This is a genomic window from Aquimarina sp. 433 (assembly GCF_054054605.1).
Genome location: NZ_JBSWZK010000013.1, coordinates 1 through 115,343 on the forward strand (window position 1 = coordinate 1; position 115,343 = coordinate 115,343).

The following is a 115,343-nucleotide window of genomic DNA, read 5'->3' on the forward strand; positions in this document are numbered from 1 at the left end:
TACTTGAGCAACTACTGATAATTTAAAGCCTAAATTATAATCTCGTTGTGTACGCTTCTTCCTTGGTTCTTCTGAATGTGTCATAAATAAGTCTAAATTACGTCAACTTATTTCAGGACGAGACATAATTATAAATAAAAAAGTCAGACTTTGTAGGTCTGACTTTTTTATTTATAATTTTTAATAAGTATTAAAAAACTCCTCTAAATATGTTCCAAGTGTATAGGATTCTGGAATTTCCATCTTCTTTTTAATTCTACTTCTAGAAGTTTTTACAGTATCAGCAGAAACTCCTAAAATACCAGCAGTTTCTTTAATTGATAAATTAAGTTTTGTGAAAACACAATATCTAATTTCGGTATTGGATAATTGAGGATATGCTTTTTTAAGTTGGGTGATGAGACCGGGATATCTAGATTCTACTCTATCTTGAATTGCAAACAGATCATCACCTGACATCATTAACCCTCTCAATTTGTCCTTAAGGTTTTTTATTTGGGGGGTTGATTTATCGAACTTATCAATTTCAGTTTTTAACTCTTCAAACATTTTTTGGCGATTTGTTATTGCTGCAACAGTCATATTCAATTCGTTTTCTCTTAGTTGGATCTTATCTTCTAATAACTTCTTCTCTGTTTTCTTGAGTTTAGTTAATTCTTTATTTACTCTTATATTTTTTATTAATAGAAAAAAACACAAAACTCCTATTAGGGATAAAAGTGTCACTCCAATTATAATATTGAACTGTCTTTTATTTTTCGTAACCAAAAGCTTATTCTCTATATCCAGCTGTTTATTCAAAAGTTCTTCTTCAATTAGCTTAAAACCTATTTCGTTATTTTTGATTATTTCCTTATTATTTAAAATTGTTAAACTGTCTTTAATCGCATAATACTTATCCTTGCTTTCTTTTGCTTTTTTCCATGAGTTTTGTTTAGCATATACTTCGGAAAGCTTATGAAAACTATCCATATTCTTTCGATCATCTTTTTCTCTCTCTATGGATTTTAAAAAAAGTATCTCAGCATCTTGTAATTTATTCAACCCTAAATAAATCATACCCAAATAAAAATCTTTGTCCCAATTATACTCCTCATTTACCAAATGGTATATTTTTTCCGCTTCTATATTTTCATTTTGGAGCAAATAAACATCACACATGCTTTTAAGGATATCATTTTTAATCAATTCTTGATTATTACTCTTAGTTAATTCTAAGCCTTTATCTAACCATATTAAAGCTTCATCAAACTTTTTTTGCCTTTTGAGATTCAAAGCAATATTCTGATGTAGTTGACTATAATGAATCGAAGCAGAATCAAAATTTGGATCCTGTAAGATTTTTATGTAGTATTGATGAGCCAGCTCATAATCCCCCAACAAACTATAGGTAGATGCTATATTTATTTGTAATGCCCTTAATATAGTTTTATGTTTATTGGAATCCTGTTTTTTATAAAAATCATATGCCTTTAAATTTACTTCTAGGGACTTTTCATAGTTCTTAATTTTCCCATAAATACTTCCTAAAGACAAATAAGAATTATGCAATTCTTTATCCAAATTATTCTCTTTACAAAGTTTTATAGAACGATTCACATGATAAAATGCACTATCAACGATATCATGCTTTCTATAATAAAAGCTTAATATCATATGTGCTTTACTCATTCCAACAAAGTATTCGATATCCGAACTCATATCTAAAACTTCCTTTAGCTTTTTAGGATCATTATAATTTTTGTCTAATGAAGATATTAGGCTATCAATCCTTTTCGCTTTAGAAAGATTATTTTCTTTCTGAGCTAACGTAAAATTGGATATAAAAAATAAAAAGAAAAACACTTTCAATATTCTTTGAAAACTATTCTTCTTCCTATGTACAAATGTTGTTTTAATAATTAACTGATTTAATTTTAAGAACGACTTGAAATAAATTAGATACTTCCCTCCTTTAAATAAAGAAAAATAACTGACTTTATTTTTTAAAAAGTAACACTAACACAAAAAATAAAAAGCAAAACACTGATTTTCAAACATTTAATATCTAAAAAGTTTACAATGTTTACATTTTATCAACCTCAGAATATGAGTTTGATTACATCAAATCAACCTATACAGTATAAAAAACAACAATCACCAGTGCTAAATTTGCAATCTAAAACGACGATCTATAATTAAATCCAGAATTAATTATAAAAGTCTTTTCATCAAATTATATGAACCTTAAACTAATAAATTATTAATTAAATTTTTCTAGCGCAAAATACAATCTTTCCTACCCTAGTATTAATTCGCAAATTACTGCAAGTCCTTTAAAAACAAAGATTCTTTAGCTAAACAACATCTAAAGATACTCTGTCACTATGTGTAAATACCTAAGAGGTATACATATTAATACTAACGTAAACAAATGCCATGAAAAAAATTAATCTAAAAAGATGTATTCATTTTTTACTGACCCTTATCTGCTTCTCATTTTCTGGAAAAGCTCAAATGTTGGATATGAGTGCAATTATTCCAACCAATACTGCTACTCATAAAGTAATGAATTCTGGATATTGGGACGATCCTAACACTTGGGATTCAGGAACGGTTCCTGGTTTATCCTCTATTGTAATTATACCTCAAGGAAAGTATGTAACCTATAACGTCAATAGTAATGCTCACATATTCGCCATACGAAACGATGGTAAAATGATTTTTAGAGCTCCAGCAGGTGCTAGAAGAAAACTAATAGTAGATACCTTTTTTTGTGGTATGATGTCAGAATTAGATATCAAAGCTGATCAACCAGCAGATGGTACTATTGATATTCATTTTAAGGCATTCGATATTGAAAAAAAGAAAAATGGTCAAATTGGTGGAAGTCGATGGAATGCGCAAGCTAGAAGTCATTATTCTGATGGAAAACGAATGAACGATCATTTTGGAAATCGATTATTTACTGATGGACCTGGAGTTTTAGGTAGATATGAATGGGACCCAACACAAGCTTCATTAGGGTTGATGACTATGGGAATAGTGAATATTTTTGGTAAGGAAAAAACTCCATTTTTACGAACTACCAGACCTACAGCGAGAAGAAGAAATAAAACAACTCTTGAAGACACTCCTATAAATTGGAATATAGGAGACGATGTGGTTTTATCAGGTACTCAAGGTATATTTAGAGTTAGAAATGATGGTATCAGAACACAGGATGAAGAATTCGTAATAGAAGCCATCAATGAAGCGACCAATGAGGTAACTTTTAACGCGCAAACAAGAAACTCGCACCAAGGAATACCAGAGGCCAACCTTTTTTGTCACCTATCAAATTTAACCCGAAACATTACTTTTAAATCCATAGATTTTACCGATAACAATAACAATATAAATGATGACATTACCCGTCGTGGTCATACCATGTTTATGAATACTACCAATGTTAAAATTCATTTTGCAGCATTCAAAGATCTTGGTAGAAGTAATAAACATAATATCCTTGATGATTTTAAATATGACTTAAGAAAAACAGGTGAGTTAGATGAAGATGGAAAGCCATTTGTTAGAATACGAAATTTTGTTGAAGAAAAAGCCCTACCTCAGAATATTGAGAATCAAAGAGGAAGATATGCAATGCATTTTCATAGAATGAAAGATTCTCAAACCAGAATGGCAGAAGCGCATGGATTGGCTGTTTGGGGTTCTCCTGGTTGGGGTATGGTACATCACGATAGTCATGCTTCTTTTGCCAATAATGTCGTTTATTTTATCGATGGATCTGGTATGGTTGCAGAAAGTGGTTCTGAAACTGGAATCTGGGAAAACAACCTAGTTACAACTGCAAGACCAGATGGAAGAAACTACTACTTTGCCGACATGGATCGAGATGCTCCTTCAGCTCTAAACTCTATTGTATCAGATTTATTAGATGATGATTTTAGAATTGGTGAAGCCTATGGATTACAAGGTAGAGCAGTAAGAATGGTAAATAACGTAGCTGCTTCATCAAGAGAAGCTTATGCCTATGATGGTGGAGGAACAGTGCTAAGCATTAGAGATAAAGTAAGAACCAACGTATATCCAGAAAACCTTTTTCCTCTACAAGATTATGTAGATCCAGCAGCTGCACCATTATTAGAATTCAATAACAATGAAGCATATGGATGTAGTAGTGGATTTAGATCCAAAGATAGAGCTGCTCAAGCTTTTCATCACAGATTGTCTATTATAGATAACCACACTACATGGAATACAGGTAGAGCCATGTATATTACCACCAATTTTGGATATATGGTTCGTAACGGAAATTATTATAATGGCGACAGTGCGGGTCTTATAGGTGGTGACTTGGATAATCTATGTTTGGTAAATACAACATTTCATAATTGGAGAGGGGATGGATTTACTGATGGTCGTGGAACCGATTCCAACCCTCAACATAAACTTAATTTTATAAATGTAAAAATCCCCGGATTCGATAGAAATAGAATCTATAGACAACTAGACCGAAGTAATGAAAACATATATAACGCTTCTGTATTGGATGCCAATGTAGATGTAACTTTTACCAGAGGTAGTAATATGGATACTAAAATTAACACAAATACAGGCGATTACACTGCTGTGGTAAATGGAATGATAACTGATCGATTAGGAACGTACCCTTTTGGACATGCATATGCTAGGAGATTCCCAACCATTAGAAATAGAACCTATGATTTCAAAAACAAAGAAACTCTTGAAAATTATATAAAAACTTATGGTATAGAAGAAGATGATCTAGGTACTTACACTACTCTCACCGAATTTATAACAGATAGAGGAACGGGTGAGACTTTTGGTATAGATTTTAGAATCAATATTATTGGACTTGATGCTGAAGATTACAGAGATAATAGGGCTCCAGAGCTAACCATGATTAGCCCTAATGAAGATGAACCATACTTTGAAGGTGATAATCTTATTGTTCGTGCGGAAGCAAATGACCCAGATGGAGAAATTAGAGAGGTTAGACTATATCTAAATGGAGAATTAATTCGTATTGATACAGAAGCGCCTTACGGATGGGGTGGAAATCCAAAACTACAAAATCTAGCTACCGGAAACTATCGAGTACGAGTAGTTGCCATTGATAATGAAGGATTAAGAACTAAAAAAGTTATGATAATCCAAGTGTTACCAGAATCATTAAAAGAATCAGGGTTTGGTGATCAAAGCAATAATGAAGCTACTTTAATGATATCTCCTAATCCGGTTAAAGGTACTTATGTCAATATATTTCAAAAAGGAAATTGGTATTTACGACTGTATGATATTACGGGAAAACAAATCATGAATCTAAATCCAGATAATCAAGTTATTAGCTTAGATATTTCTAATTTACCTAGCGGAGTATATATTCTTAAATCCGATAAAACCAGTAGTAGGTTTATTATTCGCTAATTTCAAAAAATTAAAATTTAATATTAAAAAAACCGAATGTAAAAACATTCGGTTTTTTTGTCCCCACTATTATAACTAACTATTAGAATTTCCCCCAAAATTCTAATAAATTGTTTCTTCCTTTTTTAAATACCAGATTTATCTGTGTATTGCGTGGCTACAAGCCTTCGGAAGTTCTCTTAAAAATTTTTTTAAAAACTTGAAATTAATACGAAATGGTTTCATAGTATCTTGTGTAAAGTTGTTTAATAGAATTTGGATTTTAATATGGTGTAAAACTAACTGCTCTAATGATCTTGCGAAATAGGTGAAAACACTTGAATTTCGTCTTTACGTATAATTTGCCTCTTATTACCTATGAATAGCGTGGCTGCTAGCTTTAGGAAGTTCTTGTAAAAAATCTAAAATAAAACGGAAGTTAATGCCTAATAAGTTCATAATATTATCTGTGTAAATGGTGAATATCTCTTTATTTATATTTCTGGTACAAATATACTTCAGGAAAACACACAGCACAATGGGGGAAAACACCCGAAATTCATAGTGACAATCCCCCTTTATAAAACAAATAATTGATAATCAGTTGTTTAAAACCATTCAATAATTTTAAAAAACAAGATTTATTATCTAAACTTTAATACTATCTTTAAAGTAACAATCATATCAACCAAAGTGAACTACTAAAACTAAGATCTAAAAAATGAAGCAGTTATTTCTTCTATTACTTTTAATATTACAATTAATCGGATGTAATCAAAATACATCGGAAGAAGTTAAAACTGATACAGAAAACCCCAACTACATAAGTCATCGTAATTTATTAAACACTGAATTCGCAAAACATAATTTCAAAACCGAAAAGCAGTGGGATAGTCTACACAAGATCTCAATTAAAAAGAAAAATCATCCAAATAGTACACTGCTTCCAGGTGTACGAACTTTTGGATGGCATATCTATCCAAACGGATCAATGTATAAAAATTATAATTTTTCATTGTTATGGGGTGTTTCCTATTTTTCTTATGAAATACAACCTAAAACAGGAAGTTATAAAAACATTCATCAGTGGAAAACTACTGCTCTTATAGATAGTGCAAAAACAAAAGGATGTAAAGTTTTTTTATCTGTTTCGAACTTTGGAGCTAAAAACAATCGTATTTTCTTAGAAAACAAAAAAGCTCAAAAAGTATTAGGAGATAGTTTAGCTATTCTATTAAATCAGCGATCTGCAAATGGAATAAATATTGATTTTGAAGGTGTTTCTAGAAAAAACAGAAAGCAATTCTCTCAATTTATTATCAATATTTCTAAACATTTGAAAGAAGTAAATCCAAACTACCAGGTTTCTTTATGTCTTTATGCAAAAGATTGGAATGATATTTTTGATATTAATGCTATAGATACATATGTTGATTTTTATACTTTAATGGGATACGATTACTTCGGAAGTTTTAGCAAAATTACCGGTCCTGTTACACCATTTGCAAAAACCAAAAAATTTGGAAAAGGATTACAATCTTCTATTGATTATTATCATAACAAAGGTGTACGTTTTGACAAACTCATTGTAGGATTGCCTTATTATGGTGCAGAATGGTATACGAAAAAACCAAAAATTGGAAGCATAGTAAATACATTTAAATCGCATCCGCGCTATCACACTATTAAAAGCACCTATATAGATTCATTAAAGATTCCTGTCCAATTTGATCCCAAAAGCTCTTCTAGTTATATCGTTATGAAAGATTTTAATAACGAGGAATACAGACAGCTTTTTTTTGAAGATGTGAAATCTTTATCTATAAAATATGATTGGATTAAAGAAAAAAAGATTTCTGGTATTGGTATTTGGGCTTTGGGATATGATGAAGGATACGATGAGTTGTGGGATTTGATAGCAGAAAAATTTTCAAAATAACTGAACATCTATAAACGCATACGGCATTTTTTGAAAAATATTTGATAGCTATTTCATTTTGTGAAACAGAAAAGTATCTTCATTTTTGTAGTTAATAAATCTCACCTACCATTAAAACTACAGTATCTATAAACAAGTTCTCTAAGGCACCTGTACAAACAAAAAAAAGAATCGAAATCTTAGATGTTTACAGAGGTTTTGCAATTCTTGGAATTTTTGTTGTAAACATAGTTATCATGAATTCCACTTTTCTAAATCAAGACGAATTCGCTAAACAATGGACTTCTATTATAGATCAAATTTCCGAAAAAATTTTACAGCTATTCTTTTACACAAAGTTTTTCCCGATTTTCTCTTTATTGTTTGGTCTGGGGATTTCGATGCAGGCCATTAAAATGTTAGACAAAAATATGTTGTCATTTTCTTTTTTTAGAAGAAGAATGCTCTTTTTATTAATTATAGGTGTTTTACATATAATTTTGTTATGGTCCGGAGATGTACTCAACCTATATGCTATATTAGGACTATTTATTACATTATTAATAAAAAAATCAAACAAACTAGTCCTCACTCTTTCTACTATCTTTCTATTATTTCCTTTTTATGATCTACTTTTAGGTTTTTTGTTTGATCTTATAAACTTCAGACCTGAGACGTACTTAATAGAATATACTGGGACTACAGTAAATCAAATCATAAAGAATGGTACTTATTTTGAAGGAATGAAATTACGATTGCTGGAATATCTTTCTAATATTCCTATGCTTTTTGGTTTTTTAGCACCTGTAGCGATATCAATGTTTCTTCTAGGTTTATACATCGGAAAAAACAAAATCCATGAAAATTTAGATGTTTTTATAATTAAGATTAAAACACCAATGTTATTAATTACCATAATTTCTAACATTTACAGATTAGTTTTTCTTTTTATACTTCCAGAATATGAGGTTTACAATAATGAATATTTCAGACCAATATTCATAAAACTAATGGTACTTTCTGATGTGTGTATGGGCTTATTTTACCTTTGGGGAATTGGATGGCTTTGGTACTATTCTAAATTAAAGAAGATTTTATCTCCCTTAAAATATGCAGGAAGAATGGCATTAACCAACTATATTATACAAAGTTTAGTAGGTCTTATCTTATTTAGCTCTGTTGGTTTTAAACTTTACGAAACTCTAAGCCCATCTGCTGCATTAGGAACAGCATTTATTGTTTTTATCTTTCAGCTGATACTTAGTAAAGTATGGTTAAGTTATTTTAGTTTTGGTCCTTTAGAATGGATTTGGAGATGTGTTACGTACAAGAAAGTATTTCCAATAAGAAAAGCTTCATAAATATTAAACCCAGCTACTAATGTAACCGGGTCAATATTTCGTAAAGATTATTTTTCTTAAAGAATTGATTAACGCCTAAACCATTACGGCACTAGTGGCTGAAACCTTTTCTAGTGCTTGCTCAAGATCCCAAATCAAATCATCTGCGCTCTCTACACCAATAGATAATCGTACCAACTGATCTGTAATATTCATTTGTTGCCTTTGTTGCTCATCCACTCCTGCATGTGTCATCGTTTTAGGATGCTCTGCCAAACTCTCTGTACTACCTAAACTTACTGCAAGTTTCATTAACTTCAGATTGTTAAGAAACATAAAAGCTTCTTTTTCTCCACCTACGATATCAAAAGATACCATAGCACCAGGAGCAGAACATTGTTTCTTATAAATACCATGTGCCTCGGTTCCTTCTTCTAACAAACCTAAATAATACACTTTCTCAACTTTGGGATGCATGTTTAGGTAATTTGCTACAACTTGTGCATTCTTTGTCTGTTGATCCATTCGTACTTTTAAGGTTTCTAAACTTCGTAACATCAACCAAGCGGTATGAGGACTGACCATATTCCCTAAAAACGTTCTTAATGTTTTTACGCGAACCATTAATTCAGCATTTCCTAACACCGCACCTGCAATTAAATCACTATGTCCTCCAATATATTTAGTTGCTGAATATAATACCAAATCTGCACCACATTGCAAAGGATGCTGCCATAACGGTCCCATATAGGTATTATCTACAGCTACTAATGCTTTTTTATCTTCTGAACTATATTTAGAAGCAATTTGACTAAACTTACTAATATCTACAATATCATTTGTAGGATTGGCAGGTGTTTCTAAATAAATCATAGCCAACCTATCAGCCTTACCAGATGCATCGATCATCTTTTCTACTTCTTCAATACTCTGATTGGGCATAACACCAATCGTATGCACTCCTATTTTATCTAAGAAATGATGTATAAAATGATCTGTTCCTCCATATACTGGATTGCTATATACTAGTAGATCTCCAGGTTTTAAGAACTCTAACAAAACAGTGCTTATCGCAGACATACCACTTTCGAAAACAGCACAATCGTCTGCTTTATCCCAAAGACATAATCTATTTTCTAATATTTCTAAGTTTGGATTGTTAATTCGACTATAAATTAAACCTAATTCTTCCTTCTCAGATTTTTCTCTTAAACCATAAGCTAATTCAAAAAAAGCTTTTCCCTCTTCTGCTGTTTTAAAAACAAAAGTTGATGTTTGAAAAATTGGACATTTAATTGCTCCTTCAGATAATTCAGGTTTATAACCATATGTCATCATTAAGCTTTCTGGACTAAAATCATGTTCGTTCATCTGTAGATACCTTTTCTATTATTGATACATCTATTAAAAAGAAATATTCCTACTTCTTAGCAGTATAAAATTACCAAACAAAGAAATAAAATCCATAAATAGATCAATATTTAGAATTTAAAATAAAAAAAATGATTTTTAAAAGAATAATATTCTATTTTTAACTTGAAAAACATCTACTATTAGAAAAAAAATATGGATACAACAGATCGATCAATCCTTAACTTATTGCAGAAAAATGGTAAAATTACCATTAAGGAGATTGCAGAGCGACTAAACCTTACTACTACCCCAATATTCGAACGAGTAAAAAAACTAGAAAAAGAAGGTTATATAAAATCGTATAAAGCGATACTAGATAGAAAAAAGGCAGGATTACAACTTATGGTATTCTGTAATGTTACCTTAAACCTTCATCAAACGGATTATCTTAAAAAGTTTGAGAAGGATATTCAGCAATTTCCAGAAGTTGTAGAGTGTTATCATGTTGCTGGAATGTTTGACTACCTTATTAAAATCTATGCAAAGGACATGGAAAGTTACCAACACTTCCTTTCTAATAAATTAGCATCTTTAGAGAATATTTCTAAGGTACAAAGCTCCTTCGTAATGACAGAGGTAAAAGACTTTTCTTTTCTCCCAATTCCTTAAACTATTATATAAACGTTAAAATACAAACTCAAAAATAGAATGATTTATACCTTTGTTTGATAGACACACCTTTTATTACAATGAATTCAAAAGTTCCTTTTCTTTTACTTTTTACTTTTATTAATATTTTATCTGCTCAAGATGATACAGAACCTCAAAAAAGGACTTTTCATTCCGAAACAAAAGTCGTTATTGACAATGATATCTTTGCAGTTTTCAGAGATTCTGACAGATATTATTCTTATGGAATTGGATTAGAGTACGCTTTCAAAAAGGAAAAATTCTTAGGCTTACAAAAATTATTTAAAACCAAAAAAAACGTTTTCTATTCAATAGGTTTAAAAATAGAAGGTTACACACCTTCTGGAGTTCGCGAATTTGCTTTGACACCTGAAATTGAAGATCGAGATGATTTTGATCGTCCATTTGCAGGATTATTATATGCAACCCTTGGCGCCACTTATACTTTTGAAAGATCTTTCGTTAAATCAGAAATTTTAACAGGTATCATTGGACCTTCATCGCAGGTAGGAGCAATACAGGATTGGTTTCATGAAAATATCACTGGAGATCCTATCTATGATGGTTGGCAATTTCAATTAGAAAATCAATTTATATTAAATTTTAAAAGTTCTTTACTATATGATTTCAATCCTTCTGCTAAATGGTTTCATATCTATGCAGGAGGAACAGCACATTTAGGAAATTTGTATATAAGGGCTGCACCTACTGCAGGTTTTAGAATCGGTAAATACAGAAGTATTACAGAGTCTAGCGGTTTTCATAATTCTATATTACTACCAAAGAAAAATTCCGAACTATTTTTCAAATTTAATGTAGAAACTCGTTTTGTAGCTTATAATGCAACCATACAAGGAAATATATTCGACGACAAAGCATATGGAGTGGATGAGCTTAACAATATTTCATGGCATCTTAGTAGTGGATTGTTCTATTCTTTGAATAGATTCTCAATCAACTTCATCTATTTATGGTCAACAGGAGTATTAAATGATACTGAAAATCATGGATATGGAACATTTAACGTAGCATACAGATTTTAAGAGCATAAAAGAAACTATCCCATAATTTTTACCAAAAGTTCTTTTAGAATATCTCCGGGAGGAAGACTGGCAGCCCCTACTCCTTTACTCTTTACATCAGCTTCTCTAAGAAGTGCTATAATCTGACTCACTTTTTTCATTGGATAATTTCTACTGGCATCAGAATAGTCACTAACAAAGTAAGGGTTTATTTTTAATGCACTGGCTACACTACGCTGTGATTTATCTGCTAAACCATGATATTGTAGCACCTGAGAGAAAAAACTATACAGTAACGAAATAGTAACTACCAGTGGATTATCCTTTGGATTCTGAGCAAAATAATTGATAATTCTATGTGCTTTAACAATATCTCGGGTTCCTATAGCCTTTCGGAGTTCGAAATTATTGAACTCCTTACTAATCCCAATATTCTCCTCTATTTGATCCGCCGTAATGGGTTGACCTTTAGGTATAATTAATTTTAACTTCTCTAATTCATTATTGATCTTGTTGAGATCAGTTCCTAAAAACTCTACTAACATTTGTGATGCTTTAGGGTCTATGGTATATTTAGATCCCGCTAACACTCTTCTAATCCAATCTGCAACCTGATTTTCGTACAATTTCTTGCTTTCGTAGATCACACCATTTTTAGCAACAATTTTGTATAACTTCTTTCGCTTATCTATCTTCTTGTACTTATAACAAACGACTAAAACCGTTGTCATCTGAGGATTCTCAGCATAGTCTGCTAATTTTTCTATTGTTCTCGATAGATCTTGAGCTTCCTTTACAATAACTACCTGTCGTTCTGCCATCATTGGATATCGTTTTGCATTAGAAACAATATCATCAATGGTAACATCGCGGCCATATAAAACCATTTGATTAAATCCTTTCTCTTCTTCGGCTAAAACATTTTTATCGATATACTCAGAAATCTTATCTATATAATAGGGTTCCTCTCCCATTAGAAAATAGATAGGTTTAATGTTTCCATTTTTTATATCGCTTACGATCTGTTTTACTTCATCCATTCAGAAAAAATCATCAAATTTGTGGTATGCAAAAGCTTAATTTTCCAGCATATCAATTTCGATTCAAAAGTAGCGAAAATAAAATTTCTATTTTCGACAGAATTCGCAAAAAATTCATCATCCTTAATCCAGAAGAATGGGTTCGACAGCATACTATTCAGTATCTAATCGAAAACAAAAAATACCCAGAAAGCTTGATTAATGTGGAGAAACTAATTAAGGTAAATGATTTAAATAAGCGTTATGATATTATCATTTTTAATCCAGATGGTAGTATTTATTTAATCATAGAATGTAAATCCCCAACTGTAAAAATCACACAACACGTTTTTGATCAAATTGCTCGTTACAACCTGGCGCTTAATGCAGAATATCTTATGATCACTAATGGGATGAATCATTATTATTGTCAGTTGGATTATGTAGAAAAACGGTATAGTTTCCTAAAGGATATTCCCGATTATAAATAGTTATTTAGTATTATTTCTTTTTAATTTGCACCTGTGAAAATAGCTATCGTCATATTAAATTGGAATGGACGCTCCTTATTAGAGCAATTTCTACCTTCGGTTTTAAAATATTCTAAAGAAGCAAAAGTCTACGTTGCTGACAATGCATCTACTGATGATTCAGTAAGCTACTTGCATACTTCTTATCCAGAAGTCACCGTTGTACAAAACGAAGTAAACGGAGGTTATGCTAAAGGTTATAATGACGCGTTAACAAAAATTGATGCAGATATCTACTGTTTATTAAATAGTGATGTAGAAGTTTCTGAAGGTTGGCTTACTCCTGTCATTAATACTTTTAAAGCTTCTGAAAAGGTTGCAGCAGTTCAACCTAAAATTCTTGATTACAAGAAAAAAAATTACTTTGAATATGCAGGGGCCGCTGGTGGATTTATTGATCAATTTGGATATCCATACTGTCGAGGAAGAATTTTTGACACGCTAGAAGAAGATCTAGGACAGTATGATGATGAACGGGAAATATTTTGGGCTAGCGGAGCTTGTCTTTTTATTAGGCGAAATGTTTTCGAAGAAATGGAAGGTTTGGATGAAGATTTTTTTGCACATCAAGAAGAAATAGATCTTTGTTGGCGAATACAAAATAGTGGTTATCAGATCAAATATGCAGGACAGTCTAAAGTATTTCATTTAGGTGGCGCTACACTGGATGTAATGAATCCACGAAAAACATTTCTTAATTTCAGAAATAATTTATTAATGATTCTAAAAAATACTTCTGGAATGTATGGCTGGTTCATTATATTTGCAAGACTTTTGTTAGATGGAATCGCAGCTTTAAAATTTGTATTTGAAGGAAAAACCTCTCATTGCCTAGCAATTCTTAATGCACATTTCAGCTTTTACAAAAAACTGCCAACTTTTGTTAAAAAACGCAAAAAATCAGGGGCTAAAAGGAAATATTATACTATTTCTTCCGTTGTATGGCAGTATTATATCTTGAATAAAAAACTATTTAACCATTTGTAAGGTTATATTGATTAAATAATTGTTAATACAACGACATTACGTCACAATTTTAATAATTTTGAGTCTCTATAACCAGAATAAGACTAAAAACACGTTTTCTAATGAAAAAAGCAATGATTATCGGAGCTTCTATGGCTGTTTTATTATCTTCTTGTGTATCACAGAAGAAATATGCAGATCTAGAGGCTAAACAAAAAGAAACACAAGATTTATTAAATACAGCCACAGTAAAATTAAATAGCTGTTTAGAAGAAAAAGCTAGCGAAAGTTCTGAACTTAAGGTTTTAAGAGATCAAGTAAATAATCTTAAAAACCAAAATTCTGCTTTATTAAACAATGTTGGTAATCTTGCAACTTTATCAACTAAAGAAGCAGAAAACTTAGAAAGATCTTTAGAAAGTATTAAAGAAAAAGATCTTCAGATCAAGACTATGAACGACGCTTTAAATAAGAAAGATTCTGTTACACTAGCCTTAGTAACAAGTTTAAAAGGAGCACTTGGAAACTTAGCAGATGAAGATATTGAGGTAAATGTAGAAAAAGGTGTAGTATATGTTTCTATTTCTGATAAACTTTTATTTAAGAGTGGAAGCTATAACGTTTCTACCAGAGCAAAAGAAGTATTAGGAAAAGTAGCTAAAGTAGTTAATGACAAACCAGACATCGAATTTTTAGTAGAAGGACATACTGATAATGTGCCTATTAAAAACAAAGTTTTATTAGATAACTGGGATCTAAGTGTGAAAAGAGCTACATCCGTTGTGAGAGTTTTACAAAACGAATTTGGTGTAGATCCAAAAAGAATGACCGCTGCAGGACGTAGTTATTATATCCCGGTAGCAGATAACTCTTCAGCTGCCAATAGATCTAAAAATAGACGTACTAGAATAGTTGTACTACCTAAGCTTGATCAATTCTATAATATGATAGAAGATGGTATGAAAAAGGCTACTGAAGGTGGTAACTAAAAAATAATAAAGTATTTTTGAAAAAGGGTTAATCGTTACGTTAACCCTTTTTTTAATTTTGTAGAAAACAAATTGGTATAAAAATTGAATCTAAATCAACCAAAAACTTAATTATTTAGAAATCAATTCATATTTATAAAATATAATGAGAAAATTATCTATCCTCGTACTTTTTCTTTCTTTTATAACTGCAAATGCACAAAATAAATCCAATACTTCTATTGGAGAAAATGAAAAATTAGTATATACCGCTTCTTATAATATGTCTGGCTTATTAACCAACTTAGCTCAGGTAACCATGCAAACCACGAGAGTAAATACTGGAAAGAGTAATTACCTGCGCTTAAAATGTAATGCTGCTACGTATTCTAAGTGGGATTCTTTTTTTAAGATCAGAGATGTATATGAAGCTTATGTTAATCCAAGTAATTTAAAACCGTATTTATACAAAAGGGATATCAATGAAGGTGGTTACATCAAAAAAGAAAAATATGTTTATAGTTATAAAAAAGGAACTATAAAAGCTACTATGCAAAAGAAAAAGGAACCTAATACCAAAACGCTGAAAATGGGTTCTAACACTTATGACGTAGTTTCTACATTATACCATATCCGAAACATGGATATTGAAAAGGCTCCTGTTGGTACGAATCAAAAAATAACCATATTGTTTGATAGAAAACCTCAAACTGCATATCTAAAACTACTTGGTAAAGAAACAATCAATACCAAAACAATGGGTAGTAAAGAATGTTACAAAATAGCTGTAAATAATAATCAGCTTAAAGGAACTAATAAAAATATTGTATATCTTACCGCAGATGCGAATAAGGTTCCCGTGCTAATTAAATTTAGTATTCCGGCTGGTACAGGTCAACTAACCTTAACTCAGGCTTCTGGTTTAAAAAATTAATCATGAGAATTGTATTATTATCAGTTGCAGCAATTGCAGCTTTTCTAGGGATTATTATGGCAATACTTCCTTTTGGAACTATTGGAGTTTTGCCAGGAGTTGTTGCGCTTATTGCTGGATTTGGAGCTTATTATTTCTCCAAAAAAAATGATAAACCCCAAAAATTATCAATACTCTTTCTAACAATAGGAATATTAGTGGCTATAGCTAGTGGCTCTAAATCTTTTTGGGTAAAAGATGAAGTTGCTGTGGATACTGAGTTTCAACAGAAGGAAGAACAAAGTAAAGAAGAGGCTATCGAGGAACTCAAGGAAATTGAAAGTGAGTTAGAAGAAATTGAAGGAGATCTCGAGGAAATAGAATCTGAATAAACAATTCCTGTTGTAATTAAAGAGGTATCCCAAATAACTACTATGAATTTAAAGTATTTGGGCAATAAAGTTTTAAATAATAACTACCAACATATTAGTTGGATATATAAACAAATTCAGTTTTTGACAATCTCGTTTTAAGGTATCAAAAACTGAATTTGTTACGCTAAAGATTCATCTCTATCTCCCCTAATACTTCTTTCATAGGATTTACTATTTTATAAGTTCTATAATCAATGCAGAATTTTTGGATATTGCAATGTGATCAAGATTGCTAATCAACTTATTATTTATAATATCCTTTCCACTAGTATATCCATTTAGCGACTTCTCAAAACGTTTTAAATCAAAATCATTATAATTCTTGTTACTATTATTTATGATGATCATGGTGTTTTCGGTTTCTGTATATCTAAAATATACATACACGTTATCCCTAGGTTGATAATGAGTTAATTTCCCATTATGTATAGAAGATGCTGTTTTTCTCCAATTTAGAATTGTCTTGATATAGTTAAATACTGCTTCTTCTTCAGCTGTTCTGCCCTCTTTTGTAAAAGCATTTCTTTTATCATTTTTCCAGCCACCAGGAAAATCTTGCCTTACTTTTCCATCGGGACGTCTGTTTTTCATTAAAATCTCATCTCCATAATAAATTTGAGGTATTCCTCGTGTAGTTAATGTAAAAACCATACTAAGTTTTAGCTTGTCTACATTTTCATTCAATAAAGCTAATAAACGATCAACATCATGATTCCCATTGAAAACTTTGTTATTTGCAGCATTTCCATACACAAAATCCTCTGCTAAGGTCTTATACAATTCCGAGATGTCACCATCTTTTCCAAAAGCTCTGATTATAGAGTAATATAAAGCATAATCACTAATGCTACTAACATGAGGAGTATATCCATCTCTATTTGACTTATCATTATTCCAATATGACAGATAAGAAGCTCTTTCAGCCCATGTTTCTGCGACCATATAAAAACCTGGGTATTCTGTAGTTAATGCTTTCATCCAGTTAGACATAGCATGTTTACTTGGATACGGATAGGTATCCAATCGGATTCCATCAATACCAGCATAAGTAACCCACCAAATAGAGTTTTGTATCATATAGGTTTCTAAAAACGTATTCTCTAGATTCAGGTCTGGTAAGTTCTTATCAAACCAACCTCTAGTTAATAGTTCATAATCATCAGGCGACACATATGGATCAGAAGAAGCGATATTGGTAAAATTACTTCTTGTAAAAGTATCCCACTGATTTAACCAATCTTTAGATGGCAAATCATTCATCCACCAATGTCCAGAACCACAATGATTAAACACCTGATCCATAATTACTTTCATTCCCTTTTTATGAGAAACATCTACGATTTTTTTATAATCTTCATTGCTTCCAAATCGCGTATCTGTTTTATAAAAATCAGAAATTCCATATCCATGATAAGAATATGCAGATTGATCATTTTCTAAAACTGGATTCAACCATAATGTAGTAGCTCCTAATTCTTCTATATATGTTAAGTTATCCAAAACACCCTGTAAATCTCCTCCATGTCTTCCATTTTCATTATCTCTATCTACTTTTTCCAAGGTTTCATCCGTAGAGTCATTGGTGATATCTCCATTTGCAAAACGATCTGGAGTAATAAGATATATAACGTCTTCTGATGTAACTGCCTGACCATTATGAACTCTTTGTGGTTTTGGTTTTAGTTCATAAGCATATTCAAAATTTTCTTTCCCATTTTTGAATTTTATAATTACATCTCCTGGTGTGGCTTTCTTTGAAATGGTAAGGTTTAAAAATAGATAATTCTTATTAGCCACCTTGTTTACGCTTCTTAACTCAACATTTTTATTAGATATTAAAACATCATAATCTGCTACATTTTTCCCGTGTATTAATAGTTGTACATCAGGATTTACCATATCTACCCACCAAAAAGGCGGTTCTACATGATCCAGTTGTTTTACCTTTTGGGATAAAACACTTATAGAGATCAATAATAGTGTACTCAACGAAAGAAGAGTTTTCTTTGAAAAAGTTTTCATCGTTTGTAAATTGTTTTAGTGTTCAAAAGAAATGGACCAATCCAACTTTAAAACAATAGTTATGAGCATCCATTTAAAATGAAGTTTTTAATTATTTCATCTTCAATAAATGAGCTTTTTAAACTATTATCAATTTTGTTATACGAATGATTTTATGATAGGGACAGAAAACTACGAATACCGTATGCACTATTAACTATATACTATTTTCGTTGAATCTTGAGAAAGAACTGTTGTTTGTATAAGATTAAAGGTTATCCGTACTGATTTTTATTAAATCTTTGATTTTTTTTAGATTTTAGTTTATAAGTTCAAATGAAATATGAGGCATATGCTGATAAAAAAAATATTTTCCAATAAGATTCTTAGACATATTCTTTATTGGATTTGTTTAATCATATTTTTTGGTATTACCTGGGGTACTTACGATAATGACTACGCAAGATCATTCACTATACAAACATTTAGCTTGCCCGCAAGAATGTTATTGGTTTATATCACCATCTATGTATTACTACCTAAGTTTTTTAAAACGAAAAGATTTGTACTATTTATTATATTCTATGTTATCACCTTATTAGTTGTTAGCACCTGTATTCAAAGACCAATCATCTACTTTTATGTACAACCAAACTACCTTCCTGGATGGCAAAGCGAAGGGTACTTTACTATTACTGAACTGGTAAATACTATTTTAGATGTAAATATTGCTGCATTAGTTCCATTAGGAATTGTTTTTTTTAGGTTTTACTTTAATGCACAACAAAAAACACTAGAATTAGAAAAAGAAAAAATCGAAGCTGAACTTATACAACTTCGCAATCAAGTACATCCGCATTTTTTATTCAATACACTTAATAATCTCTATGCCCTAATCCTTAAAAAGTCAAATGATGCAGAGACCGCGGTATTAAAATTATCTAAATTGATGAGATATATGCTGTATGAGGCTAATACCCAAAAAGTTTCTCTTAGTAAAGAAATAGATTATTTAAAAAATTATGCGGATCTGGAAAAATTAAGATTTGGTAATTTTGTGGAGATTAGTTTTCATTATGAAATGGATAACGATTATCAAATTGTTCCTTTTTTATTAATTCCTTTTGTAGAAAACGCGTTTAAACATGGAACTTCTTCTTCGGAAAAATCATGGATTGTAATTTATCTAAATGCAAAACAAAATAAGTTAATAATGCAGATTGAAAATTCAAAATTCCCTGATCATAATACCGAAGAACAATTTATTGGTGGGATTGGCTCCAGAAATGTAAAAAAGAGATTAGATTTACTATATGCCGACAACTATTCTTTGCACATAGAAGATAATAACCAATCCTTTGAAGTGGTCTTAACATTAAATTTTACGTATCAATCTTAGATGAATCCAAAAATTAAATGTCTTATCGTAGATGATGAACCGCTAGCTCGAGAAATAATAGAAAATTATATTGCTAGAATAGATCAACTAGAATTGGTACAATCCTGTGCAAATGCTTTGGAGGCATTTCATAGTATTACTAATAGCATTATAGATCTGATTTTCTTGGATATTCAAATGCCAAATCTAACTGGGATCGATTTTTTAAAAGACATTCAGCCTATACCAAATGTCATTTTTACAACAGCGTATAGTGATTATGCGGTAGATGCCTTTAATCTTGAAGCAATCGATTATCTACTAAAGCCTATCGAATTTTCCAGATTTTTAAAAGCTATTAACAAAGTACTTAAACTTTCTAAAAACGATACTACTCAAACCAACACCTTAGAGACGAACAACTCGAATATCTTAAGCGATTACAATACTACTTTTATATATCTAAAGGTTGAAAAGCAGATGCAAAAAATCTTTCTAAAAGATATTCTTTATATCGAAAGTCTGAAAAACTATATAAAAGTAAAAACACTAGAAAGAGAAATTATCGCATATAAAAGCATTAGCCATATGGAGGGTATTCTTCCTACTAGCAAATTTCTTAGAGTACATCGTTCTTTTATAATCGCAATAGATCATATAAACTCTTTCTCTACCAGTGAAATAGAACTTAGAAGTCTAAAAATTCCTGTTGGTAGAAACTATAAATCCAAGGTAAAAGAAACTCTTGGATACTTTTAAAATTATTACGCGTTTAAAAATTCGTCAGTATCTAATGAAAAATCTTTAATATCAAAAGAAATCTCTTTTAATCCATCAGAAAAAGAAACCACAAAAATCGCTACTACTACTAGATAAAGTTCTGCTATTTTTTTCATAATTATAATTTTAAAGATTATTATCTAGGTTAAATTTACACTGAATATCAATAGTTTAAAAGCTCTAAATTGACCAATATCTATTCAATATTAACCTATCAAAATCTATGGCATAAAAAAAGCAGCGTGGTTAGCGCTGCCTTTTTATCTAGTGGTTGAGTTAATAAAACAATTAAATACTAACTTTCTTTATAAAGGTTCTGTCTTTTAAAGAGAAGTAGAACTGATACTCTCCTTTTGGCATTTTAGAAAAATCATATGTTCTTTTAAATAATGAATCTTCATTACCAGTTACTTCTTCTAATAATCTGAAATCGCTATCATAAATCGTAAGATTTAATGGTGATTTTTCAGTATTATTAAACATTACCTTAATGATATTGTTATCTGTCTTAACTAACGGTTTGAAAACAGTTACCGCAGATTGGTTTACTAAAGACACTCCTTTTTTGTTCTTTAATAAAGGTGTTACCTTAATTTCATATGGAGTCTCTGTCTCTACAAAATAGATTCCATCAGAAACATTACTAAGGTTAAAATACTTTTGATAGCTTGGAGTAGCATCTAACGTAACATTAAATAATACTTCTCCGTCATAATCTTTTAAAAATAACTTTTCTCCTTTTTCTACTTCAGTCAAGGATACATTAACCATTGACGAATTTGTGATTTCAACTGAAACTCTTCCTGCAGCATTAGCAATATTACTTGTAATGATTACAACTGCAATCAGGCATACATTAATTACTCTTCTCATAACTTTAGGTTTTTGTTGTTGTTAATAATTTACACTGCAAATATAAAACGGTAAACAAGTGTATAAATACATCTATATTTGCATATATATGTTCTATTTTAACCTACACATATACTATGAAATCACCTTAAAGTTAATTTAACATATGATTTATAATATTTTACATTTAATTAACAAAATAGATTTTTTATCTTTACAAAATAATTATAAAGAGAAAATTCCCCATTTATGAAAAAGAATATAAAACCTGCCTTAGAGAAAATAGTTCCAGAATTTGGTAGTTCTTTCTTCTATGAAAACTTCTCTCAGGAAAAAATGAATAAAGAACCAATTTGGCACTATCATCCTGAAATTGAAATCGTTTATGTAAATGGTGGAGCTGGAAAACGCCAAATTGGTAGTCATATGTCCTATTACAGAAATGGCGCATTAATGCTTATAGGATCCAATCTACCTCATTGTGGTTTTACAGATAAATTAACGCTGAATAAAAGTGAAACTATTATTCAAATGTTACCTGATTTTCTTGGAAATTCCTTTTTCGACATTCCAGAAATGAGTGGCATTAACCAATTATTAGAACAAGCAAAAAAAGGAATTGTTTTTCATGGTGATACCAAAAGAAGAATAGGTGCACGTATAGAGGCTTTAGGATTATTAGATCCTTTTGATAGGTTATTAGGTATACTTCAGGTGTTTAAAGAAATGCAACAGACAAAGGATTATTCCATTTTAAATGCGGAAGGCTTTATAATTGAAACTTCATTACAAGATAATAACCGTATCAATATGATCTTTAACTTCGTGCAAGAAGAATTTACGAGACAAATTCCGTTAGAAGAGATTGCTGATAAAGTAAGTATGAGTGTTCCCGGTTTCTGTAGGTATTTTAAAAAGAATACAGGCAAAACGTTTATTCAGTTTGTGAATGAATATAGACTAGTACACGCTGCTAAGCTACTTCATGAAAAACAAACGAGTATTACGGATATATGTTTCGAAAGTGGTTTTAGTAATTTTTCACACTTCAATAAACTGTTTAAACAATTTACAGGCAAAACACCAAGTACTTATAGGAATGAATTAAAATACGTGATTTCTTAAATTACTTAGATAATATCTATAGTACCTTTCCCTTCTCTGACTAAAACTGGCTCAAATCCAGTGAGATCAATTATCGTAGAAGCAATATTGCCACCATATCCACCATCGATAACCATATCCACTAAATTATCCCATTTTTCTAATATCAGTTCCGGATCTGTAGTATATTCTATGACCTCATCCTCATCATAAATAGAAGTAGAAACAATAGGATTACCCAACGTTTCTACAATAACTTTACAAATGTTATTATCAGGCACCCTAATTCCCACAGTCTTCTTCTTTTTAAAAACGGTAGGTAAGTTATTACTACCTGGAAGAATAAAAGTATAAGGTCCAGGAAGCGTTCTTTTTAGAAGTTTGAATGTCCTATTGTCTATTTGTTTCACATAATCTGACAAATTGCTAAGATCGCTACAGATAAATGAAAAATTAGCTTTGGCTAGTTTAACACCTTTAATTTTAGCTACTTTTTCTAAAGCTCTGTTATTGGTAATATCACATCCTAACCCATATACCGTATCTGTAGGGTAAATTACCAAACCTCCATCCCTAAGACAATCAACTACTTTTTTAATTTCTCGTGGATTTGGATTTTCGTTATATAGTTTTACTAGCTCTGCCATACCTATTATCAGTGGTATAAAGATAGTGCTTTATCGTATACTTTATTAGCTATTACTGCTGTATTTATGATCTTTTTGAGGGTATGCACAAAAATATTAAAGCTATTAATTTTATTTTTTTTTGAATTTAAAATACTATATTCCTCAAGGAATCATACTTTTTGGAACCAAATAAACTACTTTCGCACAAAAAATGATATAGCAGTGACTTTTAAAGATTTAAACTTAAGTACACAACTCCTCAATGCTCTTGATGATATAGGATTCGAAACCCCCACTCCTATTCAGGAACAAGCATTCTCTGTGGTAATGTCTGGTAAAGATGTTGTGGGTATTGCGCAAACAGGAACTGGTAAAACATACGCTTATATGTTACCAATTCTAAGAATGCTAAAATATTCTGTTCAGCAAAACCCAAGAGTTTTGGTTTTGGTTCCAACTAGAGAATTGGTAGTACAGGTTGTAGACGAAATTGAAAAACTATCTAAATATATCAATGTACGAATTGCAGGAGTTTACGGTGGAACGAATATAAATACTCAAAAACAGATCGTATCAGAAGGACTAGATATTATTGTTGCTACACCAGGGCGTCTATATGATCTTGCCGTAAGTAGAGCATTACAATTAAAATCTATTCAAAAAGTAGTTATTGATGAAGTAGATGTGATGTTAGATTTAGGGTTCAGACATCAATTAATGAATATTTTTGATGTACTTCCACAACAACGTCAAAATATTATGTTTTCTGCAACCATGACCGAGGATGTGGACAAATTGATTACAGATTTCTTTAGAAAACCTATAAAAGTATCCATTGCTAAAAGCGGTACTCCACTAGAAAATATAAAACAACATGGTTATAAAGTTCCTAATTTTTACACCAAAGTAAACCTCTTGGAACACTTACTATCTGATACAGAAGTTTTTCATAAAACGATCATTTTTGTAGGTTACAAGAAAATAGCCGATCGACTATTTGAAGCATTGGACCAAAAATTCCATGATGAAGTTTGTGTGATTCACTCTAATAAAACACAAAATTATCGATTAAGAAGTATTGAACAATTTAGGGAAGGTGAAAATAGAATTCTGATTGCCACAGATGTAATGGCCAGAGGATTGGATATCGAAAATGTAAGCCAAGTAATAAATCTTGATACTCCTGAATATCCAGAAAATTATATGCACAGAATTGGAAGAACTGGACGTGCCGAAAAAAAAGGAGTTTCTTTTGTGCTTACTACAGAAAAAGAGGAAGAATATCTAGAATCCATTGAAACACTAATGGATATGAAGATTGAACAATTAGATCTTCCGGATAGCATTGAAATTTCGGACCAATTAACTCCCGAAGAACAACCTAAAGTAAAGGAAATATATAATCCTCATAAACGTCCTAATGATGAAGTTGGAGCTGCTTTTCATGAAAAGAAAGACAAAAACAAAAAAGTAAATCTAGGAGGTAAATATAAAAGGGAAATTAAAAAGAAATACAAGAAACCAAAGACCAAAGGAGATAAGACTTTTAACCTAAAACATAAGAAAAGGAAAAAGTAATACTAAAATGGCTTCAGTTTTTGGACATGCGCTAACGGCTTATGCACTTGGAACAAGTTTCAGTGAAGAATTAAGAACCAAAAAGCTTTGGATCCTAGGAATACTTTGTTCTATACTTCCAGATGCTGATGTTCTAGGTTTTAAATTTGGTATTGCCTACGAAGACTTCTGGGGGCATCGAGGATTTACCCATTCATTTATTTTTGCAATCCTGTTTGGTATTTTAATTACCGTTATCTTCTATGGCAAAAAACTAACTTCTAAAACAGGATTATTTCTTATCCTTTATTTTAGCATATGCACCGCTTCTCATGGAATTTTAGATGCCATGACTTCAGGAGGTTTAGGAATTGCTTTCTTTTCTCCTTTTGATAATAATCGTTACTTCTTTCCATGGCGACCTATCCAAGTTTCACCAATAGGTGCCAGTAGATTTTTTAGTGTCTGGGGAATTAAAGTATTGTTAAGCGAACTTTTATGGATCGGTATTCCATCAGGTTGTTATATATTAGCTATGAATATTTTAAAAAGAAAAAAGTCCTCCTAATTCATGACTAAACAGCGACTAAGATTTATTTCACCTATTTTATTCGTTCTTTTTTTATGTTGTAAATCCAAAGAAGAAGGAAAACATATAGAGGTTTCCCCAAACTTAAAACTTTCTAAAGTAAACGATAATGGCTATGTCCATATTTCTAAAATTTTCTTGGACAATGGTAAACAATATAATTGTAATGGATTTGTATATGTAAATAACGACGAAGCTTTTATTTTTGATACACCTGCTAATGATATTGCCACCGAACATTTAATCAAATGGCTTCAAGACGACAAGAATGTAACCATTAAAGGAGTTGTTTTTAATCATTTTCATAGAGATTGCCATGAGGGAATGGACATCTTTAAAAAATATAATATCCCATCTATTGCTTCTAAACATACAGCCGAACTAATGAATCAAAAGGAATATGAAAGTCCAGATCAGGTATTTGAAGATTCTATTGTATTACATTTAGGTGATAAAAAAATAGTGAATACTTTTTTTGGAGAAGCACATAGCGAAGATAATATTGTCTCTTATTTCCCAGATGATCAAATTCTATTTGGGGGTTGTATGGTTAAGAGCCTTAAAGCTTCTAAGGGAAATCTAGAAGATGCCAATACCGATGAATGGTCTCATACTGTAAAAAGAGTAAAATCGAAGTATCCAGAAGTACAAACGGTGATTCCTGGTCATGGAAAAATTGGAGACATTACGTTATTAGATTATACTATTTCCTTATTTCAGAAATAATTAACCGATTGAAATAAGCTATAAAAGCAAACAGATGAAATCCACCACAAAAGAAACTTCTAAGAAAAAACCAAAAGTTAGCATAATTACCGCTTTTAAAACTATAATATGGCCCAGAAAAAATCTGGTATTCATAGGTTTGATTTTAATCGTTTTTAATAGAATTGCCGGACTAATTTTACCATGGAAAAGTAAAGCTTTGTTAGATGAAGTGATTCCTTCAAAAGATCTCGGCTTATTATACGAACTATTAATCATAGTGGGTGTAGCCATATTAATACAAGCAACTACCTCCTTTCTATTAACCAGAATTCTTAGTGTACAGGCGCAATATCTAATTTCTGAATTAAGAGCACAGGTACAGAAAAAAGTTTTATCATTACCAATCAGTTTTTTTGACAATACTAAATCAGGTGCTTTGGTATCAAGAATCATGAGTGATGTTGAAGGTGTAAGAAATCTAATCGGAACTGGTCTGGTACAAATGGTAGGTGGAATATTCACTGCTTTAGTTTCTTTGGGGATTCTGATTTATATAAATCCTTGGATGACACTTTTTGTGCTAGTTCCCGTAAGTCTTTTTGGAATTGTAGCACTTAAAGCATTCAAATATATCCGTCCTATTTTTAGAAAACGCGGACAAATTAATGCTGAAGTTAAAGGTAGACTAACAGAAACCTTAGCAGGTGTGCGAGTGATTAAAGGGTTTGGTGCAGAAGAACAAGAACATAAAATTTTTGAGAGTGGTGTTGATCGCTTATTCCAAAATGTAAAAAAGAGTTTAACTGCAACTGCCCTGATGACCAGTTCTTCTACTTTTTTATTGGCAGGCATTGCATCTACAGGTATTATGGGAATTGGTGGATATTATATGATGCAAGGTGAAATGACAACAGGTGATTTCTTATTCTTTACTATGGTTCTGGCATTTATGATCGCGCCGATCGTACAAATGAGCAATATTGGTTCTCAATTAACCGAAGCGTTAGCAGGTTTAGACAGGACTGAAGAGTTAATGAATATGGATCCTGAAGAAGACGCAGAAAAACGAACAATCCTGCTAGATACTATAAAAGGAGACATCCTGTTTGATAACGTATCCTTTTCTTACGAAAAAGGTAAAGAAGTATTGCACAACATTAGTTTTGAAGCACCTTCGGGATCCGTAACAGCATTAGTAGGAAGTTCCGGTTCGGGAAAATCAACCATAGCTGGGTTGTCTGCTACTTTTTTAAATCCGGAATCCGGTTTAATCACTATAGATGGTAATGATATCTCCAAAGTTAATTTGAGTAGTTACAGAAGGAATTTAGGCGTTGTATTACAAGATGAATTTTTATTTGAAGGTACGATTAGAGATAATATTCTTTTTCCAAGACCTGATGCTACCGAAGAACAATTACGGCAAGCCGTAAAAGCAGCTTATGTAAATGAATTCACAGATCGATTTGATGATGGTTTAGATACCTTAATTGGTGAACGAGGAGTAAAACTATCTGGTGGTCAGCGACAACGGATTGCTATAGCACGAGCTATTCTTGCAGATCCAAAAATCATTATTTTAGATGAAGCTACTTCTAATCTCGATACAGAAAGTGAAGCTTTAATTCAGAAGAGCCTTAATGAATTAATGAAAGGTCGCACTACCTTTGTAATTGCACATCGATTAAGCACTATTAAAAAAGCAGATCAAATTTTGGTTATAGAGGCCGGTCATATTGCAGAAAGAGGGAATCATGATGAACTTATTGCTGCAGAAGGAAGATATTTTGATCTTTATACCTATCAGGCAAGGATCTAAAATTATTAAAACTTTCCTAAATCTGTTAAAAATCAGGTAATCATTCGACCAAGTTAAAAAAGTTGAATGAAAAATATTCTAATATTGTGTATTGTACTTTTTAGTATTAAGGAAATAAATGCTCAGAAAGTTGTACAAAAAGAAGGATATGAGTATTTCTTAGATTTTTTTACTTCTTCAGATCTAAACACCCATAATACCGCATACACTTATATCGATTACAACTGGAAAGAAAGTTTTGAAATACTTGCGATAGAGACTCTTTACTTTTTAAACAACACAAAAACTTCAACCAAAATCCTATCGTTACTAGAGAAAGAGACTGAAAAAAATTATGGTTACGATTTTAATGCATGGTATGAATATATTTGGAATAAGGCTCCAGCTTATAATTCTAATTATTACAAATTTAAAGGAACATTACATCACTACATCGATTACAAATTTTCAAGATATTTTTTAAACAGAGAACAACAATCAACGATTCGATTGGATGAAGTTCGTTGGGGAGGTGTCGTACAAGACGGTATTCCACCTCTTAGAAATCCTCTAATGATTACTGCAAAACAAGCTACGTATTTAAAAGATGATCATATTGTTTTTGGCATCGCTGTCAATGGTGATGTTAGAGCATATCCTAAACGTATTTTAGCTTGGCATGAAATGTTTACAGATACTGTTGGAGGAATTCCATTAGCAGGAGTTTATTGTACACTATGTGGAACCGTAATAGTATATAAAACAAATAAAGACGGAGTACAATACGATTTAGGAACTAGTGGATTCTTGCATCGTTCTAACAAACTGATGTACGATAAAGAAACTCAATCGCTTTGGAATACCTTATGGGGAAAACCCGTAATAGGTCCATTGGTAGGAAAAAATATTGAATTAGAATATCTCAGTGTGGTTACTACCACCTGGAGAGAATGGAAAAAGAGACATCCAGAAACATCTGTACTATCCTTACGTACAGGACATCAAAGAGATTATAATGAAGGTGTAGCATACAAAGATTATTTTGCTACGGATAATTTAATGTTTAACATTCCTAAAAAAGATAAAAGGCTTAAAAACAAACAACAAATACTAGCCATTAGACTTCCTGATCAAACAGAAGAAAATTTCGCGATTTCCTCCAAGTTTCTTAAGAGAAAAAGAATATTTAAACATACAATTAGCAACAATAACTTCACGGTATTTACTGATAAATCAGGAGCGCATAGAGTATACTTCACAGAAGATGTTGAATTCACAGATTATGATAAAGGTATTGAAGCGACTGATAATAATGGTAATACTTGGCAACTCACAGAAGATGCTTTGATACATACAACTACTAAACAAAAATTAGCACGCTTTCCTGCCTACAATGCCTTTTGGTTTGGATATCAAGCTGCTTTTCCAAATGTTACTCTAATTAAATAGGTTACTTAAGATCTTCACTTAGTAGTATTAGATCCGTATCTACAAACTCCCTAAAATTATCTTCGGAGGGATGACCTACAAAAGGGGCGTGAAAAAAAGAAGGAGTATCATTTCTCCAGATCATGGCATAGGTAATACTGCTACTTCTGATAGCTTTATACAGACTATTCGTCCACCAATCAGTCTGAGTTACATTTTCTATCCCTGTTTCGGTAAGTGCAAATAGCATATTTCTTTCGGTAGCAATGTCTTCAACAATTTGTAAATTTCGTAGAGCACTTTGCAAAAAATTACCATTTTTAAAATCATATACATCTACGCCCAGCATATCTACATATTCATCTCCTGGGTAGTTTCTCATATACTCTTCTGCACTAGAAACCCAATTTGGCGCATAGATATAAATCAAGTTATGTACATCCAAATCTTCAGACAAAATCCTTACTGTATCCTTATATAATTGCTTGTACTCCTCTGTAGTTCTGAAACCTTCTCCCCAATAGAAAAAATTTCCATTCATTTCATGCCAAGGTCTAAATAATACAGGAATTGGATTTCCTTCTGAGTCTTTAATATTTTTGAAAACTCTTGCTGCTTTTGCCAGGTTATCTAAAAACTTGTCTCTGTACTTTCCTCCTTCTAACATATCAGGTACTACTGTTGTTAAAACACCTGCGGAATTATTTGGGTTTACCATATGCCAACTCATAGTAATGATACTACCATTGTTATGAGCTTCTATGACAGCATTTGTGAATTTCTCAATAAAATCATTTATAATAAATTCATTCTGAAGGCTTATCAGTTCTAGATCAAATCCAACGATAGCTGGATAATCTTGAGCTACTTCTAAAAAATCCTCGTCTAATTTATCTGGCATCGGAAAGTTATTACCAGTACCGAAAGGAGCTTGTTGACCAAAGGCAATTCCGTTTTGTGTTAATTCTATAAGTCTATTGTATAAATCTTTGGCTTCATCGCATAAATCATTATCCGCAAAAGAACCATCGTTAGTGATTAAAGGTGGAATTCTTTCTGCGTTAGGATCGAATAAACTTTCTTCTTCTGTAGAGCAACTTAATAAAAAGAAGGAAATAATTATAAGAAAGAATCTACCCATACTTTTTATAGTCGAATATATTCTAAAACCTTACATCGAGCTATTTTAAAAACATTATTTAGTCATTTTTTGAACCTTAGCAAAATAAATAAAACCTCGACCTATTAGTTAGTGATCAAGGTTTTAAGTTTCCAAATACAATTCTTACTTTCCTGTAAGTGTATGTTTTTGAACTCCTTCTTCAAATATCATTTGATTTTCATATAGAGATTAAAGCTATCCATCTCTTAAGTCTATTTTCTTTTGAAATTCACTTTGTTTCCATTTAACTCCAACACCATTTCATTCTCAGTCGGATGAAAAAACAAAGCCGCTCCTGCTCTATCAGAAATAAATTTATGATTACTATACCCTTTTAATGGAAATGTAGGACCATCTTTTGCGTCTGCTATGAGCACAGTATTTTCTTTAGTAATGGTTATCTGAAAAGGAAATGATTCGCTTACATAAACACCTAAATATTGGTCTAATTCTTCAGTTGTAAATTTTAATGTTTTCTCGAACTTAGGAAGTTGATAATTATTATTATAATAACTATCCAACACATTAATAATGATACTGTTTGGAGACATTACTACTCCATTTCCTATGTAGGAAACTGCAATTTTTTCTTCTGGCAAATATAATGTAAGCGACTGAAAACCATCAATACCTCCATTATGACCATAAGCTTGTTTATTAAAGAAAGTTTCTCCACTGATTCCCATCCCCATTCCTTTTGAAATATCCATCATTTTATCTAATGAATTTTTTGCAACCAATCTACCAGAAAAAAGATTCTCATAGAATACATTTAATTCTGTAGGAGTAGAAACAATTGCTCCTGCACCGATAGGAACACTCATGTGTGTTTCATTCTTCACCATATTCCAATTATCTTCTTTTAGCACATAAGATAGGGCTTCGTTATTTTTAGAGTTAATTTTTTTACCGTAGGCAGTCCTTTTCAGATCTAGTGGTTTGATAATTCTAGCATGTAAAATTTCTGCATATGTTTTGCCTTCTATTTCTTCAGCTATGTAAGAAAGTAATAAATAATTGGTGTTAGAATATCTTGTCTTAGCACCTGGTTCGAAATTCACCTTTCTCTTTACTAATCTTTCTAACATTTGTTCTCTAGTATTTGGCAAAATCATCCAAGTTAAAAAGTCTTCATCTTCGGTTAAATTAAATAAACCACTTCTATGTCTTAGTAAATGTTCTATGGTGATCTTACTTGCATTCGGTATTTCCGGAAAATAAGTGCTCAAGTAGGTATCTAAACTTAATTTTTGTTCATCTACCAACTGCATAATTAACGTAGCTGTAAAAGTTTTTGTAATAGAACCGATACGATACTTCGTATTTTTATCAGGCTTTATTTTATTCTCTATATCAGCATATCCTATGGAATTAGCATATACTTCTTTTCCATTTTGAAATATGGAAATACTACCCATTCCTTTATTATTTTGATCGATGATGGTAAACAAGCTGTCTAATTTTGTTTTATTGAAATTCTGTGCGGTGATACCTAAACCGATCAAAAGGAAAGGTATAATGATCATTTTTTTAATCATATCATACATATTTTGTTTGGAAATGAAGTAAGCAAGATCCTTCTCAAAAGATTATTTTGATAGCAACTTCATTATGTATTTAAGTGAAATGTTATTATGAAAAGAATCAAACAAATAGATACTTGTTTGATGAATAAAAACGGTTATTCCGATTCTTTAGCAATCCAAGTAAAAATTATAGAGGCCGATCTTGAAACTATAAAGACAAGAAAACCAAAAATTGGAGGTAATGCAGAAACCTTTAGTCCACCAGCGAAGATAGGTGTGGATATATTGCCAATTTCTTCTAATTGATCAAACATTCCTACAATACCAATTAGTTGTCCAAGCATTCCCCATACTAAAGTTAATAATCCAATTGAGTTTAGTAATTGAATATTTTTTTGAAGTCCTTTCTGCTCATTTCTCAAAGAAATAACTCCTCTAACGATAAGAAACAATACCAACAAAAGCATCAATAGGATAGGGAACATAAAAAACATTCCTCCTTCTTGCAATCTCGCGAAGAATGTAGAGAAAAAAGACCTGCTTTCAGATTGTAAAAGAAATAGTGATATCATAGTAAGTAATTTTGAATTAAACATATTCAAAACTAGTTTCTAAAGTAAGAAGAATATTTTTTTTGCGCTTATCTACCAAATTCGTTTCGTATTTAGCTTGATTCGTATAGTGTTCAGAAAACAACTATGTAATTTTGTTATAATAAGTACTAATTCCGTTATTCATCCAAAAATACTACTTGAAAGATAAAAAATACTGATATTGTACTTAAATATGATTTCTAAAGATACGATTCTAAAAAAACTAGCTACCATATTACTACATTCCATATTTTGGACAGTAGTACTGTTTGGGTATACCTATTTTTTTGGTTACAATACAGAGGATATCAATTACGTATTTTCTTTTTCGTTATTTCTTATGCCTGTTACCATAGGAACTACGTATACAGTAACAGATATTTTAATTCCACAATATTTAATAAAAGAGCGATATGCACTATTCCTACTTTATTGTATTTATACTTTAATCGTATCAGCTTTTTTTATCGTTATCTCCTTCTTTTATGGTCTTATCTTTTTATCCTCACTAAAATATGAAGGAATGGCTCCAATGACAAGAAGTCCATTTTTTCTGTTTGTGGCTGTATATTTTGTTGTTTTCATTGCCAGTGCATTAAATCTGGCTCAACACAATTATAAATCAACCACAGCGAATCAGGCACTAAAAAACAAAATTTTGGAGGCTCAGTTAAAACTGAAAGAACAGGAACTGAACTATCTAAAAATGCAGATTCATCCACACTTTTTATTTAATACATTAAATACCTTATATGGCTTTGCTTTAAAAAAATCTGAGGATACTCCAGAGATGATTCTAAAATTATCAAACCTTTTGGATTATCTACTCTATCAATCCGATAAACCTCTAGTACAATTGCAGGATGAGATAAACCATATAGAAGATTATGTTACATTGGAAAAAATGCGTTTTAGAGATGTATTAGATATTTCAACAGATTTTCAAGATATTAATACCAACATTCAGGTAGCACCTATGCTGTTTATTCCTTTTGTAGAAAATAGTTTTAAGCATGGACAAATTATCGATCAAAAACTATCCATTCATATGAGTTTAACATGTAAAGATCATGAGATTTATTTTTCTATAAAAAATTCAACCCTTCCAGGCAATAGTGGCGATCATAAAGGAATAGGATTAAGTAATATCAAAAAACGATTAGCATTAGCATATAAAGAGCATCATTCTTTAGAAATTACTGAAAACAAGAATTGGCATATTGTAAAATTATATCTAAATACTAAAAACACTACAGCTTATGAATCCTAAAATATCTTGCATCATTGTCGATGATGAACCTACAGCAAGAGATATTATTGCTAGCCATTTAGAAAAAATCGATCTCATAGATGTGGTTGCTGTTTGTGCTAGTGCCTTAGAAGCTTTTAATTGTATTAATGCTAATAAAATAGATTTGATTTTTTTAGATATCAATATGCCTGAAATATCTGGAATATCCTTTGCCAAATCGATTAATAAAGAAATTAAAATAATTTTTACTACCGCATATCGAGAATATGCTATTGACGGTTTTGATCTACATGCTGTAGATTATCTTTTAAAACCAATTTCTTTTGAAAGGTTACTAAACGCAGTGGATAATTATTTTGAAATACATCACAAAGTTTCCAATACTACTACTGAAGAGATTCAATCAAATGATTTTATGTTTGTTAGGTCAGATAGAAGGATGAAAAAAATAGATTTTTCGGAAATTATTTATGTAGAAAGTTATAATGATTATCTAAAAATTCATTGTGATAATGCCACTATAGTAACCAGAGAAACTATCAGTAATATTGAAGCAAGGTTACCTGTGCAACAATTTATGAGAACCCATAGATCTTTTATCATTGCAATCAAAAAAATTGATTCTTTTTCTAATGAAGAATTGGTACTCAGTAATAAATCAATTCCTATCAGTAGAAATTACAAAACTCAAGTTTTAAATAGGTTAGAAAACATCTAATTCTAACTAAAGAAGATTACTCTTTTGAGATTATCTATTCTTTCTTTTGCAACATTTTTTAGGGGAAAATGTCATTTAGAAAACTTTAAAACTTTTAGAAATGAGAAAACTATTATTAATGCTACTAACCGTAATTCCTCTATTTACCTCTTGTAATAAAGATGATGATGATTCGTTCCGCAACAAACAATATACATTTACAGAAGTTAACAATTCTGGTATCTCAGGAGTAGTAATGATAAGAGAAGTCGGTGCTGTTAATGCAGAAAGTGCAATTACCATTTTCTTAGAAGGATCTAATGAATCAGATTCTTATTTTACCAATGTATATACAAACTCTGTTTCTGAAGAAGGAGAGATTATCATACCATTAGAGCAATTTGATTCTGAAGGCTATAGTAATACTTACGTTAATGGTTTATATCAAAATGAAGAATGGGATCCAGAAAACCCAATTTCATATGATGAATTAATAACATTTGATGGGCACATTCTTATTCGTTTAAACGGAATTGATGGTCCGGTAGTTGCCACAGCAAACATTGGCAGTAATGCGAACTAAAAGGTAAAACAAAAAAGCGAGCACTGAGCTCGCTTTTTTATCTATATTCTTAAACTTTTACACGTGTAAAGCTCTATTATCTGTAGCAGCTAATGCAGCCTCTTTGATAGCTTCGGTAAATGTTGGATGTGCATGAGACATTCTAGAAATATCTTCTGCAGATGCCCTAAATTCCATAGCAGTTACAGCTTCTGCAATAAGATCTGCACAACGTGCTCCTACCATATGAACACCTAGTACCTCATCCGTTTTCTCATCTGCTAAAATCTTTACAAATCCATCAAGATCTGCACTAGCACGAGCTCTTCCTAGCGCTCTAAATGGAAACTGACCAGATTTATAAGCAATCCCAGCTTCTTTTAATTCTTCTTCCGTTTTACCTACAGCCGCAACCTCAGGCCAAGTATAAACAACACCAGGGATAAGATTGTAATCAATATGCGGTTTCTGACCTGCTAGTGTTTCTGCAACAAAGACACCTTCTTCTTCGGCTTTATGTGCTAACATCGCTCCTTTTATTACATCACCAATTGCATAAATATTACTAGCTGATGTTTGTAAATGATCATTTACTTCTACTTGTCCTCTATCATTTAGTTTAACTCCTGCTGCTTCAGCGTTTAATCCATCCGTATATGGACGTCTCCCTACAGAAACTAAACAATAATCTCCTTTAAACTCCACTGGATTTCCTTTTTTGTCATCCGCAGTAATAGTCACCTGTTTCGCTGTTGCCTTTACTCCTGTTACCTTATGCGAAGTATAAAATTTAACCCCTTGTTTCTTAAGAACTTTCTGTAACTCTCTGGATAAAGCCTTATCCATTCCTGGAATAATTCTATCCATATATTCTACCACAGAAACCTCAGCTCCTAAGCGACGGTACACCTGCCCTAGCTCTAAACCAATAACACCTCCACCAATAATTACAAGGTGTTTAGGAACTTCTTTAAGCTTTAACGCTTCTGTAGAAGTAATTACACGCTTTTTATCAATAGTAATAAAAGGTAAGGTAGAAGGTTTTGATCCTGTAGCAATGATCGTCTGTTTTGCTTCTATAGTTTCTACAGAGTCATCATTTTTTGTAACGTTTATATGAGTAGCGTCTTTAAAAGAACCAATCCCCTCATAAACATCAATTTTATTTTTCTTCATTAAAAAATCAACTCCTCCTGTTGTCTGATCAACTACAGCTTGCTTGCGGGCAATCATTTTTTCTAAGTTAATCTTTACATCTCCCGGAATTTCAATCCCATGATCTGCAAAATGCTTTATTGCATGCTCATAATGATGCGACGAATCTAGTAATGCTTTACTAGGAATACATCCTACATTAAGACAAGTTCCACCAAGTGTTGAATATTTTTCGATTATTGCAGTTTTCATACCCAGTTGTGCACAACGTATTGCTGCGACATATCCACCAGGTCCGGAGCCGATCACGGCTACATCATATGTACTCATAAAGAGATTTTTATATTGTCTTATAAAATTTTTAGAATAACAAATGTACAAATGTTTTGCTTCTTACAGAAGTGAAGATCTTATCAAATTTTTATTATGAAAGCAATATTAGTAGTGGTTAAAAAGTTATACATTTAACACGTCGATTAGCTTTTCTAAAAATCATACTATTTTTTAAAAGCTTTTTGGATATATTTAAACAAAATAGCTATTTAATAATGCGATATTTATCTTCTCTTCTCCTCCTTGTTCTTATAGTTTTATGGAGTTCTTGTCGTAAAGATTTTGAGTCTGGTCCGAGTACTGGTAATCTGCAGTTTTCAACAGACACCTTATTTTTAGATACCGTTTTTACCAATATTGGTTCGAGTACGTATAGCTTTAAAGTATACAATAGAACTAATGATGATTTTACAATTCCAAGTATAGCATTAGAGAGAGGAGAAAGTTCTAATTATCGATTAAATGTAGATGGAATACCTGGAAAATCTTTTCAAGACATTCAAGTATTGGCTAAGGATAGTATTTTTGTCTTTGTAGAAACTACAACTGATATTACACAACAAACAGGTGATTTAGAATTTTTATATACAGATCGAATTTTATTTGATCCTACAGGTAGTCAGCAAGATGTAGATTTAGTAACACTAGTAAAAGATGCTGTATTTTTATTCCCCTCTAGAGATGATGATGGAATGGTAGAACAGCTTCCTATTGGCAATGAGGGTGATAGTATTGAAGGGTTCTTCTTGGAAGATGATGAGCTCAATTTTACCAACGAGAAACCTTATGTAATCTATGGTTTTGCGGCCATTCCACCTGATAGAACCTTGACTATAGATGCGGGAGCAAGAATTCATTTTCATGATCAATCAGGGATTATTGCTGCAAACAACTCTACACTCATAGTAAATGGTGAAGTAAGTTCGGATCCAGAGTTATTAGAAAATGAAGTGATCTTTGAAAGTGATCGATTAGAACCTGGATTTAGTGAGATTCCTGGTCAGTGGGCTTTTATATGGCTTACTGCTGGTAGTACAGGACATGTCATCAATCATGCTACGATAAAAAACGGAGCCGCCGGAATTATTATGGATTCTAACGACGGAGGTCCCGATCCTACATTAACTATTACCAATTCTCAAATTTATAACCACTCTGCTTTTGGAATTTTAGGAAGAACAGCCAATATCAGAGGTGAAAATTTGGTCATCAATAACGCAGGGATACATGCTATGTATGCTTCATTCGGAGGTACTTATAATTTTAACCATTGTACATTTGCGAACTATTGGAATGTAAGTTTTAGAGATACACCTGCATTGGCTATCGACAACATATTCGTAGTGAGAGATGAAGATGGAAATATTACAGAAATTTTAGCCGAAAATCTTGTTGAAGCTAATTTTACTAACTGTATCGTATATGGAAACGAAAACCTAGAACTTGGAATTACCAGAGCTGAAGGGACAACCTTTAATTATAATTTTGGAAATTCTCTTATACGTTTTAATGATTTCAATGGTCAGTTTTCTGACAATGCCTTATACGATTTCACTGATAATAGTTTGTTTAATAACGTTATTTTGAATGAAGATCCTAGTTTTAAAGCTCCTTTTGAGAATGAGTTGAATATTGGTGATGATTCCGCTGCAAACGGACAGGCCTCTACTCCAACTATGGGTACTGATATTTTAGGTACACCTAGAGATATGACCGCTCCAGATATTGGCGCTTATGAAAGTATTATTTTCGAAATGGAAGAAAATTAAATAAACATACTTCTTTTTTACTATGACGATATCCAAAAATAATGAACTTTTTATCTTAGGAACTAGTGCTCTCTTAATAACACTTTTCCTATTTTTTATAGATGAAGGTAATTATAATTTTAATTGGATAGAGGAACCTTTCGTTTTGATGATATTTGGAATCTATGCCATTCCGATTTTCTTAGGTCAGTTATTTATTTACAAGGTATTTCTTAAAAATAGTAAATCAACCAAAAAAATAGTGCTAAGTATATTTGGTGGCTCTATCATCGGAATAACAGCTACAGTAAGCATCTTGCTTAGTGGGATACTTACATAAAAAAGGAGATTAAAAAATTACTTTTGTATTCGGTAACTGTTCGTTTATTCTTTCTTTTTCATTTTCAGAAAAGTTGTTTTTATTAAGTTCTAAAACTTTTAACCCAGTAAGACCTTTTAAATTTTGAGGCATAAATTGAAAGTTGTTATTTCGTAATAGAAGTACTTTTAAATTTTGTAAAGAATCTACTGCAGCTATAAGATTGGAAAGCTGAAGTTTTGGATTAGCATCCAAGACCAATCCTTCGATATGATTCAATTTACTGATACTTTTAGGTATTTCCTTAATAGCGTTATTAGATAAAACCAAAATCTTTAATGATTTTATTTGTTCAACTATAGAAAATACTTGATCCAAATCAAGCTCTGGATTATCATTAAGGTGTAGCTCTTGTAATACATTACACTTAGAGAATTCTTCTGGTAATTCCTTTAGATTGTTTTCACTCAAATACAAGAAGTCTAACTTTTCTATTTGGGTTAATACTTTGCTGGCTTGTAAAATATCTAAATTTGGATTTTTAGCTAAATCAATCTCTCTTAGATTCGGCAATTCGCTCAAAATAGTAGGTATTTCATTAAAATCATTACCTCTCACATTTAATACTGTTAATTGGTTCATTTTATCAAACTCTGGTGGTAAGGAAGTTAATTTATTGCCTTCTACATTAAGAAGTTTCAATTTTGACAACCTTAGTACCTCATTAGGAATATTTTCTAAATTACAATCCTTAAGATATAATGATTCTAGTGTCATTAACCCATCTATAGATTCTGAAAACAAATCTAACTCTTCACAATCTAGAGATACACTAGTTAGCTTTTCATTTCCTTGTACCGCATCCTTTAAGATCAATTTTTCGGTGCTTTGAGCACTCATAAAGAATTGTATGCATATCAAACAAATAAGAAATAGTATTGCTCTCATTGCGTTATCCTTAACAAACATAAACTATACATTTTCCTTTGTATATCCTTTACGAACAATCATATAAGATATAACTCCAACTACCATCCAAATACATAATATACCAAAATTGGCTTGTAGTTTATATTCTCCAAAATCCATTTCGAATAACAATGTTAAAACACCATTAACACCTCCATGAGCAAAAACCGCTGGCCAAATACTTTTAGATTTAATTGTCAATAGCGCTAAAAAACTTGATACAAACACTGTATTTATAGGAAGAAAAATAAAAGCCCCCAAAATTGGATATTCTGGATAATTAAATCCATCTAAAACGATTGGTAAGTGCCAAAAACCCCAAACCAATCCTAAAAAGATAATTGATTTTAGCAAACTGTTTTGCTCTAATAATTTCTTTTGTAAAAAACCTCTCCAACCAACTTCTTCCCCAAATGCTAGTAAACTGGCAACTAAATTAACAACAAGCATTGTAATGAAAAAGTTAGCCCAGAAAAAAGAAATACTTTGATCTTCATTTCCTAAAAGCAAGGACAAATCTATATTAATAACCTTATTATCATTAATTAGGTATTCATGATTAATTCCCCAACCAATATTTTCAAATACTAATCTACCAAGTAACGTAATAATTATAGGAACAAGTAAACTTAATAGAAGATACCAAAATGTACGAAGTTTCCAATCAATATATTTTAAACCAACCTTATTTTTTACCAGATAAATGATGGTCCCAATACATGGAATGAACATAGCTAGAACCATAAAAGGTTGAAAAAACTCATACTCTTGTCCTCCATTAAGAATAATAAACATTTGTACTAAATATGTGGCTAACAATAAGAGGATAAGGTATATCCAAACACTTTTTTCTAATTTTATCATGGCTGTAAGTTTCTTATCTTTTTATCAATTATTATTCCGCTTTATTTGTGCTTAAAAAAAAAGGACTGTCTCTTATTCATAGAACTTCAAATTCTTATAAACCATAGTTTTATGGTTTTCTAGAAATGGTTTCAAAATTATTTTAAGGTTTTTTAAATATATGTAACTTTCCCTTCTTTATCCATCTTTACAAAACGAAAAGTAAAAATCATCAAAATTCAAACTTTTGAAATCTTATTTATTTACATCAGAGCGACTTGGCTTTCGTAATTGGTCCATAGAAGACTTAGACATCTTGCATACAGAGGTTAATAATGACGACGATGTTATGGAATTTTTCCCATATAAACCTACATTGGATCAAACCAAAGATTTTATTCTTCGAATGCAACAACATTATGAACGCACTAGCTTTTGCTATTTTGCAGTAGACTTATTAGAAAGCAAAGAGTTAATTGGTTTTATTGGACTTAGTGAACAATCGTATCTTGAAGAGTTAGGAACTTTTGTAGATATTGGATGGAGATTAAAAAAATCAACTTGGAGAAAAGGATTAGCAACAGAAGGTGCAAAAGCGTGTTTAGCATATGCCTATGAACATTTAAAATTAGAAGATATTTATTCTATAGCACCTGAGATAAATGAAAATTCTATAGCTGTAATGGAAAAGATAGGAATGAAACATCTAAAAGTTTTTGATCACCCTAAATTATTAGGTGATGTAAGGTTAAAAACATGTGCTCTCTACCATAAAAACATTAGGAACTAATATATCCCATATTTCTTTGCTACATTTAGGACTTTATATCGTTATTTATTTATATGAAAAACATAACCAATAAAATCCGAATTCTAGTAATTTTTTCGCTAGTGTTGCTTAACGTTAGTTGTGATCAGATTTCAAAAACTGTAGTAAGACAAACTATTGAAAAGGATGAAAAAATACACCTTTTTGATGACAACTTTGTATTAACCAAAGTAGAAAACACTGGTGCTGCTTATAGTTTAGGATCAGATCTTGCTCCAGTTCTAAAAATTATTTTATTACAAATATTACCAATTCTAGTACTACTATTTTTACTTAGACTTCTTATTATAAAAACTAATTACTCTAAAGAAACTATTGTAGGTTTTACTTTTATTATTGGAGGCGGAATTGGAAATCTTTATGATCGCATTGTTCATGGTTCGGTTACTGATTTTATGATCATGGATATAGGAATTATAAAAACTGAGATTTTTAATATGGCTGATGTTTCTATTATGTTGGGTTCCTTCATTATTTTAATCACTGCTTTGATTACCAAGAAAGATACTTTCTTTAGAGAAACTACGAATTAATATGGCTTGGATACAGGAAATCACTTTCGAAAATGCGAAAGGACAGCTAAAACGACTTTATGAACGAGTTAAAGGACCAAATAATAATGTCGATAATGTCTTATCCATTCATAGCCTAAGACCTCATACTTTAGTGGGTCATATGGGATTATATAAAAATGTATTGCATAATTCTAATAATACATTACCAAAATGGTATTTAGAAACGCTAGGTGTCTATGTAAGTTTTTTAAATCAATGTGATTATTGTGTCGCACATCATAGCGCGGGATTAAAGCGTTTACTTGCTGATGATCTAAAATTCGAACAAATCGCCAATTGTATTCAGAAAGATGACGCAGCTTCTTATTTTGATACAAAATACCTTGAAGGAATGCAGTATGCTAAAAAATTGACCTTATCCCATCATACTATTACAAAAATGGATATTGATTCGTTGAGAGATCATAATTTAACGGATGGAGAGATTTTAGAAATCAATCAAGTGGTAAGTTATTTTAATTATGTAAATCGTACAGTTGTCGGACTTGGAGTAAATACTGATGGAGATATCATAGGATTATCTCCAAATGATTCTAACGATCCAGATAACTGGGGACACTCTTAAAAAAACATCAACTAGGCTGATTGTGGATAAATATCAGTTCTCAAGAGGTTCCCTATATTTTACAATATCGATTCCTATTCCATTTGGATCTTCGATAGCAAAGTGTCTTTCTCCCCAAGGTTCATCTCTTAATCCAACTTTAATAGCTATATCTTTTGTTTTCATCTCTTCATATAACTGATCTAAATCATCCACTTCGATTGTTAGATACATACCTTGTCCCATAAAAGGTTTATGAAAAAATGGCTGCTGTGTCGGATGATTGGGTAAAAGAAAACTTAAAGTATCCCTAGCATTAGGTGTTTTGAGAAGAAGATAAAAATCATTTTCAAATTTTACAGCAAACCCCAATGCTTTAATGTAAAACTCCTTGGTCTCTTTTAATTTAGTTGTTAAAATACCAGCATTTAATCTCATTATAAAAAAGGTTTTAGTTGTATCCTAAAATTACAATATTCACCTTTTTTTGTTTATAGATTTAATCAATTATTAACAAGTAATGTCATTGCGATTTCAACCAGTCAGATTTTTTTAGCGTATAGAAGTTGAGTATTTCATTATCATATTCAAAAGTCTCCACAAACTGTAATCCCACTTTTTTTAGGACTGTATTAGACGCGATATGTTGGATTTCTGCTGCTGCACTAATTTCTTCAAGATTTAATTTTTCGAATCCATACTTTAATGAAGCTATCGCCGTTTCTGTGGCGATTCCGTTTCCCCAATATTTTTTTATAAGTCGATACCCTATATCGTAATAATTAAATTCCTTTCGTAATTCTTTCTAATATTTTAGACCAGACCAGCCTATAAAATCATTCGTTTTCTTATCTATCACTGCCCATCTGCCTATTCCATTGTCGATATACTGAGCTCTTATCATATCAATAACTTTTTGTGCCTCTTCTATGGTTTTTATAGGTCGTTTACCCAAAAACTCATGAACATCAGGATCAGAATCTAGTTCAAACATTCCTTTATCATCATATGTCTCAAGTTCTCTTAAGAAGAATCTGTCAGTTTCTACGTGTATTTTCATTTGATATACTTTACATTGAATCCTTTCAACACTTAGTTTGAATCATCTATTATGCTCTAAAACTTATTCTTACTCAATTTATTAATTATAATTTTATCATACTAAATTATTTAATGTTGTTTTTAAGAAGCTTTATACGCTACATTAATAAACAAAAAAAGCGTAACCTTGGGTTACGCTTTTCGAATACAGTTATTTTATGTCAATGATTATACTACAAACAAAGGTTTGTCTGCCATCATTGCATTTACATCATTTGCAATATTATGCAGCTCTTCTTCATTTTCTACGTTGTTAATGACACGATCTATTAGCTCTACAATTGCCAACATATCATCTTCTTTTAATCCACGTGTTGTTACTGCAGCAACTCCAATACGAATACCAGAGGTTACAAACGGAGATTTATCATCAAACGGTACCATGTTTTTATTTACCGTAATTTCTGCTACTCCTAAAGCCTCTTCTGCCTCTTTACCAGTAACCCCTTTATTTCTAAGGTCGATTAACATCATATGGTTATCTGTACCTTCAGAAATCACTTCGTATCCTTTCTTTACAAATGCATCTGCCATGGTGGCTGCATTTTTCTTTACCTGAATAATGTAATGTAAAAACTCATCTGTTAATGCTTCTCCAAAAGCTATTGCCTTTGCAGCAATAATATGCTCTAACGGTCCTCCTTGATTTCCAGGAAAAACAGCACTATCTAATAAAGAAGACATCATTCTCTTTTTACCACTTTTAAGGGTAATACCGAATGGATTTTCAAAATCTTTACCCATTATGATCAGTCCTCCTCTTGGTCCTCTTAATGTTTTATGAGTTGTTGTTGTTACAACGTGACAATGAGGTACTGGATCTGCGATAACCCCTTTGGCGATTAAACCAGCAGGATGCGCTATATCTGCTAACAAAATTGCTCCTACACTATCAGCAATTTCTCTAAATCTTTTGTAATCGATCTCTCTAGAATAAGCAGATGCTCCTGCAATAATTAATTGAGGCTTTTCTGCTGTAGCAATTTCCTGAATTTTATCATAATTCAATCTACCTGTCTCCTTCTCTACACCATAAAAAACTGGATTGTATAGTTTACCAGAAAAGTTTACCGGAGATCCATGTGTTAAATGTCCTCCATGAGAAAGGTCAAATCCTAAAATTTTATCTCCTGGTTTAAGACAAGCATGGTATACTGCGGTATTTGCTTGTGATCCTGAATGTGGTTGTACGTTAGCATATTCTGCTCCGAACAATTCTTTAGCACGATCGATAGCGATTTGCTCCACCACATCTACCACAGAACATCCTCCGTAATATCTCTTACCAGGATATCCTTCTGCATATTTATTAGTTAAAACTGAACCGGCTGCTTCCATAACCTGTTCACTTACAAAATTTTCTGAAGCGATCAATTCCAATCCGTTGATCTGGCGCTCTTTTTCGTCTTGAATTAAATCAAAAATCTGCTCGTCGCGTTGCATGTTGTATTGTTTATAAAATAGATCTTCAAAAATAGGAACATTCCATAAAATAAATCTATGGAATAACAATAAATTTCAACATTTTCTTCACAATTAAAAATATCACATTTTTTAGTTAACTTTCACAGAAATAAAATATATAAAACGTTCTATTATTATATATTTGATCATAAGAAGTACCAACACTTATTAAAAGAAAAATAATGCCCATAACAGCAAATAACCCAAATAGAAAAACCTGGATCGATACTCCTACAAATACCGATTTTCCGATTCAAAACATTCCTTTTGGCGTATTCCTTACCAGAGATGACGTCATTACTATAGGAACCAGAATTGGAGATACTGCTATAGATCTTGGTGCTTTGCATCAACTAGGTTATTTTGAAGGAATTCCTCTAACCGACGATATTTTTTTACAAGATTCTTTGAATGATTTTATATCCGATGGTAAAAAAACCTGGAGACTAGTACGCAATCGAATTGCTGAAATTTTTGATGCAAAAAATAATGCACTAAAAAAGAATAAAGAACATTGCAAAATTGTGCTCTTTACACTAGATGAAATTGAAATGCAGTTGCCAGTTACCGTTGGTGATTATACAGATTTCTATAGTAGTATTGAGCATGCTACTAACGTAGGAACCATGTTTAGGGATCCAGATAATGCGTTATTACCTAATTGGCTACATATCCCAGTAGGATATCATGGTCGTAGTAGTTCTATCATACCTTCAGGAATTCCTGTGCATAGACCACAAGGGCAAAAACTTATAAATGGGACCGAAAAACCTATTTTTGGACCATCTAGATTGGTGGATTTTGAATTAGAGATGGCGTTTATTACTACAGATGCCAATTTACTAGGAGAACCTATACCTATTGAAGAAGCTGAGGATTATATTTTTGGTTTAGTTTTATTTAATGATTGGAGTGCCAGAGATATTCAGAAATGGGAATATGTTCCGTTAGGACCATTTTTAGCAAAAAACTTTGCTTCCTCTATTTCTCCATGGATTGTAACACTAGATGCACTAGAACCTTATCGTGTTGCAGGGCCAAAACCTATCAAAGAGCAGCTTCCTTATTTACAATATGAAGGCGATAAAAGTTTTGATATTCATCTAGAGGTAGCCATACAACCAGAAAAAGCAAAAGAAACTGTTGTTTGTAGAAGTAATTTCAAACATATGTATTGGAACATGTCTCAACAGCTAGCACATCATACAATTAATGGATGTCCTGTAAATTCTGGAGATATGATGGGTAGTGGAACGATCTCCGGTCCTACTCCGGATTCTTTCGGATCTATGTTAGAACTTAGTTGGCGTGGAGAAAAACCGGTTCAACTGGATGAAGGAGGAAGTCGTAAATTTATTGAAGATAACGATACCGTAATTATGAGAGGGCATTGTGAAAAAGATGGTGTTCGAATAGGATTTGGAGAAGTGTCTACCAAACTGTTACCAATATTTAAAAAATAAAGATCAACAATTCTTAAATAAAAACCTCAAAGAGTGACTTTGAGGTTTTTTTGTTACCTTTTGGCATCAAAATTGAATAAGTGTCCCCCAAACGCATGATATTATGAAAAGAAAACTACTTGTATTTTTAATCACTATTGCTTTATATTCCTGTGGTGGTAAAAAAAAGACGGTTACTGCATTAAATACTGGTAACTACGATCAAGCCATCAATACTTCAGTAAGTAAATTAAGAACTAATAAACACAAAAAAGGGAAGCAAGATTATATTCTTATCCTAGAAGAAGCTTTTGCCAAGGCTGTAGATAGAGATATGAATGCGATCGCTTTTATGGAAAAAGAAGGAAATCCTGCTAATCTAGAACGTATTTACAACTCTTATAACACCCTTAAAACCAGACAAGAAAGAATTAGACCGTTATTACCTCTATTCCACGTAGAACAAGGGCGTAATGCAAATTTTACTTTTGATAATTACGATGATGAAATTCTGAATACAAAAGAACAATTATCAACCTATCTGTATGATAGTGCAAAATCCCTGTTATCCAAAGCAAGAAGAAAAAGCGATTATCGCAAAGTATATGATGATTTGGTGTATCTAAATAAAATTAATCCAAACTATAAAAACACCAATGATTTAATTGAAGAAGCTCATTTTAAAGGAACTGATTTTGTAAAAGTAAGTTTGAAAAACAACACCAATGTGATCATCCCAAGGCGTTTAGAAAATGACTTATTAAATTTCAGTACATATGGATTAAACGATTTATGGACTGTATACCATAATGAACCACAACGTTCTATAAATTATGATTATTTAATGGAAGTGTCCTTTAGGGAAATAAATATCTCTCCAGAACAGATTAGAGAAAGACAACTAGAACGAGAAAAATTAATAAAAGATGGTTGGGAATATCTATTAGATGAAAATGATGATTTCGTTTTGGATGAAGATGGAAAGAAAATTAAGGTCGACAAAATGGTTACTGTAAGATGCGAATATTATGAATTTATGCAGTTTAAAGAGGCTCAAGTGGTCGGAAACGTTCAATATCGTAATCTTAACACCAAACAATTATTAGATGCTTTTCCTTTATCTAGCACCTATGTTTTTGAACATATTTATGCTAATTATAATGGCGATAAACGTGCTTTAGATGATGACTTAATTAGATATTCAGGCTTACAAGCTGTACAATTCCCAACTAACGAACAGATGGTATACGATTCTGGTCAAGACTTAAAGAATAAACTAAAAAGTATTATAACTAGGTATCGATTTAATTAATACTTTATCGTAAGTCCTAACTCAGAAAAAACTTTGTTATTTCCCTGTTTTTGATTATCAAATTCAAGAGTTAGATGAGATCGATTACTCTTTATGAACGATATATTTGAGAGCTCACTAAAATAATTAGTGAACTCTTTATATTTTTCTATAGTATTAACTTCAAATTCAACTTGAGTTAATGATTTGATTCTGTTTAAATGAATTTTAGGTTCATTATTAGCCTTCTTTTCATTTCTGTAAGGAAGCCTAAAAGTCCACGGTAACACTGGATTTTCGTTGTTAGAGATGATGTCTATCGACATCCCTTTCGGGAAATAATCTGGTTGATACACCTCGCTGTTTTCAAAAAGTTGATCTGTAGCTTCCGAATTTACCAAGCATAATCCATATCGTGAGTAACCATTTTTAGTAAATTGAGAACGCTCCCAAAGCGTCGTTGGCGAAGTAATATCATTTTGAATTTCTTTTTCATTGATAACCCATAAAACCTCAAGAAAGAAATTTTCGAAATAAAACTTACGATTTGTAGTGCCTTGCCCTGGATGAACTCGACTACTACCTTCTATGAAACCAAAATTGAGTAAATCGTCTGCTTCTTTTCCATTATTATCAGAAAATATAAATATATGATCAACTTCCATTTTCATTTAATAATAGTGCTAACTTGTAATCGATATACTCTACACAAACTGATGCAATACCTGAGCATCTATAGCGCTATGCGAAGCATGATGCACTGTTTCTCCATTTCTAATTACGATAAACTGTGGAGACTCATGATACACCTGAAATTTAGCCGCAATTTCGGATGAGATATCTCTGTGATTTAATAAATCTAAATAATATAAGTCTACCTGATTTTCAGAAACATCAAAACTACTTTCAAAATTTTTAATCACCATTCTACTAATCCCACAACGGGTAGAATGTTTAAAAATAGCTTGCGTTTTACTCTTTGAAGCTTCTGCAATTGTATCTAATTGCTCCAAAGATTTCAATTCTTGCCAAGGTAAGGCTTGTTTTTCTTCTTTAGGTTCTTTGTCTTCTGACCCAAATATTTTTCCGAATAATCCCATGCAATTTTTATTTATTAAGTCGTGCAAAAATACTAAAAATTACGGCTAGATTTCTATTCCAAAAAAATAGCGAGTTCCTAAGAACTCGCTATACCAATAAAACAAATATACAATCAAGGATTCTATGATTTTATAAATTTTAAAACTGCTTTGGTCTTATTTTCTGTAAGTATATATAAGCCATTGCTAAGCTCGGAAACATCAACCTGTGTAATCTTATTAGAAAGTTTTACTTTCTTCACTACCCTTCCAGTTAGGTCTGTAATTTTAAACTCGTGTTCTTTTCTTAAACCTATTAACGATATTGAAGTTTTTGCTGGGTTAGGGAACACAACCACATCTTTTAAATCAAAATCACCTACAGATAAAGTAGAAGTAGAAAACTCAATACTATTGATGTTAAATAAAAATCCGTTCCCTCCACTATAAGAAAATCGAATATTTTGATTACCCGAGATAAGATTAACAGAAGTACTAATTGTATTCCAGCTTTGCCATCCTCCAGTATTCGAAACATCTACAGAACCTATTACTGTTTGATCATTCAAAATATTAATAGTTCCTCCTTGGGAATTGGATGCTATTCTAAAAGACACTTCGTAAGTTCCATCAGTTTCAACAGAAGATTGATATGTTGTATAATCACCATTTTCTATATAGCCAATATTCATTCCTCCACCAGTATCACTTGTAGTTTCCCTCTGTATACCTTGTGCTGTCGTATATTCTTCAGCTTCAATGATTCCAGGAATAATATGTAAAATGGTACATGTATTAAGTTCATCTACAGGACAATCATCATCAGCGTTAGATACATATCCTGTTGGTTGTGTACATGCAGAAACAACATCAGTATTATCTCCTAAACCATCATTATCTGTATCTGCATACCAATTAGTAGGATTGGTGCAATTTTGAACACAGTTTTCATTTTCTCCTGGCAAGCCATAACATCCTAATCCATTTGGCCCCAGAGTGATATCCCAATCAATTCCTGCAACCCAATTATCACCATCAAATTCATATGCTCCGGCATCTGGATTAGCTCCATTAAATCCATCGGTAATACCATTGATTACTCTTCCTGCATCTATGGCAGCAGATCCCTGACTTAAGTTGAAATTTCCATTGGCAACACTTACATAAGAATCCGAACTAACGACTATATTATTTTGTTTATCTGACTGTGGTTCCCATTCTCCTTTAAAGCCCAAATTATTCCATACCTTCACATTGGTAAATGATGTTCCTTCTTTATGCCAAGCTCCCATCTCATCAGAGTTGTTATAAAAGGTATTATTAAAAACATCTATATCTTTTCCATCCCAATTGATTTGAACACCTGTCCATTCTGTATTCCAAACCACATTATGATGTACAGAAAAAGCTTCTGCATCATTATCTAAATAAATCCCTGCTGCTTTATTTTTGGATCCGCGAGAAGCAGTATCATGAAACCAATTATGGTGTATTTCTGTGTTTTGTGGTCCACCAACGGTATAAAAGGTTGCACAATCATCTGCTATTAAATTACTTCGATATACATCGTTATAGGCAATCTCGCATCGGTTTCCATTAAAATTGATACCATCTCGTCCTCCATTAAAAATAGTATTGTTCAAAATTTTATTATCAGTTCCTCCTCTTGCAACTAAAGGGGCATCATAAGATCCTAAATAATTAAAATCATGAATATAGGAGTTACGGACTTCGTTAAACTGTCCTCCCAAACGTAATCCAGTAGCTGCGCTAAATGCTATCTCGCATTTTTCTATCACATTTCTAGAACCATTTACCTCTACGCTAGGTTTTCCTGCATTAAATCCTCTAAAAATTCCTTGTGTATGATTACCATAAAATGAAGAAACTCCAAATAACACATTATTATTCGAATTGTTCTTTAACTCTATGGCTCCGCCAAAAACAGCCAAATTTCTAACTTCTATATAGTTTCTATTATTAAGATCTATAGTTAATCTTCGTTTTCTCATTCGCACCATACCGTCTTGTGGAGCATTCCCATTCGGTAATTGTACAAATAGTTCTTTGGTATTTTCGTTAAACCACCATTCATTTTGATAATCAAGAGCTGCCTTTACACCTTCTAAATAAAAGTCACCAAAATCACTGGGAGCATGAAAAGTTCTAATCCATGTTGGATTTTTGTCTAGATTAAAATTTACTCTTCCTGCTGAACTTGATGTAATAAAAGATTTCCAGGCAATCCAACCAGATCCTGGTTTATCACCATAAAAAAATACAGAACCTCCAGTCCAATCAATATTTGGGATTTGCGATGAAGTTAAAAAAGCATTATTCACCACATCTGGCCCACTTCCACCGTCATTACGCAAAGAATTTAGTGTAAAAGGTTCTCCGTCTGTATTATTTGGCCATCTAGCAAGATCTAATGCTGTGCTTCCATTCATCACAAAATTTTCTTGTCCCAACGAATCAAAATTTATCGTTGTTTTATAAATAGTTCCAGAATCATTGGACCATCCGCTAAGTGATTGCATTGCAGAAATAATCACTTTTTCACCAGGATATGATGTAAATACAATTGGATTTCCAGCAGTACCTGAATTCGAAGGTTTGAGTATCTCTTCATAAGTACCTTCTCTAATATATACGATATCTCCAGCAACAGCTACAGATGCTGCTTTAGTTATTGTCTTGTAAGGATTGTCTATAGATCCATTATTAGCATCATCCCCATCCATAGCTACATAAATATCTCTTGAATACGCAGTACTATTAGATAAAAATAACATCGCAATACATACTATGAGTGTTTGTTTAAAAGCGTCCATGTGATTAGTTGTTTTTTTAGAGGCTAATGACCTCTTTTTTTCCAATTTTGGTTGAAAATATATCACTTATCATAAGGGCTACTATGTAAAACTAGAATTCGTTCGGAATGATTGAGAATATGTCAACTTATCTATAATATTTAAAAAAAGTATCATCTATCTATGACAAATAAAATACTTAGATACTACGATAGCATTTGTATAAATTAATTATCTTAAGGTTGCTAGTAACAAATCAAATCTACAACACAAAAAAGACAAAACGTCACAAAAAACAAGAGGTTTCACGACATTTTGGCATTTGTATAACAAAGGAATGCTATTTGATTTTAGCTAGTTCAAAACAAAAAGATACACTATGAATTTCAATAATTTCACTATAAAATCACAAGAGGCTATACAGCAAGCCCAACAGCTTGCTCAGAGTTATGGTCATCAACAAATAGAAAACGAACACATCTTTAAAGCTATATTTAATGTAGATGAAAATGTGCTTCCTTTCTTGTTAAAAAAACTAAATGTAAATATTACTATTTTACAACAGGTATTAGATAGTACTTTAGAAAGTTTTCCAAAGGTAAATGGAGGAGATATGCAATTATCTCGAGAAGCGGGAAAATCTCTTAATGAAGCTAGTATTATTGCTAAATCGATGCAAGATGAATTCGTTTCTATTGAACATCTGATCATTGCAATTTTTAAATCTAAAAGTAAGATTGGTCAAATCTTAAAGGATCAAGGAGTTACCGAAAAGCATCTAAAAGAAGCGATTAATGAAATTAGAAAAGGAGAAAGAGTTACTTCACAAAGTGCCGAAGAAACCTATCAATCCTTGAGTAAATATGCTAAAAACTTAAATGAATTAGCTGAAAATGGTAAACTAGATCCTGTTATTGGAAGAGATGAAGAGATTCGTAGAATTCTACAAATCTTATCCAGAAGAACAAAAAATAACCCTATGCTGGTAGGAGAACCTGGAACAGGAAAAACGGCCATTGCAGAAGGATTAGCGCATAGGATTATAGCAGGAGACATTCCAGAAAACTTAAAGGATAAACAAATTTATTCTTTAGATATGGGAGCACTAATTGCTGGTGCAAAGTTCAAAGGAGAGTTTGAAGAGCGATTAAAGGCAGTTGTTAAAGAAGTTACTGCCAGCGATGGTAATATCGTGTTGTTTATTGATGAAATACATACGCTAGTGGGTGCTGGCGGAGGTCAAGGTGCTATGGACGCGGCAAATATTCTAAAACCTGCATTAGCGAGAGGAGAACTAAGAGCTATTGGAGCAACTACATTAGATGAGTATCAAAAATACTTTGAAAAAGACAAAGCATTAGAACGACGTTTCCAAAAGGTTGTAGTTGATGAACCCGACACAGAAAGTGCTATCTCTATTCTTAGAGGAATCAAAGAAAAATACGAAACACATCATAAAGTAAGAATTAAAGATGAAGCAATTATTGCCGCGGTAGAACTTTCTCAACGATATATAACAAATCGTTTTTTACCAGACAAAGCTATTGATCTGATGGATGAAGCTGCTTCTAAACTTAGAATGGAAATCAATTCTAAACCTGAAGAGCTAGACGTATTAGATCGAAAGATTATGCAATTAGAAATTGAAATTGAAGCGATTAAACGTGAAAATGATGCTTCAAAACTAAAATCTTTAAATGCAGATTTAGCAAACTTTAAAGAAGAACGCAATGAGATTTTCTCCAAATGGCAAAGCGAAAAAGAAGTTGTAGACGCTATTCAGAATACTAAAACTGCCATTGAAGAATATAAACTTGAAGCAGAACGGGCAGAACGTAACGGTGATTATGGAAAAGTAGCAGAATTACGCTATGGAAAAATTAAAGATGCTCAGGAAAATTTAGAAGTATTACAAGAACAATTGAGTCAACAACAACATAAATCTTCTTTGATTAAAGAAGAAGTTACTAATGATGATATTGCAGAGGTTGTTGCCAAATGGACCGGAATTCCTGTAACTAAAATGTTACAAAGTGATCGTGAAAAACTTTTAGTTTTAGAAAAAGAGTTACAAAAGCGTGTCGTTGGGCAATCTGAAGCAATTCAGGCAGTAAGTGATGCTGTTAGACGAAGCCGTGCAGGATTACAAGATCAGAAAAAGCCAATTGGTTCTTTCTTATTCTTAGGAACCACAGGAGTTGGTAAAACCGAACTTGCTAAGGCATTGGCAGAATACTTATTTAATGATGAAAGTGCCATGACTCGAATTGATATGAGCGAATATCAGGAGCGACATTCAGTGAGCAGATTAGTTGGTGCACCTCCTGGATATGTAGGATATGATGAAGGAGGACAACTTACAGAAGCAGTAAGAAGAAAACCATACTCTGTTGTACTGTTAGACGAAATTGAAAAAGCACATCCAGATACGTTTAATATCTTATTACAAGTACTAGATGAAGGTCGTTTAACAGATAATAAAGGAAGAACTGCTGATTTTAGAAATACAATTATTATTATGACCAGCAATATGGGAAGCCATATTATTCAGGAAAAGTTTGAAGCTATCAAAGATATAGACACTGCAATGGAAAGTGCTAAAATCGAAGTATTAGGCCTACTGAAACAAGCTGTACGTCCAGAATTTCTTAATAGAATTGACGATATCATTATGTTTACTCCATTAACTAAAGCAAACATCCAAGAAATCGTGAGATTGCAACTAAAAAATGTTTCAGTAATGTTGGCACAACAAAATATTACCTTAGATGCTACTGAAGAAGCGATTAACTTTTTATCTAAAAAAGGGTTCCAACCAGAATTTGGTGCAAGACCTGTAAAAAGAACGATACAAAAAGAAGTGTTGAATGCGCTTTCCAAAGAAATCCTTGCGGGAAAAGTATCTACCGATAGTATTATATTATTGGATGAATTTGATAACAATTTGGTATTTCGAAATCAAACAGATCTTGTGATGTAATAAACTGTAATTGTTTTAAATATATACCTTTATGAAGGGCAAATTTTAGTAAAATTTGCCCTTTTCTCGTTTTATTAAAAAACTTTTGATCATCTCTATCTATATGAAAACACTTGATATTACGGTTTTACCGTAGTTATTAACAAATACATTCTTACATAGTTGATAAAATTTTCTTACGTGAGATGAACTTTTAAGTAACTTGCCATCGATGAAACCAGCTTTAATTGTATATATCTACCTCTGCGCATGCACTTTAACTTTTGCTCAAAGTAAGAAAGAAATTTTTGCTGATATTAAGAACAAGTATTCATTAATTAGAGAATTAGTAGATAATAATACACTTAGACAATTTTATACCGATTATACCTGTGAAGAATCTCTGGAAAAAGGCTCCATTACATTCTATTATAATAGTAGGGAATTAAAACTTATTGTACATCGGTATACCCAAGGGAGAGTTTCTTATGAAGATGAATACTATGTTTGGGATAATGAATTATTTTTCGAATTCTCTAAACACAAGGTCCGATATAAAGACTATAAGCACTCAAAAAAGAAAAAAGTTAAAAAAATAGATGTTGTTCTCAACTTAGAAGAACGATTCTACTTTTATAATTTACTTCCTATTAAATGTCAATTCAAAGATTTCGAAACTAGGAGTAATAGAAGTAAAAACCCTAAGACCAACTATGTAAGAAACAAAAATACTAATTGCGAAGAAGCTGGCAGAATTCTTGAAAAATATAACATCCTATTAGATTTTCAAAATACAGAAATGGTTGATACTTGTGCTCTACCAAGAAGTATTGCAAAAATAATATCAGATGATGTTATTTATGGAAGTCTTGGTAGAAACTAATTTTAATGAATTATAATTCTTTTAGTTTCTGATTGTTGATCATAATACATTTTAGCAAAATAAACGCCTGGAGAAAGATTGAGGTTTACCCTTGTATTCTCTGCAATAGGTTGTGTTATTAATATCTTACCTAGTGTATCAAAAATCTCTAACCTTCCTTCTCTTCCATTTGTTTGGAATGTTATATAATCTCTTGCTGGGTTAGGATATATTAGAAACTGTGATTGTATATTTTCTGAAACTGATAACGTATTCGACCACGGTTGCCCTACATTGTTACCCCAAATATACTCTACCAGATCTGGTTGATCTATGAACGGATTGCGATTAAATTGCCAGGTATAAATAACATTATTTCTATTCATCTCAAAATCGTCTGGTGGATCATTACGATGCCAATCCAATAAGGTTGTTAAATCACCTAATTGACCAACAGTAGAATTATCTGGATTACCACTCACTACATCTAATCCATTATAACGTACGGTAAGAAAAAAGATACTACGTGCTACATCTCCTTGCCAACTTCCTTGATTTCCAGATGGGCCACTATATTCTCCATAATCCTGATTTCCTCTAGAACTATTCTCTGGACCATCTGTAGCTCTCAATCCATGGGCATCTGAATTAGCATGTCTTAATGAATCTGGTCTGGTTACTGTAAAGACATCTATACCATCTGCTATATCATCTTCTTCTATGCTATTAAAACCACCTCTAGATCTTGGATATGTATGTTCTCGATTCCATTTTCCTACATTACTCCCTCCACTAGACTGAAAATCTAATTTAGGGCGTTGTTGTTCTGTATACAACAACCAAACTTGATTACTATTTAACGGACTCTGATCAGCTTCTTTTAAAATATCGATAATGTCCGTGTACGTTTGGGCTCTCACGACTGAAGGATCTGCTATAATATCCTGGATTCCCTGAACCAAAACTCCATCTGATAATCCTTCTATAGCATTATAATAATCTTCTGGCGCTGTAGTAGTAACATTACCATATGTAGGATTCAAAGGAGTTCCCCAAGAAGCAACAGCAAAATCATTATCAACTATCCTGAGTTCTTTATTGTCATTAGTAAGTTTAAAATCATCTGGAATAGTTCCAAATGTAATTTTCATTACCTCATCTCCTTCATCATCCACATCATCTATCAATTGTATAGAGTTGGTTATTGTATTTGTTCCGTTAAGAATCGTTACCGAGGTACTCCCAGAATAATCATCAGTTGTAAAATTTCCTTTGGTAATTGAAACCTCAAAGGTAAGATCGCTAGTAGCATTTGTTTCTGTAGTAAAAACCATATCAATAACGTCTCCTTCATCATAACTCTCCGCATTTGTTGAGATGGATATTCTATTAAACTGAATACCACTCCCATCATTAAGAGCTCCTGGTGTAGGGGTAGTTACTGTATAAGTACCATCTGCATTACGTTGAATCGACTCCGTAGTTTTATTGTTATTTTCGTCTTCATTAATTTGTTCGGTAAGTCCTAATAAGGTCATTAGTCCCATATCATCAGCATCGTCCGTATCATGAATTAAGGCATCAATTAAATTATTGGTAGTTGCCAACGTACCTTCTGGAAAATCAGTACCATTTCCTATATAAACAGCCACAGCATCCGCTCCGTTTTGGATAGTATTTTCGGATAACATCAAATCAGGAACTGGTGAAACTTCTGGTCCACCTACTAAAAAAACACCATTTGCATCTGTAGTAAAACCATCCAAATCTAAACTAAAATAACTAGAATCTCCTCCACTCGTTGAACCATTAAAAAGAACTAAAACGAATCCGTCTAGAGAGAAATTTGGATTATCCGATTTTAGTTCGATAAATTCTTGTGTATCCGTGCTAGGAGTATCCGAATCTAATTCGTTAATTACTAATTGCCCAAACGACAATTCCATTAGTAAACAGACAAAAATTGTAACATAAAGATGTTTCACAAACTTAATTTTTTAATGATAAGTTACTATATTACTGCAGCTTACCATATATTATATTCATAAAATAATAGCAGAACAAGATACGTATAATAAGTAGTTTATTAGATTATCTTATTATTAAAAAATTAGAAAAGAATTCGAGTTCTAAAAAAGCATAATATGTTAAATTAAAAACACAATATACCAATTGGTATATTATTCATTATATTTGATTCTGTAATTAAATATTGATGTACACTAAAGCTGAAAAAACTACTGAATTTATTATAGAGACCGTTGCGCCTATTTTTAATAAAAATGGATATGCAGCCACAAGCCTTAGTGATATTACAAAAGCAACAGGTTTAACCAAAGGAGCTATTTACGGTAATTTCAAAAATAAAGAAGAACTAGCCGTCGCTGCTTTTACCATGACAGTAAAAAGTATGCTCAGACGAATTACGGAGCATCAATCTTTAAGTAACTCACCAATCCAAAAACTCTTTTTAATCTCCGATTTTTATAGAAACTATTATAATTTCAGTCAGGAATTAGGAGGATGTCCAGTATTAAATATGGGCGTAGATGCTAAACACCAAAATTCAGCGCTTTTTAATTATGTTCAATACACCATAAACAAAATTCAAAATAATCTTGCATTACTAATTGATCAAGGAAAGGAATTACAGGAAATAAAACCCAATATAGACTCTCAATTATATGCCAAACGATTATACACTATGATTATTGGCGCCATATTTATGACACATACTATGGAAGATAATAGTTACTTATTACAAACTATGGATCAAATAGATACAATGATTCAATCCGAATTGAATCTCTAAATATTTTTTTAAACATTAATATACCAATCGGTATAAAACTTAAAAGTTATGACAACATTACCAAAAACCTTAGAAAGTAATGCTAAAATCAGATTTCAGCACTGCGATCCCTTCAACCACCTCAATAATGCTGAATATATAAACTATATGATTAATGCCAGAGAGGATCAAATCATAAGTAATTACAATTTAGATCTTTTTAAAATGGCCCGAACTCAAGGAATAAGTTGGGTAGTTGGAACAAATCAAATTGCTTATTTACGTCCTGCATTTCTTATGGAAGATATTATTATAGACTCTCAGCTTTTTTCCCTTACAGAAAATGAACTACATGTAGAGATACGCATGTGGAATCACGATAAAACCGAATTAAAAGCTGTGATGTGGAGTTCTTTTGTTCACTTTAATTTACTAAAACAAAAACGATGGAATCACACGAATGAATTGATGGAATTATTTACATCCATTGTAAATCCAATTAAATCACTTTCATTTAATGAAAGAATTTCTCAATTAAAACCACAAAAAGTGTAACATATCTTCTGGAGAGCAGTCTTATAATATACATCAATCAACAAAATCTAACCATTTATGAAAACTTCTGACAATCTTGGCTCCTCTCACAAGAAGAGAAGTTCTTATTTTTTTATTGCATTTTTTATAATTGCAATTTTATCCATGGCAGTAGTAGCCTGGAAATTAGGAGTGTTTGGATAATATTTTCAAAGTAATTTGAAAATATCAATATAAATCAAAGTCGTATTTCTTTATACTTGGGAAATACGACTTTTACTGCTTATTGTTATTTAAGAAATTAAATCAGGCCGATTTCAATTTTAATTAATGTATTTAGTTTTACATCCATAAAACATATTCCTTTTTACTAAATCACAGATATTCTATACTAAATGAAGATTAAGTTCGTTATGTGGAGATATTGTTAACCAGTTTTAATAACGTCTCAAACACACATCATGAAACTAAACTTTACACACTTAAAAACATCAAAAAAATCTTTTTTTCTTATTACCTGCACTTTATTTTTATTTTCATTTTTTAATTACACTATTGCTCAAACTCCCGTAGAAAGATATGGAAGACTACAAGTCAATGGAAGTCATGTTACTGCAGAAAACGGTGATAAAATAAGTCTAGCTGGTATGAGTCTTTTTTGGAGTAATGCCGGAGATGGAGGAGATTTTTATAATAGTCAAACAGTTAATCATCTTGCAGATGACTGGCAAAGTCCAATTATAAGAGCCGCACTTGGAGTAAAAGAAACCTGGGATGGAGGTACCGGATATATTGACAATACCGCTGCTCAAAAAGCCAAAATAAGAACAGTGATCGATGCTGCTATCGCCAAAGGAGTGTATGTAATTATCGATTGGCATACACATGCAGCAGAAGTATATACAGATGAAGCAGTTGCTTTTTTTACTGAAATGGCAGAATTATATGGATCTAATGATCATGTGATTTATGAAATTTATAATGAACCTATTAGTCAATCTTGGAATGATGTAAAAAGTTATGCTCAAGAAGTGATCACTGGTATTAGATCCAAAGATCCTGATAACCTTATTATTGTTGGTAGTCCAACTTGGTCTCAGGATGTAGATCAAGCTGCCGCGAATCCAATAACGGGAGATCCTAATTTAGCCTATACACTACACTTCTACGCTAATACACATAAACAATTTTTACGAGATCGTGCCTTAGCAGCTATGAATGATGGTATTGCTTTATTTGTAACCGAATGGGGAACTACGGATGCTAGTGGAGATGGTGGTTATAATCCTCAAGAATCTCAAATATGGATCGACTTTATGATTCAAAATAACATTAGTTACGTAAACTGGACGGTATCACATAAAAATGAAGATTCGTGTGTAGTAAGCCCAAATCAAGGATTACAAGGACTTCTTAATGGTAACTTAACTACATCTGGAACGTTTATAAGAAATCACATTCTTTCTAGAGCACAAACACTAAGTACAGATGATTTCGTAATTGGATCAGAGAAACTATCATTGCAACAAAATCCTGTAAAAAACATCCTATCTATTAACTCTTCTACTATCATCGATGACATTACAGTTTTTGATATGAATGGAAGGTCTGTACTCTCAAGAAATGTTAATCAAGATAATCCACAAATAGATATTACCACTTTAACAACTGGTAAATATATTTTACAAGTGAATGGCAATAATAGCAGTGCCACTACAAAATTTATAAAGATTTAAAGAGTACCATAACGCAAAAAAAGACCTTTCAGTTTTATAATTGAAAGGTCTTTTAACTTATCACACTAAAAAAAATCTCTAATTTCCAGCATTAGCACAATCCAAAGGCAAAAGTGCCAATTCATCTGCATATGCCAGTTCACTAGTACATTCTAAATCTCTATACTCCTCTACTGTATCCTTTATAGCTTGACAAGTTGTTTCATTCTGATCTGCTTCATATGCTTCTATAGCAGCTTCTACAGATAGTTGTAAAGCGTCTTCTGCTACGTCACAAGCTGCGTCTTCGACATCATCTCCATCACAAGAAATACAAAATGATCCAACTAATAATAAGGTAAAGATTGTTTTTTTCATCATTGTTTTTTTCATCATTGTTTTTTTAAAGTTATGATACAAATATCTTGTTTCGTACTACTAGTAAGTATCTCTAAAACAATTTTTCTTAACTCTATTCAATTTCATCAAAAATGCTATCACAACTAAACATATAAATAGTATTTTTGGATACCCTTGATATCATTACTATTATGCACTCCAAACTAAAATTACTCAGCATATTTATTTCTATATTTTTTTTTCTAGTTTCTTGCAAAAACACGAGTAAGAACTCTAATAAAAATAAAATCTTAATTAATTACTTAGACGAATATGTAATTTATAACGATACCATTTTTAACGAATCCAAAATAGGGGGATTATCAGGTATCGATTATAGCAAAGATGATAAATCTTATTACCTCGTATGTGATGATGCAAAAAAACCTAGATATTACAAGGCTTCTATTCTATTAGATAACAATCAATTTAATTCGGTGGAAATAAATGAAGTTGTAGAACTAAAAGACACAATACATCAATTTTTAAATAATAACATAATCGATTTAGAAGCTATCCGAACTTTTGGGAAAAACAAGCTAATATTCGCTAGTGAAGGTTCTATTAAGAACGACTATAATCCTTCTATTTTTATTACAGACCCATATGGGAATTACTCAGAAAGCTTTTCATTACCTACATACTTTTTAACGGACACAAATTCTAGAAATAGACCTAGACATAATGGTGTTTTTGAGGGACTAGCTGCAGATATTACAAATGATGGATATTGGGCAGCAATGGAACTTCCTTTAGAATTGGATGGTAATGAACCTACTTTTAATCATTCTGGAGCTCCTGTTAGAATTACTCATTTTAGTACGAAAACAAATCAAGCAGATTTTCAGTTTACTTATCCTTTGGATAAATTAACAAAAGATCCTAAAGGCAATTTTGGGGTAAATGGAATTACTTGTCTCCTACAATTATCCCAAAATGAATTTATTGTAATAGAACGAGCATATTCTGAAGGATATGGAACACAAGGAAATACGGTAAAAATATATCTTGCAAGTATTGAACACACCACGAATACTTTACCTTTCGATACGCTACAAAATAAAGAATATAAGGTAGCGAAAAAAGAACTACTTTTTGATTTTGAAACCGTTAGATCACAATTAACCAATAATATTTTGGATAATATCGAAGGCATAACACTCGGACCCATTTTGGAAAACGGAAATCAATCATTAATTTTAGTGGCGGATAATAATTTTAGTCCCATTTCAAAACAAATAAATCAATTAATCTTACTGGAACTAGTTAAACCATAATATTCTAACTTATGAAACTCAATATAACAATCTTTATCTTTTGTTTATTTTCTCTATACGGATATACTCAAGAAACCGATAAAGAAGCATCAACGACTACCTATATCTTGGTAAGGCATGCAGAAAAAGATCTAAGTAATCCAGAGAACAAAAACCCTGATTTAACCGAAGAAGGTATTTCAAGAGCTAATAGATTGGTAAAAATTTTAAAAGATATCCATATCGATATGGTCTATAGTACAGATTACAAAAGAACACTACAGACAGCTGCTCCAATAGCGAAGGACAGAAATATAGAAATTGCATTATACAATCCGAAGAAATCGTATGACGAAACTTTTAAGCAAAAAACGCAAGGAAAAACAACCGTAATTGTAGGACATAGCAATTCAACTCCAACCTTTGTTAATAAAATCATTGGACAGAAAAAATATAGCAGTATAGATGAAAAAGATTACAACAAACTATTTATCATTTCTTTACAAAAAGATGTGATAACAGATATGATACTTAATTTCGATTAGAATAAATTATTTTCATCATATACATAAATGTCTTTGAGTTCTATTTTGGACAATAGTTTTAACGCTCCCTTTTCAAAAAGTACATCTAAATCCGATAAGGGAGTTGACATATCATCTGTTTTGTAATTGTTGTAATCCACAAAACGAATATTTTTAATAACTCTATCGTTATATGCCTGTCTGAAACGTATTCCACCTCCATCAACGGCATATTTATAAGCGAGATAGTCTACAGTGAACTTTTCTTTATGAATCCAATATAAAAACTCATCTTCAAAATCTGTTCCTCCTCCTTCTTGATCAAAAGTTACTTTAATTTTATAATAGGGAAGATTATTAATTTTTGATTCACCCACTAACTCCTTATTCACAGCTGGAGCATTTAATCCATAGGGTAAATTAGCAAAATAATGAACCGAATTTACCCCATCGCTAATTTTGGTGATTAATGAATCTGCAACGTTAACAACACAGTTTTCTACAGATCTGGTCAAACCATCGTTCGCAACAATATCATGAACTATTCCTTCTTTACCAAAGATCTTTCTTTCTAAAAGATAATTCCCATGATCTCTTGTACTTATATATTCTTTATCTCTAAAATTGAAACGTATTTTAACGGCATCAAATTTAGCTCCTCCAGCTGCACTTATTGTTTTATCGATAATCTCTTGCGCAGAATATTGATCTACTAGAATATCAAAAGACATTAAAAACAATACCATTGTAAATAGTATGAACTTCTTCATAAAATCTTGATTTATTATTGTGCTAAAATACTTTTTACCAATTTCAAATTTGTAAGAGTTTTGTTAAACTAATATATGATTAGAAAGTTGCAAAACTAATATCTCCTAAGTCTATTCTTGAAAGTAAAACTTTCATAACAATACCTAATTTTAAGTTTATTTTTTTTTAAATCTTCAAAAAGATAATTAATTTGCAGTGCCTAAAATCTATGAACATTATGAAATATTTATTACTTTTTTTGGTTGGATTTGCTATCCAGCCAATACTAGCGCAAGATTCCGCTGCTTATGAAAAAGCTACAAAGGCTTTTCAGGAAAATTTCAATGCCCAAAATATAGATGCTGTTTTTGATTTGTACGCTACCGAAATGCAAGAGGAAATGACCAAAGAAGGAGTTACTCGTTTTATTAAAGGATGTCATTCGCAATTTGGAAATTTAAATACAGTAACTTTTATAGAATCTGCAGAAGGTATTAATAGTTACACAGCTGCTTTTGATAATATTAGTTTGGTTATGGAGTTAAAATTAAATCCTGACGGAAAAATAGCAACGATACAATTTCAAGAACCTTAAAAAAGATTCTAATCATATATTATAATTTACAAAGCTTTCTATATAGAAAGCTTTTGTATTTTTGTACTCTTTGCAAACATTCTGCATTACCATATGAACAAAAATAAAATCAATATACTAAACAGAAAGGCCAAATTCGAATATGAATTTTTGGATAAATATACTGCTGGAATCAAATTAGCAGGAACAGAAATAAAAGCAATTAGAGAAGGTAAAGCTGGTATTGCTGAAAGTTTCTGTGAGTTTCATAACGGAGGAGAACTTTTTGTAATCAACATGCATATAGAAGAGTATTCTCATGCTACTTATTTTAATCATAATCCAAAAAGTGAACGCAAATTATTATTAAATAAACAAGAATTAAAAAAGCTCGAAAAAGAAGTTAAAAATTCAGGACTCACCATTATCCCCACGCGACTGTTCATTAATGATAGAGGACTAGCTAAACTTGATATTGTACTCGCCAGAGGTAAAAAACTATACGATAAGAGAGAAACAATTAAAGATAGAGACAATAAACGCGCGCTGGATCGAATAAAAAAGAATTACAAGTAGCCTTCTACCACAGAAACTTTATACAAATTATTAATTTTTATTTTCTAATAAAGGTACAAAGCGGAATTCTCCAAACTCATGTTTCTCAAATTTGGTATCACTTTTTCGGATAAATAAAGTCATTATTTGCGGATCATTACCTACAGGAATAACCAACCTACCTCCTATTTCTAATTGAGCTAATAATGGCTTTGGAACATAAGGAGCACCAGCAGTAACTATAATCCCTTTATAAGGTGCAAATTCTTCTAATCCCTTATAACCATCTCCAAAAGATAAATGTTTCGGTCTATATCCTAATTTAGGCAAAAACAGCTTCGTCTTTTTAAACAATTCTTGCTGTCTTTCTATACTATAAACTTTACATCCTAGCTCACACAACACTGCTGTTTGATAGCCAGATCCAGTTCCTATCTCCAATACTTTATCTCCTCGTTCTACCTGTAATAGTTCTGATTGAAATGCAACCGTGTATGGCTGCGATATCGTTTGATCCGCTCCGATAGGAAAAGCTTTATCCTGATAAGCATGATCATCAAAACTAGAATCCATAAACAAATGTCTAGGAATAGTATTAATTGCTTCCAAAACGGATGTATCTTTAATGCCTTTACCAACTAATATATCAACTAGTTGCTTTCTCTTTCCAGCGTGTTTTAGCGTATCTTTAGATTTCATTAGGGTAGATTAACAGGCTAAAATTACATAAAGATTTTAAAGAATAAAGAAGAAACTTATCATTAAAATGAATATTTTTTATTTTAGATAGAATTAAGATTTAGAATTTATAAATAATACTATTTTTGTGTAAAATCTTTAATTATGCTCAAAGCCGGAGTACTTGGCGCAGGACACTTAGGTAAAATCCATTTACGTCTCCTAAAACAATCCGAAAATTACGAACTCGCTGGTTTCTACGATTCCAGTGAAAAACAAGCAAAATCAATTTCCGAGGAATTTGGTTACACACTTTTTAACTCTGTCGAAGAATTAATAGAGGCTGTAGATGTAGTAGATATCGTAACACCTACTTTTGCTCATTTTGATGTTGCCAAAAAAGCTATAGAAGCAGGAAAACATGTTTTTATAGAAAAACCAATAACCAATACCGTAGAAGAAGCTGAGAAGCTTATTGCATTAGCAAAAGCTCATAATGTCAAAGGACAAGTTGGACATGTAGAACGTTTTAATCCTGCCTATACCGCTGTTGCTGATAAAATAGTTAATCCTATGTTTATCGAAGCGCACAGACTTGCAGAGTTTAATCCTAGAGGAACAGATGTACCTGTGGTTTTAGATCTTATGATTCATGATATTGACGCAATTCTAAGTGTCGTTCATTCTGAAGTAAAACATATTAGCGCAAGCGGTGTATCTGTAATTAGTGAAACACCTGATATTGCCAATGCTAGAATAGAATTTGAAAACGGTTGTGTAGCCAACCTCACAGCTAGTCGTATTTCTCTTAAGAATATGAGAAAAGCAAGATTCTTTCAGAAAGATGCTTATATCTCCGTGGACTTCTTTGAAAAGAAATGTGAAGTAGTAAAAATGAAAGATGCTCCAGAGAATCCTGGAGATTTTGATATGATTTTGCAAAATGCAGAAGGTGTTAAAAAGCAAATTTACTTTGATAACCCTGAAATCCCTTCTAATAACGCCATATTAGACGAATTAGATACTTTTGCAGAAGCTATACAAAATGACACAACACCTATTGTTTCCCTTACTCAAGGTAAAAAAGCATTAGAAGTAGCATTAAAAATAATTGAGTGTTTCAGGCACTAAATATCAATCCATAAAAAAAGCATAAACAAACAACATCTCATTCACTAGTTATTAGTGAAAAATTATAACTATAATACATGAAAAACGTAGCAGTAATCGGTGCGGGAACAATGGGAAATGGAATTGCCCATACTTTTGCACAAAAAGGTTTTAAAGTTCAATTAATAGACATCTCTCAGCAGTCATTGGATAAAGGATTGGCAACAATCACAAAGAATCTAGATAGAATGATCGCTAAAGAAAAAATTTCTGAAGCGGATAAAGAAGCCACTCTTGGAAACATTTCTACTTACACTAGTATAAGAGAAGGAGTAGAATATGCTGGACTTGTAGTAGAAGCTGCTACCGAAAATGTAGAGTTAAAACTAAATATCTTCAGAGAATTAAGTGACGCTTGCCCAGAAGATACAATATTGGCGACCAATACATCTTCAATTTCTATTACTCAGATTGCTGCGGTTACTAACAGACCCGACATGGTAATCGGAATGCATTTTATGAATCCTGTTCCGATAATGAAATTAGTAGAAATCATTAGAGGTTATAATACTTCTGATGAAGTGACCAATACTATTATGGAAATGTCAAAAACTTTAGGTAAAGTACCTGTAGAAGTAAATGATTATCCAGGATTTGTAGCTAACAGAATTCTAATGCCAATGATCAATGAGTCTATAGAGACATTATACAACGGTGTTGCTGGAGTATCAGAAATTGATACTGTGATGAAATTAGGTATGGCACACCCGATGGGTCCGTTACAATTAGCAGATTTTATAGGATTAGATGTATGTCTATCCATTTTAAATGTAATGTATGATGGATTTAAAAATCCTAAATATGCACCTTGCCCATTATTAGTTAATATGGTAATGGCTGGTAAATTAGGAGTAAAAAGTGGAGAAGGTTTTTATGATTACTCAGAAAGCCGAAAAGCTGAAAAAGTAGCTAAACAATTCTTATAGGATATAGTATCAATTCATATAAAAATACTTGTCAATGAAAACTATTTTATACACAACTTTCATTTTGGCAAGTATTTTTTTGTCTAAAGATATTCTCCATACAAGAGAATTTTCGGATGGTAGAAATACTACCAAAGGATCGCAAAACAAATTCCATAAATATGATTCTATTTTCGCAAAGCATCCAGAATTCATTGCCAAAAGCTTTGATTTCCCTGTTGGGAAGCCTAGTGCTAAAGGATATTATAATGCACAAGGGTTTCAAGTAAATTATCATTTAGGTGATGACTGGAATGGTGTTGGCGGTGGTAATTCGGATCTTGGAGATCCCATATATTCAATTGGTAATGGATATGTATCATTTGCGTCAAATATTGGTGGCGGATGGGGAAATGTAATTCGCGTTATCCATAAATATAAAGATGCATATTATGAATCGGTATATGCGCATTGCGAGTCCATTAAAGTTAGTAAAGGAGATTTTGTAAAAAAGGGGGAACTAATTGGAACCATTGGTAATGCAGATGGAACTTATTTAGCACATTTGCACTTAGAGATTAGAGATGATATCTTTATGGACATCGGTCCAGGATATTCTGACAATACCGAGGGATATTTAGATCCTACCAAATTTATTAACGAACATTAAAACAACCACCCATGAAAAGATCTTATTTTCTTGTAATGTCTGCATTAGTATTTATTGTTTTTTCTTGTAAACAAAAGCAACAAAACGAACAAACAGATGACTTCAATACTGAAACTGAAGGTTATCAAATTGTTGGAAACCTGAAAAACATACCTGATAGCACTTGGATTTATATTAATAAAGACAATAAAATCGTAGATTCCACGCAGATTATAGGAGAAAAATTCGAATTTACGGGATCTGTAGATGAACCTTCCTCGTTTTTCATGATGGTGGGTAAAACAAGAAAGCCTGAATTATTTGTAGCTTGGGTTGAAAATCAAAGAATGACTATTGAAGGAGAAAAAGGAAACATACGAAATGTAAAAATTTCTGGTAGTAACACTCATAAAGAATATGATATTTTAAAACAGAGAACGGATAGTCTGGAAGCTACTTTTGAAAATGTAATAAGTCAATTTCAAAATCCAGATTTTGAAAAAATGAAACCGGAAGACAGAAATATCTTAATAAAAAAACAGAATGACATTTTAAAATCAATAGATCAAGCAGGTCAAAACTTCGTTAAAGAATATCCAGACTCCTATGTAAGTATTTCTAAACTTAATGATAATGGACCAAATTGGGGAAAAGAAGTTATAAAAACCCTCTATAAACCTCTAACAAAACGAATTAAAGAATCAAAATATGGGCAATCCGTCAAACATTTTATTTCACTTCCTGAAGTACCAAAAATTGGAGAAAAATTTATTGACTTTGAGTTAGTAGATATAAATGAAAAATCGATAAAAATTTCAGATGTAAAATCAAAATATGCTTTGATAGAATTCTGGGCTTCATGGTGCTATCCATGTAGAAAAGAAAACCCTAATCTTATAAAAACATATAATACTTATAAAGACAAAGGTTTCGAAATCATTGGAGTATCCATCGATAATGATAAGAAAAATTGGATTGATGCGATTAAAAAAGATTCTCTTCCTTGGAAACAAGGAGTTGACCTAAAAGGCTTCAAAAGTGATATTGCTTTAACATATGGAATCAACGGAATACCTGATAACTTCCTTATTGACGAACAAGGAATAATCGTCGCAAAAACATTAAGAGGAAATGCCCTAGAAAACAAATTAAAAGAGTTATTCACTGAATAAACTAAAATCTATCATAACACATCTATAAATGGCAAAAATTCATCCTTTCAGAGCCGTAAGACCGACTAGAGATAAGGTAAGTCTGATTGCCTCTCGCTCCTATCAAAGTTATACTCCAGAAGAAAGAGATTCGAGAATGGACTACAACCCCTACTCTTTTCTTCATATTGTAAATCCAGGTTACAAATATCATAAAGAGATTTCTGGAGAAGAACGTTATAAATTAGTACGTAATCGGTATTTAGAATTCAAAGAAGATGAGATTTTTATTCAAGATAATACGCCATGTTATTATGTGTATAAGATTGTAAATCGAGAACAAGAGTCTTTTTCAGGAATTATTGCAGCTGCAAGTGCTACAGACTATGAAAATGATATCATTAAGAAGCATGAAGATACCTTAGCCGATAGAGAAAGTACTTTTAAACAATACCTAAAAACAGTAGGATTTAATGCAGAACCTGTATTACTAACATATCCAGATAATGATGATATCACAAGTATCATTGAAAAAGTGATTAAAGAAAGAGCTGAATATGAATTTACTACTACATACAGAGATACTCATTATCTATGGAAAGTAGCTGATCCAACCAACATCGAGCAACTAAAATTTGCATTCGAGGGTATGAAAACCATCTATATCGCAGACGGACATCATAGATCGGCCTCATCTTACCTACTGGCAAAAGATCTTTCTAAAGAAAACCAAGAACATAAAGGTATAGAACCCTATAACTTTTTCATGAGTTACTTAATTCCGGAATCTGACTTAAAAATTTATGAGTTTAATAGATTAGTCAAAGATCTAAACGGACTGTCTAAAGAAGAGTTTTTGATACGGTTAGATGAATGGTTTAGAATAGAAAATAGAGGAATAGAAGTATACAAACCTTCTAAACCTCATCACTTTAGTATGTACCTAGATGGTGAGTTCTATTCTCTATATCTTAGAAAAACCATTTACGAATTTACAGATGCTCTGGCAGAATTGGATGCACAAGTATTATTTAAGACTGTATTAGAACCAATATTGGGTATTAAAGACCTTAGAACCGATACCAGAATAGAATATTCTCATGGTAAAAACGATATTGTATACGTAAAAAGTAAAGTAGATCTAGGAGAGTTTGAAGTTGGTTTTGGTTTATTTCCTGCCACAGTAGATCAAATGAAAAAAATTGCGGATCAAGGTTTAAAGATGCCTCCAAAAAGCACTTACATTGAACCCAAATTACGAAGTGGAATTACCATTTATGAATTCTAATTTGTAATTATTATTTACTATTTACTAAAACTAAATACAACCTCTCATTTCTCTAAATTTAGGTATATTTACGGCTTATGAATTCTATTGCGGAAAACTTAAAGCACATTGAAAATACACTTCCTAGTGGAGTAACTCTTGTGGCAGTATCTAAGACAAAACCTATTCCTAATCTTATGGAGGCCTATAATGCTGGGCAACGTATTTTTGGAGAAAACAAAATTCAGGAAATGACCCAAAAATGGGAAGAAATGCCAAAAGATATTTTGTGGCATATGATTGGTCATGTTCAGACGAATAAGGTGAAATATATGGCTCCTTATGTGGATACTATCCATGCAGTAGATAGCTTAAAACTTTTAAAAGAAATCAATAAACAAGCACTTAAACATAATCGAAAAATCAATTGCTTACTACAAATTAAGATCGCTGAAGAAGAGAGTAAATTTGGATTAAGTGAAAACGATGCGATAGACCTCTTAAAATCTGAAGAAGTACAAAAACTAAGAAACGTAAAAATTAAAGGTCTTATGGGAATGGCAACTTTTACTGATGATTCTAATCAAATTAAAAACGAGTTCGATAAAATTCAGGTACTTTTTAAACAACTAAAAACTACATTTACAGAATTTGATACTTTATCAATTGGTATGAGTGGTGATTATAAAATTGCCATGGATTGCGGCAGCACTATGGTAAGGATTGGAAGCTCTATTTTTGGAGCAAGAAACTATTCAATTTAAAAACACTATTTTAGGTCATTATTAGATAAATTTAGACTACCCCACCCAGTAACGTATGATGTACGCGATTTTAGATATAGAAACTACAGGAGGAAAATATAATGAAGAAGGAATTACAGAAATTGCGATTTATAAATTCGACGGGCATAAAGTTGTAGATCAGTTTATAAGCCTTATTAATCCAGAAAAACCTATTCAACCATTTGTTGTAAATCTTACTGGTATCAACAATAAAATGCTACGTAATGCACCAAAGTTTTATGAAGTTGCCAAAAGAATTGTAGAGATTACTACTGATTGTATTATCGTAGCACATAATGCCTCTTTTGATTATAGAGTATTAAGAACTGAATTTGATAGACTTGGTTATGAATACGAACGTCAATCTTTATGCACTGTAGAGCTTTCTCAAAAACTTATTCCCGATCAAAAATCATATAGTTTGGGTAAATTAGTTAGAAGTTTGGGCATAGCCATTTCTGACCGACACAGAGCCACAGGAGATGCACAAGCAACCGTAAAACTCTTTAAATTATTACTTTCTAAAGATGTTGAAAAAACAATACTAAAAGAAACGGTAAAACTAGATACTAAGAAAAAGGTAAATGATAAATTACTTCGACTTATAGAAAACTTACCTTCTGCAACTGGCGTATATTATATACATCGCAAAGATGGAGGAATCATATATATTGGTAAAAGTAAGAATATAAAGAAGCGTGTTACACAACATTTTACCAATGAAAATAGGAAATCAAGAAAGATTCAGGAAGAAGTTATCAATGTAACTTATGAAATTACAGGTAGTGAATTAGTTGCCCTATTAAAAGAAAATGAGGAAATAAAACGTAACAAACCCAAATACAATAGAACGTTTAAACGAACTAAATTCAATCAGGCGCTTTATGAATTTACGGACGAAAATGGATATTTAAATCTTCAGGTAAAAAAGGTAGATCGTCGTAAAAAGAGTATTACCACTTTTACCAATAGACAGCAGGCCAAATCATTTATGTATCGCTGGGCAGAAGAATATAATTTATGCTTACGGTACCTGGATCTTGACAATAATAATGAAAAGTGTTTTAAAAATGCAACCCAAAAATGTAATGGAGCTTGCATCCAAGAAGAATCAATAGACACCTACAACGACAGAGTGCGAGAACTAATATTCAAACATACTTTTAGAAATAAAAACATGATGATTATTGATAGAGGTCGTGATATTGATGAACAGAGTGTTATTTTGATTGAAGAAGGTAAATTTATGGGTATTGGTTATTTTAATCTTAATCATCAAATTAATAATATCAATATTCTAAAATCTATAATCACTCCCATGGAGCATGATAGAGATGCTCAGCATATTATCCAGAGTTACACAAGACAACATAAAAGACTGAAAGTTGTCCCTTTGGATAAAAATAAAAGTAACTCCTAAGGGTAACATTTCTTTAAAACAAGCTACTATATATAAAAGTACCATTATGTTTCGATCATTTTTGATTACTGCTATTCTATTATCTTCATTTTTCTGTACCTCTCAAGAAAATTACAACTCCAAAAATTTAATTGTTAGTAAAGCTGATCTTAAAGGAACTATTTATAAAAAAGACACAACGGCTAATGCATTCTATATATATGAAAAAGGATATAGTAGAATCGAAAATAGCGGAAACTATGGCTTATTAACCGATTATAGTGGAAAAATAAAGATTTTAAATCAAGAAGGGTTTGATAGTAGTATTTTCGAAATATTACTTTATAATAATAAAAGTAAAAAAGAAATCTTTAGAGATCTTGTAGCATACACTTATAATTTAGAAGATGATAAAATAGTAAAAACGAAACTAGAAGAAGACAAAATATATACAGAAAAATACAATGAACACTACACGCTTGTAAAATTTACCTTCCCAAATATAAAACCAGGCTCTGTTCTCACCTATTCCTATCAAACAGAATCGCCATTCACTTTTAATTTTAATGGATGGGATTTTCAGGACGATATTCCCAAGTTGCATAGCGAATACGTAGCAGACTTGCCAGGCAACTATGTATATAATATAAGATTAGTGGGTACACAACCATTAGATACAGAGGATAACTCTATAAAAAAGGGCTGTTTTGATATTGGATATGGAAGAGTTGCTGATTGTGCGCATAGTAGATATGTGATGAAAAATATTCCGGCTTTCAAAAAGGAAAAATTTATGACTGCCAAAAAAAATTATTTTTCCAGAATAGAGTACGAATTAAAGGAATTTAAGGGTTTTGATGGTATCAATAAAAAATATACAGAAACTTGGGAAAATGTCGACAAAGAATTAAGAACCGAAAAAACAATTGGACAACAACTAAAAAAGATTAAAGCTACCAAAAATATTCTTCCTGTTTCACTTGCTAATATGCCTCTAAATTTAGAAAAAGCAAAAGCCATTTTTAGATATATTACGAATAATTATAGCTGGAACGAGGAGTACAAAATTTTTAATGACGTAGACATTAAACAAATTCTTAAATCCAAAACTGGCAACGTTACTGAAGTAAACACTTTACTACATAATGTCTATAAACAACAAGGGTTTACTGTGTTACCCGTATTATTATCTACGAGAGAAAATGGTTATGCTACTAAAATCCATCCTATTCTTTCTGATTTCAACTATCTGATTGTACAATTAGAAATTGATCAAAAGAAATATTTACTAGATGCTACTGAGAAAACCTTACCCTTTGGCGAAATCCCATTTAGATGTTTAAACCAATATGGTAGACTCTTAGATTTTAAAAATGGAAGTTCTTGGATAGATATTAAACCTAAAAAACGTTCTTCCTATTATTATAGAGAAAAACTCATATTAACGGAAGATATGAGTATCCAGGGAAATGGAAAATATACCTATATAGGCTATCACGCATATAATAATAGAAAATTTTTAGATCGAGTTGGCAAAGAAAAATACGTTCAAAAAATGATGGATATCGATGAAAATTTATCTATCGTAAAAGCCGAACTCCAAAATGCTAATGAGTTAGATAAACCTTTTATAGAAGAAGTAGCATTTACCAAAATACCTGAAAAGATAGATGACATCATTTATATAAAACCATTTACTAGAATATTTTTTCAGGAAAATCCATTTAAATTAAACGAGAGAACCTATCCTGTAGACTTCGGTTATAAAGATACTCTTACTTATATCACCTATATAGAAGTTCCTGATAATTATCAATTTATAGATATTCCTAAAAGTAAGAACTATGCGTTGCCAGGAAAATCTGGAAAACTTGGGTTAGATTTCAAATTACAAGATAACACATTGATCATCAGTCATACTGTTATCCTATTATCATCGTATTATCCAGTGGATTATTATAGCGCATTAAAAGAATTCTTCAATCTAATTGTAGATATGGAAACCAACACCTTAATAGCCATCAAAAAAACAAGTTAATTTTTTAGTATTTTCGCTAAAACATTCAATTTTGAAGGATACTTCCAAAAATAAAAACTGGAAACATCAATTACATGAGGTAATTTATGAAGCAGACACAAGAGCCGGTAAAACTTTTGATCTGATCATTCTTATTATCATCCTTGCCAGTATTGTACTGGTCATGTTAGAAAGTGTATCGTATATAAATGATAAATATGCTTCATTATTCAATATCTTAGAATGGATTATTACAATTGTATTTACCATCGAATATTTTTTAAGAATTATTGCAATAAATAAGCCTAGAAAATACATTTTTAGCTTTTATGGGGTCATTGATTTACTATCTACAATTCCAAAATATCTTTCCATTCTATTCGTCGGTACTCATGCGTTGGTAGCGCTAAGAGCGCTTCGCTTACTAAGAGTTTTTAGGATTTTGAAATTAGCTCGTTTTATAGGAGAATCTAATAATCTTGTAAAAGCATTAAAAGCTAGCAGAGCTAAAATATCGGTTTTCTTATTTGCGGTATTAATTGTTGCCATAATTTTAGGAACTGTTATGTATTTGGTAGAAGGTCCAGAGCATGGCTTTAACAGCATACCAAGAAGTGTTTATTGGTGTATCGTAACACTTACTACAGTAGGATATGGAGATATCTCACCAGAAACACCATTAGGTCAATTCATCGCATCTATTGTTATGGTTCTAGGTTATGGTATTATAGCAGTACCTACGGGTATTGTTAGTGCAGAATATACGCAACAAATAAAAAAGAATCCAATCAATCTAAACACCCAGCATTGCTCAAATTGTCTAGAGAGCAATCATTTAGACAATGCCAAATTCTGTCATAAATGTGGACACACCTTATTCAATGATTAATAATACTCTTATCGTAGTAGTTGGTCCTACCGCCATTGGAAAAACTAGTTTAAGTATCGAACTAGCGAAACATTTTAATTGTGAAATTGCATCTGCAGATAGCAGACAATTTTATAAAGAAATGCGAATTGGTACCGCTGTACCCAGTGCTGAAGAATTACTACAAGCCAAACATCATTTTATACAACACAAAAGTATTCATGAAAATTACTCGGTTGGAGATTTTGAAAAAGACGCAATTAACAAGTTAGAATCTCTATTTGCCACTAACAATTATGCTATTTTAGTGGGAGGATCTGGATTGTATGTAGATGCAGTTACCAAAGGATTAGACAACTTTCCTGAAGTTCCAACTGATGTTAGAGAGCAACTACAAAGAGCCTACAAAGAAGAAGGCATTGTCTATTTACAAAATCAGTTGAAAAAACTAGATCCTGTTTATTACGAAAAAGTTGACATTCATAATACACATAGAGTAATGAGAGCTCTAGAAATATGCATTAGTACTAATAAACCATATTCTTCTTTTATTACTCAGCCAAAAAAGAAACGGCCTTTTAAAATTATTAAAATCGGAATCACTGCAGAACGACCAACTATATATGATAGAATTAATCAAAGAGTTGATATTATGCTAGAAGAAGGATTGCTAACTGAGGTAAAGAGCTTATATCCTTTTAAAGAACTCAATGCGCTTAATACTGTAGGCTACAAGGAGATTTTTAATTACATGGACGGTATTTGGGATCTAGACTTTGCTATTTCTGAAATCAAAAAAAACACAAGACGTTTTGCCAAAAGACAACTCACCTGGTTTAGAAAAGATGAAGAAATACATTGGTTTGATTATGTAGCACCCAGAGAGCATATTATAGAAACAATTCAAAATTTTAGTCAAAATAAAAACAACTGAAACTAAAGAAAAATATTTAACCTATTAGTTTTTATTGAAACAAAACTATTAGATACTTATTCATGTATAGATATATAAAAACCGCTTTAGTTATTGTTCTAAAGCGGTTTTAGTATATAGATAATAATTTTATTACCGTTATTGAGATCGGTTTTTATGATTCGTCACTACGAACTACTAACCTAAATCCTTCTCCGTGAATATTTAAAATTTCCACGTTTTCGTCTTTCTTTAGGTATTTTCTAAGTTTAGCAATATATACATCCATACTTCGAGAAGTAAAGTAATTATCATCTCTCCATATTTTAGTTAATGCCAATTCTCTAGGCATTAAGTCATTTAGATGTAACGCTAACAATCGTAATAATTCATTTTCTTTAGGGGATAACTTTATCGGATCTTCTTCTCTAAAAGTTAAAAATCTTAATTTTGAATTTAAGTGGAAACCACCGATTTTAAATTCAAATTGCTTACTATCTGCAACAGACTCAGTTGTTTTACGCTGCATTATAGCTTGTATTTTCATTAAAAGCACTTCACTATCAAAAGGCTTATTAAGATAATCATCTGCTCCTACCTTGTATCCCTTTAGAACATCCTCTTTCATTGCTTTCGCTGTTAAGAAAATGATAGGAACTTCTTCATTCTTATCTCTTATTTCTTTTGCCAAAGTAAATCCATCTTTATAAGGCATCATTACATCAAGGATACACATATCATAGTCGTCCTTTTTAAATTTTTCGAAGCCTTCCATACCATTTTTAGCATGTACAACATCATAATCGTTCATAACAAGATAATCCTTTAGTACGGTACCAAAGTTTGGATCATCTTCTACAAGCAAAATCTTTTTGTTTTCTGTTTCCATAATTTAAGATATTAACGGTAATTTAGTTATAAATGTGGAGCCTTTTCCCCTTTCGCTCTCCACCCAAATTTGACCATGATGGTCATCTATTATTCGTTTTACGTAAGTTAATCCAAGTCCATGTCCTTTCACGTTGTGTAAATCTCCTGTATGCTCTCTAAAGAACTTTTCGAAGATTTTCTTCTGCGCCACTTTACTCATTCCTACTCCTTGATCACGTATTTTAAGGACAATACTATTTTTTATATTTTCTGTGTAGATATCAATCTTTGGTGCTCCTTCGGAGTACTTGATTGCATTATCTAACATGTTAACCACCACATTCGTCATATGACTATCATTAGCCAAAATAGAAGATTTTAACGCTCCTAAATGCGTTTTTATATACCCTTCTCTATTTTCGACTATTAAAGAAACATGAGTTATAGCATCTTCTATAATATCATGTAGCTCTAGCCTTTCTTTCTTTATATTTAACTCATTCTTCTCTAATTGAGAGATTCTTAAAACATTCTCTACTTGCGTAAGCATCCTTTTGTTTTCCTCTCTAATCATGCTCATATAACGCTTTCGCTTTTCTGGATCATCCGAAATTTTTGGATTCTTAATAGCATCAAGTGCTAAATTTATTGTAGCAATTGGTGTTTTAAGCTCATGAGTCATATTATTGATGAAATCCGTTTTTATTTGCGATATCTGACGTTGCTGTAACAGCTGTGACAATGCACTCGAATAAGCTACTACAATAACCAACGTAAAAATAATTGACAAAATTGCCATTCCTTTTATTGTCGATAAAATATACCTATTCTTACCTGTAAAGTTTACATATAATTGATACAAGCTAGAACCATCTTCATTATTAACAAAAAGAGGCACGGCAAACGTATTCCCATCACTTTCTGTGGCACTAAAATCTTCAGAACGTACTCGAGTAGTCAATGCATTACTGTATATAGCATACTCAAAATCAACTTTCATATCTCTCTCAGCTAACTCTTTTTTCAGCAATCTTTCTACCTCTTCTTTCTTTACTCTCCTATGAATAGGAATAAAATTAGCCAGCTGATCTATAACAATTTCATAATCTCTTCTTTGCAAATCAGTAAGCGTACTTAGTCTATCCAGTTTTGATTTTGATCTTTGCTTTGTTTGATAAGCTTTTTTCTTATCATCGATGATTTCTGCATTTCGATTTAAAATATCCTTCAACCTTACGGTATCAATATTAAAATCTATAAAAGAAGAAAATAACTTAGAATCTTCTTCCAGAACACCATCGCCAAAAGCAAATGACCCTTTGTCAAAACCTATGTCTAAGAGCTGCTGTATTGTTTTGCTATCAGGTTGTTTTATACTATCCAAAATCTCTTGTAACGGATAGTACATTTCTTCGAATTCCCTATATTCAATTTTATTGGAAACAGATATTAAAATTTGCTTTGCATTGAAAGAGAACTGTTCTCTATTGTTCTCTACCGTATTCTGAATCCAATATCCCTGAACAAAAATAATCCCGATTAATGATAAACTCATTAAGAGGATCAGCAATGCGAATAACCTTTTATTCATAGGTCAAAAGTAAGACTTTAACATTTAGCTACTTTAGGGTTTAACCAAATGTTAACAAAATGAAAGATTGTGAAAATTACCCAATCAAAGAATGAGTTTATTATGGATTTTATTAACTTGAAGCCAAGTTTTCTCTAAATCTGTATTTTTTATTACAAAATCTGCTAACGGAATCTTCTGAACATCTGTCCATTGATTTTTTAGTCTCTCTAGAACCTTCGATTTCGTCGTGTGATCTCGTTTTATAACTCGATTTATTCTTATTTCTTCTGGAGCTGTAACCAGAATTGTATAATCACATTTCTTATAACCACCATTTTCAAATAGAATAGCTGCTTCTTTAATTACATAGTTTGATTCTTGCCTATTCTTCCAAGATAAAAAGTGATTTGCAACTGCAGGATGTACAATGGCATTCAGTTTTTCTAATAATTTATTATCATTAAAAACAAGATCTGCTATATAATTTCTATTCAATTGATTATCCACATATGAATCTTCCCCTAATAGCGCCACAATCTGATTTTTGACTTCTACATCGTCATGCATCAATTTTTTCGCTTCATCATCTGCTATATAGATTGGAACTTCAAGTTTTGCAAACATTTTTGCAACTGTAGATTTTCCACTACCAATACCACCTGTTAATCCGACTACCTTCACTTTTTTATGTTTCATCAATGTATATTCAGAAAATACAAATGTGCTATATACTAATTAAGAATTACAAATTGCACTTGTTTATCTTGTAATCTTACGTCATGTATCGATTCTGGCATATCTACTAATTCCAAAATCAAATAGGGACTATCAGCAGACACCTTATTATAATCAGCAAGAACTTTAAAATCTCTTAAACTGATTTCGTTATACTTATCGAGTCCTACTCTATACACAACTTTAACTTCTTTTGGAAAAATTTTAATTTCTTTTCCTTCAGGTACATTCATCAGAGTAATTGGGATTTCCTGACTCCCTTCGGTAAACTTACTTACAGCAATACTTGCATCCACTTCATTTGGAGCAACTACTACTCTCGATGGCAGACTGTCTGTTTTTATTGCCAAAGTGGTTTTATAATCTGTATTTAAACCTTCTAACTTTAGGTCTTCAGTAGTAACATAACTTATGGTATCAATAGTATTTTTGGGCCCATTTATTTTCACCGAATCTGGCATAAGAACCACTCCTTTATCACTTCCGTAACCTGCTGCATACTGTAATTCTTTAGATACCTTTACTGGAATCATTTTTTCTAAATTTACATCTAGCTTAATTCGCAATGTATCCTTTTCTGAAGAAAGAATCCTACCTTTAAAATTCAATTTTTCTTTTAATGATTGATCGGCTTTATTTACATAAAAGTAATATTCATTTTCCGAGGTTTCAATCGCTTTTGAAATATCAAGTTGTAGTTTAGGCTTGCTCCAAGTATGATTGATAAGTCTAAATCCATTGCCATTAAGTGTTAATTTTAATGTCTGATCACTTCCTTCATGCAAAATTCTGTCTTTAGGAAGATTTATATATTGAATATCGACTTCTACTTCTTCAGTATAATTTTTAGAAAACTGTATAAACAACCAAAGAATAGAAGTAAAAACCAAGAAGAAAAGAAATGTTTTTACATTATTTCTTTTTAAAGAAAATCGACTTAATTTATTTTTGGACATATTTTGTTACTTTGAAAAAAACAGCTTTTTAAACTTTTGCTCTGGACTCTTTTTCAATAGATGAATATAATAATAAGATTTTAGGAATCCTTTTCCATACCCATAAAACTGAACAAATACTGCTATTACTGCTTGTATTCCAATAGAAAAGCTTCTATAACTTAGGGTCGCATTGATCAAAATGATCCCAAAATACACTCCCAATAAAGCTATAAAATACCAATATCCTACTAATAAAGACAACAAAGAGAATATCGTGTAGCCCAAAAATAAGGTCGGAAACCAATAGGTAATTTTAGCTGTTTCGGGATGCCATAAATTAAGAATAGGACGAACTTTCCCAAATTTATTAACTTGAATATAAAATTTATTCCAAGAAATTCTTCTTTTGTGAAATACTTTTGCTTCTGGAATCAAAGCGGTTTCATACCCCAACTTCCACAATCTAATGGTAAGATCAGGATCTTCTCCTGGATGAATATTCCCAAAACCTTTTGAAGACTCAAATGCCTCTTTGGAGATTCCCATATTAAAGCTCCTAGGCTGAAACTTACCTACATTTTTCTTTCTTCCTCGTATTCCACCAGTAGTAAGATATGAAGTCATACTAAAACTGATAGCTTTCTGAAGATCTGAGAAATCTCTATGAGCATCATCAGGTCCTCCAAAACAATGGACAAATTTATGAGAAAGAAATTCATCTACCTTTTTTAAATAGTCAACAGGCAAAATAACATCGCTATCCAATATCAGGAAATAGTTTCCCTTTGCCTTTTGCATCCCAAAATTTCTAGAATCACCAGGTCCTGTATTTGGTTTTTGATAATAACTTATCTGTAATTTATCCGTGTATGATGCTATTACATTTTCCGAAGTTTCTGATGAGCCATCCTCTACAATAACAATTTCATAAGATTTCGAATAATCTAACATTGTCATGCTATCCAATAATTCATCTATTTCATTGGGCCTATTAAATACAGGTATGATGAAAGAAAAAGAAACACTCATTAGACAAAGGTAAATAAATAGGTTTGTTTGATACGTTTAGGTTGTGGTTCAAAACTAAAAAAGCTTAATTCTCGTCGAATTAAGCTTTCATAATCCATCATGGATTAGATGATAGTTTTATTCTTCATCTACAAATTTCTCCATCACCATTTGGCTCACTCCCATATTAGAGAAACCTCCATCGTGATATAGATTTTGTAGTGTAACTTTTTTAGTAAGATCAGAAAATAAGGTAATGGTATAATCTGCACAATCATCAGCAGATGCATTCCCTAATGGTGACATTTTATCAGCATATTCGATAAATCCATCAAACCCTTTTACTCCTTTACCTGCTGTTGTAGGAGTAGGAGATTGAGAAATGGTATTTACTCTTACTTTTTTATCTCTTCCGAAGAAGTATCCAAAACTTCTTGCAATCGATTCTAGATATGCTTTATTATCAGCCATATCATTATAATCAGGAAAAACACGCTGCGCTGCCATATAGGTTAAAGCTACGATACTTCCCCATTCATTCATCGCTTCTTTTTTGTAAAGCGTCTGCATAGTTTTATGAAAAGATAAGGCAGATACATCCCATCCTTTTCCACTCCAATCATAATTTAAATCTGTATAATGACGTCCCTTTCTAACATTTACGGACATTCCTATTGAGTGTAATACAAAATCTAGTTTTCCGCCTAAAATCTCCATTGATTTCTCCACTAGATTTTCTAAATCTTCTATGGAAGTAGCGTCTGCAGGTATAATCTCAGAATTTGTTTTTTCTGCTAATTGCTTAATTGCGCCCATTCGCATAGCAACTGGAGCATTAGTAAGCACAAAACTTCCTCCTTCTTCATAAACACGTTCTGCTGTCTTCCAAGCGATTGAATTCTCATCCAACGCACCGAATATAATTCCTTTTTTGCCTTTTAATAAATTGTATGACATTTAATCCTAAATTATAAAATGATTTATGAGTGGTAAAGATAACAAAACGACTGTAATCAAAATGACACTCTACCTATTTTCGTATTAATTATGTAATAATGATTTTGCGTGTGTTAAAGCAGAATCAGAAACTTGCTTACCTCCAATCATTTCAGCAATTTCTCGTATTCTATCTTCTTCGTTTAACAATTTCAATCTTGTTACCGTAACATTATTTACGTCTTCTTTAAAAACTTTATACTGTTTATTACCATTAGCGGCTATTTGTGGTAAATGCGTGATACTAAAAACCTGAAGATTCTTACTCATCGTCATCATCAAATCAGCCATTTTATGAGCTATTTCTCCAGAAACACCCGTATCAATTTCATCAAAAATTATTGTAGGTAATTGAGTATATCTAGAAAGAATAACTTTAATACCTAACATAATTCTGGATAATTCTCCTCCTGATGCTACTTTCTTCAGCTCTCCATAAGTACCTCCTTTATTAGCAGAAAACAAAAACTCCAATTCTTCTTTTCCATTAGAAAGATATTTCTCTTGTAGTAACAAAGACGTTTTGAAAGTTGCGTTAGGCATTCCTAAACCTTTTAAAATACCTTCCAGCTCTGTCACTAATTTTGGTAGTGCTTTCTTTCTTTTTGAATGTATTCTTTCTGCAACCTCATCCAACTGCTTTTTAATAGTCTCTATTTCTTTTTGGATACCTTCTATATCATCAGAAAGTGATTCGGTTTTAGAAACTTTTTCTTGTAATTCTTCTTGGATTGTTAGTAACTCTTCTATTGAAGAAACTGTATGCTTTGTCTGAAGATTATGTATAATCTGTAATCGATTACTAACTTCTTCTAATTGTTCTGGATCGGCATCCAGTTTTTCTAATTCATTTTGCAATGAATCATTTACATCCTCTAGCTCTATATATACACTTTCAACTCTATCGGATAATTCTTTTAGACTACTAGAATACGATGCAATTTTAGAGAGATTGTTTTTTACGGTATTCAAAAGATCCGAAATTCCGATTTCCTCAGAAGAAACCAAAGACACAGCGTTAGATAATCGTTCTTGTATTTCTTCAATATTAATCAACGTCTCATGACGTTCTTCTAATTGTGCTAATTCTCCGGATTGCAGCTTTGCCTCAACCAATTCGTTTAACAAAAAGGAATTATAATCATGTTCCCTTGTTAATTCATGCTGACTTTCCAGCAATGTTCTTTGCTCTTTTTCTTTTATTTTTAGGAGAGACAATCCTCTTTTATAAGATTCTATTTCTCTTCCTGCATCTGACAATGCATCGAGTACTTCAAATTGAAAGTCATTTGTAGTTACTTCTAATGTCTGATGTTGACTATGAATATCAATCAACCGAAGTCCTAACTTGTTCAACGAACTTAACGTTACTGGAGTATCATTAATAAAAGCTCTGGATTTACCTGATGGTAATATTTCTCTTCTGATTATTGTTTCGATTTCATAATCCAAATCTTCTTCTTCAAAAAGAGAAGCTAAATCATACTTTTCTATATCAAAAACACCTTCTATAGTACATTTATTAGCGCTATCTTTTATACTAGACAGATCTGCACGTTTACCAAGCAAGAGACCTAAAGCTCCTAATAACAAAGATTTACCAGCACCAGTTTCTCCGGTTATAGTTGTCAAACCAGTATCAAATGAAACTTGTAACTGTTCTATTAAAGCGAAGTTTTTTATTGAAAGACTTCTAAGCAAAGGATAATACTATTTTGTGATTTATTAAAGGAAGTAAAGATACTATAGTTTTAAAAAGATTTCAATGACAAAAGAGAAAAACTTATAACTTTATCTCAGCCCAATTGGTAGCGTATGTTGGGGCTATTCTTCCTAAAATAGAAATAGTTTCTGCAACGTTTAGCGCTGGTCCACCTGAAAGAATTTTAGCTACTTCATCTGCTTTTGCATCAAAGAAAACTCTCATGATATATGAGTTTGGTCGGGTTCTATGCAAACCTTCTAAAGTTTTCATAGACTCTAAAATAGATTCCTTTCCTTTTTTAAGGTCATTATTCATAATATCAAGACCTTCTCTATGATAAGTATACAATGCAGTTCTGTATCCATCAAAGGTACCAGATAATAAATCATCATTTAATCTAAATCTGGTTTGTGGTCCGTCTTGTCCATTCCAACCCAAAGTATTACTACCTTGTGCATTACCCACAATATTTTTTGCCTCCTGAAAATAATTTGTACCTGAATTTAATTCAAAAGAATCTGCATCAACACCTAAAATAGTATATAGATAAAAAGCAACTACTGATATTAGATTAGATTCGAAATTATTAGGATTGTAATTCAATGGCTGAAACTCTAAATACCTAAAATTAAACTGTTTATCATTTATATTAAGAATCGTAGTTTTATAATTAGATCCATATACAGGTCTTGAAGCTTGAACCTGCAGGGTAGCATTGAAACTATCATTATCGTTCCCCGTAATGGTTATAAAAAAACTACAATCAATTCTTTCTTCATTTCTATAATCCGTTTCAGTCCACTTTGTATTATTTATAAATTCTGCCACAGACCTCTCCAAGGTTTTAAAAACTTGCAAGTTTGGATTTCCCGTTTGTTCAGCATTTACTACAACGGTAGCATTAAACTCTTGAGCATGTACAAAAATGCATGATAAAAGTAGTGTAAGAAGAAAAAAATTACGCATTACGTTGTGTATTGATTTCATTAAAAATATCCTGTGCAACTTCAGCTTTGGTCTTTAAATCAAACGCTTTAATTTCCATTTTATGATTAATAAGCGTCACTTTATTAGTCTTTCCCTTAAAGCCAGCTCCTTTATCATTTAAAGAATTTAAAACTATTAAGTCCAAATTCTTCTTTTTCAATTTTGCTTTTGCATTCTCCTCCTCATTCTGTGTTTCTAAAGCAAAACCGACTAAAAACTGTTCTTTCTTAACGGATCCCATCCATTTAAGGATATCCGTAGTACGTTCTAATTCGATTGCAAAACTACTGTCGGATTTTTTAATTTTTTGATCGGAAACATTTTTAGGTCTATAATCAGCCACAGCAGCAGAAGCTATAGCTATATCACAACTCTCAAATTCCTTTTCAACCGCTTCATACATCGATTCAGCATTTACCACAGGAACTACATTAATTAATCCATGATCTACTGTTAAAGAAGAAGGGCCTAAAACCAATGTTACTTCCGCGCCAAGCGATGCCGCCTGAGAAGCCAGTTCGATCCCCATTCTTCCTGTAGAATGATTTCCTATGAAACGTACTGGATCTATTGCTTCATATGTCGGACCAGCAGTAATTAATACTTTTTGTCCTTTAAGTGGTAATTTTTCTAAGATATCAGCTTCGATAAAACTGACAATATTTTCTGGTTCTGCCATCCTTCCCTGTCCTACAAGGCCGCTTGCTAATTCTCCAGATTCGGCAGGAATCATAACATTACCAAACTCTTGCAGTTTTTTGAAAGTTTCGTGAGTAGAAGGGTGATTATACATATCCAAATCCATAGCTGGAGCAAAATATACAGGACATTTTGCAGACAAATATGTAGCTAACAGAAGATTATCACTATTACCTGTAGACATTTTAGACAAGGTATTGGCTGTGGCAGGCGCTATTATCATAAGATCTGCCCATAATCCCAGCTCTACGTGATTATTCCATTCGGCGTTTTCATCTTCCTCATCATAAAAAGAAGAATTTACCGGATTTTTCGATAATGTAGAAAGTGTAAGTGGAGTTACAAAATCCTTTGCTGCAGGAGTCATAACTACCTTAACCTGTGCGCCTGATTTAATAAACAAGCGCACTAAGGAAGCTGTTTTATACGCAGCGATACCAGCGGTAACACCTAAAAGAATTTTTTTACCGCCTAATATTGATGCCATAAATTATTTATAAAGATTCAGAATCTGTTTTTGTATTTCTGAAGTATATTTTACCTTCTAACCACTCTTGCGCAGCTAGTGAATGAGGTTTTGGTAATCTTTCGTAGAATTTAGAAACTTCTATTTGTTCTTTATTCTCAAAGATTTCTTCTAAACTATCATTATAAGTAGCAAACTCATCTAGTTTTTCCAAAAGCTCCTTTTTAATATCCGTATTAATCTGGTTTGCTCTTTTAGATATTACAGAGATTGCTTCGTATATATTACCTGTTGGTTGGTCTACCAAGTTTTTATCAATAGTAGTAGTATTTACAGGTGCATTACTTTTTTTCAAATCCATCTTCTCCTAATTTTCTATTTATATTTTTCTAAACGTGTCTTAATATCTTCTGAAATTTCTTCAGCATCGGCAGTAAACTCACCTTCTTTGTAATACTTTTTGTAATTATTATAGAAACTTTCGGCAGTTTCTAATCGTTCTTTTACAAAAACTTCATAGCTACCAATAGCTAATAAATATTGTGATTCTAGCTTGTAATATAATGCTTTTTCTCTAAAAACAGAACCTGGATAATCTATTAGATAGTTATCAAAAGCTTTTATAGCCACTTTATAATTCTCTCTATGATGATATTGTTTTGCTATTTCAAAAGCCTTTTTTTCTTTTTTGTTTCTTAATTCTGCAACCAATTTATTGGCTTCTTCAAGGTTTTCACTATCTGGATATGCATTAATATAAGCTTGTAACTTCTGAATTGCTTCATCTGTTTCTTGCTGATCTAAACTATATCTAGGAGATAATTGATAGTAACTCTTAGCTCCTTTATAGGCAGCTTCTTCCCTTTTCTCACTATTCGGATATGATTTAGCAAATCTTTCAAACTGATATCCAGCAAGGTAATAATCCTCTAAATTATAATACGTATCAGAGTAATAATACATTACCCTTTCTGCCTGAGGCTTTCCACGAAACTGCGGCACGATTTGCTCAAAGAGACGTAAAGCTTTTTTATACTTACCCTCTTTATACAATTCTTCTGCTAACTTATATTTAGGCCCAACTTCTTCTTCTTTAAGTACTTTTTGATACTCACTACAAGAACCTAATACCAATACTAATGTTAACAAAAACAATAATTTCTTCATATCTTAAAAAACATCTGGCAAAAATAGATATTTCTACCGTATTACAAAAACTTTAATTGATCTATTAAATAACTAAAAGAAGAGGTCATTGTTGCAAAATTGTGACATAAAAAAACAGCTGCTCTATTTCTCTGAATTATACACCTTGGTTTCACTTATTTTATCATGATCCAATACTGTAAACCCTTCATCATCATAATGAAATGCAGGAACGAAAGCTTCATCAATTTTTATATCATTAAGAACATAAGAGTGCACCTGATGAACTTCTTGAGTAAAAGACTCATCATAATAACTTATCAAGATCAGGACTTCTCCGTGTAATTTAGATAAGTCTTCGCGTTTAAACTCCGCTAATGGACTAGTTTCTGTAATGGGATGTACTATGGTCCAAGTAGTAGGCAGATAAGTAATTTGACTTCTTTCTAATTTAAGATTGTAAAAATTATTTACATATTTAGCACCTTCTGTTTGTTGAGATAGCGCTAAGGTAACTTCAGCTTTTGGACGTATCATTACATTAGTACTTCTGCTCATTAACCGGAACATAATACAATCATTTCCGTTATGTTCTCTGAGCACCATTCTTTTACTAAATCTTATACTCGATTTTGGTTTAGAAAATCTTCCGTACAACAATCCTGTAATAAAAGAAAAACTTAAAAGTCCTACTAACGCTTCTATAGAAGAAATTACCCCAAAAACCACTCCCTTAGGAGCCATTGCTCCATACCCTACCGTAGTTACTGTTTGGGCAGAAAAAAAGAATGCTTTTAGAAAATCACCAAATAAACTACCTGTCGGAACTGTAATGGCAGAAATACCTATAGACACATAGATTATAGCAAAAACTGAATTTACAAAAACATACCCAAGAAATACCCAGCAAAAAAACTTCAACCAGCTGATACTAATCAAATAATCGTAACTCCTTGAAATCGAAGTACGTCTATTGATATGTTTTATATTAAAAGAACCATCAGAACTGATGAATCGTTTCGCTAACTTATCTGATGATAAACCAATCCCAGGATCTTTTATTTTTTTTGCCATAAAAGCTTGTTAATTACTTTTTACGAACTCTTCTATTTTATCAGCTAAATCTTTAGAAACAGGAACTAAAGGTAATCGTACATAATCATCACAAACACCTTTTTTCTTTAAAATATTTTTTATACCCGCTGGATTACCTTCCTCAAAAGCATAATCCAAAACAGGTAACAATTTATATAAAATTTCAAATCCTACTTTAGTATCACCAGAAAGTCCTAACCTAATCATGTTGGAAAATTCTTCTGGAAACCCTTGACCAATTACACTAATTACTCCATCACCACCAGCTGCTACCAAAGGAAGTGCTAGCGCATCATCTCCAGAAATCACTAAGAAATCTTTAGGCTTATCTTTTAAAATTCTAAGTACTTGTGTAAAATCACCTGTCGCTTCTTTAATTCCAACAATTTTATCTAATTTGGATAATCTTAATGTTGTTTCTGCACTCATATTTGTTCCAGTACGTGAAGGGACATTATATAACAACACAGGTAACGGAGACTGATCATTTATCATTTTGTAATGTTGATAAATTCCTTCTTGACTTGGTTTGTTATACATTGGCACAACTGATAAGATAGCATCAAAATCTGAAGTATCCGTATCTTTCATTTCTTGTAGAATCGCTGCGGTATTATTACCGCCAATACCTATAACTAAAGGTAATCTTTTGTTATTTATTTTTACAATATGCTGTACTAACTCCTTTTTTTCTTCTTTTGAAAGTGTAACTGACTCTGCTGTAGTTCCTAGTACAACTAAGTATTCTACACCGCCATTTATACAATATTCTACTAACGATTCTACTCCTTTGTAATCAATTGAACCATTACTATTAAAAGGCGTTGCTAATGCAACACCAGTTCCTTTCAGAAAAGCACTCATATTATATTATCTGTAAAATTTTTAAATATTTTTTTAATTCGGAAATAAAAAGGTTGGTGTCTTGATCGGCAGAACCTATTACGAGATCATTAATTCTATTATCAATCTCAGCAAAACCAACTTTAAACTTTGCTTTGGAAGCGGCAGCAACATAATCTAACTCCAATTTACTTTCGGAGTAAAAATTGATTAAAATGTCATAATCCTTTTTTATAAAATCATTCAAAGAATTACTCTTTACAGCACCTCCAACACCAAAACTTTTATCGTTGTAATAATCGGCATCTTTATCATCTGAAATTTCTTTCTGGTCTTCCTTATACCCCATTACTTTCAAGTTATCGGACTTCACACCAAGTTCATTTGCCAACTTAACCACCGACAAAATGTTAACGGATTGAGAAGCATCAATCAAAACTGCTAAATTTCTAATATTAGAAACTTCTTTAGCTCTGGATTTTCTTGATTTAATATGAGATTCAACACTCTTTTTTAAAGCATTTCGCTTTAGACCTTTTAAAATCATTTACAATTAAAGATTAAATGGCAAATGTAGGTATTTTCAATTTTAAATAACACTACAAAGCCTAATATAAATTAAAAACTAAACAATATTTAACACAAAAAGTTATATATATAACAAATAAATTTAATCTGTTTGATGTAGATTATATCGATCAGATTAAAGATATCTATGGCCTACTTCATTATTATCTTTCAGCTTTACCTCCATAAGAAACTTCAAGAAACAATATAAGCCAATAATCTCCGTAACATTCGCAAGTACCGTAAAAACCTTACTGTAGTAATAAAAATGATTGATTAAAACCAAGGCATTTACAAAAAGACAACAACTAGCAGAGATAAATAGCTTAAAATTACCTTTATATTTATCTGCGAGATAAATCACAAAACACGCCCCTACAAATACAAAGAGTGTAAACATTATTGCAAAGAATGAAAAAACAACATCCATAAGCGTTGGTAATACCATTTGAGAAACAGAAAAAACCAAATATGCCACCAGGAAAAAACTTATAATTATAGGTAATGATGTGAACCTGGTAATTTTGATATCCTTTAGAGTTATATATTTCCTTAATAAAAAAATATTCACCAGATAGAATAAAATTATTGTAAGCGCTACATGATTAAAATATTTATAAAAATCCAAATAAATCAGAGTATCGCTAGCCATCAGTATTACCATACTTAACGAATAACAAAACCAAATAGATTTTTTATCCGAGACACATATAAAAATAAGCGATAAAGGAATTAATGGTTTAACATATACCAAATGTATATTTTCACAAAGTACTGCAGTAAACACAACCACAATAAAGGAAAAACCAAAAAATAAATATGCTAATCTACTATTCTTCTCCACCTAACTCAGTCTTGGTAACTTTAATTACGCTTTCAAAATAATCATTCCAAATATGGTATCAAAAAAACTCAACAGTATTAGGTTTCAGGTCATTTTGTTCAATAAAAAATTTAATTAAAAAGTAGTGACCAAAAACTTGCAGAACATTGCTCAGAATAACAAATACATCTAAATGAATATACAACTTGTTTAATACCGTAATAATATTCACAATCAGAAAGCTTGAGGCAGCCACCATAAGCGAATAACTGATTACTGTTCTGCTGTTTAAATAAATATAATAACAAAGCCCTATGAACAAAATAAATAAAACAATAAAAACATTGAGATACAATTGATCCTCCGATATACTACCCGAAATCATGTCTGCAACAGAATAAATCACATAAGATATCAATCCCATAGTAATTAACAACTGTATCGTAAAGATCTTTTTAAATTGTATTTTAATTCTTTTTAAACTCTTGCGTAGTAGCAGAATATTAAAACAGTAGTACAAAGACATCAATACATTAATTATCCTGAAATATTTTTTAAAATCAATGACCGCTAAGATTTCAGAAATCAATACGAACAACAATCCCAAAATAACTAAATATTGTATCCTTTCTACCTTAGACACATAGATCAAAAACACAGAAGAAACCACTAAAGTTTTAGTATAAACTAACCAATTTTCATTAAAAATTGCTGTTATTAGAAGTAAAACCCCAGAGATATACAATAGCCGATAAGAAAGTTTAGTTCTATCCAAAATTACTTTAATTTACATTCTAAAATCCTTCGAACTCTTCTGATTTAAGATACTTATATTTTGTAATCATGTAGTTAACCAAAAACACTAAAGCCAATGGTTCACAGATTAAACGAATCACTTTTAACTCATTGGATTCCAGATAAAAATGATCAATAAGTAAAATAAAATCACTAAAGGAAAAATTCAGCATTGCTAAAAAAAACCACAATGACTTTTCTGATCTAATATTAATGTAGTGCATTGCAGCTACAATCAGCAAAATATATAGTAATAATAGATGAAGAAAACCTATTAAACTTAGACTTCCCATAGGTTCTCTAAGCACATAATAAGTCATAAAAAATATAGCCGTGTATAAAGAGCTACCTAACACTAATGTAAAAACATCTCTTTGATTGTATTTAAAAGACTTATGATTGTAATACAAAAAATAAAACAGTATCAGATATCCAATAATTCTGATATACATAATATCTCCAATTGTTATTTGATTACTTAATATTGCTATTAATTCTGCGAAAAAAAATATTGAAAGAACAATAAAATGAAGTAGTTTACTTTTTTTACTACTCCAAAAATATAGCATCAAAATAATCATAAACAGCAAAGGTTTGCTAAAAGTGTATAACAGCGGAAACTGAAACACAAAACCTATTACCTGTAAAACAATCAAAAAAGAAATTAAAAATCTTAGTAGTTTTCCTCCATCCATTATGATTTAATGTAAAAAAGTGCAAATATTCTTCACTTCTTACTCCGTTAACAATTTTTCCTTTGGTTAAGATACTAAATTTCAACCAAATACCTAACACAGAAATTAAACTTCAATTAATTTTTTATTTTAAGAGAATCAGGACTTGAAATTTTAAATTTCACCAGAAAGTATACTGCCAACAATTGGTAGATGGAATTAATAATTTTTAATTCTAATGAAGGAACATAAAATCGATCCAATGCAAAACAAGCATCACTAATTACAAAATTAAGTATCGCAATCACAAACCAAAGAGATCTAGGAGACCTAATATTTACATACTGAAAGACAGCACCTATTAAAAGCAGATATAGAATAATTATATAGATAATACCAAATGGTCTTATAGCACCCATAGCCTGATTCGTAACTGCATATATTTCATAGACAATAACCGTCCACAAAACTAAAAAGGCCATCAGATATACAATATCTATGTTATTGTAATCTATTTTTTTATGATTTCGATATAGAAAATAGAATAAGATGAAATAACATATAGTATAGCTTAACAAAACATATCTAAACCCATTCTCTATTCCTGTAAGCAAAAAAATATCACCTAGAAAACAGAGGAGCAAAACAACTGCAAATAACGAATCAACCTTTTTGACATTAAACCAATACAACATAAAGAATAAGGGAACAGTCATTGGTTTCACATACAACTCCAAAGCAGAATTCTGCAAGATTGTACTAAGAACACATAAACTTCCTGTTAGCAATAACAATATTTTAATGAGTGTTCTTATTTTCACGTAGTTATAATTACTTTATTAAGAATTCATACAAAATCTATCCTGTTCACATGATTCAAAATTCAATTACAATTATCTCTTTATTCCAATAAATTTAAGAAATCCTCTTCGGTAATAATAGCAATCCCCAGCTTATTTGCTTTTTCCAACTTACTTGGTCCCATATTAGCTCCAGCTACTACATAAGATGTTTTAGAAGAAATTGAACTAGAAACTTTCCCTCCATTATCTTCAATAAGCTTCTTTAACTCATTACGAGAAACCTTCTCAAAAACTCCCGAAACAACAAATGTTTGACCATTTAATGTATCTTTTTGATTAGCTAATTTCTCCGCTGAGATTTGCAATTGCACACCATAATCTAAAAGTCTAGTAATAAGTGTTTTATTAGATTCCGTATCGAAAAACTCTTTAACGCTTTGCGCTATTTTGATTCCAATTTCGTCAACACTTACCAAATCCTCTTCTGAAGCTTGCATAATCGCTTCGATTGTCTTGTAATGTTTTGCTAATTTTTTAGCTACAGTCTCTCCTACATACCGAATTCCTAAGCCAAATAAAACTCTTTCGAAGGGAATCTCTTTAGATTTAGCAATTCCTTCGATGAGATTATCCGCACTTTTTTCGGCCATACGCTCCAGTGGAATAACTTGTTCTTTTTTAAGCATATAAAGGTCTGCATAATCTTTGATTAAGCCTTCTTTTACCAGCAATGCCACGGTTTCTCCTCCAAGACCTTCTATATCCAGTGCTTTACGAGATATGTAATGCTGTATTCTACCCACAATCTGCGGCGGACATCCGTCTATATTCGGGCAATAATGCTGTGCTTCTCCCTCTTTTCTTATTAATTCTGTACCACATTCTGGACAAGAAGAAATATACACAGTTGGCATAGAGTCTTGATCTCTTTTTGTGAAATCTACACTTACAATTTTGGGAATGATCTCGCCTCCCTTTTCTACAAACACCGTATCATTCTCTCGGATATCAAGCTTTTGAATTTGATCTGCGTTATGCAATGAAGCTCTTTTTACTGTAGTACCTGCCAACTGAACAGGCTCTAAATTAGCAACTGGTGTTATAGCTCCTGTGCGACCCACTTGATAAGTTATTTTATTTAGCTTGGTAATTGCTTGCTCTGCCTTAAATTTATAAGCCATTGCCCATCTTGGAGCTTTTGAAGTAAAACCAAGCTCTTCTTGTTGTTGTAAATCATTTACTTTTATGACAACACCATCTGTTTCATAAGGTAAATCTCTTCTTTTTTCATCCCAAATATTCACAAACTCCAACACTTCATCTATAGAATGCACTAAACGTGATTCTTCTGGAACTTTAAACCCCCATTCTCTAGCTTTTTCTAAACTTTCATATTGTGAAAAAATACCTAATCGATCTCCAGCCAAATTATACAACAAACAATCTAATGGTCTTTTTGCAGTTTCACTACTATCCTGAAGCTTCAAACTTCCAGAAGCAGTATTTCTTGGATTTGCATAAGGTTCTTCTCCTGCTGCTATTCGCTCCTGATTCATTTTAGCAAAGCCTTCATAAGGCAATACAATTTCTCCTCGGATATCAAACTTTGCGGGATAATCTCCTTTTAATTTTAAAGGTACAGACTTAATTGTTTTTACATTGGTCGTAACATCATCGCCCTGGATTCCATCACCTCTGGTTACTGCACGTAATAACTCTCCATTTTCGTACGTAAGACTAATAGAAGCACCGTCATATTTAAGCTCGCAAGTATAACTTACATCGCCATCAACCAATTTCTTAATTCTAGTTTCCCAATCCAACAAATCTTCTTTAGAGTAAGAATTATCCAACGAGTACATTCGTTGCTCATGAACTACTGTATTAAAATTTTTAGTAACCTGCCCTCCTACTCTCAAAGTTGGTGAATTAGGATCATAAAACTCAGGGTGTTTTTCTTCTAAAGCTTGAAGTTCTTTAAGTTTCATATCGAACTCATAATCACTTATAGTAGCTGCATCTAAGACATAATAGTTATAATTATGTTGTCTTAATTCTTCCCTTAATTGATTGATTTGTTGTTCTATATTCATTGTTGTGATACCGTTATGCTATTATTTTATTGCCTCTTCTATTAGATTGATAACGTCCTTTATTTCAATCCCAAGATATTCCGAAAGTTTTTGTAGAGATTCTTTTCCTTTTATAAAAGTTTCCGCTGTTTTTCTTGTCCAATTAATTCCATCTATTCCAGCTTTAATCTTATCAAAAAAACGCCTAAAACGGTTTTTAAAACCACTTTTTTTCAAATCTTTAATATTTTCTTCATTAAGAAGATCTAAATCTTCCTGAAGCTTCTCAGCATCGTCAAATAGTTCTGTATTTCTTAAATTATTTACAATAAAATCAAATGCATCTTGAAAATGAATAATCTCTTCTTTTGAAAATTCTAAAACTTGAGACTGATATTGAAGTTGAGATTGTTCTTGGTTTTGATTTATATTTAAATTAACCCTTATTGGTTCTTTTTCCCTATTTAAAAACAAATTACGAAACTTCGAAATATCTTCTTCTAAGTATTTAATTTTATAATTAGCGAAATCAAGGTTTGTTTTAAACTGTTGAATTTGGGCTTTATATTTGATTTCTAAAAACTCTATTTCCTTGGTTAATTCTTCAACAATTACTTTATCTCTTAAAGACAGGTTTAAATTGTGAACCAAATTGACATATTCATTGATATATAGCCGAATATCTTCAATATTCACATCTTTATCAACCAAAATTTCCAACTCTAAACCTTCAGATATTTTATTTATTTGAAACTCTATTTGAATCCCCTTAGTATCTTTAACATACTCGTCAAAACTTATTAAATATTTAATGAATGCATTTCTTAAAAGGTCATGAATTTTAATTTTATCTTTATAACTCTTTTTGTTATTTAAAAAATAATTATGAATAATTTTCCTAGCAAGGTCAATAGTCACATCCTCTTTTTTAAATGAAGAATGTGCTATGATTGAGATCAGAGCTCCTTCCAACACATTTATGTTAGTTTTAATATTATTTGCCAAAAACTCCACAACATCTTCTGGCATTTCTATGCCATCTCTATAAAGTTTATTTTTGATAATAGATATTTTGGTCTCATAATCCGGTTGATGAAGCTCGGCAGACAATCCTTTTTTAATTTCGGAACTCAAACCCTCATCTATTCCATATAAATTCAGTGGAACTTTGTTACAAGTTAATATTACCTGCTTACCTTCTTTTCTTAAATAATTAATAATATAGAAAAACACATCCTGTGTATCTTTTTTTCCTAATAATAATTGGACATCATCTACAATTAACAAATCAAGAATTTTGTACAATTGAATAAAATCTTCTCTCCCATTATTCTTAATAGAGTTAATATATTCTCGTGTAAATTTTTCTGCCGAAATATATAAAACTGTTTTTTCAGGATAATTGTCTTTTATGTTTACACCTATTGCATGTGCCAAGTGTGTCTTACCTAGCCCAACTCCTCCAAAAATTAACAAAGGATTAAAAGACGTTTCTCCAGGTTTGTTAGCTACTGCCATACCAGCAGATCTTGCTAAACGGTTCGAATCCCCTTCTATAAAGTTATCAAAATTATAATTAGGGTTTAATTGAGATTCTATTTTTAAACTTCTAATCCCTGGAATCACAAATGGATTTTTAAGTTCGGGGTTTTTACTTCTAATAGGAATATCTACTTCTTGAGAACTTATAGTTTTACGAGAAGTACTTGGTATTTTCTCATAAAACGCTTTTTTTTTTCCAAATACATTCTCCATTTTAATAATATATACTAACTTAGAATGTTCGCCTAATTCCCTAGTCAAAGATAACCGTAAAAGTTCTACATAATGTTCTTCGAGCCACTCGTAAAAAAACTTGCTAGGTACCTGGATGCTCAAAGCACTATCAGTAAGCTTTACAGCTTTAATAGGTTCAAACCAGGTTTCAAAAGCTTGTGGAGTAATTTTGTCCTCTATATATAACAAACAATTATTCCAAACTGAGTCTGCCGTTTTATCCATATCAAGTTCTATCTGGTTGCAACCACTTCGGCACTTGTGCAGGTTCAAATGACTTCATTTTTTCTAGTAACGAATCGATTTGATCATCCACAATTAGAAGATCATAGTTTTCTTGTTTTAGAAAGCCACTTTTTACCATATTCTCTAATAAAAGTAATAAATGATCGTAAAATCCATTGATATTCAATAAACCAATAGGTTTTTGATGCAACCCTAACTGAGACCACGTAATGATTTCAAATAGCTCTTCTAAAGTCCCAAAACCACCAGGTAAAGTAATAAACCCATCACTAAGATTATGCATTTTCATTTTACGTTCGTGCATATTTTTAGTTGTTATCAGCTCAGTTAACCCAAGATGAACAACTTCTTTTAATTTTAGGAAATCAGGAATAACTCCTACTACTTTTCCTTGATGATTAAGAGCGCCTTCTGCTACTTTCCCCATGATACCGATTTTAGCTGCTCCATACACCAAGGTAATTCCCTGATTAGCTAATTTTTCTCCGAGCAATAAAGCATCACTTACCGTTTTGGTATCATTGCCTTCGCTACTTCCGCAAAAAACACAAATAGAAGTTAGATTATTCATTAATTATATTTTTAGTATTACAGGCACGGATCATTCGATCGTTACCATTTATATCTTTACGAAGATCAATAAATTCATATTCGTATTCCTGAATCATATTTTTAGTTTCGACACCAAGGTATTGATTAATTTCAAAATATAAAGCACCGGTATCAGTCAAACCTTCTTTAGCAAGGGCAGTTATTTTTTCATAAAAAATTAAAGGATTTTCATCAGAAACGAACAGTGCGATACTTGGTTCATTTTCTAATACATTAGCCTGAATTTCTTCTTTTTCTAATTCTCTAACATATGGGGGATTGGAAACAATAATATCAAACTTATGAGGTAAAGAATTCATTTCTAAAATATCCGAATGCATAAACTGAATATCTACCTCATGATATTTGGCATTGAATTTAGCTACTTCGATAGCTTGTTCTGAAACGTCTATAGCGTAAACATCAGCATTAGAAAGCGCTGTAGCTAATGAAATAGCTATACAACCACTACCTGTTCCTATATCTAAAATAGTAAGTTTACGAGTATTGTTGATAGACTGCCAATCTTTCACTATCCAATCTACCAATTCTTCAGTTTCTGGTCTGGGAATTAATACGTGCTGATTCACCTTGAATAAAAGTCCATAAAACTCGGTATCCCCGATAATGTACTGTATAGGCTCTTCATGTAACAATCTTATTTTTGCTTCTTTAAAATATGAGAGATCCTCTTTATTTAGAATCCTATCCAGCTCTAAAGCTATATTCACACGTTGTAGACCAAGTTTATACTCCGAAAGCAAATAAAAGAACGACCTAGCTTCTTCTAAACCATACAATTCTGATAGTGAATCAATAAAATCTTTTCTAAGATCTTTAATTTTCAAATCTATAAATCTTTAATCATCCAAGCCTGACAACTGTAATGCCCTGTATCTCCCATTGGAGCATCTAAGTAAGTAAAGCCAACTTTAGCATACAATTTCCTTGCGTCTTTCATATAAGGCATTGTCTCCAAATAACATTTTGTAAATCCTTGTGTTCTGGCAAAATCAAGACAGGTATTCATCATTTGATGCCCTAATCCTTTTCCTCTAGCCTCCGGTAAAAAATACATTTTTTGAAGTTCACAAATCTCGTCACTTCCTTTTTCTAATTGAGCAATCCCTGCACCTCCAATGATTTTCTCATCCTCTTCTACTACAAAATATTCTTTCCTTGCGCCTTCATAAGTTTCAAACATTATATCCAGCTCTTTATCCTCATAAGCAGTACCTACCTTAGGAACTCCCATTTCTATTAAAACCTCTCTTATTACAGCTGCTAAAGCTTTATTATCTTCTAGAGCAACTGGTCGTATTTTTATAGTACCCATTCTAATATTAAATGTTACTTTTGTGATTACAAAAAGTGACTTTATTTTGTTTCATAAACGAACTGAAATATACATTAAATCTGCTCAGTAATCAATGAAGAAGTTTCTATTCTTATCAACAATATTTCTTATACTACCAAGCTGTTCTTTATCTAAGAAACCTGAGTTCGAGCGCATCTCTAAAATAGATGTTAAAAACGTAAGTATGCGTAATATAACAATCCACGCAGATGCTGTTTTTAACAATCCAAATAATGTAGATGGAACACTTTCTATCGAAGATATGCACGTTTTTGTTGATAACATTGATGTTGGTGTGATATCCTCCAAAGAATTTGATGTTCCATCGAAAAATGAATTTAAAATTCCTTTAGAAGGAACATTTTCACTTTCAAAAATATATGAAGACAATAAGAGTAATCTCTTAAATAGCGTGCTTAAAATCGTTCAAACTGATTCTATTCATATTCAATACAAAGGGAATATAAAATATCATTTTGGAAATTTTTCTTATCCCTATAAAATTAACAAAGAACAAAAAGTTAGTTTAAAATAAAACTTTGGATATACACAAAAAACATATGCATCGATGCATTCAGATTGGAAAGAATGCCCTGGGATCCGCTAGACCTAATCCAATGGTTGGATGCGTAATAGTACATGATGAACACATTATAGGAGAAGGCTTCACTAGTGCCTATGGAGGAAATCATGCAGAAGTTAATGCAGTGAATTCCGTAAAAGATAAATCCTTATTAAAAGAAGCAAGTCTTTATGTAACATTGGAACCTTGTTCCCATTTCGGAAAGACTCCTCCCTGTAGCGACATGATTATTCGAAATCAAATCCCTAAAGTATTTATCGGTACTATAGACACACATAGTAAAGTAGCAGGCAGAGGCATCGAAAAACTCAAGAAAGCTGGTTGTGATGTAACGGTTGGCGTATTAGAGGATGAGTGCAGGAAACATCACAAACGTTTTTTCACTTATCACAACAAGAAACGGCCTTACATTATTTTAAAATGGGCTCAAACACAAGATGGATTTATTGCTCCCGAAAAAAGTTCTGAACGTGCTCCAGTTTGGATCACAAATTCAAATTCTAGACAGTTGGTACATAAATGGCGCGCAGAAGAGCAAGCTATTTTAGTTGGTAACAAAACGGTTATTGAAGATAACCCAAAACTTACTACTAGAGATTGGTCTGGACATCATCCGGTAAGGGTTCTTATTGATTTGTCTAATAAAACTCCAATAGATTCTTCAATTTTAGATAAAACAGTAAAAACAATTGTGATTACCTCTAAGAATAATATCAATAAAAATAGCTCCAATCTGATTTATGAAACTATTGAGCCGGGCAAACAAATTACAACAGATATTTGTAGAATTCTCCACAAACATGAAATACAATCTGTAATAATAGAAGGTGGCAGTTTTACCATACAATCTTTTATTGATAAAAATCTTTGGGACGAAGCAAGAATATTTAAAGGAATCACTAATTTCTCAAAAGGCACAATAGCTCCTAAGATTCATGGAAAACTAACATCCTCTGAAAAAATTTTAAATGACACTCTAAGCATATACATCAATGATCACAACAATCATTTTTGATTTTGGCGATGTGTTTATCAATCTGGATAAACCAGCTACCGAAAAAGAACTTAAGAAATTAGGCTTGCCATCTATTAATAAAGAACTATCAGATTTTAATAAGTTATATGAAATTGGTAAGATAACTACATCCGATTTTATTGATCATTATCAAAAAATCATCCCAAACACTACAAAAGAACAGATTGTTTATGCATGGAATGCTATTTTGAAAGAATTTCCAGATAAACGATTAGACTTTATTAAAAAACTTTCAATTGAAAAGAAATATAAATTATTATTATTAAGCAATACCAATGAATTGCATATTAATTGGATACAAGAAAACATTTCTTTTTATCATGATTTCAAGTCTTGCTTTGATTCCTTTTATCTATCTCATGAGATTAACTTAAGAAAACCTGATTCTGATATTTTTCAATACGTTTTAGAAGAACACAAGTTAACTCCCGAAAACACTCTATTTATCGATGACACTGAAGAAAATACGATAGCTGCTCAACGATTAGGGATAAAAACATGGAACAATAATCCAGTAACCGAGGATGTCACAGAATTATTTTCTATAAAATCTGATTTATTTTGATATACCTTTTATTAAGCATACTTTCTTCGAGCTGGATATTAATTACTTTTAAATTATTTAGCAAATACAAAGTAGATACGTTACAAGCAATCGTTGTTAATTACATTGTTGCTTCTATTTCTGGTTTTATCGCATACCAAAAAACTATAGAGGTTAGTAAAATTGCTGAATTCAGTTGGTTTTACACCACCATTATTTTAGGTTTAGTTTTTATATTGGTTTTTAATCTCATGGCTATAACCACACAAAAAAACGGGCTTTCTGTAGCTGCAGTTGCAAGTAAAATGAGTGTAGCAATCCCTGTAATATTTGGCATTCTAGTTTATAAAGAAAGTACAGGGTTTTTAAAAATCTCAGGTATTTTAATTGCACTGATTGCTGTTTATCTAACATCGGTAAAAAACACCAGTGGAATCTCTATAAAGACACAAAACTTAATATTTCCATTATTAGTTTTTCTTGGTGGAGGAATTATCGACACAAGTTTAAAGTTTATGGAAAAAAATCATGTAACTGAAGAAGAAACCGCTTTGTTTTCGGCTTGTATATTTGGTTCTGCCGCTGTTATAGGAATTTGTATCTTATCTTATAAATTATTAAAAAAAACTTTAAAAATAGCTCCAAAAAACATCATTGCAGGAACCTGCTTAGGTATTCCGAATTATTTTTCAATTTATTTTTTGATTCAAGCATTAAGAAACGATACTTTAGATAGCTCAACGGTTTTTATCATTAACAACGTTGCTATATTATTATTATCTACCATTGTAGGAGTGCTATTTTTCAAAGAAAAATTAATACAAAAAAACTGGTTAGGTATTATATTAGCAATAATTAGTATTCTCTTAGTTACTTACTCTATTTAATAATATTGAACAATAGCGATTTATATAAAACCATAGATTCTCCAGGAGAAGAAGTCTTATTTAAAGATAAAAACAGTAAATTCTTTGGATATTCATTTCCTATTTCTAAAGAGGAAGATGTTAAACCAATAATTGAATCTTTAAAAAAACATCATCATGCCGCTAGGCATTGGTGCTATGCCTGGCAATTAGGTGTAGAAACTATCCAATATAGAAGTAATGATGATGGAGAACCTTCCAATTCTGCCGGACAACCAATTTATGGCCAAATACAATCTTTCGAAGTTACTAATATCCTTGTGGTAGTTGTACGATATTTTGGTGGTGTTAAGCTCGGTGTTGGCGGATTAATTAACGCCTATAAAACGTCTGCTAAATTATCACTCGAAGCTTCAAATGTTATAGAAAAAACAATTGATATTAAGTTTTGCATCACTTTTGAATACAAAAACATGAATAAAGTAATGCGAATTATCAAAGAAAAAAAGATCAAGATATTAGACCAAAAACTAGAATTAAACTGTAAAATATTTATTTCTGTAAGAAAAACAGTCTCCAGTGAAATAAATGATCTTTTCTCTACGTTGTATGAAGTAGAAATTGAAAGATTAGCTAGTTAAGGTATTTTCTATAATTTCTAATAAGTAGGGAGGACATAAAATCGGCTTTCGTGTTTTCGTATCGACAAACACCAAAGTGGAAGAAGCAATTGTTAATAAATCTTGATTCTGATTGTATATTTCGTAGTCAAAAACAATACGGGCTGTAGGAATTTTCTTAAGGAAAGTTTTAACAGTTAATTCATCGTCAAAGAACGCAGATTTCTTAAATTTAAAGTCTAAGGTAAAAACAGGAAGCATCACACCGTTCTCCTCCATATTCTTATATGAAATACCTAAGCGAGACAACCAATCAATACGGGCTAACTCTAGGTATTGTGCGTAATTACCGTGGTGTACAACACCCATTTGGTCTGTTTCAGAATATCTAACTTTTAATGAAGTTTCGGAAGTGATTGACATATATTTAATTATAAAAAAAATGAGCCATTTGGCATTAGAATCATTAAAGTATGCGAAAAAATTATTTAAAATTCAACCCCAAATTCGTTTTTTTTTTACATTTTTTGTTCACATATTTGTCAAGCAAAAAAAGAAGGAACTTTTTCAACAATTTTCCGTTAATAACGATATTAAAGTAATCTAACCACTCTAATGAATTTAACTGCGCAATCAGTTTGGGATAATTGTCTGTCGTTTATAGAAGATAACATTACCCCACAAGCTTTTAAAACCTGGTTTGAACCTATTAAAGCTGTAAAGCTTACTGATAGTGCTTTGAGCATCCAGGTACCTAGCAAGTTTTTTTACGAGTGGCTCGAAGAACATTATGTAAACCTTTTGAAGGTTTCTCTTACTCGAGAATTAGGAGAAACAGCAAAGCTGGTTTACATTATAAAAATGGAAAACACTTATGGTAATAAAAAACCATTTACAGAAAAGATTCCTAGCTCTAACAGAACACCTGTAACTTCTCAAGAAGTAGACGTACCTATTAAGAGTAAAAATCCAGAACTTAAGAATCCTTTTGTAATACCTGGCATTCGAAATGTAAAAATTGAATCTCAACTAAATCCAAGCTATAATTTTGATAATTTCCTAGAAGGAGACTCTAACCGTTTAGCAAGATCTGCAGGTATGGCAGTAGCTAACAAACCAGGAGGAACTTCTTTTAATCCTTTGTTAATTTTTGGAGGAGTTGGATTAGGTAAGACACATTTGGCACATGCAATAGGTGTAAACATAAAAGATAACTATCCGGAAAAAACAGTTTTATATATTTCTGCAGAAAAATTTACACAGCAATACATAGAGTCTGTTAAAAAGAATAATAGAAATGATTTTATACATTTCTACCAAATTATAGACGTTCTTATTGTAGACGACATACAGTTATTATCCGGAAAAGCTGGAACTCAAGATGTATTCTTCCATATCTTTAATCATTTACATCAAAATGGAAAACAGGTAATTCTTACCAGTGATAAGGCTCCTGTAGATATGCAAGATATCGAGCAGCGATTACTATCACGTTTCAAGTGGGGATTATCAGCAGAATTGCATCAACCAGACTTTGAAACCCGTATATCTATAATTAAAAACAAACTTTATAGAGACGGTGTAGAAATGCCAGAAGATATAGTTGAATTTTTAGCTAATAATATAAAAACAAATATCCGAGAACTAGAAGGCGCCATTATCTCTTTAATAGCTCATTCTTCTTTTAACAAAAAGGATATTACAATCGACTTAGCGAAAGCAATTGTAGACAACTACGTTAAAAACACTAAACGAGAAGTTTCAATTGATTATATTCAAAAAGTAGTAAGTGACTATTTCCAAATGGATGTAGAAACTCTGCAGTCCAAAACTCGTAAACGCCATATCGTACAAGCAAGACAATTAGCTATGTTTTTTGCAAAAAAGCTAACAAAAGCTTCATTGGCTAGTATCGGTACTCAAATTGGAAAAAGAGATCACGCGACAGTACTGCACGCTTGCAAAACTGTGGACAATCTTTCTTCTACAGACAAACAGTTTAGAAAATACGTAGAAGACTTAGGTAAAAAACTTACATTATAAACAAAACATTTAATTAATGAAGACTAAAATTCTAATGGTTTGCCTTGGAAACATTTGCAGGTCTCCATTGGCAGAAGGTATTTTAGCTTCTAAACTTGATCCTGATCTCTATCAAATCAGTTCTGCTGGAACAAGTAATTATCATATCGGAGAAAAACCAGATATGAGATCTATACAAACAGCTAGAAATCATGGTATAGACATTAGTAATCAAAGAGCTGCACAATTCACTGTTAGTGACTTTGATTTATACGACATCATCTATGCCATGGACAACTCAAACTATCAAAACATCATAAAATTGTCTCGCAATTCTAGCGATAGAAAAAAAGTAAAACTGATTTTAAACGAATTGCATCCTAACGAAAATCTAGATGTGCCAGATCCATACTACGGAGGAGATCAAGGATTTGAAAATGTATTTGAAATGTTAGATAAAGCTTGTGACCAACTAATCCAAGAGTTATAACAAATAAAGATCTTACAAAACAAAGTTTTTGTATATTTAGTAAGCATTAACTACTTAAAATATTACATTCTTTGAAAAACATTACAGCGTTTTATGATAATTTAATATGTATTCATCATACATCTAATCATATTAACAACAACCACATTAGTTCATTTAATCAAAAAACTATTATTTTATAATTATGGAATCAAAACCCCTAGATCCCAAAGGAAAACTATATCTAATACCAACTCGATTAGGTGATGATGTTCCTTTAGAAGTATTACCGATATCAATAAAAAAAGTTTTAGAACAAGTAAACCACTATATTGTCGAAAACGAAAAGCCTGCAAGAAGGTTTATTAAAAAGGTAAGTCCAAGTAAATCTCAGAGATCGCTAATCATTCACTCAGTGAATAAATACACAGATGCTACGGAAATACCAAATTATTTAGCTCCCTGTTTAAATGGAGAATCTATTGGATTATTATCAGACGCTGGATGCCCCGGTATTGCAGATCCAGGAGCAGAAGTTGTGAGATTAGCACATGAAAAAGGAATCCAAGTAACACCGTTGGTAGGACCATCTTCCATATTTTTAGCAATGATGAGTAGCGGAATGAATGGCCAGAACTTTTGTTTTAATGGATATTTACCAATAGATAAAGCTGACAGAAAGTCCACTATCAAATCCCTTGAAAAAAATTCTTTAGAAAAGAATCAAGCTCAAATCTTTATAGAGACTCCGTATAGAAATGATAAAATGCTAGCTGATCTTACCACTATTCTAAATCCAAACACTAGATTATGCATTGCTAGTGATATTACACTGACCACAGAATACATACGTACCAAAACCGTAGAAGAATGGAGAAAAGAACAAATTGAGCTTCATAAGAAACCTACAATTTTTATTATCCAAAAAGATTTTTAGAAAATACAAAAATTAAACTAAAACTGAACTTTAGCTTTTCTATTCGGAACTACAAAAGAAGTATCAAATCCTGAAAAACGTTTCATGTAATAACGAATTGTAGTACCAAAAGCATCCGAAAAACCATCAACCCCTCCACTACGAAGGTATTTCTTAACAGCTCCTGGGCCAGCAAGATGTGCCGCAGCTAATACTCCAGACTCGGTAACAATTACTCCATTCATCCTCTTACCAGTAAACCATTTAAGATCTCTACGTAAAATCCATTTATTTCTAGAAAGATTTGCGTAAAATGCTTTTTCCTGTAACTCTGGGTTATTTAGAAAATCGTTTTTATTCTTAATACCAATTAACGCTAGTGTTCCCATACCAAATTGATATTTACCCATGTAGCCAAATTGATTCACTACCCCATAATCTCCTCTAGATTCCTTAAAAGCTAAAGCTTCTTTAAAACCTACATATGAATTACCTAATTCTGGATAAATTATAATGTCGTTAAGATCATCTTCAATCTCATTGAAATTGGGTGTGATGTAGTAGAGATCCAAGCCCTCAGTGCTATAAGAACTTAGATCTACTCTTTTTTTTGGTGTAAAACTTACTAAAACAACTCCCCCGATTGTAAGAATTACAAAAAGTCCAATTATCCTTTTTATCATATAAAAAATTTCTAAGTAGACACTAAAAAAGCGTTCCCCTCTACTTAAATTTTTGCGGTGCAAATATACAGCTTTTTTTTAAACAAAATAGGTGCTTATGTTAAATTTATTATAATGCTGAAAAACAGTATTTTACACCAAAAAAAGAGTTAAAAAAGCACTGAAAAAGTCAAAAAAAGTCTTAATTCTTACACTTAAACGTCTAACAAGCAACTTTTGTCGATAAAAATTAAATCAAAGTACCGTGGAGAAATCCACAACAACTCAAACGATTTTGTTAATAAATAAAGTCGAAAAACAATAAGTCTTCCGTAAAATCTTTATTTTTTTCCTACAAAAAAGCTAAATGATTTATCGTCTTACGCCTTGCTTATTAATCCAATTTATATATTGCTTTTTATTACGATTATGTTGTTCAATACTCTTAGCGAATTTATGATAACCAAAGTTTTCCACATTCGCTACGAAAAAATAATACTCATGCTTTTCATAATTAAGAACAGCGTCAATTGAAGAGATATCAGGCATCGTAATTGGACCTGGTGGTAATGTATTGTATTTATAAGTATTATAAGGACTATCTAACTCTAAATCTTTAAACAAAACTCTTTTGATTACTATATCCCAGTCATTCCTATGCTTCTTAAGTGCATATATAACGGTAGGATCTGCATCGAGTTTCCATCCATTATTATACCGATTCATATAAACTCCAGCTACTCGAGGTCGTTCATCCACTTTAGCAGTTTCTTTTTGAACAATAGAGGCTACAGTAGTAACTTCAGTAGCAGTTAAACCTATTTTTTTAGCTTTCGCTTTTCTTTTATCATTCCAAAAACGATTATACTCCTTTAGCATACGGCTTCTAAACTGCTCTGCTGATGTATTCCAAAAAAATTCATACTTGTTAGGTATATACATGGATAACGCATTATCAATAGTAAATCCATTTTCGTTAATAAAGCTTTCATCCTTAAAAGCTTTTACAAGAGAAATACTATCCGCCTCTATCTGTTGTGCTACTCTACCTGCTAAATTCTCTAAACGCTCTTGATTATTAAATGTCAATTGAATAGGAGTATTTTTACTTCTTAACAGATCCACAAGTTCATTATTATTAAGCCCTTTTTTAATAATATATCTTCCTGCTTTCACTTTATTAGCATACCCTTTTTTTGCAGCAATTTTATCAAAACTATAAGGATCCTTTAATAAAGGATGTATTTCTTTTTTCAATTCCTGAAAAGTAGTTCCTGAAGGAATAAATACGGTCTTAGTCTCTACTTCAAAATTTGTATTAGGAGAAAATACAGCGTTATATACATAATACGCAAACCATCCTCCTGCTAATAAACCGATAAGTGCTATTAATAATAATATTCTTTTAATGTACATATATATATTGATATAATAATTCATTCTTGTAAATACCATTTACAAGATTCCATTCTTTTTTTATTCCTACTTTCCGAAATCCTTCTCCTTCAAAAAGTCCTATGCTTGCTAAATTATCATCTGCAATATTCGCATATAGTTGGTGTAATCGTAGATGAGTATCGCCATATTTTTTAATTAGCCGTAAGGCTTCTTTACCATAACCTTTTCCTCGTTGCTCTGGCTCAGCAATGATAATCCCTACTCCTGCTCTATTATGTGTTGGATTAAAATCAAACAAGTCAATTAATCCAATAGAAGCTCCGTCATTAGTACTTATTAAAAGTCTTAATTGTTTAGCATCATATATATCTTGATGTGCATTTTCTAGATATTGCTTGATCAAAAAGCGTGAATAAGGGGTCTGTGTTGTACTCATTTCCCAAATCCGCTCATCATTCTCAATAATATATATAAAATCTAAATCTTCAGGCTCTAGTGCTCGCAGATATATATGCTCACCTTTTAATGTTAACATATAATTTCACCTTTAAAAACTTGTTCTGCCGGTCCAATAAGAAATACATCTTCATAACCATTATCAGTTTCACGGAAGGTAACTTTCAATTCTCCTCCTGGAGTTTTGACCTTAACCTCTTCTTTGTTTGTATTTTTGGTAGCGTGCATAGATAGTGCTACCGCAGTAACTCCTGTTCCACAAGATAATGTTTCGTCTTCTACTCCTCGCTCATAAGTTCTTACTGAAAACATATCATCATTTTGTTTTTGAACAAAATTCACATTACTTCCAGCTTCAAAATAAGGTGCTCCATTTCTAATTTTACGTCCAACATTAGTAACGTCATAATTTACTATATCATCAACCATAGTGACATGATGCGGAGAACCAGTATCCAAAAACAGATGGGAATCATGCTTTTCTATCTCAGAAACATTTTGCATTTGCAAATACACCAAACCATCTTTAATTTCAGCTATATGCTTACCATCTATTGCTGTAAAAACAGCTTTATCTTTAATAACTCCTAAGTACGCCGCAAAAGCAACTAGGCATCGTCCGCCATTACCACACATAGTACTTTCGTTTCCATCGGCATTAAAATAAACCATGGTAAAATCATCCTCTTCATTTCCTGGAAGCTCTAATAACATTAGACCATCTGCACCAATACCAAATTTTCTGTCACAAAGTCTTGCAAATAATTTGGTATCATTTTTGGACAATATCGAATCTCTGTTATCGATGATTACAAAATCATTACCTGTACCTTGGTATTTATAAAAAGTTAAGTTCATTATTTTAATTCAAATGTAAACAACAAAGGTACAAAGAAAGTATCCATATAATCGTTGTTAATAGAGCGTTAAATATCGAAAAAAAATATACTATAATTGTAATTTTAATTGTTATCAACAGTCTATAATATAGTACTAGTCAAATTAAACGAAAAAAGAAAAGAAGATGAAAAGATTTTTGAGCTTATTGGTTGTCGCTATTTTAGCAGGTGTAATGACGTTAGGAGCGTATAAAATATTTCTGGAAACAGAGCCTATCGTAATTACCAAAAACGAAACTACTCCAAAAACAAATGTAATACCCACAGCATACAATGCTACAAATTTAAGTACCGCTCCAACAAATATTGATTTTACCGTTGCAGCAGAAAAAACAGTAAATGCAGTTGTGCACGTAAAACAATACGGAATTACGAAAACTCCTAGAAATCTGATGGAATATTTCAGAAACGGTGGTTCTACAGAAAGAAGAATTCAAGGAGCAGGTTCTGGAGTTATTATAACAGAAGACGGTTATATTGTTACTAATAATCATGTAATTGATGGAGCTACAGATTTAGAAGTTACTTTAAATAATAATAAATCATATAAAGCAGAAATCATTGGTACTGCTCCACAATCGGATATTGCGTTGATTAAAATTAATACCGATGAAAAATTATCGTATATCCCATTTGGAAATTCTAATACTGCCAAAATTGGAGAATGGGTACTTGCGGTTGGAAACCCTTTTAACCTAACCTCTACCGTGACTGCAGGTATTATTAGTGCAAAATCAAGAGATTTAAATGAATATGATGGTAATTTTCAATCCTTCATCCAAACAGACGCAGCCATAAATCCAGGAAATAGCGGTGGTGCTTTGGTAAATACGAGAGGAGAATTAATCGGAATAAACACTGCTATCACCTCACAAACAGGAAGTTATGTAGGATATGCTTTTGCCGTTCCCTCCAATAATGCCAGAAAAATCGTGGAAGACATTTTAGAATTTGGAGATGTACAAAGAGGTATTTTAGGTATCAATGGAGATAATCTTACGAAGCAAGTAATGGAAAAATACGACCTTAATGAAACACAGGGAGTTGTTATAACAAATGTAGGAGAAGATAGTGGTGCTAAAAAAGCAGGGCTTAAAGAAGGAGACGTAATTAAAGAAATTGATGGCTTAAAAATCAAGAAATTCTCAGATCTAACTGGATATGTTAACAGTAAAAGTCCGAATGATGTTATTACTGTAAAAATATTACGAGAAAACAGAGAATTAAGTGTACCTGTTACCTTAACCAAATACGTAATACAAAGATATAACATTGAAGATGTAGGTGTAGAGGTAGCTAATCCTAATCCAGATTATTTAAAGAAATTTAATTTAGACCATGGAGTTATCATTAGCAAAGCACTAAGCCCAAGAATGCAGCGATACAATTTAGAAGGCTTAATTATTAGTGAGATTGATAACAAAAAAGTTAAAAACGTTTTACAAGTAAAACAGATCATAGAAAGCAAATATCCTGAGGACGATATCACGATCAGTTTGATAGATCGTAATGGAGAAAAGAGAGAATTTGTTTTTCAGAATTAAGAATTATTGAGCATTATATATAGAATCCCATTGTTTACAAAAAGCAATGGGATTTTTATTTAAAAAAAGCTTTACGAAAACGTTTGAAATTCATACTTTTGCGCGAAATTTCAAGATAGTAAAACACAACAACTATGAGTTCTAACGAAGTTTATGAGAAAGAACTTGCCTTTCAGGCAGATAGACGCCGTGCTACGGTAGCATTTATTAAAACTGTAAGCGATTTATGGTACGATAATTCTATTGAATTAGTTTTATTCCGTAACCAACTAATCGACAAAAATGTAAGTGAAATTCTTAATTTACATGAGTATGCAGGAGAATTTGTTCAAAAGCCTATATCAATATTTGATTCGGTTGAAATTGCTCAAGCGATAAAATTGATGGATTTACCTCCAGCAAAATTAGATATCGGTAAATTAACGTATGAATATCACCTTGCAGGAAATGAATATGACTCTGCAACGAGCTTCGTTATGAACAAGCTTAAGGATGCTAAAAAATTTAAAAATATTTCTCCAAAAGATGTAGTTCTTTATGGTTTCGGAAGAATAGGACGATTAGTTGCAAGAGAACTTATGACCATTACTGGCAAAGGGAGTCAGCTGCGTTTAAGAGCCATCGTTACCAGAGGTGCTATTACCGAAGAAATCTTAGAAAAAAGAGCTTCTCTTTTAAGGAATGATTCAGTACATGGTGAGTTTGCTGGTTTAGTAGAAACTGATATTGCCAATAGCTCTCTAATTATTAATGGTACTACTGTAAAAGTAATTAGTACTAACAACCCAGAAGATGTAGATTATACTTCTTTTGGAATTGACAATGCCTTATTGATTGACAACACAGGTGCTTTTAGAGATAAAGAGGCTTTAAGCAGACACCTAATTGCTAAAGGTATTGACAAAGTATTACTTACCGCACCTGGAAAAGGAATCCCTAATATCGTTCATGGTGTAAATCACCAAGAACATAACCCAGATAAAGTAAATATCTTTTCGGCAGCATCTTGTACCACCAATGCGATCACTCCGATACTACAGGCAGTAGATGAAAGCTTCGGAGTTATCAATGGACATTTAGAAACGATCCATGCATATACTAACGATCAGAACTTAGTAGATAATATGCATAAAAAATATCGAAGAGGTCGTGCGGCAGCCTTAAATATGGTTATTACTGAAACCGGCGCAGGAAAAGCTGTTTCCAAAGCATTACCTAGTTTTGAAGGAAAACTAACTTCTAACGCAATTAGAGTTCCTGTTCCTAATGGTTCTTTAGCGATTCTTAACCTTAACTTAGAGAAAAGCACTACTAAGGAAAGCATGAATGCCATTATTAAAAAATATGCTCTAGAAGGAAATTTAGTAGAGCAAATCAAATACTCTCTTGATAATGAACTAGTATCAAGTGACATCGTTGGTTCTTCTGCTCCTTCTATCTACGACAGTAATGCAACTATCGTTGATACCAAAGGAAAAAATGCAGTTTTATATGTTTGGTATGATAATGAATATGGATATAGCCATCAGGTAATCAGACTTTCTAAATACATTGCTAAAGTGAGAAGGTTTACATATTACTAACAATTAAAATTAGTTAGAAATAATATTAAAAAGTCGTTATCACAGTGTAACGACTTTTTTTGTTAGTCATTATTATGACAATTGTAAAACTCTTTATCTCAGCATCTAATAGACAATCATCCTATTCATAATGGCTTCGTTATTGCTTTTTCAAACCCTCAATTTAGAGACTGATAAATAAATATCATGCATTTAAATCTTTTAAATCGCTTACAATATCGTATATTTATTATCGTTAGAATAAATTAAAGACTAACGTAAAAGAATGAAATCTGTTTACCAAAAGGATCATAGAATTTTGCAAGTAATATAAATTGATCCAAAACAATTCAGGCTTCAATCGACCATTAAAATTACAAAAACTCACACATGAAATTATCAAAGTACCTATTAGTTTTCATAGCTTTTCTCCCCATCTTTGAAACCATTCAGGCACAAGAAGAAGAACTAACTGCAGAACAAGCACTCAAGAAAGAGAATATCAAAACTCAGTTTGATGTCGTAATTAAAAAATCTGGAAGATATCAAGAATACAAGGTAGTAAAACGAGTATGGTTAGATAAACTTAAAGGAAATACTATCGATTCACTTAAAACATTAGAATCGAAATTAAATAGTTCTAATCAAAAAATTATAGCACAGCAAACTTCTATTACAAACCTAGAAGCCTCTTTAGCAAAAACTAACGAAGATTTATCCGCAGTTACCGAAGAAAAAGATAACATGACATTTTTAGGAATGTCATTTACCAAAGGAAGTTATAAAACGATGATGTGGACTATTGTTGGTGCTCTGCTTGCTTTGTTAGCATTTTTTGTATTCAAGTTTAAGAATAGTAATTCTGTAACAATTCAGGCTAAAAAGGCTTTAGCTGAGACAGAAGCAGAATTTGAAGATCATCGACGTAGAGCATTAGAAAGAGAACAAAAAGTAATGCGTAAACTTCAGGACGAGATCAACAAGCAACGCAAAGCTGGCGCTAAGTAGATCATTTTTCTGGATTTTATCATATAGTTTTGCATCTTTGCATTTTCTAACAATAAGAAATGCGAATAGATATAATTACTGTAGTTCCTGATATCTTAAAAAGTCCTTTTGAAGCTTCAATTATGAAACGTTCTATCGAAAAAGGACTGGTAGAAGTGCACTTACACAATCTTAGAGATTATACTTCTAACAACTACAAACAAGTAGATGACTACCAATTTGGTGGCGGTGCAGGTATGGTTATGATGGTAGAGCCTATAGACAAGTGCATCTCTAAACTGAAATCTGAACGCACTTATGATGAAATCATTTATATGACTCCTGATGGAGAAACTCTAAACCAAGGAATTGCAAATCAATTATCTCTAAAAGGGAATCTTATTATCCTTTGTGGACATTATAAAGGTGTTGATCAAAGAGTAAGAGATCATTTTATCACCAAAGAAATCTCTGTAGGAGATTATGTATTATCGGGTGGAGAATTAGGAGCACTAATTTTATGTGATGCAGTGATTAGATTAATTCCTGGAGTTCTCGGAAACGAAACTTCTGCATTAACTGATTCTTTTCAAGACGACTTATTGGCTCCACCAATTTATACAAGGCCAGCGGATTATAAAGGATGGAAAGTACCTGAAGTTCTAACGTCAGGTAATTTCCCTAAAATAGAAGCTTGGAGAGAAGAACAAGCCTATCAAAGAACCAAAGAAAGAAGACCTGATTTATTAGAAGAATAAACAGACATATTTATTTTTATCAAAAAAACTTCCAAATCATTAAATCACAGATTAGAAATTAAAGATAGACCGCTCAAAAACAGCAAGTAACATTTACTAAAAAATACTTGCAAATCATTAAATAATACTTATTTTTGCACCCTAATTAAAATAACCTCTGGCGAAAATCGTGAATGTTGTTTTGATAAAACATAAGTAAACTACTTCAAAAATGGAAGATTTAGTAAAATTCGTACAGAACGAATTTGTTACAAAAAAAGAATTACCTGAGTTTTCTGCAGGTGATACAATCACAGTATATTACGAAATTAAAGAAGGAAACAAAACACGTACTCAGTTTTTTAGAGGTGTTGTAATCCAAAGAAGAGGTTCTGGTGCTAGTGAAACATTTACGATTAGAAAAATGTCTGGTACTGTAGGTGTTGAGCGTATTTTCCCAGTTAATTTACCTGCACTTCAGAAAATCGAAGTGAATAAGAGAGGAAAAGTACGTAGAGCACGTATCTTTTACTTTAGAGAACTTACGGGTAAGAAAGCTCGAATCAAAGAAAAAAGAAACTAAATTATTCTTTATTTCACAATACAAAAAGGTTGTCATTAGGCAACCTTTTTTTATGAACAAAAGTTAACATCTTAAGTTCATAACCAGTTGATAACTAAACTTATACAAAAAATTGTATTGCAAATTAATTTTAAGTAATTTTAATAAAGAAATTTTATAATAGCTGATAGTGATGACACAAGGATTCCTATCTTATAATTTTTCTAAACTCGTTCTTTGAACATTTTACATAAACCATCTTAAGATTAGGATAAATATAAAACGAAAGTTATTTTTTTGAATACATCATT

Annotated in this window: 108 protein-coding genes and 2 pseudogenes; 61 read left to right on the plus strand and 49 right to left on the minus strand. The window is 31.7% G+C overall.

The window, feature by feature from the left end:
• Nucleotides 1–180: 180 nt before the first annotated feature.
• On the minus strand, nucleotides 181–1,845 hold the full coding sequence (locus tag ACWNT5_RS21380; RefSeq protein WP_456518529.1) for a tetratricopeptide repeat protein: 1,665 nt from the start codon (nucleotides 1,843–1,845) through the stop codon (nucleotides 181–183).
• 573 nt (nucleotides 1,846–2,418) lie between these two features.
• On the opposite strand from ACWNT5_RS21380, the gene ACWNT5_RS21385 reads away from it, so the two are divergent.
• The 3 genes from ACWNT5_RS21385 (at nucleotide 2,419) to ACWNT5_RS21395 (ending at nucleotide 8,688) form a co-directional block, all read left to right on the plus strand.
• Nucleotides 2,419–5,430, plus strand: coding sequence for a T9SS type A sorting domain-containing protein (locus tag ACWNT5_RS21385; protein WP_456518530.1), 3,012 nt, complete (start codon nucleotides 2,419–2,421; stop codon nucleotides 5,428–5,430).
• Between the two features lie 700 nt (nucleotides 5,431–6,130).
• A complete protein-coding gene (locus tag ACWNT5_RS21390; protein WP_456518531.1) occupies nucleotides 6,131–7,348 on the plus strand; it encodes a glycosyl hydrolase family 18 protein in 1,218 nt (405 codons plus the stop codon).
• 236 nt (nucleotides 7,349–7,584) lie between these two features.
• Nucleotides 7,585–8,688 carry a DUF418 domain-containing protein gene (locus tag ACWNT5_RS21395; RefSeq protein WP_456518532.1) on the plus strand — a complete coding sequence of 368 codons (1,104 nt, stop codon included), beginning with the start codon at nucleotides 7,585–7,587 and terminating at the stop codon, nucleotides 8,686–8,688.
• Between the two features lie 75 nt (nucleotides 8,689–8,763).
• Here the strand turns inward: ACWNT5_RS21395 and ACWNT5_RS21400 are convergent, their stop codons facing one another.
• A complete protein-coding gene (locus ACWNT5_RS21400) occupies nucleotides 8,764–10,038 on the minus strand; it encodes a cystathionine gamma-synthase family protein (RefSeq protein ID WP_456518533.1) in 1,275 nt (424 codons plus the stop codon).
• Between the two features lie 195 nt (nucleotides 10,039–10,233).
• Between ACWNT5_RS21400 and ACWNT5_RS21405 the strand changes: the two genes are divergently transcribed.
• A complete protein-coding gene (locus ACWNT5_RS21405) occupies nucleotides 10,234–10,689 on the plus strand; it encodes an Lrp/AsnC family transcriptional regulator (protein ID WP_456518534.1) in 456 nt (151 codons plus the stop codon).
• An 80-nt stretch (nucleotides 10,690–10,769) separates the two neighbouring features.
• Nucleotides 10,770–11,753, plus strand: a complete 984-nt coding sequence (locus ACWNT5_RS21410; RefSeq protein ID WP_456518535.1) for a lipid A-modifier LpxR family protein — start codon at nucleotides 10,770–10,772, stop codon at nucleotides 11,751–11,753.
• A gap of 14 nt (nucleotides 11,754–11,767) precedes the next feature.
• Here the strand turns inward: ACWNT5_RS21410 and holA are convergent, their stop codons facing one another.
• Nucleotides 11,768–12,772 carry a DNA polymerase III subunit delta gene (gene holA / locus ACWNT5_RS21415; protein ID WP_299602278.1) on the minus strand — a complete coding sequence of 335 codons (1,005 nt, stop codon included), beginning with the start codon at nucleotides 12,770–12,772 and terminating at the stop codon, nucleotides 11,768–11,770.
• Between the two features lie 26 nt (nucleotides 12,773–12,798).
• Here holA and ACWNT5_RS21420 point away from each other — a divergent pair, with 26 nt between their 5' ends.
• From ACWNT5_RS21420 to ACWNT5_RS21440, 5 genes are all read left to right on the plus strand, one after another.
• The gene (locus ACWNT5_RS21420; protein ID WP_456518536.1) at nucleotides 12,799–13,242 is read left to right on the plus strand and encodes a type I restriction enzyme HsdR N-terminal domain-containing protein; all 444 of its coding nucleotides are present in this window, start codon (nucleotides 12,799–12,801) and stop codon (nucleotides 13,240–13,242) included.
• A gap of 33 nt (nucleotides 13,243–13,275) precedes the next feature.
• Entirely contained in the window at nucleotides 13,276–14,268 is a 993-nt protein-coding gene (locus ACWNT5_RS21425) for a glycosyltransferase family 2 protein (RefSeq protein WP_456518537.1), read from the plus strand.
• A 101-nt stretch (nucleotides 14,269–14,369) separates the two neighbouring features.
• Nucleotides 14,370–15,236, plus strand: a complete 867-nt coding sequence (locus ACWNT5_RS21430) for an OmpA/MotB family protein (protein WP_299602285.1) — start codon at nucleotides 14,370–14,372, stop codon at nucleotides 15,234–15,236.
• Between the two features lie 145 nt (nucleotides 15,237–15,381).
• On the plus strand, nucleotides 15,382–16,149 hold the full coding sequence (locus ACWNT5_RS21435; RefSeq protein WP_299602288.1) for a DUF3108 domain-containing protein: 768 nt from the start codon (nucleotides 15,382–15,384) through the stop codon (nucleotides 16,147–16,149).
• Between the two features lie 2 nt (nucleotides 16,150–16,151).
• Nucleotides 16,152–16,520 (plus strand): hypothetical protein, encoded by a 369-nt coding sequence (locus tag ACWNT5_RS21440; protein WP_299602290.1) that lies wholly within the window; start codon nucleotides 16,152–16,154, stop codon nucleotides 16,518–16,520.
• A gap of 213 nt (nucleotides 16,521–16,733) precedes the next feature.
• Here the strand turns inward: ACWNT5_RS21440 and ACWNT5_RS21445 are convergent, their stop codons facing one another.
• A complete protein-coding gene (locus ACWNT5_RS21445) occupies nucleotides 16,734–18,584 on the minus strand; it encodes a glycoside hydrolase family 13 protein (protein ID WP_456518538.1) in 1,851 nt (616 codons plus the stop codon).
• Between the two features lie 331 nt (nucleotides 18,585–18,915).
• On the opposite strand from ACWNT5_RS21445, the gene ACWNT5_RS21450 reads away from it, so the two are divergent.
• The gene (locus ACWNT5_RS21450; RefSeq protein WP_299602295.1) at nucleotides 18,916–19,962 is read left to right on the plus strand and encodes a sensor histidine kinase; all 1,047 of its coding nucleotides are present in this window, start codon (nucleotides 18,916–18,918) and stop codon (nucleotides 19,960–19,962) included.
• On the plus strand, nucleotides 19,963–20,700 hold the full coding sequence (locus ACWNT5_RS21455; RefSeq protein WP_299602298.1) for a LytR/AlgR family response regulator transcription factor: 738 nt from the start codon (nucleotides 19,963–19,965) through the stop codon (nucleotides 20,698–20,700).
• Nucleotides 20,701–20,705: 5 nt separating this feature from the next.
• Here the strand turns inward: ACWNT5_RS21455 and ACWNT5_RS21460 are convergent, their stop codons facing one another.
• Together ACWNT5_RS21460 and ACWNT5_RS21465 are read right to left on the minus strand one after the other, a co-directional pair.
• Nucleotides 20,706–20,837, minus strand: a complete 132-nt coding sequence (locus tag ACWNT5_RS21460; RefSeq protein ID WP_299602301.1) for a hypothetical protein — start codon at nucleotides 20,835–20,837, stop codon at nucleotides 20,706–20,708.
• Nucleotides 20,838–21,009: 172 nt separating this feature from the next.
• The gene (locus tag ACWNT5_RS21465) at nucleotides 21,010–21,594 is read right to left on the minus strand and encodes a hypothetical protein (RefSeq protein ID WP_299602303.1); all 585 of its coding nucleotides are present in this window, start codon (nucleotides 21,592–21,594) and stop codon (nucleotides 21,010–21,012) included.
• Between the two features lie 228 nt (nucleotides 21,595–21,822).
• On the opposite strand from ACWNT5_RS21465, the gene ACWNT5_RS21470 reads away from it, so the two are divergent.
• Nucleotides 21,823–22,698 (plus strand): AraC family transcriptional regulator, encoded by an 876-nt coding sequence (locus tag ACWNT5_RS21470; RefSeq protein ID WP_299602305.1) that lies wholly within the window; start codon nucleotides 21,823–21,825, stop codon nucleotides 22,696–22,698.
• 5 nt (nucleotides 22,699–22,703) lie between these two features.
• Here the strand turns inward: ACWNT5_RS21470 and ACWNT5_RS21475 are convergent, their stop codons facing one another.
• The gene (locus ACWNT5_RS21475; protein ID WP_299602306.1) at nucleotides 22,704–23,324 is read right to left on the minus strand and encodes an L-threonylcarbamoyladenylate synthase; all 621 of its coding nucleotides are present in this window, start codon (nucleotides 23,322–23,324) and stop codon (nucleotides 22,704–22,706) included.
• Between the two features lie 204 nt (nucleotides 23,325–23,528).
• On the opposite strand from ACWNT5_RS21475, the gene ACWNT5_RS21480 reads away from it, so the two are divergent.
• The 5 genes from ACWNT5_RS21480 (at nucleotide 23,529) to ACWNT5_RS21500 (ending at nucleotide 29,407) form a co-directional block, all read left to right on the plus strand.
• Entirely contained in the window at nucleotides 23,529–24,884 is a 1,356-nt protein-coding gene (locus ACWNT5_RS21480) for a DEAD/DEAH box helicase (RefSeq protein WP_456518539.1), read from the plus strand.
• Nucleotides 24,885–24,891: 7 nt separating this feature from the next.
• Nucleotides 24,892–25,431, plus strand: coding sequence for a metal-dependent hydrolase (locus tag ACWNT5_RS21485; RefSeq protein WP_456518540.1), 540 nt, complete (start codon nucleotides 24,892–24,894; stop codon nucleotides 25,429–25,431).
• 3 nt (nucleotides 25,432–25,434) lie between these two features.
• Nucleotides 25,435–26,178, plus strand: coding sequence for a subclass B1 metallo-beta-lactamase (gene bla, locus ACWNT5_RS21490; RefSeq protein ID WP_456518541.1), 744 nt, complete (start codon nucleotides 25,435–25,437; stop codon nucleotides 26,176–26,178).
• 34 nt (nucleotides 26,179–26,212) lie between these two features.
• Entirely contained in the window at nucleotides 26,213–27,979 is a 1,767-nt protein-coding gene (locus ACWNT5_RS21495; protein ID WP_456518542.1) for an ABC transporter ATP-binding protein, read from the plus strand.
• 66 nt (nucleotides 27,980–28,045) lie between these two features.
• Nucleotides 28,046–29,407 carry a DUF3179 domain-containing protein gene (locus ACWNT5_RS21500; RefSeq protein ID WP_456518543.1) on the plus strand — a complete coding sequence of 454 codons (1,362 nt, stop codon included), beginning with the start codon at nucleotides 28,046–28,048 and terminating at the stop codon, nucleotides 29,405–29,407.
• 1 nt (nucleotide 29,408) lies between these two features.
• On the opposite strand, the gene ACWNT5_RS21505 is transcribed toward ACWNT5_RS21500, so the two are convergent.
• From ACWNT5_RS21505 to ACWNT5_RS21515, 3 genes are all read right to left on the minus strand, one after another.
• The gene (locus ACWNT5_RS21505) at nucleotides 29,409–30,527 is read right to left on the minus strand and encodes a glycoside hydrolase family 26 protein (RefSeq protein WP_299602319.1); all 1,119 of its coding nucleotides are present in this window, start codon (nucleotides 30,525–30,527) and stop codon (nucleotides 29,409–29,411) included.
• Between the two features lie 233 nt (nucleotides 30,528–30,760).
• Nucleotides 30,761–32,086: a serine hydrolase domain-containing protein gene (locus ACWNT5_RS21510; protein WP_299602322.1), complete on the minus strand. Its 1,326-nt coding sequence runs from the start codon at nucleotides 32,084–32,086 to the stop codon at nucleotides 30,761–30,763.
• 143 nt (nucleotides 32,087–32,229) lie between these two features.
• On the minus strand, nucleotides 32,230–32,646 hold the full coding sequence (locus tag ACWNT5_RS21515; protein ID WP_299602324.1) for a MotA/TolQ/ExbB proton channel family protein: 417 nt from the start codon (nucleotides 32,644–32,646) through the stop codon (nucleotides 32,230–32,232).
• 214 nt (nucleotides 32,647–32,860) lie between these two features.
• Between ACWNT5_RS21515 and ACWNT5_RS21520 the strand changes: the two genes are divergently transcribed.
• From ACWNT5_RS21520 to ACWNT5_RS21530, 3 genes are all read left to right on the plus strand, one after another.
• Entirely contained in the window at nucleotides 32,861–33,937 is a 1,077-nt protein-coding gene (locus ACWNT5_RS21520) for a sensor histidine kinase (protein ID WP_299602326.1), read from the plus strand.
• Complete coding sequence (locus ACWNT5_RS21525) at nucleotides 33,927–34,637, plus strand: LytR/AlgR family response regulator transcription factor (protein WP_299602329.1); 711 nt, start codon at nucleotides 33,927–33,929, stop codon at nucleotides 34,635–34,637. Before ACWNT5_RS21520 ends, ACWNT5_RS21525 begins: the two co-directional genes overlap by 11 nt.
• Nucleotides 34,638–34,737: 100 nt before the next feature.
• Nucleotides 34,738–35,199: a hypothetical protein gene (locus ACWNT5_RS21530; RefSeq protein ID WP_456518544.1), complete on the plus strand. Its 462-nt coding sequence runs from the start codon at nucleotides 34,738–34,740 to the stop codon at nucleotides 35,197–35,199.
• Between the two features lie 57 nt (nucleotides 35,200–35,256).
• Here the strand turns inward: ACWNT5_RS21530 and lpdA are convergent, their stop codons facing one another.
• On the minus strand, nucleotides 35,257–36,663 hold the full coding sequence (gene lpdA / locus ACWNT5_RS21535; RefSeq protein ID WP_299902131.1) for a dihydrolipoyl dehydrogenase: 1,407 nt from the start codon (nucleotides 36,661–36,663) through the stop codon (nucleotides 35,257–35,259).
• Between the two features lie 218 nt (nucleotides 36,664–36,881).
• On the opposite strand from lpdA, the gene ACWNT5_RS21540 reads away from it, so the two are divergent.
• Both ACWNT5_RS21540 and ACWNT5_RS21545 read left to right on the plus strand, forming a co-directional pair.
• Entirely contained in the window at nucleotides 36,882–38,435 is a 1,554-nt protein-coding gene (locus tag ACWNT5_RS21540; protein WP_299902132.1) for a hypothetical protein, read from the plus strand.
• A 22-nt stretch (nucleotides 38,436–38,457) separates the two neighbouring features.
• The gene (locus ACWNT5_RS21545) at nucleotides 38,458–38,754 is read left to right on the plus strand and encodes a hypothetical protein (protein WP_456518545.1); all 297 of its coding nucleotides are present in this window, start codon (nucleotides 38,458–38,460) and stop codon (nucleotides 38,752–38,754) included.
• Between the two features lie 9 nt (nucleotides 38,755–38,763).
• Here ACWNT5_RS21545 and ACWNT5_RS21550 read toward each other — a convergent pair whose 3' ends face one another.
• Both ACWNT5_RS21550 and ACWNT5_RS21555 read right to left on the minus strand, forming a co-directional pair.
• Nucleotides 38,764–39,633: a leucine-rich repeat domain-containing protein gene (locus ACWNT5_RS21550; protein WP_456518546.1), complete on the minus strand. Its 870-nt coding sequence runs from the start codon at nucleotides 39,631–39,633 to the stop codon at nucleotides 38,764–38,766.
• Nucleotides 39,634–39,705: 72 nt separating this feature from the next.
• Complete coding sequence (locus ACWNT5_RS21555; RefSeq protein WP_299602344.1) at nucleotides 39,706–40,566, minus strand: CPBP family intramembrane glutamic endopeptidase; 861 nt, start codon at nucleotides 40,564–40,566, stop codon at nucleotides 39,706–39,708.
• Between the two features lie 226 nt (nucleotides 40,567–40,792).
• On the opposite strand from ACWNT5_RS21555, the gene ACWNT5_RS21560 reads away from it, so the two are divergent.
• The 3 genes from ACWNT5_RS21560 to ACWNT5_RS21570 are packed head-to-tail and all read left to right on the plus strand — an operon-like array spanning nucleotide 40,793 to nucleotide 42,514.
• Nucleotides 40,793–41,335: a GNAT family N-acetyltransferase gene (locus ACWNT5_RS21560; protein ID WP_299602346.1), complete on the plus strand. Its 543-nt coding sequence runs from the start codon at nucleotides 40,793–40,795 to the stop codon at nucleotides 41,333–41,335.
• A 53-nt stretch (nucleotides 41,336–41,388) separates the two neighbouring features.
• A complete protein-coding gene (gene lspA / locus ACWNT5_RS21565; RefSeq protein ID WP_299602350.1) occupies nucleotides 41,389–41,907 on the plus strand; it encodes a signal peptidase II in 519 nt (172 codons plus the stop codon).
• A gap of 1 nt (nucleotide 41,908) precedes the next feature.
• Nucleotides 41,909–42,514, plus strand: a complete 606-nt coding sequence (locus ACWNT5_RS21570; RefSeq protein ID WP_299602353.1) for a carboxymuconolactone decarboxylase family protein — start codon at nucleotides 41,909–41,911, stop codon at nucleotides 42,512–42,514.
• 33 nt (nucleotides 42,515–42,547) lie between these two features.
• Here the strand turns inward: ACWNT5_RS21570 and ACWNT5_RS21575 are convergent, their stop codons facing one another.
• From ACWNT5_RS21575 to glyA, 3 genes and pseudogenes are all read right to left on the minus strand, one after another.
• Nucleotides 42,548–42,931 (minus strand): VOC family protein, encoded by a 384-nt coding sequence (locus ACWNT5_RS21575; RefSeq protein ID WP_299602356.1) that lies wholly within the window; start codon nucleotides 42,929–42,931, stop codon nucleotides 42,548–42,550.
• A gap of 85 nt (nucleotides 42,932–43,016) precedes the next feature.
• Nucleotides 43,017–43,553: pseudogene (locus tag ACWNT5_RS21580) on the minus strand (GNAT family N-acetyltransferase).
• Nucleotides 43,554–43,762: 209 nt separating this feature from the next.
• Complete coding sequence (gene glyA, locus ACWNT5_RS21585; RefSeq protein ID WP_299602365.1) at nucleotides 43,763–45,037, minus strand: serine hydroxymethyltransferase; 1,275 nt, start codon at nucleotides 45,035–45,037, stop codon at nucleotides 43,763–43,765.
• 203 nt (nucleotides 45,038–45,240) lie between these two features.
• Between glyA and fahA the strand changes: the two genes are divergently transcribed.
• Both fahA and ACWNT5_RS21595 read left to right on the plus strand, forming a co-directional pair.
• A complete protein-coding gene (gene fahA / locus ACWNT5_RS21590; protein ID WP_299902149.1) occupies nucleotides 45,241–46,521 on the plus strand; it encodes a fumarylacetoacetase in 1,281 nt (426 codons plus the stop codon).
• Between the two features lie 103 nt (nucleotides 46,522–46,624).
• On the plus strand, nucleotides 46,625–47,812 hold the full coding sequence (locus ACWNT5_RS21595; RefSeq protein WP_456518547.1) for a hypothetical protein: 1,188 nt from the start codon (nucleotides 46,625–46,627) through the stop codon (nucleotides 47,810–47,812).
• Here ACWNT5_RS21595 and ACWNT5_RS21600 read toward each other — a convergent pair.
• The 3 genes from ACWNT5_RS21600 to ACWNT5_RS21610 all read right to left on the minus strand — a co-directional run bounded on the left by ACWNT5_RS21600 (nucleotide 47,809) and on the right by ACWNT5_RS21610 (nucleotide 51,704).
• Nucleotides 47,809–48,462, minus strand: coding sequence for a VOC family protein (locus ACWNT5_RS21600; RefSeq protein ID WP_299602373.1), 654 nt, complete (start codon nucleotides 48,460–48,462; stop codon nucleotides 47,809–47,811). The genes ACWNT5_RS21595 and ACWNT5_RS21600 overlap by 4 nt on opposite strands.
• A 33-nt stretch (nucleotides 48,463–48,495) precedes the next feature.
• Nucleotides 48,496–48,891, minus strand: a complete 396-nt coding sequence (gene ytxJ / locus ACWNT5_RS21605) for a bacillithiol system redox-active protein YtxJ (RefSeq protein WP_299602376.1) — start codon at nucleotides 48,889–48,891, stop codon at nucleotides 48,496–48,498.
• A gap of 122 nt (nucleotides 48,892–49,013) precedes the next feature.
• Complete coding sequence (locus ACWNT5_RS21610; RefSeq protein WP_456518548.1) at nucleotides 49,014–51,704, minus strand: carbohydrate-binding protein; 2,691 nt, start codon at nucleotides 51,702–51,704, stop codon at nucleotides 49,014–49,016.
• Nucleotides 51,705–52,062: 358 nt separating this feature from the next.
• On the opposite strand from ACWNT5_RS21610, the gene clpB reads away from it, so the two are divergent.
• Complete coding sequence (clpB, locus tag ACWNT5_RS21615; RefSeq protein WP_299602380.1) at nucleotides 52,063–54,663, plus strand: ATP-dependent chaperone ClpB; 2,601 nt, start codon at nucleotides 52,063–52,065, stop codon at nucleotides 54,661–54,663.
• Nucleotides 54,664–54,874: 211 nt separating this feature from the next.
• Nucleotides 54,875–55,525, plus strand: a complete 651-nt coding sequence (locus ACWNT5_RS21620) for a hypothetical protein (RefSeq protein WP_299602382.1) — start codon at nucleotides 54,875–54,877, stop codon at nucleotides 55,523–55,525.
• 2 nt (nucleotides 55,526–55,527) lie between these two features.
• Here ACWNT5_RS21620 and ACWNT5_RS21625 read toward each other — a convergent pair whose 3' ends face one another.
• Nucleotides 55,528–57,489: an endonuclease gene (locus ACWNT5_RS21625; protein WP_456518549.1), complete on the minus strand. Its 1,962-nt coding sequence runs from the start codon at nucleotides 57,487–57,489 to the stop codon at nucleotides 55,528–55,530.
• 230 nt (nucleotides 57,490–57,719) lie between these two features.
• On the opposite strand from ACWNT5_RS21625, the gene ACWNT5_RS21630 reads away from it, so the two are divergent.
• The 4 genes from ACWNT5_RS21630 (at nucleotide 57,720) to ACWNT5_RS21645 (ending at nucleotide 60,565) form a co-directional block, all read left to right on the plus strand.
• The gene (locus ACWNT5_RS21630; RefSeq protein ID WP_299602384.1) at nucleotides 57,720–58,316 is read left to right on the plus strand and encodes a TetR/AcrR family transcriptional regulator; all 597 of its coding nucleotides are present in this window, start codon (nucleotides 57,720–57,722) and stop codon (nucleotides 58,314–58,316) included.
• Between the two features lie 48 nt (nucleotides 58,317–58,364).
• Nucleotides 58,365–58,850 (plus strand): acyl-CoA thioesterase, encoded by a 486-nt coding sequence (locus tag ACWNT5_RS21635; protein ID WP_299602386.1) that lies wholly within the window; start codon nucleotides 58,365–58,367, stop codon nucleotides 58,848–58,850.
• A 57-nt stretch (nucleotides 58,851–58,907) separates the two neighbouring features.
• Nucleotides 58,908–59,033: a hypothetical protein gene (locus ACWNT5_RS21640; protein WP_299602388.1), complete on the plus strand. Its 126-nt coding sequence runs from the start codon at nucleotides 58,908–58,910 to the stop codon at nucleotides 59,031–59,033.
• Nucleotides 59,034–59,290: 257 nt separating this feature from the next.
• Nucleotides 59,291–60,565: a cellulase family glycosylhydrolase gene (locus ACWNT5_RS21645; RefSeq protein ID WP_456518550.1), complete on the plus strand. Its 1,275-nt coding sequence runs from the start codon at nucleotides 59,291–59,293 to the stop codon at nucleotides 60,563–60,565.
• 78 nt (nucleotides 60,566–60,643) lie between these two features.
• Here the strand turns inward: ACWNT5_RS21645 and ACWNT5_RS21650 are convergent, their stop codons facing one another.
• Nucleotides 60,644–60,922: a hypothetical protein gene (locus ACWNT5_RS21650; protein WP_299602392.1), complete on the minus strand. Its 279-nt coding sequence runs from the start codon at nucleotides 60,920–60,922 to the stop codon at nucleotides 60,644–60,646.
• 146 nt (nucleotides 60,923–61,068) lie between these two features.
• Here ACWNT5_RS21650 and ACWNT5_RS21655 point away from each other — a divergent pair, with 146 nt between their 5' ends.
• Nucleotides 61,069–62,220 carry an esterase-like activity of phytase family protein gene (locus tag ACWNT5_RS21655; RefSeq protein WP_456518551.1) on the plus strand — a complete coding sequence of 384 codons (1,152 nt, stop codon included), beginning with the start codon at nucleotides 61,069–61,071 and terminating at the stop codon, nucleotides 62,218–62,220.
• An 11-nt stretch (nucleotides 62,221–62,231) separates the two neighbouring features.
• On the plus strand, nucleotides 62,232–62,744 hold the full coding sequence (locus tag ACWNT5_RS21660; protein ID WP_456518552.1) for a SixA phosphatase family protein: 513 nt from the start codon (nucleotides 62,232–62,234) through the stop codon (nucleotides 62,742–62,744).
• On the opposite strand, the gene ACWNT5_RS21665 is transcribed toward ACWNT5_RS21660, so the two are convergent.
• Nucleotides 62,741–63,493 carry a DUF6503 family protein gene (locus ACWNT5_RS21665; protein ID WP_456518553.1) on the minus strand — a complete coding sequence of 251 codons (753 nt, stop codon included), beginning with the start codon at nucleotides 63,491–63,493 and terminating at the stop codon, nucleotides 62,741–62,743. The genes ACWNT5_RS21660 and ACWNT5_RS21665 overlap by 4 nt on opposite strands.
• A gap of 218 nt (nucleotides 63,494–63,711) precedes the next feature.
• Between ACWNT5_RS21665 and ACWNT5_RS21670 the strand changes: the two genes are divergently transcribed.
• Nucleotides 63,712–64,068, plus strand: coding sequence for a DUF3887 domain-containing protein (locus tag ACWNT5_RS21670; RefSeq protein WP_299602400.1), 357 nt, complete (start codon nucleotides 63,712–63,714; stop codon nucleotides 64,066–64,068).
• Nucleotides 64,069–64,161: 93 nt separating this feature from the next.
• Nucleotides 64,162–64,623 carry an SsrA-binding protein SmpB gene (gene smpB / locus ACWNT5_RS21675; protein ID WP_299602401.1) on the plus strand — a complete coding sequence of 154 codons (462 nt, stop codon included), beginning with the start codon at nucleotides 64,162–64,164 and terminating at the stop codon, nucleotides 64,621–64,623.
• A gap of 30 nt (nucleotides 64,624–64,653) precedes the next feature.
• Here smpB and ACWNT5_RS21680 read toward each other — a convergent pair whose 3' ends face one another.
• Nucleotides 64,654–65,301 carry a protein-L-isoaspartate(D-aspartate) O-methyltransferase gene (locus ACWNT5_RS21680; protein ID WP_299602403.1) on the minus strand — a complete coding sequence of 216 codons (648 nt, stop codon included), beginning with the start codon at nucleotides 65,299–65,301 and terminating at the stop codon, nucleotides 64,654–64,656.
• A gap of 144 nt (nucleotides 65,302–65,445) precedes the next feature.
• Here ACWNT5_RS21680 and ACWNT5_RS21685 point away from each other — a divergent pair, with 144 nt between their 5' ends.
• From ACWNT5_RS21685 to miaA, 10 genes are all read left to right on the plus strand, one after another.
• Nucleotides 65,446–66,411 (plus strand): Gfo/Idh/MocA family protein, encoded by a 966-nt coding sequence (locus tag ACWNT5_RS21685; protein WP_456518554.1) that lies wholly within the window; start codon nucleotides 65,446–65,448, stop codon nucleotides 66,409–66,411.
• Nucleotides 66,412–66,488: 77 nt separating this feature from the next.
• Nucleotides 66,489–67,376: a 3-hydroxybutyryl-CoA dehydrogenase gene (locus tag ACWNT5_RS21690; RefSeq protein WP_456518555.1), complete on the plus strand. Its 888-nt coding sequence runs from the start codon at nucleotides 66,489–66,491 to the stop codon at nucleotides 67,374–67,376.
• Nucleotides 67,377–67,410: 34 nt separating this feature from the next.
• Nucleotides 67,411–68,025, plus strand: a complete 615-nt coding sequence (locus ACWNT5_RS21695) for a M23 family metallopeptidase (RefSeq protein ID WP_456518556.1) — start codon at nucleotides 67,411–67,413, stop codon at nucleotides 68,023–68,025.
• Nucleotides 68,026–68,036: 11 nt separating this feature from the next.
• Complete coding sequence (locus ACWNT5_RS21700) at nucleotides 68,037–69,176, plus strand: TlpA disulfide reductase family protein (protein WP_299602412.1); 1,140 nt, start codon at nucleotides 68,037–68,039, stop codon at nucleotides 69,174–69,176.
• A gap of 28 nt (nucleotides 69,177–69,204) precedes the next feature.
• The gene (locus tag ACWNT5_RS21705) at nucleotides 69,205–70,443 is read left to right on the plus strand and encodes a DUF1015 domain-containing protein (RefSeq protein ID WP_299602414.1); all 1,239 of its coding nucleotides are present in this window, start codon (nucleotides 69,205–69,207) and stop codon (nucleotides 70,441–70,443) included.
• Between the two features lie 77 nt (nucleotides 70,444–70,520).
• Nucleotides 70,521–71,186, plus strand: a complete 666-nt coding sequence (locus tag ACWNT5_RS21710; protein ID WP_299602416.1) for a YggS family pyridoxal phosphate-dependent enzyme — start codon at nucleotides 70,521–70,523, stop codon at nucleotides 71,184–71,186.
• A 58-nt stretch (nucleotides 71,187–71,244) separates the two neighbouring features.
• Nucleotides 71,245–72,627 (plus strand): exonuclease domain-containing protein, encoded by a 1,383-nt coding sequence (locus ACWNT5_RS21715; RefSeq protein WP_299602604.1) that lies wholly within the window; start codon nucleotides 71,245–71,247, stop codon nucleotides 72,625–72,627.
• 46 nt (nucleotides 72,628–72,673) lie between these two features.
• Nucleotides 72,674–74,644 (plus strand): hypothetical protein, encoded by a 1,971-nt coding sequence (locus ACWNT5_RS21720; protein WP_299602419.1) that lies wholly within the window; start codon nucleotides 72,674–72,676, stop codon nucleotides 74,642–74,644.
• A 31-nt stretch (nucleotides 74,645–74,675) separates the two neighbouring features.
• Nucleotides 74,676–75,512: an ion transporter gene (locus ACWNT5_RS21725; protein ID WP_299602421.1), complete on the plus strand. Its 837-nt coding sequence runs from the start codon at nucleotides 74,676–74,678 to the stop codon at nucleotides 75,510–75,512.
• Nucleotides 75,505–76,425, plus strand: coding sequence for a tRNA (adenosine(37)-N6)-dimethylallyltransferase MiaA (miaA, locus tag ACWNT5_RS21730; protein WP_456518557.1), 921 nt, complete (start codon nucleotides 75,505–75,507; stop codon nucleotides 76,423–76,425). The genes ACWNT5_RS21725 and miaA overlap by 8 nt, the downstream gene beginning before the upstream one ends.
• A 154-nt stretch (nucleotides 76,426–76,579) precedes the next feature.
• Here the strand turns inward: miaA and ACWNT5_RS21735 are convergent, their stop codons facing one another.
• The 21 genes and pseudogenes from ACWNT5_RS21735 to ACWNT5_RS21835 form a co-directional block, all read right to left on the minus strand.
• Entirely contained in the window at nucleotides 76,580–77,293 is a 714-nt protein-coding gene (locus tag ACWNT5_RS21735) for a response regulator transcription factor (RefSeq protein WP_299602427.1), read from the minus strand.
• A 3-nt stretch (nucleotides 77,294–77,296) separates the two neighbouring features.
• On the minus strand, nucleotides 77,297–78,865 hold the full coding sequence (locus ACWNT5_RS21740) for a sensor histidine kinase (protein WP_456518558.1): 1,569 nt from the start codon (nucleotides 78,863–78,865) through the stop codon (nucleotides 77,297–77,299).
• Between the two features lie 84 nt (nucleotides 78,866–78,949).
• Complete coding sequence (gene coaE / locus ACWNT5_RS21745) at nucleotides 78,950–79,528, minus strand: dephospho-CoA kinase (protein WP_456518559.1); 579 nt, start codon at nucleotides 79,526–79,528, stop codon at nucleotides 78,950–78,952.
• 50 nt (nucleotides 79,529–79,578) lie between these two features.
• Complete coding sequence (locus tag ACWNT5_RS21750) at nucleotides 79,579–80,538, minus strand: CdaR family protein (protein WP_456518560.1); 960 nt, start codon at nucleotides 80,536–80,538, stop codon at nucleotides 79,579–79,581.
• Between the two features lie 6 nt (nucleotides 80,539–80,544).
• Nucleotides 80,545–81,549 (minus strand): glycosyltransferase, encoded by a 1,005-nt coding sequence (locus ACWNT5_RS21755; protein WP_456518561.1) that lies wholly within the window; start codon nucleotides 81,547–81,549, stop codon nucleotides 80,545–80,547.
• A 117-nt stretch (nucleotides 81,550–81,666) separates the two neighbouring features.
• Nucleotides 81,667–82,485 (minus strand): enoyl-ACP reductase FabI, encoded by an 819-nt coding sequence (locus tag ACWNT5_RS21760; RefSeq protein ID WP_299602437.1) that lies wholly within the window; start codon nucleotides 82,483–82,485, stop codon nucleotides 81,667–81,669.
• An 84-nt stretch (nucleotides 82,486–82,569) separates the two neighbouring features.
• Nucleotides 82,570–84,225 (minus strand): DNA repair protein RecN, encoded by a 1,656-nt coding sequence (recN, locus tag ACWNT5_RS21765; protein ID WP_456518562.1) that lies wholly within the window; start codon nucleotides 84,223–84,225, stop codon nucleotides 82,570–82,572.
• A gap of 82 nt (nucleotides 84,226–84,307) precedes the next feature.
• On the minus strand, nucleotides 84,308–85,195 hold the full coding sequence (gene porD, locus ACWNT5_RS21770) for a type IX secretion system protein PorD (protein WP_456518563.1): 888 nt from the start codon (nucleotides 85,193–85,195) through the stop codon (nucleotides 84,308–84,310).
• Nucleotides 85,188–86,402 (minus strand): bifunctional phosphopantothenoylcysteine decarboxylase/phosphopantothenate--cysteine ligase CoaBC, encoded by a 1,215-nt coding sequence (gene coaBC, locus ACWNT5_RS21775; protein ID WP_456518564.1) that lies wholly within the window; start codon nucleotides 86,400–86,402, stop codon nucleotides 85,188–85,190. The genes porD and coaBC overlap by 8 nt, the downstream gene beginning before the upstream one ends.
• A gap of 7 nt (nucleotides 86,403–86,409) precedes the next feature.
• Nucleotides 86,410–86,742, minus strand: a complete 333-nt coding sequence (locus tag ACWNT5_RS21780; protein WP_299602446.1) for a DNA-directed RNA polymerase subunit omega — start codon at nucleotides 86,740–86,742, stop codon at nucleotides 86,410–86,412.
• Nucleotides 86,743–86,756: 14 nt separating this feature from the next.
• Nucleotides 86,757–87,548 (minus strand): outer membrane protein assembly factor BamD, encoded by a 792-nt coding sequence (locus tag ACWNT5_RS21785; protein ID WP_299602449.1) that lies wholly within the window; start codon nucleotides 87,546–87,548, stop codon nucleotides 86,757–86,759.
• Nucleotides 87,549–87,671: 123 nt separating this feature from the next.
• Nucleotides 87,672–88,601 (minus strand): ion channel, encoded by a 930-nt coding sequence (locus tag ACWNT5_RS21790; protein WP_299902221.1) that lies wholly within the window; start codon nucleotides 88,599–88,601, stop codon nucleotides 87,672–87,674.
• A gap of 9 nt (nucleotides 88,602–88,610) precedes the next feature.
• Nucleotides 88,611–89,486: a 4-hydroxy-tetrahydrodipicolinate synthase gene (gene dapA, locus ACWNT5_RS21795; RefSeq protein ID WP_456518565.1), complete on the minus strand. Its 876-nt coding sequence runs from the start codon at nucleotides 89,484–89,486 to the stop codon at nucleotides 88,611–88,613.
• 1 nt (nucleotide 89,487) lies between these two features.
• A complete protein-coding gene (locus ACWNT5_RS21800) occupies nucleotides 89,488–90,012 on the minus strand; it encodes a DUF6913 domain-containing protein (RefSeq protein ID WP_299602458.1) in 525 nt (174 codons plus the stop codon).
• Nucleotides 90,013–91,649: 1,637 nt separating this feature from the next.
• Nucleotides 91,650–92,231: a hypothetical protein gene (locus ACWNT5_RS21805; protein WP_456518566.1), complete on the minus strand. Its 582-nt coding sequence runs from the start codon at nucleotides 92,229–92,231 to the stop codon at nucleotides 91,650–91,652.
• A gap of 230 nt (nucleotides 92,232–92,461) precedes the next feature.
• Nucleotides 92,462–93,145 carry a lysoplasmalogenase family protein gene (locus tag ACWNT5_RS21810; RefSeq protein WP_299602463.1) on the minus strand — a complete coding sequence of 228 codons (684 nt, stop codon included), beginning with the start codon at nucleotides 93,143–93,145 and terminating at the stop codon, nucleotides 92,462–92,464.
• 80 nt (nucleotides 93,146–93,225) lie between these two features.
• Nucleotides 93,226–95,220, minus strand: coding sequence for an NAD-dependent DNA ligase LigA (gene ligA, locus ACWNT5_RS21815; protein WP_456518567.1), 1,995 nt, complete (start codon nucleotides 95,218–95,220; stop codon nucleotides 93,226–93,228).
• Nucleotides 95,221–95,784: 564 nt separating this feature from the next.
• Nucleotides 95,785–97,200 (minus strand): annotated as a pseudogene (gene dnaA / locus ACWNT5_RS21820) (chromosomal replication initiator protein DnaA); the annotation flags it as partial.
• A gap of 1 nt (nucleotide 97,201) precedes the next feature.
• Nucleotides 97,202–97,792: an LOG family protein gene (locus ACWNT5_RS21825; protein WP_299602467.1), complete on the minus strand. Its 591-nt coding sequence runs from the start codon at nucleotides 97,790–97,792 to the stop codon at nucleotides 97,202–97,204.
• Nucleotides 97,785–98,660 (minus strand): peptide chain release factor N(5)-glutamine methyltransferase, encoded by an 876-nt coding sequence (gene prmC / locus ACWNT5_RS21830; protein ID WP_299602469.1) that lies wholly within the window; start codon nucleotides 98,658–98,660, stop codon nucleotides 97,785–97,787. The genes ACWNT5_RS21825 and prmC overlap by 8 nt, the downstream gene beginning before the upstream one ends.
• A gap of 2 nt (nucleotides 98,661–98,662) precedes the next feature.
• Nucleotides 98,663–99,148 carry a GNAT family N-acetyltransferase gene (locus tag ACWNT5_RS21835; protein WP_299602471.1) on the minus strand — a complete coding sequence of 162 codons (486 nt, stop codon included), beginning with the start codon at nucleotides 99,146–99,148 and terminating at the stop codon, nucleotides 98,663–98,665.
• A gap of 94 nt (nucleotides 99,149–99,242) precedes the next feature.
• Between ACWNT5_RS21835 and ACWNT5_RS21840 the strand changes: the two genes are divergently transcribed.
• The 5 genes from ACWNT5_RS21840 to ACWNT5_RS21860 are packed head-to-tail and all read left to right on the plus strand — an operon-like array spanning nucleotide 99,243 to nucleotide 102,839.
• Nucleotides 99,243–99,704: an LEA type 2 family protein gene (locus ACWNT5_RS21840; RefSeq protein ID WP_456518568.1), complete on the plus strand. Its 462-nt coding sequence runs from the start codon at nucleotides 99,243–99,245 to the stop codon at nucleotides 99,702–99,704.
• Nucleotides 99,705–99,729: 25 nt separating this feature from the next.
• On the plus strand, nucleotides 99,730–100,767 hold the full coding sequence (gene ribD / locus ACWNT5_RS21845; protein ID WP_456518569.1) for a bifunctional diaminohydroxyphosphoribosylaminopyrimidine deaminase/5-amino-6-(5-phosphoribosylamino)uracil reductase RibD: 1,038 nt from the start codon (nucleotides 99,730–99,732) through the stop codon (nucleotides 100,765–100,767).
• Complete coding sequence (locus ACWNT5_RS21850) at nucleotides 100,745–101,353, plus strand: HAD family hydrolase (RefSeq protein ID WP_299902254.1); 609 nt, start codon at nucleotides 100,745–100,747, stop codon at nucleotides 101,351–101,353. Before ribD ends, ACWNT5_RS21850 begins: the two co-directional genes overlap by 23 nt.
• Entirely contained in the window at nucleotides 101,350–102,219 is an 870-nt protein-coding gene (locus ACWNT5_RS21855) for an EamA/RhaT family transporter (RefSeq protein ID WP_456518570.1), read from the plus strand. The genes ACWNT5_RS21850 and ACWNT5_RS21855 overlap by 4 nt, the downstream gene beginning before the upstream one ends.
• A gap of 5 nt (nucleotides 102,220–102,224) precedes the next feature.
• Entirely contained in the window at nucleotides 102,225–102,839 is a 615-nt protein-coding gene (locus ACWNT5_RS21860) for an IMPACT family protein (RefSeq protein WP_456518571.1), read from the plus strand.
• Here ACWNT5_RS21860 and ACWNT5_RS21865 read toward each other — a convergent pair.
• Nucleotides 102,828–103,241, minus strand: a complete 414-nt coding sequence (locus ACWNT5_RS21865; protein WP_299602488.1) for an acyl-CoA thioesterase — start codon at nucleotides 103,239–103,241, stop codon at nucleotides 102,828–102,830. The two genes, ACWNT5_RS21860 and ACWNT5_RS21865, sit on opposite strands and share 12 nt — an antisense overlap.
• 192 nt (nucleotides 103,242–103,433) lie before the next feature.
• Here ACWNT5_RS21865 and dnaA (ACWNT5_RS21870) point away from each other — a divergent pair, with 192 nt between their 5' ends.
• From dnaA (ACWNT5_RS21870) to ACWNT5_RS21880, 3 genes are all read left to right on the plus strand, one after another.
• Nucleotides 103,434–104,861, plus strand: a complete 1,428-nt coding sequence (dnaA, locus tag ACWNT5_RS21870; protein ID WP_219010186.1) for a chromosomal replication initiator protein DnaA — start codon at nucleotides 103,434–103,436, stop codon at nucleotides 104,859–104,861.
• A 16-nt stretch (nucleotides 104,862–104,877) separates the two neighbouring features.
• The gene (locus ACWNT5_RS21875; RefSeq protein WP_299602494.1) at nucleotides 104,878–105,330 is read left to right on the plus strand and encodes a low molecular weight protein-tyrosine-phosphatase; all 453 of its coding nucleotides are present in this window, start codon (nucleotides 104,878–104,880) and stop codon (nucleotides 105,328–105,330) included.
• Between the two features lie 184 nt (nucleotides 105,331–105,514).
• Nucleotides 105,515–106,246, plus strand: coding sequence for an SAM-dependent methyltransferase (locus ACWNT5_RS21880; RefSeq protein WP_299602496.1), 732 nt, complete (start codon nucleotides 105,515–105,517; stop codon nucleotides 106,244–106,246).
• A 17-nt stretch (nucleotides 106,247–106,263) separates the two neighbouring features.
• On the opposite strand, the gene ACWNT5_RS21885 is transcribed toward ACWNT5_RS21880, so the two are convergent.
• The 4 genes from ACWNT5_RS21885 to dapF all read right to left on the minus strand — a co-directional run bounded on the left by ACWNT5_RS21885 (nucleotide 106,264) and on the right by dapF (nucleotide 109,599).
• Nucleotides 106,264–106,908, minus strand: coding sequence for a peptidoglycan-binding protein LysM (locus ACWNT5_RS21885; RefSeq protein ID WP_299602499.1), 645 nt, complete (start codon nucleotides 106,906–106,908; stop codon nucleotides 106,264–106,266).
• A 351-nt stretch (nucleotides 106,909–107,259) separates the two neighbouring features.
• Entirely contained in the window at nucleotides 107,260–108,303 is a 1,044-nt protein-coding gene (gene mltG, locus ACWNT5_RS21890; RefSeq protein WP_299602502.1) for an endolytic transglycosylase MltG, read from the minus strand.
• Nucleotides 108,293–108,820, minus strand: coding sequence for a GNAT family N-acetyltransferase (locus ACWNT5_RS21895; protein WP_299602503.1), 528 nt, complete (start codon nucleotides 108,818–108,820; stop codon nucleotides 108,293–108,295). Before ACWNT5_RS21895 ends, mltG begins: the two co-directional genes overlap by 11 nt.
• Nucleotides 108,814–109,599, minus strand: coding sequence for a diaminopimelate epimerase (gene dapF / locus ACWNT5_RS21900; protein WP_299602506.1), 786 nt, complete (start codon nucleotides 109,597–109,599; stop codon nucleotides 108,814–108,816). The genes ACWNT5_RS21895 and dapF overlap by 7 nt, the downstream gene beginning before the upstream one ends.
• Nucleotides 109,600–109,765: 166 nt before the next feature.
• Here dapF and ACWNT5_RS21905 point away from each other — a divergent pair, with 166 nt between their 5' ends.
• From ACWNT5_RS21905 to rplS, 5 genes are all read left to right on the plus strand, one after another.
• Complete coding sequence (locus tag ACWNT5_RS21905) at nucleotides 109,766–111,184, plus strand: trypsin-like peptidase domain-containing protein (protein ID WP_299602509.1); 1,419 nt, start codon at nucleotides 109,766–109,768, stop codon at nucleotides 111,182–111,184.
• Between the two features lie 134 nt (nucleotides 111,185–111,318).
• Complete coding sequence (locus tag ACWNT5_RS21910) at nucleotides 111,319–112,767, plus strand: glyceraldehyde-3-phosphate dehydrogenase (RefSeq protein ID WP_299602512.1); 1,449 nt, start codon at nucleotides 111,319–111,321, stop codon at nucleotides 112,765–112,767.
• 369 nt (nucleotides 112,768–113,136) lie between these two features.
• Entirely contained in the window at nucleotides 113,137–113,754 is a 618-nt protein-coding gene (locus ACWNT5_RS21915) for a tRNA (guanine-N1)-methyltransferase (protein WP_299602514.1), read from the plus strand.
• A 59-nt stretch (nucleotides 113,755–113,813) separates the two neighbouring features.
• Nucleotides 113,814–114,491: a tRNA (guanosine(37)-N1)-methyltransferase TrmD gene (gene trmD, locus ACWNT5_RS21920; protein WP_299602517.1), complete on the plus strand. Its 678-nt coding sequence runs from the start codon at nucleotides 113,814–113,816 to the stop codon at nucleotides 114,489–114,491.
• Nucleotides 114,492–114,702: 211 nt separating this feature from the next.
• Nucleotides 114,703–115,053 carry a 50S ribosomal protein L19 gene (gene rplS, locus ACWNT5_RS21925; RefSeq protein WP_299602520.1) on the plus strand — a complete coding sequence of 117 codons (351 nt, stop codon included), beginning with the start codon at nucleotides 114,703–114,705 and terminating at the stop codon, nucleotides 115,051–115,053.
• The last annotated feature ends 290 nt before the right edge of the window (nucleotides 115,054–115,343 follow it).

What these genes read in the sequence shown, in the direction of transcription:
- ACWNT5_RS21385 (WP_456518530.1), top strand. Translation starts at nt 2,419, where the DNA reads ATGAAAAAAATTAATCTAAAAAGATGTATTCATTTTTTACTGACCCTT.
- ACWNT5_RS21390 (WP_456518531.1), top strand. Translation starts at nt 6,131, where the DNA reads ATGAAGCAGTTATTTCTTCTATTACTTTTAATATTACAATTAATCGGA.
- ACWNT5_RS21395 (WP_456518532.1), top strand. Translation starts at nt 7,585, where the DNA reads ATGAATTCCACTTTTCTAAATCAAGACGAATTCGCTAAACAATGGACT.
- ACWNT5_RS21400 (WP_456518533.1), bottom strand. Translation starts at nt 10,038, where the DNA reads ATGAACGAACATGATTTTAGTCCAGAAAGCTTAATGATGACATATGGT.
- ACWNT5_RS21405 (WP_456518534.1), top strand. Translation starts at nt 10,234, where the DNA reads ATGGATACAACAGATCGATCAATCCTTAACTTATTGCAGAAAAATGGT.
- ACWNT5_RS21410 (WP_456518535.1), top strand. Translation starts at nt 10,770, where the DNA reads ATGAATTCAAAAGTTCCTTTTCTTTTACTTTTTACTTTTATTAATATT.
- holA (WP_299602278.1), bottom strand. Translation starts at nt 12,772, where the DNA reads ATGGATGAAGTAAAACAGATCGTAAGCGATATAAAAAATGGAAACATT.
- ACWNT5_RS21420 (WP_456518536.1), top strand. Translation starts at nt 12,799, where the DNA reads ATGCAAAAGCTTAATTTTCCAGCATATCAATTTCGATTCAAAAGTAGC.
- ACWNT5_RS21430 (WP_299602285.1), top strand. Translation starts at nt 14,370, where the DNA reads ATGAAAAAAGCAATGATTATCGGAGCTTCTATGGCTGTTTTATTATCT.
- ACWNT5_RS21435 (WP_299602288.1), top strand. Translation starts at nt 15,382, where the DNA reads ATGAGAAAATTATCTATCCTCGTACTTTTTCTTTCTTTTATAACTGCA.
- ACWNT5_RS21440 (WP_299602290.1), top strand. Translation starts at nt 16,152, where the DNA reads ATGAGAATTGTATTATTATCAGTTGCAGCAATTGCAGCTTTTCTAGGG.
- ACWNT5_RS21445 (WP_456518538.1), bottom strand. Translation starts at nt 18,584, where the DNA reads ATGAAAACTTTTTCAAAGAAAACTCTTCTTTCGTTGAGTACACTATTA.
- ACWNT5_RS21450 (WP_299602295.1), top strand. Translation starts at nt 18,916, where the DNA reads ATGCTGATAAAAAAAATATTTTCCAATAAGATTCTTAGACATATTCTT.
- ACWNT5_RS21455 (WP_299602298.1), top strand. Translation starts at nt 19,963, where the DNA reads ATGAATCCAAAAATTAAATGTCTTATCGTAGATGATGAACCGCTAGCT.
- ACWNT5_RS21460 (WP_299602301.1), bottom strand. Translation starts at nt 20,837, where the DNA reads ATGAAAAAAATAGCAGAACTTTATCTAGTAGTAGTAGCGATTTTTGTG.
- ACWNT5_RS21465 (WP_299602303.1), bottom strand. Translation starts at nt 21,594, where the DNA reads ATGAGAAGAGTAATTAATGTATGCCTGATTGCAGTTGTAATCATTACA.
- ACWNT5_RS21470 (WP_299602305.1), top strand. Translation starts at nt 21,823, where the DNA reads ATGAAAAAGAATATAAAACCTGCCTTAGAGAAAATAGTTCCAGAATTT.
- ACWNT5_RS21475 (WP_299602306.1), bottom strand. Translation starts at nt 23,324, where the DNA reads ATGGCAGAGCTAGTAAAACTATATAACGAAAATCCAAATCCACGAGAA.
- ACWNT5_RS21485 (WP_456518540.1), top strand. Translation starts at nt 24,892, where the DNA reads ATGGCTTCAGTTTTTGGACATGCGCTAACGGCTTATGCACTTGGAACA.
- bla (WP_456518541.1), top strand. Translation starts at nt 25,435, where the DNA reads ATGACTAAACAGCGACTAAGATTTATTTCACCTATTTTATTCGTTCTT.
- ACWNT5_RS21495 (WP_456518542.1), top strand. Translation starts at nt 26,213, where the DNA reads ATGAAATCCACCACAAAAGAAACTTCTAAGAAAAAACCAAAAGTTAGC.
- ACWNT5_RS21500 (WP_456518543.1), top strand. Translation starts at nt 28,046, where the DNA reads ATGAAAAATATTCTAATATTGTGTATTGTACTTTTTAGTATTAAGGAA.
- ACWNT5_RS21505 (WP_299602319.1), bottom strand. Translation starts at nt 30,527, where the DNA reads ATGGGTAGATTCTTTCTTATAATTATTTCCTTCTTTTTATTAAGTTGC.
- ACWNT5_RS21510 (WP_299602322.1), bottom strand. Translation starts at nt 32,086, where the DNA reads ATGATTAAAAAAATGATCATTATACCTTTCCTTTTGATCGGTTTAGGT.
- ACWNT5_RS21515 (WP_299602324.1), bottom strand. Translation starts at nt 32,646, where the DNA reads ATGATATCACTATTTCTTTTACAATCTGAAAGCAGGTCTTTTTTCTCT.
- ACWNT5_RS21520 (WP_299602326.1), top strand. Translation starts at nt 32,861, where the DNA reads ATGATTTCTAAAGATACGATTCTAAAAAAACTAGCTACCATATTACTA.
- ACWNT5_RS21525 (WP_299602329.1), top strand. Translation starts at nt 33,927, where the DNA reads ATGAATCCTAAAATATCTTGCATCATTGTCGATGATGAACCTACAGCA.
- ACWNT5_RS21530 (WP_456518544.1), top strand. Translation starts at nt 34,738, where the DNA reads ATGAGAAAACTATTATTAATGCTACTAACCGTAATTCCTCTATTTACC.
- lpdA (WP_299902131.1), bottom strand. Translation starts at nt 36,663, where the DNA reads ATGAGTACATATGATGTAGCCGTGATCGGCTCCGGACCTGGTGGATAT.
- ACWNT5_RS21540 (WP_299902132.1), top strand. Translation starts at nt 36,882, where the DNA reads ATGCGATATTTATCTTCTCTTCTCCTCCTTGTTCTTATAGTTTTATGG.
- ACWNT5_RS21545 (WP_456518545.1), top strand. Translation starts at nt 38,458, where the DNA reads ATGACGATATCCAAAAATAATGAACTTTTTATCTTAGGAACTAGTGCT.
- ACWNT5_RS21550 (WP_456518546.1), bottom strand. Translation starts at nt 39,633, where the DNA reads ATGAGTGCTCAAAGCACCGAAAAATTGATCTTAAAGGATGCGGTACAA.
- ACWNT5_RS21555 (WP_299602344.1), bottom strand. Translation starts at nt 40,566, where the DNA reads ATGATAAAATTAGAAAAAAGTGTTTGGATATACCTTATCCTCTTATTG.
- lspA (WP_299602350.1), top strand. Translation starts at nt 41,389, where the DNA reads ATGAAAAACATAACCAATAAAATCCGAATTCTAGTAATTTTTTCGCTA.
- ACWNT5_RS21570 (WP_299602353.1), top strand. Translation starts at nt 41,909, where the DNA reads ATGGCTTGGATACAGGAAATCACTTTCGAAAATGCGAAAGGACAGCTA.
- ACWNT5_RS21575 (WP_299602356.1), bottom strand. Translation starts at nt 42,931, where the DNA reads ATGAGATTAAATGCTGGTATTTTAACAACTAAATTAAAAGAGACCAAG.
- glyA (WP_299602365.1), bottom strand. Translation starts at nt 45,037, where the DNA reads ATGCAACGCGACGAGCAGATTTTTGATTTAATTCAAGACGAAAAAGAG.
- fahA (WP_299902149.1), top strand. Translation starts at nt 45,241, where the DNA reads ATGCCCATAACAGCAAATAACCCAAATAGAAAAACCTGGATCGATACT.
- ACWNT5_RS21595 (WP_456518547.1), top strand. Translation starts at nt 46,625, where the DNA reads ATGAAAAGAAAACTACTTGTATTTTTAATCACTATTGCTTTATATTCC.
- ACWNT5_RS21600 (WP_299602373.1), bottom strand. Translation starts at nt 48,462, where the DNA reads ATGAAAATGGAAGTTGATCATATATTTATATTTTCTGATAATAATGGA.
- ytxJ (WP_299602376.1), bottom strand. Translation starts at nt 48,891, where the DNA reads ATGGGATTATTCGGAAAAATATTTGGGTCAGAAGACAAAGAACCTAAA.
- ACWNT5_RS21610 (WP_456518548.1), bottom strand. Translation starts at nt 51,704, where the DNA reads ATGGACGCTTTTAAACAAACACTCATAGTATGTATTGCGATGTTATTT.
- clpB (WP_299602380.1), top strand. Translation starts at nt 52,063, where the DNA reads ATGAATTTCAATAATTTCACTATAAAATCACAAGAGGCTATACAGCAA.
- ACWNT5_RS21620 (WP_299602382.1), top strand. Translation starts at nt 54,875, where the DNA reads ATGAAACCAGCTTTAATTGTATATATCTACCTCTGCGCATGCACTTTA.
- ACWNT5_RS21630 (WP_299602384.1), top strand. Translation starts at nt 57,720, where the DNA reads ATGTACACTAAAGCTGAAAAAACTACTGAATTTATTATAGAGACCGTT.
- ACWNT5_RS21635 (WP_299602386.1), top strand. Translation starts at nt 58,365, where the DNA reads ATGACAACATTACCAAAAACCTTAGAAAGTAATGCTAAAATCAGATTT.
- ACWNT5_RS21640 (WP_299602388.1), top strand. Translation starts at nt 58,908, where the DNA reads ATGAAAACTTCTGACAATCTTGGCTCCTCTCACAAGAAGAGAAGTTCT.
- ACWNT5_RS21645 (WP_456518550.1), top strand. Translation starts at nt 59,291, where the DNA reads ATGAAACTAAACTTTACACACTTAAAAACATCAAAAAAATCTTTTTTT.
- ACWNT5_RS21650 (WP_299602392.1), bottom strand. Translation starts at nt 60,922, where the DNA reads ATGAAAAAAACAATCTTTACCTTATTATTAGTTGGATCATTTTGTATT.
- ACWNT5_RS21660 (WP_456518552.1), top strand. Translation starts at nt 62,232, where the DNA reads ATGAAACTCAATATAACAATCTTTATCTTTTGTTTATTTTCTCTATAC.
- ACWNT5_RS21665 (WP_456518553.1), bottom strand. Translation starts at nt 63,493, where the DNA reads ATGAAGAAGTTCATACTATTTACAATGGTATTGTTTTTAATGTCTTTT.
- ACWNT5_RS21670 (WP_299602400.1), top strand. Translation starts at nt 63,712, where the DNA reads ATGAAATATTTATTACTTTTTTTGGTTGGATTTGCTATCCAGCCAATA.
- smpB (WP_299602401.1), top strand. Translation starts at nt 64,162, where the DNA reads ATGAACAAAAATAAAATCAATATACTAAACAGAAAGGCCAAATTCGAA.
- ACWNT5_RS21680 (WP_299602403.1), bottom strand. Translation starts at nt 65,301, where the DNA reads ATGAAATCTAAAGATACGCTAAAACACGCTGGAAAGAGAAAGCAACTA.
- ACWNT5_RS21685 (WP_456518554.1), top strand. Translation starts at nt 65,446, where the DNA reads ATGCTCAAAGCCGGAGTACTTGGCGCAGGACACTTAGGTAAAATCCAT.
- ACWNT5_RS21690 (WP_456518555.1), top strand. Translation starts at nt 66,489, where the DNA reads ATGAAAAACGTAGCAGTAATCGGTGCGGGAACAATGGGAAATGGAATT.
- ACWNT5_RS21695 (WP_456518556.1), top strand. Translation starts at nt 67,411, where the DNA reads ATGAAAACTATTTTATACACAACTTTCATTTTGGCAAGTATTTTTTTG.
- ACWNT5_RS21700 (WP_299602412.1), top strand. Translation starts at nt 68,037, where the DNA reads ATGAAAAGATCTTATTTTCTTGTAATGTCTGCATTAGTATTTATTGTT.
- ACWNT5_RS21705 (WP_299602414.1), top strand. Translation starts at nt 69,205, where the DNA reads ATGGCAAAAATTCATCCTTTCAGAGCCGTAAGACCGACTAGAGATAAG.
- ACWNT5_RS21710 (WP_299602416.1), top strand. Translation starts at nt 70,521, where the DNA reads ATGAATTCTATTGCGGAAAACTTAAAGCACATTGAAAATACACTTCCT.
- ACWNT5_RS21715 (WP_299602604.1), top strand. Translation starts at nt 71,245, where the DNA reads ATGTACGCGATTTTAGATATAGAAACTACAGGAGGAAAATATAATGAA.
- ACWNT5_RS21720 (WP_299602419.1), top strand. Translation starts at nt 72,674, where the DNA reads ATGTTTCGATCATTTTTGATTACTGCTATTCTATTATCTTCATTTTTC.
- miaA (WP_456518557.1), top strand. Translation starts at nt 75,505, where the DNA reads ATGATTAATAATACTCTTATCGTAGTAGTTGGTCCTACCGCCATTGGA.
- ACWNT5_RS21735 (WP_299602427.1), bottom strand. Translation starts at nt 77,293, where the DNA reads ATGGAAACAGAAAACAAAAAGATTTTGCTTGTAGAAGATGATCCAAAC.
- ACWNT5_RS21740 (WP_456518558.1), bottom strand. Translation starts at nt 78,865, where the DNA reads ATGAATAAAAGGTTATTCGCATTGCTGATCCTCTTAATGAGTTTATCA.
- ACWNT5_RS21750 (WP_456518560.1), bottom strand. Translation starts at nt 80,538, where the DNA reads ATGTCCAAAAATAAATTAAGTCGATTTTCTTTAAAAAGAAATAATGTA.
- ACWNT5_RS21755 (WP_456518561.1), bottom strand. Translation starts at nt 81,549, where the DNA reads ATGAGTGTTTCTTTTTCTTTCATCATACCTGTATTTAATAGGCCCAAT.
- ACWNT5_RS21760 (WP_299602437.1), bottom strand. Translation starts at nt 82,485, where the DNA reads ATGTCATACAATTTATTAAAAGGCAAAAAAGGAATTATATTCGGTGCG.
- porD (WP_456518563.1), bottom strand. Translation starts at nt 85,195, where the DNA reads ATGCGTAATTTTTTTCTTCTTACACTACTTTTATCATGCATTTTTGTA.
- coaBC (WP_456518564.1), bottom strand. Translation starts at nt 86,402, where the DNA reads ATGGCATCAATATTAGGCGGTAAAAAAATTCTTTTAGGTGTTACCGCT.
- ACWNT5_RS21780 (WP_299602446.1), bottom strand. Translation starts at nt 86,742, where the DNA reads ATGGATTTGAAAAAAAGTAATGCACCTGTAAATACTACTACTATTGAT.
- ACWNT5_RS21785 (WP_299602449.1), bottom strand. Translation starts at nt 87,548, where the DNA reads ATGAAGAAATTATTGTTTTTGTTAACATTAGTATTGGTATTAGGTTCT.
- ACWNT5_RS21790 (WP_299902221.1), bottom strand. Translation starts at nt 88,601, where the DNA reads ATGGCAAAAAAAATAAAAGATCCTGGGATTGGTTTATCATCAGATAAG.
- dapA (WP_456518565.1), bottom strand. Translation starts at nt 89,486, where the DNA reads ATGAGTGCTTTTCTGAAAGGAACTGGTGTTGCATTAGCAACGCCTTTT.
- ACWNT5_RS21800 (WP_299602458.1), bottom strand. Translation starts at nt 90,012, where the DNA reads ATGATTTTAAAAGGTCTAAAGCGAAATGCTTTAAAAAAGAGTGTTGAA.
- ACWNT5_RS21805 (WP_456518566.1), bottom strand. Translation starts at nt 92,231, where the DNA reads ATGATTATTTTGATGCTATATTTTTGGAGTAGTAAAAAAAGTAAACTA.
- ligA (WP_456518567.1), bottom strand. Translation starts at nt 95,220, where the DNA reads ATGAATATAGAACAACAAATCAATCAATTAAGGGAAGAATTAAGACAA.
- ACWNT5_RS21825 (WP_299602467.1), bottom strand. Translation starts at nt 97,792, where the DNA reads ATGAATAATCTAACTTCTATTTGTGTTTTTTGCGGAAGTAGCGAAGGC.
- ACWNT5_RS21835 (WP_299602471.1), bottom strand. Translation starts at nt 99,148, where the DNA reads ATGGGTACTATAAAAATACGACCAGTTGCTCTAGAAGATAATAAAGCT.
- ACWNT5_RS21840 (WP_456518568.1), top strand. Translation starts at nt 99,243, where the DNA reads ATGAAGAAGTTTCTATTCTTATCAACAATATTTCTTATACTACCAAGC.
- ribD (WP_456518569.1), top strand. Translation starts at nt 99,730, where the DNA reads ATGCATCGATGCATTCAGATTGGAAAGAATGCCCTGGGATCCGCTAGA.
- ACWNT5_RS21850 (WP_299902254.1), top strand. Translation starts at nt 100,745, where the DNA reads ATGATCACAACAATCATTTTTGATTTTGGCGATGTGTTTATCAATCTG.
- ACWNT5_RS21865 (WP_299602488.1), bottom strand. Translation starts at nt 103,241, where the DNA reads ATGTCAATCACTTCCGAAACTTCATTAAAAGTTAGATATTCTGAAACA.
- dnaA (WP_219010186.1), top strand. Translation starts at nt 103,434, where the DNA reads ATGAATTTAACTGCGCAATCAGTTTGGGATAATTGTCTGTCGTTTATA.
- ACWNT5_RS21875 (WP_299602494.1), top strand. Translation starts at nt 104,878, where the DNA reads ATGAAGACTAAAATTCTAATGGTTTGCCTTGGAAACATTTGCAGGTCT.
- ACWNT5_RS21880 (WP_299602496.1), top strand. Translation starts at nt 105,515, where the DNA reads ATGGAATCAAAACCCCTAGATCCCAAAGGAAAACTATATCTAATACCA.
- ACWNT5_RS21885 (WP_299602499.1), bottom strand. Translation starts at nt 106,908, where the DNA reads ATGATAAAAAGGATAATTGGACTTTTTGTAATTCTTACAATCGGGGGA.
- mltG (WP_299602502.1), bottom strand. Translation starts at nt 108,303, where the DNA reads ATGTACATTAAAAGAATATTATTATTAATAGCACTTATCGGTTTATTA.
- ACWNT5_RS21895 (WP_299602503.1), bottom strand. Translation starts at nt 108,820, where the DNA reads ATGTTAACATTAAAAGGTGAGCATATATATCTGCGAGCACTAGAGCCT.
- dapF (WP_299602506.1), bottom strand. Translation starts at nt 109,599, where the DNA reads ATGAACTTAACTTTTTATAAATACCAAGGTACAGGTAATGATTTTGTA.
- ACWNT5_RS21905 (WP_299602509.1), top strand. Translation starts at nt 109,766, where the DNA reads ATGAAAAGATTTTTGAGCTTATTGGTTGTCGCTATTTTAGCAGGTGTA.
- ACWNT5_RS21910 (WP_299602512.1), top strand. Translation starts at nt 111,319, where the DNA reads ATGAGTTCTAACGAAGTTTATGAGAAAGAACTTGCCTTTCAGGCAGAT.
- ACWNT5_RS21915 (WP_299602514.1), top strand. Translation starts at nt 113,137, where the DNA reads ATGAAATTATCAAAGTACCTATTAGTTTTCATAGCTTTTCTCCCCATC.
- trmD (WP_299602517.1), top strand. Translation starts at nt 113,814, where the DNA reads ATGCGAATAGATATAATTACTGTAGTTCCTGATATCTTAAAAAGTCCT.
- rplS (WP_299602520.1), top strand. Translation starts at nt 114,703, where the DNA reads ATGGAAGATTTAGTAAAATTCGTACAGAACGAATTTGTTACAAAAAAA.